General features: G+C 70.1%; 82 protein-coding genes and 1 riboswitch (1 of these 83 running past the window's edge). Of the genes, 41 read left to right on the plus strand and 41 right to left on the minus strand.

Annotated features, from left to right (window positions below):
• The 11 genes from hyfB to AC3WQY_RS03855 all read left to right on the plus strand — a co-directional run.
• Positions 1-1,272: the 3' portion of a hydrogenase 4 subunit B gene (hyfB, locus tag AC3WQY_RS03805; protein ID WP_492705916.1), read on the plus strand. Its footprint begins 753 nt before the window's first position; 1,272 of the gene's 2,025 nt are visible here — the last part of the coding sequence; its start codon lies off the left edge, out of view; the stop codon is at positions 1,270-1,272.
• Positions 1,269-2,216, plus strand: a complete 948-nt coding sequence (locus AC3WQY_RS03810) for a respiratory chain complex I subunit 1 family protein (RefSeq protein ID WP_492705919.1) — start codon at positions 1,269-1,271, stop codon at positions 2,214-2,216. The genes hyfB and AC3WQY_RS03810 overlap by 4 nt, the downstream gene beginning before the upstream one ends.
• Positions 2,213-2,872: a formate hydrogenlyase gene (locus AC3WQY_RS03815; RefSeq protein ID WP_285234310.1), complete on the plus strand. Its 660-nt coding sequence runs from the start codon at positions 2,213-2,215 to the stop codon at positions 2,870-2,872. Before AC3WQY_RS03810 ends, AC3WQY_RS03815 begins: the two co-directional genes overlap by 4 nt.
• A gap of 4 nt (positions 2,873-2,876) precedes the next feature.
• Entirely contained in the window at positions 2,877-4,337 is a 1,461-nt protein-coding gene (locus AC3WQY_RS03820) for a hydrogenase 4 subunit F (protein ID WP_492705923.1), read from the plus strand.
• Between the two features lie 2 nt (positions 4,338-4,339).
• Positions 4,340-5,842 (plus strand): hydrogenase large subunit, encoded by a 1,503-nt coding sequence (locus AC3WQY_RS03825; RefSeq protein ID WP_492705925.1) that lies wholly within the window; start codon positions 4,340-4,342, stop codon positions 5,840-5,842.
• Entirely contained in the window at positions 5,842-6,366 is a 525-nt protein-coding gene (locus AC3WQY_RS03830) for an NADH-quinone oxidoreductase subunit B family protein (protein WP_492705927.1), read from the plus strand. The genes AC3WQY_RS03825 and AC3WQY_RS03830 overlap by 1 nt, the downstream gene beginning before the upstream one ends.
• Before the next feature lie 69 nt (positions 6,367-6,435).
• Positions 6,436-7,470 (plus strand): isocitrate/isopropylmalate dehydrogenase family protein, encoded by a 1,035-nt coding sequence (locus AC3WQY_RS03835; RefSeq protein ID WP_492705929.1) that lies wholly within the window; start codon positions 6,436-6,438, stop codon positions 7,468-7,470.
• A 7-nt stretch (positions 7,471-7,477) separates the two neighbouring features.
• Complete coding sequence (locus AC3WQY_RS03840) at positions 7,478-8,089, plus strand: LysE family translocator (protein WP_492705931.1); 612 nt, start codon at positions 7,478-7,480, stop codon at positions 8,087-8,089.
• Positions 8,090-8,173: 84 nt separating this feature from the next.
• Entirely contained in the window at positions 8,174-8,446 is a 273-nt protein-coding gene (locus AC3WQY_RS03845) for a hypothetical protein (protein ID WP_492705933.1), read from the plus strand.
• A gap of 75 nt (positions 8,447-8,521) precedes the next feature.
• The gene (locus AC3WQY_RS03850; RefSeq protein WP_492705935.1) at positions 8,522-9,520 is read left to right on the plus strand and encodes a hypothetical protein; all 999 of its coding nucleotides are present in this window, start codon (positions 8,522-8,524) and stop codon (positions 9,518-9,520) included.
• 80 nt (positions 9,521-9,600) lie between these two features.
• Complete coding sequence (locus tag AC3WQY_RS03855; RefSeq protein ID WP_492705937.1) at positions 9,601-9,765, plus strand: hypothetical protein; 165 nt, start codon at positions 9,601-9,603, stop codon at positions 9,763-9,765.
• A gap of 15 nt (positions 9,766-9,780) precedes the next feature.
• On the opposite strand, the gene AC3WQY_RS03860 is transcribed toward AC3WQY_RS03855, so the two are convergent.
• From AC3WQY_RS03860 to AC3WQY_RS03895, 8 genes are all read right to left on the minus strand, one after another.
• A complete protein-coding gene (locus tag AC3WQY_RS03860) occupies positions 9,781-12,654 on the minus strand; it encodes an EAL domain-containing protein (protein WP_492705939.1) in 2,874 nt (957 codons plus the stop codon).
• Positions 12,655-12,719: 65 nt separating this feature from the next.
• Positions 12,720-14,750, minus strand: coding sequence for an acetoacetate--CoA ligase (locus AC3WQY_RS03865; RefSeq protein ID WP_492705941.1), 2,031 nt, complete (start codon positions 14,748-14,750; stop codon positions 12,720-12,722).
• 32 nt (positions 14,751-14,782) lie between these two features.
• A complete protein-coding gene (locus AC3WQY_RS03870) occupies positions 14,783-16,564 on the minus strand; it encodes an ABC transporter substrate-binding protein (protein WP_492705943.1) in 1,782 nt (593 codons plus the stop codon).
• Complete coding sequence (locus AC3WQY_RS03875; protein ID WP_492705945.1) at positions 16,561-18,375, minus strand: ABC transporter substrate-binding protein; 1,815 nt, start codon at positions 18,373-18,375, stop codon at positions 16,561-16,563. The genes AC3WQY_RS03870 and AC3WQY_RS03875 overlap by 4 nt, the downstream gene beginning before the upstream one ends.
• 5 nt (positions 18,376-18,380) lie before the next feature.
• Positions 18,381-20,180 carry an ABC transporter substrate-binding protein gene (locus AC3WQY_RS03880; RefSeq protein ID WP_285234326.1) on the minus strand — a complete coding sequence of 600 codons (1,800 nt, stop codon included), beginning with the start codon at positions 20,178-20,180 and terminating at the stop codon, positions 18,381-18,383.
• Positions 20,177-21,970 carry an ABC transporter substrate-binding protein gene (locus AC3WQY_RS03885; protein ID WP_492705948.1) on the minus strand — a complete coding sequence of 598 codons (1,794 nt, stop codon included), beginning with the start codon at positions 21,968-21,970 and terminating at the stop codon, positions 20,177-20,179. The genes AC3WQY_RS03880 and AC3WQY_RS03885 overlap by 4 nt, the downstream gene beginning before the upstream one ends.
• A complete protein-coding gene (locus tag AC3WQY_RS03890) occupies positions 21,967-23,781 on the minus strand; it encodes an ABC transporter substrate-binding protein (RefSeq protein WP_492705950.1) in 1,815 nt (604 codons plus the stop codon). Before AC3WQY_RS03890 ends, AC3WQY_RS03885 begins: the two co-directional genes overlap by 4 nt.
• On the minus strand, positions 23,778-25,607 hold the full coding sequence (locus tag AC3WQY_RS03895) for an ABC transporter substrate-binding protein (protein ID WP_285234329.1): 1,830 nt from the start codon (positions 25,605-25,607) through the stop codon (positions 23,778-23,780). Before AC3WQY_RS03895 ends, AC3WQY_RS03890 begins: the two co-directional genes overlap by 4 nt.
• A gap of 300 nt (positions 25,608-25,907) precedes the next feature.
• On the opposite strand from AC3WQY_RS03895, the gene AC3WQY_RS03900 reads away from it, so the two are divergent.
• From AC3WQY_RS03900 to AC3WQY_RS03910, 3 genes are read left to right on the plus strand one after another with little or no spacing between them, the layout of a single operon-like run.
• A complete protein-coding gene (locus AC3WQY_RS03900) occupies positions 25,908-26,846 on the plus strand; it encodes an ABC transporter permease (RefSeq protein ID WP_285234330.1) in 939 nt (312 codons plus the stop codon).
• Between the two features lie 8 nt (positions 26,847-26,854).
• On the plus strand, positions 26,855-27,895 hold the full coding sequence (locus tag AC3WQY_RS03905) for an ABC transporter permease (protein WP_425334672.1): 1,041 nt from the start codon (positions 26,855-26,857) through the stop codon (positions 27,893-27,895).
• A gap of 10 nt (positions 27,896-27,905) precedes the next feature.
• Positions 27,906-29,600, plus strand: a complete 1,695-nt coding sequence (locus tag AC3WQY_RS03910; RefSeq protein ID WP_492705953.1) for an ABC transporter ATP-binding protein — start codon at positions 27,906-27,908, stop codon at positions 29,598-29,600.
• A gap of 92 nt (positions 29,601-29,692) precedes the next feature.
• Here the strand turns inward: AC3WQY_RS03910 and AC3WQY_RS03915 are convergent, their stop codons facing one another.
• The 5 genes from AC3WQY_RS03915 to AC3WQY_RS03935 all read right to left on the minus strand — a co-directional run bounded on the left by AC3WQY_RS03915 (position 29,693) and on the right by AC3WQY_RS03935 (position 34,401).
• Complete coding sequence (locus AC3WQY_RS03915; RefSeq protein WP_492705955.1) at positions 29,693-31,249, minus strand: S8 family serine peptidase; 1,557 nt, start codon at positions 31,247-31,249, stop codon at positions 29,693-29,695.
• 180 nt (positions 31,250-31,429) lie between these two features.
• Positions 31,430-31,810, minus strand: coding sequence for a DUF6463 family protein (locus tag AC3WQY_RS03920; protein ID WP_492705957.1), 381 nt, complete (start codon positions 31,808-31,810; stop codon positions 31,430-31,432).
• The gene (locus tag AC3WQY_RS03925) at positions 31,795-33,147 is read right to left on the minus strand and encodes an ABC1 kinase family protein (RefSeq protein WP_492705959.1); all 1,353 of its coding nucleotides are present in this window, start codon (positions 33,145-33,147) and stop codon (positions 31,795-31,797) included. Before AC3WQY_RS03925 ends, AC3WQY_RS03920 begins: the two co-directional genes overlap by 16 nt.
• Positions 33,131-33,658, minus strand: coding sequence for a DUF2867 domain-containing protein (locus tag AC3WQY_RS03930; RefSeq protein ID WP_492705961.1), 528 nt, complete (start codon positions 33,656-33,658; stop codon positions 33,131-33,133). Before AC3WQY_RS03930 ends, AC3WQY_RS03925 begins: the two co-directional genes overlap by 17 nt.
• The gene (locus AC3WQY_RS03935; RefSeq protein ID WP_492705963.1) at positions 33,655-34,401 is read right to left on the minus strand and encodes a TetR/AcrR family transcriptional regulator; all 747 of its coding nucleotides are present in this window, start codon (positions 34,399-34,401) and stop codon (positions 33,655-33,657) included. The genes AC3WQY_RS03930 and AC3WQY_RS03935 overlap by 4 nt, the downstream gene beginning before the upstream one ends.
• 118 nt (positions 34,402-34,519) lie before the next feature.
• Between AC3WQY_RS03935 and AC3WQY_RS03940 the strand changes: the two genes are divergently transcribed.
• The 8 genes from AC3WQY_RS03940 to AC3WQY_RS03975 all read left to right on the plus strand — a co-directional run bounded on the left by AC3WQY_RS03940 (position 34,520) and on the right by AC3WQY_RS03975 (position 44,221).
• A complete protein-coding gene (locus tag AC3WQY_RS03940) occupies positions 34,520-35,122 on the plus strand; it encodes a TetR/AcrR family transcriptional regulator (RefSeq protein ID WP_492705965.1) in 603 nt (200 codons plus the stop codon).
• 84 nt (positions 35,123-35,206) lie between these two features.
• Positions 35,207-35,335: a hypothetical protein gene (locus AC3WQY_RS03945; protein ID WP_285234339.1), complete on the plus strand. Its 129-nt coding sequence runs from the start codon at positions 35,207-35,209 to the stop codon at positions 35,333-35,335.
• Positions 35,336-35,344: 9 nt separating this feature from the next.
• Positions 35,345-36,235: an alpha/beta fold hydrolase gene (locus tag AC3WQY_RS03950; protein WP_492705967.1), complete on the plus strand. Its 891-nt coding sequence runs from the start codon at positions 35,345-35,347 to the stop codon at positions 36,233-36,235.
• A gap of 214 nt (positions 36,236-36,449) precedes the next feature.
• A complete protein-coding gene (locus AC3WQY_RS03955; protein WP_492705969.1) occupies positions 36,450-38,555 on the plus strand; it encodes a GGDEF domain-containing protein in 2,106 nt (701 codons plus the stop codon).
• Positions 38,552-40,597 (plus strand): tetratricopeptide repeat-containing diguanylate cyclase, encoded by a 2,046-nt coding sequence (locus AC3WQY_RS03960; RefSeq protein ID WP_492705971.1) that lies wholly within the window; start codon positions 38,552-38,554, stop codon positions 40,595-40,597. The genes AC3WQY_RS03955 and AC3WQY_RS03960 overlap by 4 nt, the downstream gene beginning before the upstream one ends.
• 48 nt (positions 40,598-40,645) lie before the next feature.
• Positions 40,646-41,638: a Bug family tripartite tricarboxylate transporter substrate binding protein gene (locus AC3WQY_RS03965; protein WP_492705973.1), complete on the plus strand. Its 993-nt coding sequence runs from the start codon at positions 40,646-40,648 to the stop codon at positions 41,636-41,638.
• Positions 41,639-41,700: 62 nt separating this feature from the next.
• Positions 41,701-42,561 (plus strand): MBL fold metallo-hydrolase, encoded by an 861-nt coding sequence (locus tag AC3WQY_RS03970; protein ID WP_492705975.1) that lies wholly within the window; start codon positions 41,701-41,703, stop codon positions 42,559-42,561.
• Complete coding sequence (locus AC3WQY_RS03975) at positions 42,551-44,221, plus strand: SulP family inorganic anion transporter (RefSeq protein ID WP_492705977.1); 1,671 nt, start codon at positions 42,551-42,553, stop codon at positions 44,219-44,221. Before AC3WQY_RS03970 ends, AC3WQY_RS03975 begins: the two co-directional genes overlap by 11 nt.
• Positions 44,222-44,233: 12 nt before the next feature.
• On the opposite strand, the gene AC3WQY_RS03980 is transcribed toward AC3WQY_RS03975, so the two are convergent.
• A complete protein-coding gene (locus AC3WQY_RS03980) occupies positions 44,234-44,869 on the minus strand; it encodes a LysE family translocator (RefSeq protein ID WP_492705980.1) in 636 nt (211 codons plus the stop codon).
• 109 nt (positions 44,870-44,978) lie between these two features.
• Between AC3WQY_RS03980 and AC3WQY_RS03985 the strand changes: the two genes are divergently transcribed.
• A complete protein-coding gene (locus AC3WQY_RS03985; protein WP_492705982.1) occupies positions 44,979-48,956 on the plus strand; it encodes a two-component regulator propeller domain-containing protein in 3,978 nt (1,325 codons plus the stop codon).
• A 6-nt stretch (positions 48,957-48,962) separates the two neighbouring features.
• Here AC3WQY_RS03985 and AC3WQY_RS03990 read toward each other — a convergent pair whose 3' ends face one another.
• Positions 48,963-49,841: an AraC family transcriptional regulator gene (locus AC3WQY_RS03990; RefSeq protein WP_492705984.1), complete on the minus strand. Its 879-nt coding sequence runs from the start codon at positions 49,839-49,841 to the stop codon at positions 48,963-48,965.
• Between the two features lie 95 nt (positions 49,842-49,936).
• Between AC3WQY_RS03990 and AC3WQY_RS03995 the strand changes: the two genes are divergently transcribed.
• Both AC3WQY_RS03995 and AC3WQY_RS04000 read left to right on the plus strand, forming a co-directional pair.
• Positions 49,937-50,614 carry a DUF4336 domain-containing protein gene (locus tag AC3WQY_RS03995; RefSeq protein WP_285234349.1) on the plus strand — a complete coding sequence of 226 codons (678 nt, stop codon included), beginning with the start codon at positions 49,937-49,939 and terminating at the stop codon, positions 50,612-50,614.
• Between the two features lie 99 nt (positions 50,615-50,713).
• Positions 50,714-51,103 (plus strand): cupin domain-containing protein, encoded by a 390-nt coding sequence (locus tag AC3WQY_RS04000; RefSeq protein ID WP_492705986.1) that lies wholly within the window; start codon positions 50,714-50,716, stop codon positions 51,101-51,103.
• Positions 51,104-51,119: 16 nt separating this feature from the next.
• Here AC3WQY_RS04000 and AC3WQY_RS04005 read toward each other — a convergent pair whose 3' ends face one another.
• The 5 genes from AC3WQY_RS04005 to AC3WQY_RS04025 form a co-directional block, all read right to left on the minus strand.
• A complete protein-coding gene (locus tag AC3WQY_RS04005) occupies positions 51,120-52,598 on the minus strand; it encodes a serine hydrolase (protein ID WP_492705988.1) in 1,479 nt (492 codons plus the stop codon).
• Between the two features lie 73 nt (positions 52,599-52,671).
• A complete protein-coding gene (locus tag AC3WQY_RS04010) occupies positions 52,672-53,229 on the minus strand; it encodes a GNAT family N-acetyltransferase (protein WP_492705990.1) in 558 nt (185 codons plus the stop codon).
• Positions 53,226-54,122, minus strand: coding sequence for a GNAT family N-acetyltransferase (locus AC3WQY_RS04015; protein WP_492705992.1), 897 nt, complete (start codon positions 54,120-54,122; stop codon positions 53,226-53,228). Before AC3WQY_RS04015 ends, AC3WQY_RS04010 begins: the two co-directional genes overlap by 4 nt.
• Positions 54,115-54,609, minus strand: coding sequence for a hypothetical protein (locus AC3WQY_RS04020; protein ID WP_285234355.1), 495 nt, complete (start codon positions 54,607-54,609; stop codon positions 54,115-54,117). The genes AC3WQY_RS04015 and AC3WQY_RS04020 overlap by 8 nt, the downstream gene beginning before the upstream one ends.
• A gap of 4 nt (positions 54,610-54,613) precedes the next feature.
• Positions 54,614-55,051: an Lrp/AsnC family transcriptional regulator gene (locus tag AC3WQY_RS04025; protein ID WP_285234356.1), complete on the minus strand. Its 438-nt coding sequence runs from the start codon at positions 55,049-55,051 to the stop codon at positions 54,614-54,616.
• A gap of 120 nt (positions 55,052-55,171) precedes the next feature.
• On the opposite strand from AC3WQY_RS04025, the gene ctlX reads away from it, so the two are divergent.
• Together ctlX and AC3WQY_RS04035 are read left to right on the plus strand one after the other, a co-directional pair.
• A complete protein-coding gene (ctlX, locus tag AC3WQY_RS04030; RefSeq protein ID WP_285234357.1) occupies positions 55,172-56,107 on the plus strand; it encodes a citrulline utilization hydrolase CtlX in 936 nt (311 codons plus the stop codon).
• Between the two features lie 13 nt (positions 56,108-56,120).
• Complete coding sequence (locus AC3WQY_RS04035) at positions 56,121-57,161, plus strand: histone deacetylase family protein (RefSeq protein ID WP_285234358.1); 1,041 nt, start codon at positions 56,121-56,123, stop codon at positions 57,159-57,161.
• On the opposite strand, the gene AC3WQY_RS04040 is transcribed toward AC3WQY_RS04035, so the two are convergent.
• Both AC3WQY_RS04040 and AC3WQY_RS04045 read right to left on the minus strand, forming a co-directional pair.
• Positions 57,158-58,855, minus strand: a complete 1,698-nt coding sequence (locus AC3WQY_RS04040; RefSeq protein WP_492705996.1) for an AMP-binding protein — start codon at positions 58,853-58,855, stop codon at positions 57,158-57,160. The two genes, AC3WQY_RS04035 and AC3WQY_RS04040, sit on opposite strands and share 4 nt — an antisense overlap.
• 155 nt (positions 58,856-59,010) lie before the next feature.
• Positions 59,011-60,318 (minus strand): tryptophan--tRNA ligase, encoded by a 1,308-nt coding sequence (locus AC3WQY_RS04045; RefSeq protein WP_492705998.1) that lies wholly within the window; start codon positions 60,316-60,318, stop codon positions 59,011-59,013.
• A gap of 173 nt (positions 60,319-60,491) precedes the next feature.
• On the opposite strand from AC3WQY_RS04045, the gene AC3WQY_RS04050 reads away from it, so the two are divergent.
• Positions 60,492-62,759: a putative bifunctional diguanylate cyclase/phosphodiesterase gene (locus AC3WQY_RS04050; RefSeq protein WP_492706000.1), complete on the plus strand. Its 2,268-nt coding sequence runs from the start codon at positions 60,492-60,494 to the stop codon at positions 62,757-62,759.
• Here the strand turns inward: AC3WQY_RS04050 and AC3WQY_RS04055 are convergent.
• Positions 62,744-63,589 (minus strand): PhzF family phenazine biosynthesis protein, encoded by an 846-nt coding sequence (locus tag AC3WQY_RS04055; RefSeq protein WP_285234362.1) that lies wholly within the window; start codon positions 63,587-63,589, stop codon positions 62,744-62,746. The genes AC3WQY_RS04050 and AC3WQY_RS04055 overlap by 16 nt on opposite strands.
• A gap of 148 nt (positions 63,590-63,737) precedes the next feature.
• Positions 63,738-63,880, plus strand: a riboswitch (FMN riboswitch).
• 111 nt (positions 63,881-63,991) lie between these two features.
• Here AC3WQY_RS04055 and AC3WQY_RS04060 point away from each other — a divergent pair.
• Positions 63,992-64,480: a 6,7-dimethyl-8-ribityllumazine synthase gene (locus AC3WQY_RS04060; RefSeq protein ID WP_285234363.1), complete on the plus strand. Its 489-nt coding sequence runs from the start codon at positions 63,992-63,994 to the stop codon at positions 64,478-64,480.
• 7 nt (positions 64,481-64,487) lie between these two features.
• Here the strand turns inward: AC3WQY_RS04060 and asd are convergent, their stop codons facing one another.
• Entirely contained in the window at positions 64,488-65,339 is an 852-nt protein-coding gene (asd, locus tag AC3WQY_RS04065; protein WP_492706003.1) for an archaetidylserine decarboxylase, read from the minus strand.
• A gap of 115 nt (positions 65,340-65,454) precedes the next feature.
• On the opposite strand from asd, the gene AC3WQY_RS04070 reads away from it, so the two are divergent.
• From AC3WQY_RS04070 to pbpC, 8 genes are all read left to right on the plus strand, one after another.
• Entirely contained in the window at positions 65,455-66,126 is a 672-nt protein-coding gene (locus AC3WQY_RS04070; protein WP_492706005.1) for a PEP-CTERM sorting domain-containing protein, read from the plus strand.
• 66 nt (positions 66,127-66,192) lie between these two features.
• Positions 66,193-67,785: an aminotransferase class V-fold PLP-dependent enzyme gene (locus AC3WQY_RS04075; protein WP_492706007.1), complete on the plus strand. Its 1,593-nt coding sequence runs from the start codon at positions 66,193-66,195 to the stop codon at positions 67,783-67,785.
• Positions 67,785-68,612, plus strand: a complete 828-nt coding sequence (trhO, locus tag AC3WQY_RS04080; RefSeq protein WP_492706009.1) for an oxygen-dependent tRNA uridine(34) hydroxylase TrhO — start codon at positions 67,785-67,787, stop codon at positions 68,610-68,612. The genes AC3WQY_RS04075 and trhO overlap by 1 nt, the downstream gene beginning before the upstream one ends.
• A 68-nt stretch (positions 68,613-68,680) precedes the next feature.
• On the plus strand, positions 68,681-69,982 hold the full coding sequence (locus AC3WQY_RS04085) for a UDP-N-acetylglucosamine 1-carboxyvinyltransferase (RefSeq protein WP_492706011.1): 1,302 nt from the start codon (positions 68,681-68,683) through the stop codon (positions 69,980-69,982).
• Positions 69,983-70,254: 272 nt separating this feature from the next.
• The gene (locus AC3WQY_RS04090; protein ID WP_492706013.1) at positions 70,255-71,163 is read left to right on the plus strand and encodes a TIGR02285 family protein; all 909 of its coding nucleotides are present in this window, start codon (positions 70,255-70,257) and stop codon (positions 71,161-71,163) included.
• Positions 71,164-71,172: 9 nt separating this feature from the next.
• Positions 71,173-72,093 carry a pseudouridine synthase gene (locus tag AC3WQY_RS04095; protein ID WP_492706015.1) on the plus strand — a complete coding sequence of 307 codons (921 nt, stop codon included), beginning with the start codon at positions 71,173-71,175 and terminating at the stop codon, positions 72,091-72,093.
• 39 nt (positions 72,094-72,132) lie between these two features.
• On the plus strand, positions 72,133-77,241 hold the full coding sequence (locus tag AC3WQY_RS04100; RefSeq protein WP_492706017.1) for an alpha-2-macroglobulin family protein: 5,109 nt from the start codon (positions 72,133-72,135) through the stop codon (positions 77,239-77,241).
• A 333-nt stretch (positions 77,242-77,574) separates the two neighbouring features.
• The gene (gene pbpC, locus AC3WQY_RS04105; RefSeq protein ID WP_492706020.1) at positions 77,575-79,941 is read left to right on the plus strand and encodes a penicillin-binding protein 1C; all 2,367 of its coding nucleotides are present in this window, start codon (positions 77,575-77,577) and stop codon (positions 79,939-79,941) included.
• A 424-nt stretch (positions 79,942-80,365) separates the two neighbouring features.
• Here pbpC and AC3WQY_RS04110 read toward each other — a convergent pair whose 3' ends face one another.
• From AC3WQY_RS04110 to AC3WQY_RS04145, 8 genes are all read right to left on the minus strand, one after another.
• On the minus strand, positions 80,366-81,202 hold the full coding sequence (locus AC3WQY_RS04110) for a hypothetical protein (protein WP_492706022.1): 837 nt from the start codon (positions 81,200-81,202) through the stop codon (positions 80,366-80,368).
• Between the two features lie 9 nt (positions 81,203-81,211).
• The gene (locus AC3WQY_RS04115; RefSeq protein ID WP_492706025.1) at positions 81,212-81,433 is read right to left on the minus strand and encodes a DUF4287 domain-containing protein; all 222 of its coding nucleotides are present in this window, start codon (positions 81,431-81,433) and stop codon (positions 81,212-81,214) included.
• Between the two features lie 77 nt (positions 81,434-81,510).
• Complete coding sequence (locus AC3WQY_RS04120; RefSeq protein ID WP_492706027.1) at positions 81,511-81,906, minus strand: GFA family protein; 396 nt, start codon at positions 81,904-81,906, stop codon at positions 81,511-81,513.
• 19 nt (positions 81,907-81,925) lie between these two features.
• Positions 81,926-82,525: a pyridoxamine 5'-phosphate oxidase family protein gene (locus AC3WQY_RS04125; RefSeq protein ID WP_285234376.1), complete on the minus strand. Its 600-nt coding sequence runs from the start codon at positions 82,523-82,525 to the stop codon at positions 81,926-81,928.
• 113 nt (positions 82,526-82,638) lie between these two features.
• Positions 82,639-83,181: an EF-hand domain-containing protein gene (locus tag AC3WQY_RS04130; protein ID WP_492706030.1), complete on the minus strand. Its 543-nt coding sequence runs from the start codon at positions 83,179-83,181 to the stop codon at positions 82,639-82,641.
• 121 nt (positions 83,182-83,302) lie between these two features.
• Positions 83,303-84,853 (minus strand): glycoside hydrolase family 13 protein, encoded by a 1,551-nt coding sequence (locus AC3WQY_RS04135; protein WP_492706032.1) that lies wholly within the window; start codon positions 84,851-84,853, stop codon positions 83,303-83,305.
• A gap of 50 nt (positions 84,854-84,903) precedes the next feature.
• The gene (locus tag AC3WQY_RS04140) at positions 84,904-86,157 is read right to left on the minus strand and encodes an MFS transporter (protein ID WP_492706034.1); all 1,254 of its coding nucleotides are present in this window, start codon (positions 86,155-86,157) and stop codon (positions 84,904-84,906) included.
• A gap of 67 nt (positions 86,158-86,224) precedes the next feature.
• A complete protein-coding gene (locus AC3WQY_RS04145) occupies positions 86,225-87,085 on the minus strand; it encodes a LysR family transcriptional regulator (RefSeq protein WP_492706036.1) in 861 nt (286 codons plus the stop codon).
• Between the two features lie 75 nt (positions 87,086-87,160).
• Between AC3WQY_RS04145 and AC3WQY_RS04150 the strand changes: the two genes are divergently transcribed.
• The gene (locus AC3WQY_RS04150) at positions 87,161-88,126 is read left to right on the plus strand and encodes a DMT family transporter (protein ID WP_492706039.1); all 966 of its coding nucleotides are present in this window, start codon (positions 87,161-87,163) and stop codon (positions 88,124-88,126) included.
• On the opposite strand, the gene AC3WQY_RS04155 is transcribed toward AC3WQY_RS04150, so the two are convergent.
• The 3 genes from AC3WQY_RS04155 to AC3WQY_RS04165 are packed head-to-tail and all read right to left on the minus strand — an operon-like array spanning position 88,123 to position 93,450.
• The gene (locus AC3WQY_RS04155; protein WP_492706041.1) at positions 88,123-88,413 is read right to left on the minus strand and encodes a hypothetical protein; all 291 of its coding nucleotides are present in this window, start codon (positions 88,411-88,413) and stop codon (positions 88,123-88,125) included. The two genes, AC3WQY_RS04150 and AC3WQY_RS04155, sit on opposite strands and share 4 nt — an antisense overlap.
• 24 nt (positions 88,414-88,437) lie before the next feature.
• Entirely contained in the window at positions 88,438-92,607 is a 4,170-nt protein-coding gene (locus tag AC3WQY_RS04160; protein WP_492706043.1) for an SNF2-related protein, read from the minus strand.
• 24 nt (positions 92,608-92,631) lie between these two features.
• The gene (locus AC3WQY_RS04165; RefSeq protein ID WP_285234384.1) at positions 92,632-93,450 is read right to left on the minus strand and encodes a substrate-binding periplasmic protein; all 819 of its coding nucleotides are present in this window, start codon (positions 93,448-93,450) and stop codon (positions 92,632-92,634) included.
• Positions 93,451-93,593: 143 nt separating this feature from the next.
• On the opposite strand from AC3WQY_RS04165, the gene AC3WQY_RS04170 reads away from it, so the two are divergent.
• A complete protein-coding gene (locus AC3WQY_RS04170; RefSeq protein ID WP_492706046.1) occupies positions 93,594-95,747 on the plus strand; it encodes a putative bifunctional diguanylate cyclase/phosphodiesterase in 2,154 nt (717 codons plus the stop codon).
• On the opposite strand, the gene AC3WQY_RS04175 is transcribed toward AC3WQY_RS04170, so the two are convergent.
• Positions 95,744-96,433, minus strand: coding sequence for a hypothetical protein (locus AC3WQY_RS04175; protein ID WP_492706048.1), 690 nt, complete (start codon positions 96,431-96,433; stop codon positions 95,744-95,746). The genes AC3WQY_RS04170 and AC3WQY_RS04175 overlap by 4 nt on opposite strands.
• 196 nt (positions 96,434-96,629) lie before the next feature.
• Between AC3WQY_RS04175 and AC3WQY_RS04180 the strand changes: the two genes are divergently transcribed.
• On the plus strand, positions 96,630-97,931 hold the full coding sequence (locus AC3WQY_RS04180) for a GGDEF domain-containing protein (RefSeq protein WP_285234387.1): 1,302 nt from the start codon (positions 96,630-96,632) through the stop codon (positions 97,929-97,931).
• Between the two features lie 6 nt (positions 97,932-97,937).
• Here the strand turns inward: AC3WQY_RS04180 and AC3WQY_RS04185 are convergent, their stop codons facing one another.
• The 3 genes from AC3WQY_RS04185 to AC3WQY_RS04195 all read right to left on the minus strand — a co-directional run bounded on the left by AC3WQY_RS04185 (position 97,938) and on the right by AC3WQY_RS04195 (position 101,207).
• Complete coding sequence (locus tag AC3WQY_RS04185; protein WP_285234388.1) at positions 97,938-98,765, minus strand: HDOD domain-containing protein; 828 nt, start codon at positions 98,763-98,765, stop codon at positions 97,938-97,940.
• Positions 98,766-98,839: 74 nt separating this feature from the next.
• Positions 98,840-99,601, minus strand: coding sequence for a TSUP family transporter (locus tag AC3WQY_RS04190; RefSeq protein WP_425334674.1), 762 nt, complete (start codon positions 99,599-99,601; stop codon positions 98,840-98,842).
• A gap of 352 nt (positions 99,602-99,953) precedes the next feature.
• Positions 99,954-101,207: a hypothetical protein gene (locus tag AC3WQY_RS04195; RefSeq protein WP_492706051.1), complete on the minus strand. Its 1,254-nt coding sequence runs from the start codon at positions 101,205-101,207 to the stop codon at positions 99,954-99,956.
• A 34-nt stretch (positions 101,208-101,241) separates the two neighbouring features.
• Here AC3WQY_RS04195 and AC3WQY_RS04200 point away from each other — a divergent pair, with 34 nt between their 5' ends.
• The gene (locus AC3WQY_RS04200) at positions 101,242-103,554 is read left to right on the plus strand and encodes a DEAD/DEAH box helicase (protein WP_492706053.1); all 2,313 of its coding nucleotides are present in this window, start codon (positions 101,242-101,244) and stop codon (positions 103,552-103,554) included.
• A 44-nt stretch (positions 103,555-103,598) separates the two neighbouring features.
• On the opposite strand, the gene AC3WQY_RS04205 is transcribed toward AC3WQY_RS04200, so the two are convergent.
• Positions 103,599-103,760: a hypothetical protein gene (locus tag AC3WQY_RS04205; protein WP_285234391.1), complete on the minus strand. Its 162-nt coding sequence runs from the start codon at positions 103,758-103,760 to the stop codon at positions 103,599-103,601.
• Between the two features lie 120 nt (positions 103,761-103,880).
• Positions 103,881-104,555 (minus strand): PA4824 family protein, encoded by a 675-nt coding sequence (locus AC3WQY_RS04210; RefSeq protein ID WP_492706055.1) that lies wholly within the window; start codon positions 104,553-104,555, stop codon positions 103,881-103,883.
• Positions 104,556-104,680 lie beyond the last annotated feature (125 nt).

Genomic DNA, 104,680 nt, shown 5'->3' on the forward strand with positions numbered 1-104,680 from the left:
TCGGCGCTGATGAGCGGGGTGATGCTCAACACCGCCATCTACGGCCTGCTGCGCGTGACGCTGGACCTGCTGAGCGCGCCGCTGTGGTGGTGGGGCGGCGTGCTGCTGGCGGTGGGCCTGGCCACCGCGCTGTTCGGCGTGGTGTTCGCCGCCGTGCAGACCGATATGAAGCGCCTGCTGGCCTACTCGTCGATCGAGAACATGGGCCTGCTGTTCGTCGGCATGGGCCTGACGCTGATCTTCAGCGCCTATGCGATGAAGCCGATGGCCGCGCTGGCGCTCACCGCCACGCTCTACCACGTGGCCAGCCATGCCTGCTTCAAGAGCCTGCTGTTCCTGGGCACCGGCAGCGTGCTGCATGCCACCGGCGAGCGCAACCTCGGCAAGCTGGGCGGGTTGATCCGCTGCATGCCCTGGGTGGCCTGGCTGAGCCTGCTGGGCGTGCTGGCCAGCGCCGGCCTGCCGCCGCTGGGCGGCTTCGTCTCGGAATGGCTGCTGCTGCAGAGCTTTCTGTTCGCGCCCGGCCTGCCGGTGCCGCTGCTGACCATGCTGATCCCGGTGGTGGCGGCGCTGATCGCGCTGGTGTCGGCGCTGGCGGGCTACACCATGGTGAAGTTCTTCGGCGTGATCTTTCTGGGCCAGCCGCGCGAGGACAAGCTCGCCCAGGCGCACGACGCCGGCCACTGGGAGCGCGCCGGCATGCTGTGGCTGGTGCTGGGCTGCCTGGCGCTGGGCCTGCTGCCCAGCCAGTTCATCCAGCTGCTGGACCCGGTCACGCAGCAGCTGGTGCGGGCCGGCCTGGGCGCGCAGGTGGCCGCGCATGGCTGGCTGCTCGCGCCGGTGAGCCTGGACCAGGCCAGCTACGGGCCCATCATCTTCCTGCTGGGCATCCTGGCCTGTTTCGCGCTGGCCTTTGTGCTGGTGCGCCGGCTCTACCATGGCCGCCTGCGCCGCGCGATCCCCTGGGCCTGCGGCTTCCCCTGGGGCACGGCGCGCATGCAGGACAGCGCCGAGGGCTTCGGCCAGCCGATCCGCCAGATCTTCGAGCCCTTCTTCCTGATGCGGCGCGAGCTGCCCTCGCCCTTCGACAGCCAGCCGCATTACCGGGTCCAGGTGGACGATCACTTCTGGCGCTGGCTCTACCTGCCGCTGGCCGAGCTGGCCGCGATGCTGGCGCGCCTGATCGGCCGGCTGCAGCAGGGCCGCATCGCGGTCTACCTGCTCTACAGCTTCCTGACCTTGATCGCCACCTTGTTGGTCGTACAACGATGAGCTTCAGCGGCCTGCTCTCCCAACTGCTGGAAATCCTGCTGGCGGTGGCGCTGGCGCCGCTGCTGAGCGGCTGGGTCAGTCAATGCCGCGCCTGGCTGCAGGGCCGCAGCGCCCCCAGCCTGCTGCAGCCCTACTACCTGCTGCACAAGCTCTTCAACAAGGAGTCGGTGCTGGCCGAGCATGCCTCGCCGCTGTTCCGCAGCGCGCCCTATGTCAAGTTCGGCTGCATGACGCTGGCCTGCGCCATCATCCCCACGCTCTCCACCGACCTGCCGCTGGCGCCCGCCGCCGATGCCATCGCCCTGGTGGGCCTGTTCGCGCTGGCGCGCGTGTTCATCTCGCTGGCGGCGATGGACGTGGGCACGGCCTTCGGCAGCATGGGCGCGCGGCGCGAGATGCTGATCGGCTTCCTGGCCGAGCCGGCCCTGCTGATGGTGCTGTTCTCGGCCTCGTTGATCTCCAAGTCCACCTCGCTCACCACCATCGTCGAGACCCTGGGCCATCGCGAGCTGGCCATCTACCCGGGCCTGGCCTTCGCGGGCGTGGCCTTCACGATGGTCTCGCTGGCCGAGAACGCGCGCGTGCCGGTGGACAACCCGGCCACGCACCTGGAACTGACGATGATCCACGAGGCCCTGATCCTCGAGTACTCGGGCCGCCACCTGGCACTGCTGGAATGGGCGGCGAGCCTGAAGCTGTTCGCCTATTCCTGCATCGGCCTGGCGCTGTTCTTCCCCTGGGGCGTGGCCGAGGCGCAGGCGCCGCTGGCGATGCTGCTGGCCCTGCCGGTGCTGGTGGGCAAGCTGGCCGTGGGCGGCGCGCTGATGGCCTTGCTGGAAACGCTCTCGGCCAAGATGCGCATCTTCCGCGTGCCCGAGTTCCTCGCCACCGCCTTCCTGCTGGCGGTGATCGGCATGCTGGTTCATCTATTGTTAGCACGATGAGCGACTTGCTGACCCAATTCGTCAACCTGCTCGGCGCGGTGCTGCTGATGCTGGCCTTCGCGATGATCTCGCAGCGCCGCATCGTCTCGCTGATCCATCTGTTCACCATGCAGGGCGCCACCCTGGTGCTGGCCACCGCGGTGGTGGGCGTGGTCACGCACCAGCCGCATCTGTTCGTCTCCGCCGGCGTGACCCTGCTGCTCAAGGTGCTGCTGATCCCCTGGCTGCTGCACCGCGTGGTGGGTCGGCTGAACATCCGCTGGGACATCGAGACCCTCATCAACATCCCCACCACCATGCTGATCGGCATCGGCGTGGTGATCTTCTCCTTCAACCTCGCGATGCCGATCTCGCGCCTGTCCTCGGCGCTGGCCAGCGGCACGCTGGGCATCGCGCTGGCCTGCGTGCTGCTGTCCTTCCTGATGATGATCACGCGCGCCAAGGCGGTGCCGCAGGTGATCGGCTTCCTGGCGATGGAGAACGGCCTGTTCTTCGCCGCCACCGCCGCCACCTATGGCATGCCCATGGTGGTGGAGCTGGGCATCGCGCTGGACGTGCTGATCGGCGTGCTGATCCTGGGCGTGTTCATGTTCCAGATCCGCGAGCAGTTCGACAGCCTGGACATCCGCCACCTCGAAAAACTCAAGGAGGACTGACCCCTTGTCGGCGCTCGCCTTCCTGCTTGCCTCGCCCCTCATCGGCGGCCTGGTGCTGGCCCTGGTCGGGCATCGCGACAACGCCCGCGATGTCAACGTCGGCTTCAGCCTCGCCACCTTCATCGCCGCCTGCGTGCTGACCGCCGAGGTGGTACGCGGCGGGCCGCAGCTGCTGTGGAACCGCGAGTTCTACGTCGACGCGCTGAACGTCTTCCTGGTCACGCTCACCGCCTTCGTGGGCCTCACCACCGCGATCTTCTCGCGCCCCTATATGCGCATCGAGCGCGACCACGGCAAGATGACGCCGCCGCGCCTGCGCCTGTATCACAGCATGTACCAGCTGTTCAGCTTCACCATGCTGCTGGCGCTCACCACCAACAATCTCGGCATCGTCTGGGTGGCGATGGAGGCGGCCACCCTCACCACCGTGCTGCTGGTGAGCGTGTACCGCACGGCCGCCAGCCTGGAAGCGGCCTGGAAGTACTTCATCCTGTGCGGCGTGGGCATCGCCCAGGCGCTGTTCGGCACCGTGCTGCTGTACATGGCGGCCGAGAAGGTGATCGGCGCCGAAGGTGGGGCGCTCTTGTGGACCAATCTCGACGCGGTGAAAGCGCAGCTGGACCCCAACATCATCACCCTGGCCTTCGCCTTCCTCTTCATCGGCTATGGCACCAAGGTAGGCCTGGTGCCGGTGCACAACTGGCTGCCCGATGCCCATGCCGAGGGCCCGACGCCGGTCTCGGCGGTGCTCTCGGGCCTCTTGCTCAACGTCGCGCTGTACGCGGTGCTGCGCTGCAAGGTGCTGACCGATGGCGCCCTGCACGGCCCGCTCACCGGCCGGCTGATGATGGGCTTCGGCCTGCTCTCGGTGGTGGCGGCGGTGTTCTTCCTGATCCGGCAGAAGGACGTCAAGCGCATGTTCGCCTACTCGTCGATCGAGCACATGGGCATGATGACCTTTGCCTTCGGCATGGGCGGGCCGATCGCCAGCTATGCCGGCCTGCTGCACATGACGGTGCATTCGCTCATCAAGTCGGCGATCTTCTTTGCGGTGGGCCATGCCACGCAAAAGGCCGGCAGCCAGCTGATGGAGGAGATCCGCGGGCTGATCCGCGTCAGCCCCACGGTCGGCTGGGGCCTGATGCTGGGCGCGCTGGCCATCCTGGGCATGCCGCCCTTCGGCGTGTTCGCGAGCGAGTTCCTGATCGTCACCACCGCGATGCGCGAGCAGGCCTGGGCCACGCCCTGGCTGCTGATCGCGCTGGGCCTGGCCTTTGCCTCGGTGTTCAGCCGCGTGCAGCCGATGGTGTTCGGCGAGACCACGCTCAAACCGCTGGCCCATCCCCCCGCGCTGATCCCGGTGTTCGTGCACCTGGCGCTGGGCCTGCTGCTGGGCCTCTACATCCCGCCCTATCTGGATGCCTGGTACCGCCAGGCCGCCGCCATGCTGGTGGGAGGGCCCTGAACATGTCGATGCTTGTTGCGCTGCCCACGCCGCTGCCGATCCGCCATGGTGTGGTGGATCGCGAGGGCTGGCTGGCGGTGGCGCAGGATGTGCTGGCCGGCGGCGGCCGCCTGGTCTCGCTATGGGGTAGCAGCAGCGCCGACGCCGAGGGCGCGCGCGCGGCCCACGCCGCCTACGCCTTCTCCTTCGAATCCGGCTTGGCCTGGATCGAGCTGCCACTGGCCCCGGATGAGGGCTACCCCGACCTGGCGCCGCTGTTCCCCGCCGCCGCACGCCTGCAGCGCGCCGCGCGCGATCTGGACGGCATCCAGGCCGAGGGCGCGGCGGACACGCGGCCCTGGCTGGACCATGGCCTGTGGGGCGCGGAGGGCGATGCCGCCGGCGCCCTGCCGGCCGACTACGCCTTCGTGCGCGTGCAGGGCGAGGGCGTGCACGAGATCGCCGTCGGGCCCGTGCATGCCGGCATCATCGAGCCCGGCCATTTCCGCTTCTCGGTGGTGGGCGAGAAGGTGCTGCGGCTGGAAGAGCGGCTGGGCTACAAGCACAAGGGCATCGCGCGCCGCTTCACCGAGCTGCCGGCGCTGGAGGCCCATCGCCTGGCCGGCCGCGTCTCGGGCGACTCCACCGTCGCCTATGCCTGGGCCTATTGCATGGCGCTGGAGGCCGCCGCCGGCTGCGCCGTGCCCGCGCGCGCCGCCTGGCTGCGCGCCCTGCTGCTGGAGCGCGAGCGCGTCGCCAACCACCTGGGCGACCTCGGCGCGCTCGGCAACGACGCCGCCTTCGCGCTCGGCCTGGCGCAGTTCGCGCGCCTGCGCGAGGACTGGCAGCGCCTCTCGATGGCGCTGTTCGGCCATCGCTTCATGATGGACCGCATCGTGCCCGGCGGCGTCGCGGTGGACCTCGATGCCGAGGGCCGGCGCCGCCTGCTGGCGCAATGCGATGCGCTGGAGCCCGAGCTGCGCCAGCTGCGCCATATCTACGACGAGCATGCCGGCCTGCAGGACCGCTTCATCGGCACCGGCCGCGTCACGCCCCAGCTGGCCGCCCAGCTGGGCCTGACCGGCCTGGCCGGCCGCGCCAGCGCCCAGACCTGGGATCTGCGCTGCGCCCCCTCGCTGCCGCCCTATGACGGGCTGAACGTCAATATGGCCACGCACCGCAATGGCGATGTGGCGGCGCGCGTCAGCGTGCGCTTCGACGAGCTGCTGGAATCGCTGCGCCTGCTGCGCCTGCTATGCCTGGGCCTGCCCGAGGGGCCGCTGCGTGCAGAAGAGTTGAGCCTGCCGACCGGCGCGGCGCGCGGCGCCGGCTGGGTGGAGGGCTGGCGCGGCGAGGTGTTCGTGGCGCTGGAGCTGGATGCGGGCGCGATCCGCCGCTGCCATTGCCACGACCCCTCCTGGCAGAACTGGCCGGTGCTGGAGCATGCGGTGATCGGCAACATCGTTCCCGACTTCCCGCTCATCAACAAGTCCTTCAACCTCAGCTATGCGGGGCACGATCTCTGATGTGGCGCATCCTCAGGCAAATCGCCCGCACCGGCATCGTCAGCGAGCCGGCGCCCGAAGTCACGCTCGACCCCTCGGCCGAAGCCGGCCGCATCCAGCATGCGCTGCTGCAGATCCTCGGCCGCGCGCTGTGCATACGCGAGGTCGATGCCGGCTCCTGCAACGGCTGCGAGCTCGAGCTGCATGCGCTCAACAACCCCTATTACAACCTCGAGGGCCTGGGCATCAAGTTCGTCGCCAGCCCGCGCCATGCCGACATGCTGCTGGTCACCGGCCCGGTGTCGCGCCATATGGCCGAGGCGCTGCGCCGCAGCTACGAGGCCACGCCCGAGCCGCGGCTGGTGCTGGCCGTCGGCGATTGCGGCTGCGACGGCGGCATCTTTGGCGAGCGCAGCGCTGCCCACTGCGGGCGCGTCGCCAATGTGATCCCGGTCGATCTCACGGTGCCGGGCTGCCCGCCGCCGCCGCTGGAGATCCTGCGCGCCATCCTGACGGCGGTGCAGCGGCAGCATCAGCATCGCTGAACCTGCGTCAATCTCGCGTAGGCCTGGTTCGCTATGCTTGCGCCCAAACTTGCAGCGAGCGACCCCACCATGACCCAGACCATTCCAGCCACGCTGATCCCCGGCGATGGCATCGGCCCCGAGATCGTCGACGCCACGCTGGCGGCGCTGGAGGCGCTGCAGGCCCCGTTCGAGTGGGACCGTCAGGTCGCCGGCCTGGGCGGTGTGCAAGCCCATGGCGACCCGCTGCCCAAGGCCACGCTGGACAGCATCCGCCGCACCAAGCTGGCGCTGAAGGGCCCGCTGGAAACGCCCTCGGGCGGCGGCTACCGCTCCTCCAATGTGCGCCTGCGCGAGGAGTTCCAGCTCTATGCCAATGTGCGCCCGGCACGCACCATCATCCCCGGCGGCCGCTTCGACCACATCGACCTGCTGGTGGTGCGCGAGAACCTCGAGGGCCTCTACATCGGTCATGAGCATTACGTGCCGATCGGCGACGACCCGCATGCGGTGGCGATGGCCACCGGCGTCAACACCCGCCAGGGCAGCCGCCGCCTGCTGGAATACGCCTTCGAGCTGGCCATCGCCAGTGGCCGCAAGAAGGTCACCATCGTGCACAAGGCCAACATCATGAAGGCGCTCACCGGCCTGTTCCTGGAGACCGGCCAGGAACTCTGGGAGCGCAAGTACAAGGACCGCATCGCACTGGAGACGGTGATCGTCGATGCCTGCGCGATGAAGCTGGTGCTCAACCCCTGGCAGTTCGACGTGCTGGTGACCACCAATCTGTTCGGCGACATCCTCTCCGACCTGGTGGCCGGCCTGGTCGGCGGGCTGGGCATGGCGCCGGGCGCCAATATCGGCGCCGACGCGGCGATCTTCGAGGCCGTGCACGGCTCGGCCCCCGACATCGCCGGCAAGGGCATCGCCAACCCCACCGCGCTGCTGCTGGCCGCCGCCATGATGCTGGACCATTGCAAGCTCGGCGAGCTGGCGACGCGGCTGCGCGTCGCGATCGACGCCACGCTCAATATCGACAAGGTGCGCACCGGCGATCTGGGCGGCACGGCCGGCACCGCCGCCTACACCCAGGCGTTGGTGAGCCGCATCAAGAACGCAGGCTGAGCCCGGCATGGCCCTGCACACCTGGCTGCTCTACCTCGTCGCCGCGCTGGGGCTCTCGCTCACGCCCGGGCCCAACAGCCTGCTGGTGCTGACGCATGGCGCCCTGCACGGCCATCGCAAGACGCTCTACACCGTGGCCGGCGGCGCGCTGGGATTTCTGGCGCTGATCGCGCTCTCGATGCTGGGCATCGGCGCGCTGCTGCAGACCTCGGCGCAGGCGCTCACCCTGCTCAAGCTGCTGGGCGGCGCCTATCTGGTGTGGCTGGGCGTGCAGCTGTGGCGCGCCCCGGCGATCCAGCTCGGCGCGGCCGCGGCGGGCAGCGATGCACGCGCCAGCGCGCTGCTGCGCCAGGGCCTGCTGACGGCCATCTCCAACCCCAAGGCGCTGCTGTTCTACGGCGCCTTCCTGCCCCAGTTCATCGACCCGGCGCGCGACCTGCTGACCCAGTTCATCGTCATGGCCCTGGTGTTCGTGGCGGTGGAATGCCTGGTCGAGTACCTGCTGGCGCTGCTGGCACATCGCATCCGCCCGGCGCTGGAACGCCTGGGCAAGCGCTTCAACCGCGCCTGCGGCGGCATGTTCGTGGCGATGGGCTTGGCACTGCCGATGACGCGCTAGCGGCTATGTACGACAGCGCACAGAGCCGCGTCACGCACACAGGCTATGCTCGCCGGGTAATAGCTGCCTCGGCTTGGGATGCATATGCGACGACGTAAACCGCAGGAAGAACTGGCGCTCACTCCCGTGCGCGTGCGCGCGGGCCTGGCCCAGGGCCGGCTCGATAGCTTGCGCGCCGCCCTGCCCGGCGCGGCCGCCTTTTTGAAACGCCGCCGCGCCGACCTGCTCAAGCCCGACGAGATCGCCGACTACGTGGCGCTGGACTGGCTCTCTTGGGAGGGCGGCGGGCTCAAGCTCACCGCCACCGGCGAGAACATCTGCGCCCAGAGCCAGCGCGCCTGCAGCGCCGCGGGCTGAGGCATTTACCTCTGCTTACGCTGGGCGCGGGCCGGCAGTCATGGGAAGATGGCTGCCTGCAGACCGGAGCCCACCATGCATTCACGACCTTTCCGCTTCGGCAGCTGGCTTGCCCTGCTGCTGACGTTCTTGATCGCCAACCTGCTGGCGCCCGCGCTGGCGCAGGGCCGCCATGGCGATGACGGCGAATACCAGATCCTGCAGGCGCGCTACGGCACCGCCAGCCAGAACGTCGACGTGACCCAGCGCCTGCGCGAGCTGGCGCGCTCGGACCGCGAGTTCCGCGTCTCCAACGACACCCTGGGCGTCGACCCCCATCCCTACCAGAAGAAGACGCTGCGCATCTACGCGCGCGGCCGCGACGGCCAGACCCGCACCTTCGAATACCAGGAGAACCAGCGCGTCGATGGCGCGATGTTCACCGGTTGGGGCGGCGGCCAATGGGGGCAGGGGCGCTGGAACGGCGGCTGGGAGGGCGAGCATGGCAATCGGCCGGGCCGGGCCAGCAATGACGAGGGCGAGTACCTGATCCTGGAAGCACGCTACGGCACCGCGCAGCGCAATGTCGACGTGACCCAGCGCCTCAAGCAGCTGGCCAGCGAGGACCGCCCCTTCGCGGTCAGCAACAACTCGCTGGGCGTGGACCCCCACCCCTACCAGAAGAAGACCCTGCGCATCTACGCGCGCGGCCGCGACGGCCAGACCCGCACCTTCGAGTACCAGGAAGAGCAGCGCGTCGACGGCGCCCAGTTCATCGGCTGGGGCGGCGGCCAATGGGGCCAAGGCGGCTGGGGTCGCGGCTGGGGTGACGATCAGCCCGGCTATGCCAACGAGGGCGGCGCCCTCACCATCCTCAGCGCGCGCTACGGCGCCGACGGCCGCACGCGCGATATCACGCAGCGCCTGCGCGCCATGGTGCGCAATGGCCGGCTCGACGTCACCGCCGACAACAACCTCGCCGGCGGCGACCCGGCCCCCTATGTGGGCAAGACCCTGTGGGTCACCTACCGCGTCGGCCGCGGGCCCGAGCTGGAAGTGGCGGTGGAAGAGCGCGGCCGGCTGAGCATTCCCTGAGCGCCGGCGGCGCCGCTAAGAATTCCTTCAGGCCGCGGCCCGATGCTGAGACCGTCGTTCAACTCAGCCCCGGACATGCCATGCAAACCGACCTCAGCCAGTTCCTGCGCCAGCTCGCCGGCGTCATCACGATGTCGCTGGTGCCCGTGGTGCTGGTGGCCTTCATCTCGCTGCCGCTGAACATGGGCCGGCATCCCGGCGATGCGGAGCCGCACCGCAGCGCCGTGGGCGCACACATGAGCTGACGGCCTGGCTCAGCGTCACTGCGGCGGCCGGTACTGCGCGGCCCAGGCGCCGAAGTCCGCCGCCGGCATCGGCCGGGCGATGAAATAGCCCTGCGCGATGTCGCAGCCCCAGGCGGCCAGCAGATCCCAGGCGTCTTGCGTCTCGATGCCCTCCGCAACGATCTGGCGCCCAAGATCGTGCACCAGATCGATGGTGGACTTCACAATCACCGCGGCGTCCTTGTCGCCGCCCAGCGAGCGCACGAAGGACTGGTCGATCTTGATGAAGTCGACCGGCAGCTTCTGCAGATAGCTCAGCGAGGAATAGCCGGTGCCGAAATCGTCGACATAGAGCGCGATGCCCTGTTCGCGCAGGCCATGCAGCACGCGCAGCGCATGCTCGGCATCCTCCATCACGGTGCTCTCGGTGATCTCGATCTCCAGCAGGCCGGCCGGATAGTCGCCGCCGCTGCGCAGGCCGCGCAACTGCTCCAGCAGGCTCTCGTCGCGCAGATTGCGCGCCGACAGATTGACCGCCACCGGCAGGCCGGCGGCCGCGCCGGTTGACGCGCGCAGCCAGCTTGTCACCGCCCGCAGCACCCATTCGGTGAGCGGCTTGATCAGGCCGGTGTCCTCGGCCAGGCCGATGAACTCGCCCGGCGGCACCAGGCCGCGCTCGGGGTGCTGCCAGCGCAGCAGCGCCTCGGCGCCGCAGACGCGGCCGCTGCGCATCTCGACCTTGGGCTGCAGATAGAGCCTGAGCTCGTCGCTCTCGATCGCCTGCCGCAGCTGGATCGCCAGCTTGAGGCGCCCGGGGCGGTCCAGCTGCTGCTCGGGGTCAAAGATGACATGGCGGCGCCCCTGGTGGCGCGCCTCGTGCACCGCAATATCCATGTGGCGGAACAGATCGTGCGGCGTCGCGCCATGCTCGGGAAACAGCACGATGCCGGTCTTGGCGCTCAGGTCCAGCGGAATGCCCGCCACCAGGCAGGGCGCCGCCAGCGCCGCCTCCAACTGCTGCGCCAGGCGCGTCACCTCGGCACGGCCGGCCTCCGGCAGCAGCACGGCAAACTCGTCGCCGCGCAGGCGCGCCACCGTGGCATGGGCGGGCACGACCCGGCGCAGGCGCGCGCCGAACTCCTGCAGCATCTGGTCGCCATGGCTGAAGCCCAGCGCGTCGTTGACCTCGCGCAGGCGGTCGATGTCGGTCTGCAGCACGGCGAACGAGCCCCCGCTGTGCTCGCTGTGGTGCATCGCCGCCACCAGCAGATCGCTGAACACCGCCTCGTTGGGCAGGCCAGTGAGCGCGTCGTAGCGCGTCAGCTGGTGCATGGCGGCCTGGATGCGCGCCTGCTCGGCGCGCGCGCGCAGGGTGCCGATGCCGAAGGCCAGATCGTCCGCAGACTCGCCCAGCAGCCTGATCTCGTCGGCGTCGAAGGCATCGGCCTCGGCGTGGTAGATCGCCAGCGCCCCGATCACCTCGCCCTCCACGCGCAAGGGGCAGGCCAGCACCGACACGTGGCCGCCCAGCTCGGCCTGCCAAGCCATGTAGTCGGGATGGCCGCGCATGTCCCGCACCAGGGTCAGCGCGCCGCTGCGTATCGCGCGCGCCGCGGCGCCGCGCCCGCGCTCGCCATCGCCCCAGCTGGCATGCAAGGCGCGCAGCCCCGCGACGCCTTGCGGATAGCCGCAGGCGGCCCTGGGATCGAGCGTGCGCTGCGCATCGTCGACGCGGTACCAGACCACCGCCATCGCATAGGCGCCGGACTCGACGATGGCGACGCACATGCTGTCGAGCAGTTCCTGCTCCTCGCTGGCGCGCAGCATGGTGCGGTTGCCGGCGCTGAGGGTGCGCAGCGCACGGCTGACATGCTCGAGCTCGCTGACGCGCAGTTCCAGCTCGCTGTTGAGGCCCTGGATATGGGCTTCGGCACGCTTGCGCTCGGTGATGTCGGAGCCCAGCACGTAATAGCCCGCCACCTGGCCGTCGGCGGCGTGCTTGGGCACGTAGTTGATGACCTGCCAGACCTCCGGGAACGGCTCCCAGTCGTAGCTCAGGGCCTCGCCCGCCAGCGCCCGGGCGATCAGGGGCGCCGCGATCGCGTAGCGGTCCTCGCCCAGCACTTCGCGCACGCTGCGCCCGGTGATGTCGCCCTGTGCGGGGGCGAAGCGCTGCAGGTACTGCTGGTTCACATAGACATAGCGCTGGCCGGCATCCACATAGGCGATCATGGCCGGCACATTGCTGATGATGCTGCGCAGATGATCTTCGCTCACGCGCAGCTGGCGGCGGATCAGCTCGAAAACCCCCGCCAGCAGGGCCAGCAGGAACAGCGCCAGCAGGGCGCCGCTGAGCGACAGCGCCCGGTGCGTGCGCAGCTCGCCGGCGCTGCGCTGCGCCAGCTGCTCCACCTCCTCGTCCTCCATGGTGGTGAGCAGGTTGTAGACCTGCTGGCGCGTGGCCGCCAGCGGCACGCTGGCCACATAGGCGGTGGCGGCGGGTTCGCCCTCGGTCTTGCGCAGCGTCTCGATCTGGCGCGCGAACTGCAGGCGCTGGTCGATGACCGCGCGCAGCTGGTCCCAGCGCCCGCGCTGCAGCGCGTCCTGCTCGGTCAGCAGCCGGATGCGCTGCAGCAGCTGCTCGCGCCGCGCGATCGAGCTGTCGCGCTCTTCGATGCGGGCGGGATCGCCGGTGAGGCGGAAGTTCTGCGTCGCCAACTCGATCTGCAGGGTGCGCGCCCGCACGCGCGCCAGCGAGCTGATCAGCTCATGGCTGCGCGCCACGCGCTGCGTGGCATCGGCCTCGTCGCCGACCAGCTTCCAGATGCTGCCCGCCAGGGCCGCCACCACCAGCGCGGCACTGGCAAAGGCCAGCAGCACCTTGGACTCGAAGCCTGACACCCCCCTCATCGCACTCCCTGCCACGGGGTTTCGATGCACCGATAGTAGCCCCTGGCTGCCGGCCCGCCTGCGCGTCAGTGTTCGGCGCGCTCGGCCCGCCGCGCCGCGAAGTCCTCGAACCAGGCCAGGCAGCTTGCGTTGGCCATCGCATCGCGCTTGAACACCGTGTCGGCCGCCGCGCCCAGCAGCAGCTTCTTCACCGGCAGCTCCATCTTCTTGCCGGAGAGCGTGCGCGGGATCGCGCTGACCTGGAAGACCTCGTTGGGCACATGGCGGGCCGAGAGCGCCTCGCGTATCGCCTGGCGCAGGCGCTGCTGCAGCGCGGCGTCCAGCGCCAGGCCTTCGCGCAGCACCACGAACAAGGGCATATAGCTCTCGCGCCCCAGGTATTCCAGGTCCACCACCAGGCTGTCCAGCACCTCGGGCAGCGCCTCCACCGCGCGGTAGAGCTCGGCCGTGCCCATGCGGATGCCGTGGCGGTTGATGGTGGCATCGCTGCGGCCGTAGATGATGGCGCCGCCCTCGGGGGTGATGCGCAGCCAGTCGCCATGGCGCCAGATGCCCTCGCCGTTCGGGCCGCGATACATCTCGAAATAGCTCTCGCGGTAGCGCCGGCCGTCGACATCGCCCCAGAAGAACAGCGGCATCGAGGGCATCGGGCGGGTGCACACCAGCTCGCCCACCTCGTCCAGCAAGACCTGACCCCGGCCCTGGGCATCCGGCTCGCCGTAGGCCTGCACCGCCGCGCCCAGGCAGCGGCATTGCATCTGGCCGCGCCGCACCGGCGCACCCGGCAGGCCGCCCAGGAAGGCGCCGGCGAAATCGGTGCCGCCAGCGATGCAGCTGATCCAGATCGGCGCGCCCTCCACCGCCGGCAGCTGCTGCCAGATCCAGTCATAGCATTCGTCCGCCAGCGGGCTGCCGGTGGAACCGACGCCGCGCAGCGCGCTCAGATCGCCCTGCTGCTGCGGCCGCACGCCCGCCTTCAGGCAGCTGGCGTAAAAGGCCGCGCCGGCGCCGACGAAGCTGGCGCGCGTGAGCGCGGCAAAGCGCCAGAGCGTGCCCCAGTCCGGCGCCTCGCGCGGGCCACCGGGGCTGCCGTCGAACAGGCAGATGCTGGCGCCGGCCAGCAGCGCGTTGACCTGGCAATTCCACATGATCCAGCCGGTGGAGCTGTACCAGTGGAAGCGGTCCTCGGGCCGCAGGTCGCCATGCAGCACCTGCAGCTTCAGGGCCTCCAGCACGATGCCGCCATGGCCGTGCACGATGGGCTTGGGCAGGCCGGTGGTACCGCTGGAATAGACGATCCACAGCGGGTGCTCGAAGGGCAGGGGCAGCGGGTCCAGGTGCTCGTCGCCGCCGGCCAGGGCATCAAAGCGGTAGGCCGGGCGCAGCGGCGCGGCCAGGCGCTGCTCGTCCACGCCGGCATCCAGCCAGGGCAGCAGCAGCACATGCTCGACGCTGGGCAGCTGGCCCAGCACCTCGGCCAGCGTGTCCATGCGGTCCACCGCCTGGCTGGCATAGGTATAGCCGTCCACCGCGATCAGCACCTTGGGTTCGATCTGGCGGAAGCGGTCCAGCACCGCCACCGGCCCCATGTCGGGCGAGCACACCGACCAGATCGCGCCCAGGCTGGCGCAGGCCAGGAAGGCCACCACCGTGTGCGGGATATTGGGCAGGTAGGCCACCACCCGATCGCCGCGCTGCACGCCCAGGCGCTGCAGCGAGGCCGCCAGCGCACCCACCTGGGCGCGCAGTTCGGGCCAGCTCAGCTCGGCGCGCTCGCCGCGCGCCAGCATCGCCTCGGTGGCCCACAGGATCGCCGGGCGGCCCGCCGCGGCGGCGGCATCGGCATGGCGCAGCACCTGGGCCGCGTGGTTGAGGGTGGCGCCGGCGAACCAGCGCGCACCGGGCATGCGGTCCTCGCTGAGCGCATCGCCGAAGGGCGTGTCGGAGTGCAGCTCGAAGAAGTCCCACAGGCTCAGCCAGAAGGCGTCGAGCTCGCTGATCGACCAGCGCCACAGCGCCTCGTAGTCCGTGAAACTCAGGCCCTGGGTGCGGGCCAGGAAGTCGCGGTAGCGATCGAGTTCATGCGGGGCTGCCATGCCGCATGATGGCGGCGCGGCCCGCCCCGCGGCTATCGCGCAGGCGACACCAGATCGACGTAGCGCCACCAGTCGCGGCCCAGCGGATGGCGCATGAAGCCCTGCACGCCCGGCTGGCAGAGGTCCACGCGCAGGCCATGGCTGTGCACCTGGTAGGGCATGTAGGCCAGCAGCAGGCGGTTCGCCTCGCGCATCAGCGCCAGGCGCTCGGGCCCGTCGGGCATGACATGCTGGCGCTCGTAGAGGCGGTCGAAGGCCGGCAGCTTGAAGCGCGCATCGTTGGACTGGCCGGCATTGGGCCCGTAGCCCATGCCCAGGAAGAAGTCGCCATCGGGCGCGCCGATGCTCCAGCTATAGCCCCAGATCTGCAGCTGACCGGCCAGCGATTTCTTGATCAGCTCGCCGAACGGCGCCTGCTCGAACTCGATGCGCAGGCCCACCGCGTCCATGCGCTTCTTCCACAGCTCGTTGAGCTGGCGCTGGCGCGCGTCGGGGCTGCCGGCGCGCCTGAGCGTGAGCCGGCTGCCATCGGGATGGGTGCGGTAGCCCTCGGCATCGCGCCGCTCGTAGCCGTAGAGGTCGAGCAGGGCCTGCGCGCGCGCCGGGTCGCTGCGGCTGGCCTCGCTGCTGAGGCCGGGCTCGTAGCCATACACCGCCGGCGGCAGCATCGATTGCGCCAGCACGCCCTGGCCCTTGAAGACCAGGCGCAGCTCGGCCTCGTTGTCGTAGGCCAGCACGATGGCGCGGCGCAGCGCCACGCGCGCCGGCTGCAGGCCGCCGATCTGCGCATCGTCGAGATTGAAGTAGCTGAACTTGACATCGCTGCCCGAGCTGGCAAAGGCCTGCACGCCGCGCTTTTGCAGGGCCGGCGCCAGGCGGCCGCGCGGCATCGCATGCGGCGCCATCTCGGTGGGCAGCTCCAGCAGATCCAGCTCGCCGCCGGCAAAGGCCAGCCAGCGCGGCTGGCTCTCGGTGATGATGGCGATCTGCACCTCGTCCAAGAGCGGCAGGCGCTTGCCCGCCAGCTGGCGCGCGATCGCCTCGGCCTGGGCATCGCCGGGTGCGGGCTCGGCCTCGAACAGCTGCTCGCGAAAGCCGGGGTTGCGCTCCAGCACGATTTGCGAGCCGCGCCGCCAGGACTTGAGCCGGAACGGCCCGGTGCCCACCGGGTGCGCCATCACCTCGCCGCCGTTGGCCTGCACCACCTCGCGGGCCAGCGCCGCGGCATAGTTGTTGGAGGCCAGCACATGCACGAAGCGCGGGTCGGGCGCGGCCAGGCGGATCTCGAAGCGGTAGCGGTCCAGCACGCGCAGCCCGGCCACCGGGCGCTCGTAGTCGAAGGGCTTCTTGCTGCGCAGGGCCTCGGCGCGCAGCTCCGACAGGCCCAGCAGCTTGGCGGTCTCGTAGACGTAGAGATGCTCGGAGTTGATGCGCGGGTCGTAGTAGCGCTTGATCGAGTAGACGTAGTCGGCCGCTACCAGCTCGCGTGGCTTGCCGCCGAAGGCCGGGTCGTCGGCAAAGAAGATGCCGGGGCGCAGCGTGACGACGAAGCGCTTGAAGTCCTCCGAGACCTCGGGCAGGGCCGCGGCGGTGAGCGGCACCAGCTTGGCCGGGCGCGCCAGGTAGTCGTAGGCCAGCGGCGCCTCGAAGATATGGGCGTTGACCTGCACCGAGGTCTGGTCGGAGACCTGGGCCGGATCGAAGCCGACCTCGGCCGACGGCAAGGCGGTGCGCAGGATCTTTCTATGGCCGCCCTCGGCCCGGCAGGCGAGCGGCGCCAGCATGGCACCCTGCAGCAGGCGGCGGCGTTTCACGGCGTGGGCCGCCCGGCCGGATCAATGTCCACATAGGACCAGAAGCTGGTGCCGAAGGCGGGCCGCCGGAAGCCCAGCACCCAGGGTTGGGTGAGGTCGTTGACGATGCGATGCACGCGGTACTTCTGCGGCATATAGGCCAGCGTCAGGCGCTGCAGCTCGTGCAGCTGGGCGAGGCGCTCGGGGCCATCGGGCAGGCGCCGCATCGCGTCGTAGGCGGCGTCGTACTGCGCGTTGCGGAAGCGGCCGAGGTTCTGCCCACCCGCCGCTGGTCCATAAAGCAGCTCGAAGCCCAGCTGCGAGTCCGGCGTGGCGGCCGCATAGCCCAGCTGCCAGACCATCAGCTGACCGGCCCGGGAGGCCTTCAGCTGCTCGGGCCATTGCGCCGATTTCACCTTGATGCGGATGCCGATGCGCGCCAGGTCCTTCTGCCACAGCTCCTCGAAGGGGCGCGAGCGGCTGTCGGGCGAGGAGGCGTATTCGATCAGCAGCGGCGTGCCGTCGGGCTGCTCGCGCCAGCCGTCGCCGTCGCGGTCCAGATAGCCATAGATGTCCAGCAGGGCCATCGCGCGCGCCGGGTCGAAATCGCTGTTCTCGCTCTTGAAGTCGGCGTCGTAGCCCCAGGTCAGCGGCGCCACCACCGATTGCGCCAGCACCGCCTGGCCGCGCCGCACCTGGCGGATCTCGCGCCCCACGTCGGTGGCCAGGCCGATGGCGCGGCGCAGCGCCACCTTGGCGGGCGTGTAGCCGCCCACCACCGGGTCTTCCATATTGAAGTAGAACAGCGTGCGGTCGGGGCTGGCCATGCTGTGCGCCCGGATGCCCTGCTTGGCCAGATGGGGCGCGATGCGGCCGTGCGGGATGGCGATGTCGGCATACTCCTCCGGCAGCAGGAACAGCAGGTCGAACTCGCGGCGCAGGAAGCTCAGCCAGCGCGGCTGGCCTTCCTCGATGATGGCCACCTCCACCGCGTCCAGCATCGGCAGGCGCCGGCCCTTGAAGCGCGCCAGCTGGGCCTGGCCCTCGGCATCGTCGGCATTCGGCTCGGCGTCGTAATAGAGCTCGCGGAAGTTGGGGTTGCGCTCGAACACCATGCGCGAGCTGCGCCGCCACTGCTTCAGCACGAAGGGCCCGGTGCCCACCGGGTGCTCCATGCTCTTGCCCGGGTAGGCCTCCATCACCTCGCGCGCCACCGCCACCATCACGTCGCCGATCGCCAGCGTGTAGAGCAGGCGCGGGCGCGCCTCGGCGAGGCGCAGCTGCAGGGTGTAGCGGTCCAGCGCGCGCAGGCCCTCCACCGGGAGGTCGTAGTCGAAGGGCTTCTTGCTCTTGAGCGCGCGCTGGCGCAGCTCGTCCAGGCCCAGGATGCCCTCGTCCTTCAGGGTGGAGTAGAGCGGGCTCTTGGTGGCGGGGTCGAAGAAGCGCTTGAAGCTGTAGACGAAGTCCTCGGCCACCAGCTCGCGCTTCTTGCCGCCAAAGGCCGGGTCGTCGGCAAAGTAGATGCCCTTCTGCAAGCGCACCGTCCAGGTACGGTAGTCGGCCGAGACCTCGGGCATGCCATCGGCCACGTTCGGCTTGATCTTGTAGGGCCGCGCCAGGTGATCGTACTTGTAGAGCCCGTCGAAGATATGGGCGGTGAGGTAGCGCGAATAGAGGTCCGAGAGCTGGGCCGGATCGAAGCCGGTCTCGCCCACCAGGAAGGCATAACGCAGCACCTTGCGGGGCGCGGCCGGCTCGCTCTGGGCCAGCACCCCCAGCGTTGCCAGACTCAGCAGCAGGGCGGCCAGGGCGCGGGGGAACGAGGCGGCCATGCTGCTCAATGCCTGGCGGCCGGTTCGATATCGATGAACTGCCAGAACTCGTTGCGGAACAGCGGCCGGCGGTAGCCGATCAGCCAGGGCTGGCTGATGTCGTTGACGATGCGATGCACATGGGTCTTCATCGGCATCCAGGCCGCCTGCAGGCGCTTGGCCTGCAGGAACAGCGCCTCGCGCTCGGGGCCGTCGGGCATCACCTGCATGCGCTCGTAGAGGGCGTCGAACTCGGCATTCTTGAAGCGCGACAGATTCTGGTTGCCGGACTGCGGGCCATACATGCGCTGCAGGGCGCCGATGCCGTCGGGGCCGGTGGCCGTGGTGCCGAGGAACCACAGCATCAGCTTGCCGGCGCGCGCCTGCTTGAGCTGCTCGGGCCATTTGCCGTGGAAGAACCTGGCCTTGATCTGCACGGCATTGAGATTGCGCTGCCACAGCTCGTCGTACTGGCGCGAGAGCGCGTCGGGCTGGCTGGCCACCTCGATCACCAGCGGCGCTCCATCGGGCATGTCGCGCCAGCCGTCGCCGTCCTTGTCGACGAAGCCGTAGAGATCCAGCAGCGCGCGCGCGCGCGCCGGGTCGAAGTCGCCGATCTCGCTCTTGTACTGCGGGTCGTAGCCGCTGGTGTGCGGCAGCACCATGGACTGGGCCACCACCGCCTGGCCACGCCGCACCTGGCGGATCTCGCGCTCGATGTCCAGGCTCAGCGACAGCGCGCGCCGCAGCGCCACCTTGTCGGGGCCGTAGCCGCCGACGGTGGCGTCCTCCATATTGAAGAAGGTGAAGGAGCTGTCGGCGTTCAGCATGCGGTGCAGGTGCATGCCCTGCTTGGCCAGATTGGGCGCCAGCTTGTTCTGCGGCAGCGCGATGTTGACGAACTCGGGCGGCACGCGGTCCACCAGGTCGTGCTCGGCGTTCAGGAAGGACAGCCAGCGCGGTTGGCTCTCCTCGATGATGGAGACCTCGACCCGGTCGATCATCGGCAGGCGCCGGCCCTTCAGCCGCGCCAGGATGGCCTGGCCCTCGGCATCGTCGGCCGCCGGCTCGGCCTCGTACTGCATATTGCGGTAGTTCGGGTTGCGCTCCAGCACGATCAGCGAGCTGCGCCGCCACTGCTTCAGCACGAAGGGCCCGGTGCCCACCGGATGGCCCATGATCTCGTCGCCATAGGCCTCGACCACCTCGCGCGCCACCGCGCCGAACAGGTCGTTCTGGGCCAGCGTCTCCAGCAGGCGCGGGCGCGGCTGCTGCAGCCTGAACTGCAGCGTGTAGCGATCGAGCGCGCGCAGGCCCTCGATCTCGCGGTCATAGTCGAAACGCTTCTTGCTCGCGAGCGCCTGCTTGCGCAGCGCAGCGAGGCCGAGCAGGCCGATCTCGTCCACGCTGTTCCAGATCGGGCTCTTCACCGCGGGATCGGCAAAGCGCTTGAAGCTGTAGACAAAGTCCTCGGCCACCAGCTCGCGCGGCTTGCCCTTGAAGGCCGGATCGTCGGTGAAGAAGATGCCCGGGCGCAGCCGCACCGTGTAGGTCTTGAAGTCCGCCGCGGCCTCGGGCATGCCGGCGGCCAGCAGCGGCCTGATCTTCACCGGCATGGCCAGCGGGTCGTAGGCGTACAGGCCCTCGAAGATATGCGGGGTGACGGTGCGCGAATAGATGTCGCTGATCTGCGCCGGGTCGAAGCCGGTCTCGGCGATCGGGAAGGCGTAACGGAACACCTTGGCGGGCGCCGCGCCGGGCGTGTCGGCGCCATGCGCCAGGCCCAGCAAGGCACTCAGGCTCAGGGCCAGCATCCATGGTTTCATTGGGTGGGCTTCTTCTTGCTGTCGTCGATATCCACGTACTGCCACCAGTCCTGCCAGAACAGCGCGCGCCGGTAGCCGATCAGCCAGGGGTAGGCGAGGTCGGTGTAGATGCGGTGCACATGGGCCTTGTAGGGCAGGTAGGCGAGCGAGATGCGCTGGGCCTCGCGCAGCAGCGCGGCGCGCTCGGGGCCGTCGGGCATGCCCTTCATGCGCTCGTAGTTCTCGTTGAAATGCCGGTCGTTGAAGCGCGAGAGGTTCTGCCCGCCGGTGGCCGGGCCGTAGAGGCGCTGCATCGCTTCCTGCCCGTCCGGGCTGGCGGCCGAGGAGCCCACGCCCCAGGTCATGAACTTGCCGCTGCGCGCGCTCTTCAGGTTCTCGGGAAACTTGGCCACCTTGAGCTGCAGGCGCACGCCGATGGCCGTCAGGTTCTTCTGCCACAGCTCGTCGAGCTGGCGGTAGGTGGCGTCGGGCTGGGTGTTGCGCACGATCACCAGCGGGCGGCCATCGGGCAGGTCGCGCCAGCCGTCGCCGTCCTTGTCCACATAACCATAGAGGTCCAGCAGGGCCATCGCACGCGCCGGGTCGTGGCGGCTCAGCTCGGAGCTGAAGTCGGCCTCGTAGCCCAGCGTGTGCGGCACCAGCTGCGACTGCGCCGGGATCGCCTGGCCGCGCCGCGCCAGCGTGATCTCGCGCTCGATGTCGGTGGCCAGGCTGAGCGCGCGGCGCAGGGCCACCTTGTCGGCCGCCATGCCGCCCACCACCGGGTCGTCCATATTGAACACCGTCAGCGTGGCATCGGGGGCGATGGTGCGGTAGCCCTGCACGCCGCGCTTGAGCAGGTTCGGCGCCACCTTGCCCTTGGGCATGGCCTGGCTGACGAACTCGGCCGGCACGCGCTCGAGAAAATCGGCCTCGCCGTTCAGGAAGCTGAGCCAGCGCGGCTGCGCCTCCTCGACGATGGCGATCTGCACCTCGTCGAGCATGGGGATGCGGCGCCCCTTGAAGCGCGCCAGCAAGGCCTGACCCTCGGCATCGTCGGCCGCCGGCTCGGCATCGTAATAACGCTCGCGGTAGCCGGGGTTCTTCTCCAGCACGATCTGCGAGCTGCGCCGCCAGCTCTTGAGTCGGAACGGGCCCGTGCCCACCGGGTGCGCGGCGATCTTGTCGCCATAGGCCTGCACCACCTCGCGCGCCATCGCGCCGTAGATGCTGCTGTCCGTCATGATGGCGTCGACCAGGCGCGGGCGCGCCTGCTCGGTCCTGAACTGCAGGGTGTAGCGGTCCAGCGCGCGCAGGCCCTCGACCTCGGCCTCGTAGTTGAAGGGCTGCTTGGACTTGAGCGCCTGCTGGCGCAGCGCCTTCAGCCCCAGCAGGCCGGCCTCCTCATAGGAGCTCCAGCCCGGGCTGTTGAGCGCGGGGTCGGCCACGCGCTTGGCGGTGTAGACGAAGTCCTGGGCCACCAGCTCGCGGCGCTGGCCCTTGAAGGCCGGGTCGTCCGCGAAGTAGATGCCGGGCCGGACGCGCACCGTGAAGGTCTTGAAGTCGGCCGATATCTCCGGCGCCCCGGCCGCCACCAGGGGCAGCAGGCGCACCGGCCGCGCCAGATGGTCGTAGCGGTAGAGCGCCTCGAAGATGTTGGCGGTGACGGTGCGCGAATAGATGTCGGTGAGCTGCGAGGGATCAAAGCCGGTCTCGGCGCTCGAGAAGGCATAGCGCAGCAGCTTGGGTTCGGCGGCCTGCGCCGTGCCCAGTGCCGCCGCCAGCAGCAGGGTGGCCAGGCCGCGGATCATTTGACGGCCCTTTTCTTGCTGTCGTCGATGTCCACGAACTCCCACCAGTTCTGCTTGAAGGAATGGCGGCGGTAGCCGATCAGCTGCGCATGGGCCAGGTCGCTGAGGAAGCGGTGGCCGCGGTACTTGTAGGGCATGTAGGCGGTGGCCAGGCGCTTGCTGGTCAGGAACACCGCGTCGCGCTCGGGGCCGTCGGGCAGCGAGCCCACCGCGTCGAACAGCTTGTCCATCTCGGGCAGGCTGAAGCGTGCGTAGTTGTAGGTGCCGATATGGCCGGTGTGCAGGGCGGCCAGCGAGTCCTTGCCATCGGGCATCGAGGCGCTGTTGGCCAGCGACCAGATCTGGTACTTGCCGGCGCGCATGGACTTGAGGTTCTCGGGCCACTTGGCCACCTTGAACTTCAGCCTCAGCCCAACCTTGGCGAGCGACTTCTGCCACAGCTCGTCGATCTGGCGCTGGAAGCCATCGGGCGTGGTGAGGCTTTCCAGCAGCAGCGGGCTGCCATCGGGCAGCTCGCGCCAGCCGTCGCCGTCCACGTCCTTGTAGCCGTAGAGGTCCAGCAGGGCGTTGGCGCGCGCGGGGTCGTAGTCGCCCATCTCGCTGCGGTAGTCGGGGTCGTAGCCGCTGGTACTGGGCAGGTAGAGCGATTGCGCCACCACCGCCTGGCCGCGCCGCACCAGGGCGTTCTCGCGCGGGCTGTTGGTGGCCAGGCCGATGGCGCGGCGCAAGGCGATGCGCTCGGCCGTGTAGCCGCCCACCACCGGGTCATCCATATTGAAGGCGGTGTAGAGCACGTCCGAGGCCAGCGTGCGATAGCCCTGGATGCCGCGCTTGGCGAGGTTGGGCGCCAGCTTGCCGCGCGGCATGGCCTGGTTGACGAAGTCCTCGGGCACGCGCTCCAGTAGGTCGAACTCGCCGCCCAGGAAGGACAGCCAGCGCGGCTGGTTCTCCTCGATGATGGAGACCTCGACGCGGTCGATCATCGGGATGCGCCGGCCCTTGAAGCGCGCCAGCAAGGCCTGACCCTCGGCGTCGTCGGCATTCGGCTGGGCATCGTAATAACGCTCGCGGTAGCCGGGATTCTTCTCCAGCACGATCAGCGAGCTGCGCCGCCACTGCTTGAGCACGAAGGGGCCGGTGCCCACCGGGTGGCCCATGCTCTGCTCGCCATAGGCCTCGATGACCTCGCGCGCCACCGCGCCGTAGAGATCGGTCTGCGCCAGGATCTCGATCAGGCGCGGGCGCGTCTGCTTGAGGCGCAGCTGCAGGGTGTAGCGGTCCAGCGCGCGCAGCCCGGCGATCGGGTGGTCGTAGTCGAAGCGCTTCTTCTGCTTCAGCAGCTCGGCGCGGTACTCGGCCAGGCCCACAAAGCCCTGCTCGTCGATCTCGCTCCAATGCGGGCTGTTGTTCTCGGGGTCGGCGGCGCGCTTGAGGACGAACACATAGTCTTCCGCGGTCAGCTCGCGCTTCTTGCCCTTGAACACCGGGTCGTCGGCAAAGAAGATGCCCGGCTGCAGCTTGATGGTCCAGGTCCTGAAGTCGTCCGACACCTCGGGCATGCCCACGGCGGTCTGCGGCACCAGCTTGGCGGGCCGCGCCAGGTGGTCGTAGGTGTAGAGCCCCTCGAAGATGTGCGAGGTGATGATGCGCGAGTAGATGTCGGTCACGCGCCCCGGGTCGAAGCCGGTCTCGGCGACGCGGAAGCTGTAGCGCAGCAGCTTGGGCGCGGCGGGCGCCTCGGCCGCGCCGGCCATGCCGGCATGCAGGAGGCCGAGGGCGGCGGCCAGGGTCAGCAGCAGGCGGCGCTTCATGGCTTGTTGCTCCGCCCCGGCAGGGCCTGGGTGTCGATGTCCACGTATTGCCAGAAATTGCGCACGAAGACATTGCGCTCGTAGCCGATCACCCAGGGCTGGGAGAGGTCGGTGAAGATGCGGTGGATGTCCATCTTGTAGGGCATGTAGGCGATCAGCAGGCGCTGGGCTTCGCGCATCACGGCCTCGCGCTCGGGGCCGTTGGGCAGGGCCTTCTGCTTTTCATAGAGTGCGTTGTAGGCCGGCAGGTCAAAGCGGGCCTTGTTGGCCTTGCCCTTGGCGCGGCCATCGCCGAGCGCCAGGAAGGTGTCGTTGTCCGGGGTCGTGGCGACCCAGCTCACGCCCCACATCTGCAGCTTGGCGGCATTCGCGGACTTGAGGTTCTCGGGCCATTTGGCGGTCTTGAAGTCCATCCTGACCTTCAGCGCCTCCATGCCCTTGTGCCAGAGCTCGATCAGCTGGCGGCTGGTGCCGTCGGGCTGGGTCGCGTACTCGATGCGCAGCGGCGTGCCATCGGGCCGGTCGCGCCAGCCGTCGCCGTCCTTGTCGGTATAGCCGTAGAGGTCCAGCAAGGCCTTGGCCTTGGCCAGGTTGTACTCGCTCATCTCCGACTTGAAGCCGGGGTCGTAGCCGAACACGCCCGGGATCGAGGGGCCTTGCGCGGGGATGCCCTGGCCGCTGCGCGCCAGGCGGATCTGCTTGTCCACGTCCATCGCCAGGGAGATGGCGCGGCGCAGCGCGATCTTCTCCGGCGTGTAGCCGCCCACCACCGGGTCATCCATATTGAAGTAGGAGAACGCGATCTCGGGGTAGATGAAGCGCGTCATGTGCACGCCGCGCTTGGCCAGATTGGGCGCCAGCTTGTTGCCGGGGATGGCGATGTTGGCGAACTCGAACGGCAGCTCGGTCAGCACATCGGCCTCGCCGCCCAGGAAGGACAGCCAGCGCGGCTGGTTCTCTTCGATGATGGCGATTTCCACCCGGTCCACCATGGGCAGGCGGCGGCCCTGCAGGGCCCGCACCTGGGCGGCCAGCTCGGGCTTGTCGGCCGGCGGCTGCTCCTTGTAGAACTCCTCGCGGTAGTTCGGGTTCTTCTCGAGCACGATGCGCGAGCTGCGGCGCCACTCGGCCAGCCGCCAGGGGCCGGTGCCCACCGGGTGCTCCATGATCTTGTCGGCATAGGCCTCGACCACCTCGCGTGCCACCGCGCCCAGGAAGCCGGCATCGGCGAACTGGTTGATGAAGCGCGGATCACCCACGCCCAGCTTGATCTGGAACTTGTAGCGGCCGAGCTGCTGCAGGCCCTCGACCGGGCGCTCGTAGTCAAAGGGCTTCTTGGCCGCCATCAGCTCCTTGCGCAGCTCCGACAAGCCCAGGATCTTGACGTTCTCCAGCAGGTAGAGGTTGGGGCTCTTCCATTGCGGGTCGTAGTGGCGCTTGATGGCGTAGATGTAGTCGGCGGCGGTCAGTTCGCGCTTCTTGCCGCCAAAGGCCGGGTCATCGCTGAAGTGGATGCCGGGCCGGAGCTCGAAGCTGAGGGTCTTGAAGTCGTCCGAGATCTCCGGCATCGCCACCAGGGTGTTCGGGATCAGCTTGGCCGGCTTGGCGAGGAACTCGAACTTCAAGGGCGCGTCGAAGATGCCGGCGGCCACCGTCTTGCTGTAGGTGTCGGAGATCTGCGCCGGGTCGAAGCCGGTCTCGGCCACCCGGAAGGCGTAGCGCAGCACCTTGGGCTCGGGGCCGGGGGCCTGGGCCGAGGTCCAGGCCGAAAAGAATACGCCGGCCAGCAGTACGGCCGCGGTGCGGGCAATGCCAGCTCGTCGCATCAGAGGTTTCCATTCACATCAAGCAAAGGCGCCGGCAACCTTGTGGGCCCGGCGCATGGGGGCGAAGTCTAAGGGCCCCGCCGCCGCCTTGCCATTGCCAGCAACCCCAGGGCGGGGATTCCGGCTCGAGCTATGCCTTTTGGCATGGGAGCTATGCCGCGTGAATCGGGGGGCGGACCGAGGGAAATGCCGGTTGGATGCGGCGCGAGACTCGCATAGACTCGCGCCTGGAAAACCCCGATCACCATAAGTGGCCGGGGTTTCACTTTATCGACGCGTGACGAATGGAGACCGACAGCGATGGCGGCATACCTGATAAGACGCTTGTGGCAAATGATCCCGACCCTGCTCGGCGTCGTGCTGCTGGTGTTCTTCCTCTTCAAATATTTCGGCAGCGATCCTGCCGAGGTGCTGGGCGGCCTGAACGCCAGCCCCGAACAGATCGACGCCATCCGCGAGCAGCTGGGCCTCAACAAGCCGGTGCTCGAGCAGCTGTGGATCTTCATCAAGCAGATCGTCACCTTCAACTGGGGCAAGAGCTGGGCCACGCAGGAAGCCGTGTCCAACCTGTTCGCCAGCCGCCTGCCGGCCACGCTGACGGTGATGCTGCCCATCCTGGTGCTGGAAGTGCTGCTGGCGATTCCCTTCGCGCTGGCCGTGGCCTATGTGCGCGGCTCGCTGACCGACCGCGCGGTGATGATCCTCACCACCGTGGCGGTGTCGATCTCGCTGCTGGTGTACGTGATCGTGGGCCAATATGTGTTCGCCTTCCGCCTGGGCTGGTTCCCGGTGCAGGGCTGGACCGACAGCTTCTGGACCAACCTCACCACCTACGCCCCCCTGCCGGTGGCGGTGGCGGTGGCGGTGGCACTCTCGCCCTACACCCGCCTGTACCGCACCTTCTTCCTGGACGAGATCGGCCATGACTATGTGCGCACCGCGCGCGCCAAGGGCATGACCGAGCGCACCATCCTGCTCAAGCATGTGCTGCGCAACGCCATGATCCCCATCATGACGAACATCTCGGTGGCCCTGCCCGGCGTGTTCACCGGCTCCTTCCTGCTCGAGGTGTTCTTCTCGATCCCCGGCCTGGGCCGCGAGATCCTGCTGGCGGTGAACCGCAGCGACTACCCGGTGATCCAGGCCTTCGCGATCTATATCGCGGCGCTGACCATGGTGGTCAACCTGATCACCGACCTGCTCTACAAACTCGTTGACCCACGGGTGGTGCTGAAATGAGTGCCGTGTTGAATACCCCTGTCGCGGGCACTGGCTCGCAGCGTTCGCAAGGCGTGTGGGCCGCCTCCTGGCGCCGCCTGCGTACCAACAAGCTGGGCATGTTCTGCATGGCCATCGTGGCCTTCTTCCTGGTGCTGGTGGCGCTCTCGGGCAGCGGCCTGGTAGCCAAGGACTGGCAGAAGGAGGTGGGCGTGCCCAACGCCCAGCCCAACTTCATGGGCCCGGCCCCGGCCGAGGCCACCGGCGTGATCGCCCAGCCCAAGGGCCCCAACGTGGACCTCAGCGACATCGACCCGCTGGCGCCCAAGTACAAGGAATGGGACGAGCGCGCCAAGGCCTACAAGACCGAGGCCACGGTGAAGGCCGAGACCCTGCCCTTCGGCGCCGACCGCCTGGGCCGCGACGTGCTCAGCAAGGCCGTCAAGGGCGCCGAGGTCTCGATCCTGGTGGGCGTGCTGGCGGCCGTGGTGGCCACCCTGATCGGCACGGTGCTGGGCGCGGTGTCGGGCTTCTTCGGCGGCAAGGTGGGCGACTTCCTGGAGTGGGTCTACAACGTCTTCAACGCGATTCCCTACATCCTGCTGGTGTTCGCCTTCGCGGCCATCTTCGGCCGCGGCGTGCTCTCGGTGGTGCTGATCCTGGGCCTGACCGGCTGGACCGGCATCTACCGCCTGATCCGCGCCGAGTTCATGAAGCATTCGGTGCGCGAATACGTGCGCTCGGCCGAGGCGATCGGCGCGAGCCGCATGTCGCGCATGTTCAAGCACATCCTGCCGAATGTCTCGCATGTGGCCCTGGTGCAGCTCTCGCTGCATGTGGTGAGCTTCATCAAGAGCGAGGTGATCCTGTCCTATCTGGGCCTGGGCGTGGGCGTGGACCAGGTTTCCTGGGGCACCATGCTGAGCGAATCGCAGAGCGAGCTGATCCTGGGCTATTGGTGGCAACTGGTGGCGGTGACCGGCTTCATGGCCGTGTTCGTGACCGCCTTTGCCCTGTTCACGGATGCCTTGCGCGACGCGCTCGATCCGAAGCTGCGCGGCCTGGAGTGAGCGAAACAAAATGCTGCTGAGTATTCAAGACCTCAAAGTCGCCTTCCGCATGGGCAAGGTGCAGGGCCAGATGCAGCGTGCGCTGGCCGTCAAGGGCGTGAGCTTCGACATTCCCGAGAACTCGACGGTGGCCCTGGTGGGCGAGTCGGGCTCGGGCAAGAGCGTCACCGCCATGTCCATCCTCAACCTGCTGCCCGACAACGCCGAGCGCGAGGGCAAGATCCTGTTCCAGGGCAAGGACCTGCTCAAGACCTCGCTGCCCGAGCTGCAGGGCATACGCGGGCGCGACATCGCCTGCGTGTTCCAGGATCCGATGACCTCGCTGAACCCGGTGTTCACCGTGGCCGACCAGATCATGGAGCCGCTGATGAAGCACATGGGCATGAGCCGCCGGCAGGCGCTCACGCGTGCCGAGGAGCTGCTCAACGAGGTCGGCATTCCCGAACCCAAGCGCCGCCTGAGCAGCTATCCGCACGAGATGTCGGGCGGCCAGCAGCAGCGCGTGATGATCGCGGTGGCGCTGGCCTGTTCACCCAAGCTGCTGATCGCCGACGAGCCGACCACCGCGCTGGACGTGACCATCCAGCGCCAGGTGATGGAGCTGATGGCCAGGCTCAAGGACACGCACAAGATGAGCATGCTGTTCATCTCGCATGACCTGGGCGTGGTGGGCGAGATCTCCGACCAGGTGGTGGTGATGCGCCATGGCGAGATCCGCGAGAAGGCCCCGGTGGCCGAGATCTTCCATAACCCGCAGGATGCCTACACCAAGGCCCTGCTGGCCTGCCGCCCGTCACTCACCGAGAACCCGGCGCGCCTGATGGTGATCGACGACCACATCGCCGGCCGCAGCGTGCACGAGGGCGCGGGCAAGGCCAAGGACCCGGACGCGCCGGTGATCCTGGAGGCGCGCGGCCTGAAGAAGAGCTTCTTCTTCAAGCAGGGCCTGTTCGGCAAGAAGGAATTCCAGGCCGTCAAGGACGTGAACTTCAAGCTGCGCAAGGGCTACACCCTGGGCGTGGTGGGCGAGTCGGGCTCGGGCAAGACCACCATGGGCCTGACGCTGCTGCGTCTGCACGAGCCCAGCGGCGGCGAGGTGCTGTTCGAGGGCAAGGATCTGCTCAAGATGGGCCCGACCGACTGGCAGAAGATGCGCCGCCGCATCCAGGTGGTGTTCCAGAACCCCTATGCCTCGCTGAACCCGCGCTTCACCATCGGCCAGACCTTGGTCGAACCGATGGAGATCCATGGCATCGGCGCCAGCCACCAGGAACGCCTGGCCACCGCCAGCGCCCTGCTGAAGAAGGTCGGCCTGGACGACAGCGCGCTCAACAAATACCCGCACGAGTTCTCCGGCGGCCAGCGCCAGCGCATCGCGATCGCGCGCTGCCTGACGCTCAACCCCGAGGTGCTGGTGCTGGACGAATCGGTCTCGGCGCTGGACGTCTCGGTGCAGGCCCAGGTGCTGAACCTCTTGAAGGATCTGCAGGATGAGTTCGGCCTGTCCTACATCTTCATCAGCCACGACCTGGCGGTGGTGAAGTTCATCTCCGACGAGGTGCTGGTGATGCAGAACGGCGATGTGGTCGAGCAGAGCGAGACCCAGAGCCTGCTGGCCGCACCCAAGCAGGAGTACACGCGCCGCCTGCTCGGCGCCGTGCCCAGGGGCTACCAGGGTGGGCACGCAGTAGCTGCCGCGGCCTGAGCAAGAGCAGAAAGAGAAGCAAAAAGGCGGCCCTCACGGGCCGCCTTTGCATTTGGCAGGGCGCTTGCGCGCCTGCCTGCCTGCAGATTGGCTTACTTGCCGCAGCCCAGCGCGGCGATGCGGTCGTAGGCGGCCTTGGCACGCACCAGGCCGTAGCCGTACTTGACGTCGCGGCCAGCGGTGCCCAGATCCTCGGCGCTGTTGTCCAGCGAGGTGCGCATCTGGGCGGCCGTGCAGTTCGGGAAGTAGCTCCACACCAGCGCCGCCACCGCCGACACATGGGGCGTGGCCATCGAGGTGCCGTCGTAGAAGGCGTAGTTGGTGGGCGTGACGCTCAGGTTGGCGGTCTGGCCCAGCTGCAGCTTCATGGCCGCGCCCTCGGTGTCGGAGGCGGTCACCGAGGGGATGTTGGTGACGGTGGTGCCCAGCGTGCCGCCAAAGCCGCCGGCCACATTGTTGTAGACCACCGCGCCCACGCCGCCGCTGCTCTGGCAGTTGCTGACCTTGGTGGCGAAGTCAATGGTGCCGCGCGCGATCAGGCAGACCTTGCCGGCCATCGCGGCATTGACCACGTCGCCCAGGCCGAAGTCGGCCAGCGGCGCGCTCGCCGAGGTCTTGGGCGAGCCGTCCATGCCGCCGGGGGTGTAGGTGCTGGCGCCCACGCTCAGGCTGGAGGCCGAGCCCGCGCCCATCGGCACGGTGGACAGCACGTTGACACCCGGGGCTGCGATCTCGACCTTGCTGTTGTACTGGGAGAAGCTGGCCCACTGCTTGTTCTCGTCAAGCGCCGCCACCGACATCACGCTGGCATAGCCGGCCGGGTAGGACTTGGCGGTGGTGCCATCGTTGCCGGCGGCCGCGATCGACAGCACGCCCTTGGATGCCAGCGTGCTGAAGGCCTTGTCCTCGGTCTTGTTCAGACGGCTGCCACCCAGCGACATGCTGATCACGTTCGCGCCCGCGGTGCCGCACTTGTTGGCCGCCGAGGCCAGCGTGGACGAATAGGCCCAGCCGTCGGCGCCGAAGACCTTGACGATGTGCAGCTTGATGCGGCCGTTGGCATTCACGCCCACCACGCCCACGCCGCTGTTGTTGAGCGCCGAGATCGTGCCGGCCACATGGGTGCCGTGGTGGTTCTCGTCGGTGTACCAGTTGCCGGTGCCGCTGTCGTACTCGCCGGTGATGTTGGCGCTGGCGTCCAGATCCTCATGGCCACGCGAATAGCCCGAGTCGATGATGCAGATCTTGCGGTTCGCCGCATAGGTGTCGGGCAGCTGATCGGCCTGCACCATCTTGATGCCGTAGGGCACCAGCTGGCCGGTGGCATAAGGGCTGCCGGTGGAGGGGCTGGTGCCGCCCAGCGGGTAGCGCTTCACGTCCTCTTCGATGTACTCGACATTGGGGTTGTGCTCGAGGCCCTTGATCGCCTGCGTCGGCACTTCGATCGCGATCGCGTCCATGCCATGGATCTCATGCTTGATCTGGCCACGCGCCGCGGCCACGGCCGCCTTGCCGGCCGCCACCGCGCCGGGCTTGAACATCACGATCACGCGGCTGGTGTCGGCGGGCGCGGCCTGAGCGGCGGCGGCGGCAAGCAGCAGGGCGGCGATGGCCAGCGGGGCCTGGGCGAAGCGGGGGGCGTGTTGCATACAGCGATTCCTGAGGAGAAGACGATGATTGGAGCGGGGGCTCCGGACTCGCAGGGTCCGGGCCATGAAGGGCTTCATGCTATGACCTGGGTCACGGCACTGACAAGCTCGACTACACCCTGTTTCACGGGGGGATGCGGGTAGACGCCAATAGGGTTGGCGCCCATGGCCCCGGCCACCTCAGGACGATTTGGAGGAGCCGCGCAGCATCACCAGCGCCGGCGGCAAGGCCAGCCAGAAACCCGAGGCCGGCATCAGGCAGATGCCCAGCAGGGCCGTGGCCAACAGCCCCCCACCCAGGCGCCGCAGCGTCGACGCATCACCGTTGCGCTCCAGCGGCGTGATGGCCAGGGCCAGCAGTGCCAGCGGCGCCCCGAACAGCAGGAACCACACGGCCGCGGCCGTGAGTGGGTCGCCGCCCACGCTGTTGAAAAGGCCGCGCTGCCACACGCCGGTGTAGACCTTGCCGAATGCCAGGGCCGCAAACGCGGTGTGCAGGGCCGCCACGGCCATCAGCCAATGGCCGATCCAGCTGCGCTTGTTCCTCAGGACTTCTTGCATACATCAGCTCCGGATTGAATGAATGGATTGCAGGTACGCACCCGCGCGCCCAGCTGCTTGAGCATTTGGTTCAGGCCCAGGTAGGCGCGATCGACATAGGGCAGCTCGGCGGGCATGCCTTGCAGATGCGCCAAGGCCCGGCGGTGCTGCTCGCTCTGCATGCGTGGCATGGGGTGACGCTGGCCGAAGTCGAAATGCTCGTGCCGGAAGGGCTCGAGCTGCCAGTCCAGCAGTTCGGCCAGGGCCGGGTAGAGCTCGGCATCGAAGGCCGCCTGGTCCAAGCCCGGCGCGATCAGACCCAGATCCAGATAGGCCCGGCGCAGCGCCGCGCGGTCGCCGCGCAACCCGGCCGACCAGGCGCTTGCCAGCGTCTCGCAAAAGGCCGGCGCGAGCGTGCGCGTGCAGCCGAAGTCCAGCAGCCCCAGCCGCCCCTCGGTCATGAAGAGGTAGTTGCCGCTGTGCGGATCGGCGTGCAGGCGGCGCAGCCGGAACATCATCGCTAGGAAGCTGTCGAAGATCAGCTGGCCGGCCTGATCGCGCTCGGCCTGCGTGGGGCCACGCGCCAGCCATGCCTGCAGATGCAGGCCGTCCAGCGCCTGCATGCACAGCAGCTGGGCCGTACCCTGCTCCAGCAGCGGCTCGGGAATCACCAGGCCGGGCAGCTGCAACTCGGCGCGGAACCATGCCAGGGCCTGCGCCTCCTGCGCATAGTCCAGCTCGGCCATCAGGGTGGCCTCGATGTCGTCCAGCACGCGCGCCAGCAGCGCCTCGTCCGGCAGCGCCGCGCCGCCCCAGGCCAGGCCGCCCAGCAGGCTGCGCAGGAGCCGCATATCGCTCTTCACCGTCGCGGCAATGCCGGGGTACTGCAGCTTCAGGGCCACGGCACGGCCATCGTGCAGGCGCGCGCGATGCACCTGGCCGAGGCTGGCGGCCGCGAAGGCCTGCGGCTCGAAATCGGCGAAGCGCTGCTCCCAGTCGGGCCCCAGCGCCAGGCGCATGCGCTTGGCCACCAGGGCCTGGTTCATCGGCGTGGCCTGGTAGCAGGCGCGCGCCAGCTGGGCGCGCAAGGCCTCGGGCAAGAGGCTGGCCTCGCTGCTGAGCAGCTGCGCCGCCTTCAGCGCCACGCCCTTGAGCTGGTTGAGCGCGGCAAACAGGATGCGGCCCAGCTCGGCCTCGCGCGCGCTGGCGCGTTCGCGGCGATCGGGCTCGGTGAGGGTCAGGTCTTGCGCCTTGTGGGCCAGGCGCGCCACGCCCACGCGTGCCAGCGCGCCGCCGGCGATCGCGCCGCGCGCCAGCCGGCCGCGGCGCGGCGGCCGCTCCTCAGCGCCGCTGGGCACGCATCACCTGCTTGAGCATCAGCGGCACGATCAGGCTGTGCGCCGGCCCAACCACCCACATATAGATGCGTCCCAGGCGGTTGTGCTCGTGCACCACGGTGCTGAGCGCCAGGCGCGTGCTGCCGTCGGGCTGGCGCTGGCGCAGCAGCGAGAGGCGCACATGCAGGTGCTTGTCGTTGTCGCCCACCACCACCTCGTCGGCATGCAGCTGCTCGAGCGTGAAGATGCCGACGCGCTCGCCAATGCGGTAGGCCGCGGCCGGCTTGCCGCCATCCTGGGGCGGCAGGCTGCCCAGATGCTTGAGCCCCACCAGGCGCACCACGCGGTTGCGCATCGCCATCAAGGCACTCATCCAGCTGGGTGTGAGCGCCGCGAGTTCCAGATAGCTCTGGAACACGCTGCGCGCCGGTTGCGGATCGGGCAGCAGATAGCAGTCGGCAAAGTCGGCGTCGTGCAGGCTGGCCGCCAGCACGCTGGCCGCCGGCACCGGGATCTTTTGCAAGCTCGTCATGAGCGCGGCTCCGTCTGCGCGCCCAGGCCGCGCCGGGCCAGCTTGAGCAGCTCCAGCAGCCCGCCGGCATTGCCCTGCAGCAGGCGCGCCAGCTGGTTGCGCAGCACAAAGCCGAGCAACTCGCTGGCCTTGTTGATGAGCCCGCTCTGCAGCGTCAGCACCAGCAGGGCGAGACTCAGGTCGGTCAGCTGGGTGGTGTCGGAGAACTCCTCGCTCTCGTCCTGCAGCCAGTAGACGACGAGGCCGAACACATAGTCAGCGAACAGGCCGGCCAGCAGGCCCTTGAAATCGCAGGCGGCGATCTCGCCGGCGGCCTCGGCCTGGGTCAGGAACTCGCCCACCGTGGCCTTCAGCAGCGGCTTGCCGGGCAGGGCGTCACCCATCAGCAGCAGCGGCGACTGGCGCGCCAGCTGCCGGGTCAGGGCCACGAACTCGCGGTCCGGCAGCAGCCGCTCCAGCACCGCATCCACCAGACGCTGCAGGCGCTCCTGCAGGCGGTAGCCGGCCAGGCCCTTGGTCTTGAGCGTCTGCGCCACCGCCTCGGCCACCGCCAACTCGTAATAGCCCAGCACCAGCTTCTCCTTGCTTGGGAAGTATTTGTAGATGGTGGCGTCGCCCAGGCCGGCGGCGCGCGCGATCTGCTTCATGCTGGTGGCCTCATAGCCCTGGCGGCTCATCAGCTCCACCGCGGCGGCCAGGATCAGGCGCTGGTTCTTGTCCTGCTGTGACTTGGATATCTTCATTTGCTATCCATTAATTTGAATATTTATCAATTGAATGAATAGTACGTATACAAAACGAGCGCCGCAAGCGGAATCGGCTTGAATTTGTTCGCACGGTCGTGCTAAATTACGATCTATCATGGAAGCCAAGACCGAACGCAGCGAGCTGACCCAGAGTGCCATCGTCGACATGGCGCTGGAGATGGCCGCGCTGGATGGCCTCGACAGCCTCAGCATCGGCGAGGTGGCGAAGCGCCTGAATCTCTCCAAGAGCGGGGTGTTCTCGCGCATCGGCTCGCGCGAGGGCTTGCAGAAGGCGGTGCTGGACGAGTTCGACCGGCGCTTCCAGCAGGACATCCTGCTGCCCGCCCTGCGCGAGCCGCGCGGCCTGCCGCGCCTGGACGCCATCATGCGTGCCTGGCTGGCGCGCGCCACCCGCACCGGCTCACGCGGCGCCTGCCTCTATGTGGCCGGTGCCTTCGAGTTCGACGACCGCGACGGCCCCTTGCGCGAGCTGCTGCTGGCCGGCGTGAGCCGCTGGCGCCAGGCGCTGCGGCGCAGCGTGCTGCAGGCCCAGGAGGCCGGCCATCTGCGTGCCGATGCCGATCTGGAACAGCTGGTGTTCGAGCTCGACGGGCTGTTCACCGCCCTGATGCGCGAGGCCCGTTTCCTGCGCAACCCCGAGGCCGAGTCGCGCGGCTGGGCCAGCTACCAGCGCCTCATCCAGCACTACAAGTCCTGAGATCATGCGATCCACTACGCATTTTTCCTTTCCCACATTTCGCACGGTCGTGCGCAATGCCTTCACCACGCCAAGGAGCCTGCCATGCTGAGCCTGCTAGCGATCCTGTTCTTCATCGTCATGGCGCTGTGGCGCCTGCTGCGCGCCTGGCGCCAGCTGTGGCGCGGCATCCCGCGCAGCAATCGCGATTTCTCGCCCTTCTTTCCCGGCTGAGGCGAGCCCATGAACACGCGCGTCAAATCCAATCCCGCCAGCCTGTTCTATGCCGGGGGCCTGAGCCTGCGCCTGCTGCGCGCGGGCCTGGGCCTGCTGCAGGGGCCGGCGCCCGGGCTCAGCGCACGCCTGGCCTTCGGCCTGTTCAGCACGCCGCTGCCGCTCAAATGGGGGCAGCGCAAGCCCCTGCCCGCGCCCTGGGCGGCCCAGCCCTGGGAGTTGATGGGCCAGCGCCTGTGCGCCTGGCGCCATGCCGAGGCCGCCGCCGCGCCGGCCAGGCCGCGCGTGCTGCTGGTGCATGGCTGGGGCGGTGGCGCCGGCCAGATGCGTGCGCTGGCCGAGCAGCTCTGGCTGGGCGGCATGGACCCGATCCTGCTGGACATGCCCGCGCATGGCTACAGCGCCGGCTGGCGCACCCATATGCCGCAGTTTCTCCAGACCCTGCATGCCGCGGCGCAGCATTTCGGCCCCCTGCAGGGCGCGGTGGCGCATTCCATCGGCGCGCTGGCGCTGAGTCATGCCGCGGCGCGCGGCCTGCCGGTGCAGCGCCTGGCCTTGATCGCCTGCTCGGCCCCGCCGCGCCAGGTGCTCGGCTGGTTCGGCCATGCCTTCGGCCTGCGCGAGACGGTGCTGCAGCGCCTGCGGGCCCGCCTGGTGCAGCTGGGCGGCACCGGCCTGGAGACCTTCGAGCCCGCCTGGCTGGGTGCCCACCTGCGCCAGCCCACCCTGCTGGTGCACGATCGCGACGACCGTGCCGCCCCGCTCAAGCAGGCCCTGGCCCTGCATCAGGCGCTGCCAATCGCACAGCTGCAGCTCACCGACGGCCTGGGGCACCGGCGCATCCTGCAGGATGCCGCCGTGGCCCGGGCCGTGCTCCGCCACCTGCAGCCCGCCATCTGACGACAAATTGCACAGATTGCGCCGGCCAAGTGTCGGGCTATGCTGAACTTCCCTAGGCGCCGCGCGCGGCCGCTTCACTACACTGCGCCCGGCATGCAGAGGAGAGCGCGCGGTGGATCTGGGCAGTAGGGCACGGTCCGGGGCTGCGACCAGGGCCGCGACATTCAAGATGTCGTGCCGGGCGTCGATAGGGCAGAGGATGAGCAAGGCTTTCTTGGCTGACGCAGGAGCTCGCGCGCCCGGTGCCACACCGGTAGGCGCTGCCTGCCTGCGTCTGGCGCTGAGCCTCGGCCTGGCGCTGGGCCTGCAGGCCTGCCAGCCGCCGGCCGCGCCGGTGGCGCCATCGGCCTCCGCCCCCGGTGCCATCGGCCAGCTGCGCGGCAGCAGCGCCAGTTGGGCGGCGCTGGAACAGATCGAGCGGCACGATATCGCCCTGCCCAGGCAGGACGCCGAGGCCCTGCAGAGCCTGCTGGAACAACTGCCGGCCGGCAGCGCCGAACGCCTGGAGGCGCTCAGCCTGCGCGCGACCCTGCTGGCCAACCTGGGCGACCGTACCGGGCTCGACCAGATCCTGCAAGAGCTCGAGCAATGGCCCAAGGAGGCGCTGCGCCCGGCCGCGCAACTGGCCGCCAAGCTCGCACGCGCCACCCAGTTTTCCAAGAACGGCGAGCTGGCCGCGGCCAGCCAGGCCCTCGCGGGTCTGGCCGCCTACCGGCCCGGCCCGGTCGAGGCAGGCCTGCTGTGGCGCGCCCAGCTGCGCCTGTCCAAGGTGATGGGCGACCGCGGCGAGATGGACGAGGCCATCAACGGCGGGCTGGCGGCGCTCAAGCTGGCCGAGGGCATGGACTCGCACTGGCGCCGCGCCGTCTCGCTGGCCAATCTGTCTTTCGCCTACTTCCGCGCACAGCAGCAGGAGCGCGCCACCGCCACCGTCGCCCAAGCGCTTGCCGATGTCCAGCTGGATCCCGATCCGGCCACGCTGAATGCGGTGCAGACCTCGCGCTTCATCGTCTATGCCGACCAGGGCGATGGCCGCGTCGCCCTGGAAGCGCACGCACAGGCGCTCGCCGCGGCACGCCAGATGAAGTCCGACACGCTGGTGTCGCTGGCGCTCGGCAACTCGGCCGACTACTACCTCAGGCGCGGCAACTATGCCAAGGCCTTGCAGATGGCGCAGGAGAGCCTGGTGCTGGCCCGGCAGACCCATGACGTGCCCGCCGAGACGCTGGCGCGCCACAACGCCGGCATTGCCAAGATCGGCCTGCACCGGCTGGAGGAGGGCAAGCGCGAGGTCATGCAGGCGATTGCGATGGACGAGCAGCGCGAGGCCACCGCCTATGCCGCCGACGGCTGGCTGGAGCTGGGCAGCTATCTGGAGCGCGCCGCCGATCTGGGCGGGGCGATCCAGGCCTATCACCAGGCGCGCCGGCTCTCCGATCAGGTGCTGCGCGAAGAGAACCGCAAGGCCGTGCTGGAAGCGCAGGCGCGCTACGACGACGAGCAGCGCGCCAAGGAGATCGCCCTGCTCAACCATGACAACAGCCTCAAGGAAGAGCAGATCACTGCGCGCGACCTGCAGCTCAAGCTGTGGGGCGCGCTGGGCGGCTGCGTGCTGGTCTCGGCGGCGCTGCTGAGCCTGGCCTACCGCCGCGTGCGCAAGACCAATCTGGCCCTCAAGAACACCAACGAATCGCTGCGCATCCAGAGCGAGCGTGACCCGCTCACCGGGCTGGCGAACCGGCGCCATTTCCAGGCCGCCATCAAGCGCCTGGCCGACCAGGGCCGGCTCTCGGGCACGGTGTTCCTGATCGACATCGACCACTTCAAGCGCGTCAACGACGTGCACGGCCATGCGGCCGGCGACTCGGTGCTGATCGAGGTGGCACAGCGCCTGCGCCACACGCTGCGCGAGCAGGACCTGGTGGTGCGCTGGGGCGGCGAGGAATTCCTCATCGTGGTGGCCTCGCGCGCCGCCGACGATGCCCGCCTGCTGGCCCAGCGCCTGCTGGACCAGATCGGCCAGCAGGCCGTGCAACATGGCGGTCAGGCCATCGGGGTGACGGCCTCGATCGGCTTTGCCAGCTTCCCGCTCGCGCCGCACAACCTGGCGGTCAACTGGGAGCGTGCCATCGACCTGGTGGACACCGTCATGTACATGGCCAAGGCGCATGGCCGCAACCGGGCCTATGGCATCGAGAGCATGGAAGCCGACGACGAAGACAGCCTGCAGGACCTCGCCGGCCGCATGGAGGCGGCCTGGCACGAGGGCCGGGTGCAGCTCTGCAGCCTGCAGGGGCCGCAGGCCGAGGAGGCCGCATGAGGGGCCGCTTCACCGGGGCCGCCCTGCTGGCCTTGCTGGCCTGCTGCGGCCTGGCGCGGGCCCAGGCCTTCGACGCCGAACTCGACGCCCGGCTGGCGCCGGTGGCGCGCCTGGCCTTCAACCATCCGGAGGCCGGCCTGCAGGTGCTGGAGCGCCTGCAGAAGGAGAAGCATGGCGGCGGCGCCGAATCCGACCATTGGCAGTTTGAACTGGCGCGCGCGCGCCTGCTGCTGGCCGCAGGCGAGGTGCGCCAGGCCCAGGAGCTGGCCGAGAAACTGGCGCGCCGCGCCGAAGACCATGCCAAGCTGCTGCGCGCCGAGATCGCCGAGCGTGGTGCCCAGGGCGACCTGGCCGCCGAGCTGGCGCAGCAAAGCCTGCAGGGCCTGGAGCGCGGCTGCTCGCGCAGCCAGCCGGCCGAGAGCGTAGCCAGGGGCGGCTGCGATTTCCGCGCCACCTGGGCGGCGCTGCGCATCCTGCAGCGCCACCAGATCAATCGCGGCGAGCTGGCCTTCGCCAACAACAGCAACAGCTTCGCGCTGGCGCTGGCCCAGGCCGGGCACGACAACCTGCTGAGCGTGATCAGCCTGGGCGACCTGGCCCTGGTCGAGCAGCTGCAGGACCAGGCCGACGGCGTGCGCCGCCACATCACGCTGGCGCTGCAGACCGCGCAGGGCGACGCCCAGGCCATGGGGCGGGTGAAGGTCTACGAGGCCGCGCTGGCGGCGCGCCGGCGCGAGCCCGCCGTGCAGCTCAAGCTGCTGGAAGAGGCCTTGCGCTATGCCACCGAGGCCGATGCCACGCGCGACGTGGCGCAGGTGCAGGGCAATCTGGTCGACTCCTATATGCACCAGGGCGAGCCCGCCAAGGCGGTGGCGATGGCCAGGCTGGCGCTGCCGGTGATCACGCGCTTCCGCGATCTGCGCTTGGAACGCACGCTGCGCCACAACCTCTCGGTGGCGCTGGTGCTGCTCAAGCAGTTCGATGCCGCCCGCCAGGAGATCGCGCGCGTGGACGTGCTGCGCCAGAGCCAGACCGACGGCGCCCAGCGCGTCACCGAGCTGCGCGAGCTGGGTCAGGCCTATGCCGACGCCGGCCAGGCCAAGGAGGCGATCCGCCTCTACCACGAGGAGCGCCAGCTCAGCGCCGAGGTGGCGGCGCGCAACCGCGAGGCCTCGCTGCAGCAGCTGCGCCTGAAGTACGACAGCGAGGGCAAGCAGCGCGACCTGCAGCTGCTGGCGCGCGAGAACGCCATCAAGGAGCAGCAGCTCGTCAACCGCAACCGCGCCAGCCAGGTGGGCGTGGCGCTGGCGGTGCTGCTGGGCCTGTCGATGCTGCTGGTGGGCTGGATGCTGCTGCGCGTGCGCGATGCCAACCGCAAGCTCAAGGCCAAGCAGGCCCTGCTGCGCGCCCAGAGCGAGCGCGACCCGCTCACCGAGCTGGCGAACCGGCGCCACTTCCTGGGCGTGATGGCCCAGCAGGAGGCCGACCGCTTCGAGGGCGCCCTGCTGATGGTCGACATCGACCACTTCAAGCATGTCAACGACCAGCATGGCCATGCCGCGGGCGACATCGTGATCTGCGAGGTGGCGCGGCGCATCACCCATGCGGTGCGCAACGAGGACCTGGTGGTGCGCTGGGGCGGCGAGGAATTCCTGGTGTTCGCGCCCGGCGTGCCGCAGAGCCAGCTGCCGCAGCTGGCCGAGCGCATCCTGTTCGGCGTGGGCAGCACGCCGGTGCAGGTCGAGAGCGGCCCGCTGCAGGTGAGCGTCTCGATCGGCTATGCGCATTTCCCGCTGCCGCCCTCCAAGCTCAAGTTGCACTGGGAGCAGGCGGTGAACTGGGCCGACATGGCGCTCTACACCGCCAAGGCCCAGGGCCGCAACCGCGCGGTCGGCATCGTCACCGTGCTGGCGCAGGACAGCGACGCGCTGCTGCAGATCGAGGCCGACTTCGACGCCGCCTGCTCGTCCGAGCGCGTCAGCCTGCAGCAGGTGGCGGGGCCGCCGCGCTGGCAGCACTCGAGCCAGTTCTTCGGCCAATAGTGGAAGCCCCAGGGCGGGGCGCTCGGGCTTGCGCCCATACTGGTGCGCATGAGCACCATCAAGCGCCGTGAACTGCTGGGCTTGGCCGCCCTGAGCATCAGCCCCTGGTCGCTGGCACAGGCGCCCTGGCCAAGCCGGCCGCTGCGCATCGTCGTGCCCTTCGCCCCCGGCGGCACCACCGACCTGCTGGCACGCGCCATCGCCCCCGAGCTGCAGAAGGCCCTGGGCCAGCCCGTGGTGGTGGAGAACAAGCCCGGCGCGGGCGGCAACCTGGGCGCCGCCGAGGTCGCCAAGTCCACCGACGGCCATACCCTGCTGATGGGCACGGTGGGCACGCATGCGATCAACCAGGCGCTCTACCCCAAGCTGCCCTACGACCCGGTGAAGGACTTCTCGCCCGTCACCCTGGTGGCGGCGGTGCCCAATGTGCTGGTGCTGAACCCGGCACGCGCCCAGCATTACGGCATCAGTTCGGTGGCCGATCTGGTGCGGGTGGCGCGCGCCAACCCCGGCAAGCTGAACATGGCGTCCAGCGGCAACGGCACCTCCATCCACCTGGCCGGCGAACTGTTCAAGAGCATGACCGGCAGCTTCATGCTGCACTTCCCCTACCGCGGCTCCGGCCCGGCGCTGATGGACCTGATGGCCGGCAACACCGACCTGATGTTCGACAACCTGCCCTCGGCGCTGCCGCAGATCAGGGCTGGCAAGCTCAAGGCGCTGGCCGTCACCAGCGCGCAGCGCAGCGAGGCGGTGCCCGAGCTGCCCACCGTCGAGGAGGCCGGCGGCGCGGTGCTGAAGGGCTACGAGGCCAGCTCCTGGTTCGGCCTGCTCGCGCCGGTCAGCATGCCCGCCGAACAGGTGGCGCGGCTGCAGCGCGAGGTGGCCAGGTCGCTCGCCAACCCGGCCATCAAGGAACGCATGGCCTCGCAGGGCGCGATCGCCAGCGGCAACACGAGCGCCGAGTTCGCCGCCCTGATCGCCAGCGAGACCGCCAAATGGGCCAAGGTGGTGAAGGCCTCGGGCGCCAAGGTCGATTGATATTCGACAAGCGGCACCGGGAACCGCCTTCCTACACTGGAGCGGCAACAGGGGATCCCGCCATGGCCGACGCACATATCCGCAGCTTCTACGACGCCGCCACCGCCACCATCACCCATGTGGTGAACTGCCCGGTCACCAGGCGCGCCGCCATCATCGACAGCGTGCTGGACTACGACCCCAAGGCGGGTCGCGTCTCGCATCTGAGCGCCGACCTGATCGCCGCCTGGGTGCGCGAGGAGGGGCTGACGGTGGATTGGCTGCTGGAGACCCATTGCCATGCCGACCACCTCTCGGCCGCGCCCTATCTGCAGCAGCGTCTGGGCGGGCGCATCGGCATCGGCGCCCATATCACCGCGGTGCAGCAGGTCTTTCGCAAGCTCTTCAACGACCCCGCCATCCCCACCGATGGCCAGCCCTTCGACCATCTGTTCGCCGACGGCGAGCGCTTCCAGCTCGGCGAGCTGAGCTTCGAGGTGCTGCACACCCCCGGCCACACGCCGGCCTGCGTGAGCTACAAGGTGGGCGACGAGGTCTTCATCGGCGACACCCTCTTCATGCCCGACTACGGCAGCGCGCGCTGCGATTTCCCGGGCGGCGATGCGGCCACGCTGTACCGCTCGGTGCAGCGCCTGCTGGCCCTGCCGGGCCACACGCGCCTGCATCTGTGCCACGACTACCCGCCCGCCAGCCGGCCGGCGATGTGGGTCAGCACCGTGGATGACCAGCTGGCCCACAACGTGCACCTGCACCGCGGCGTCGGCGAGGACGATTTCGTGGCGATGCGCAAGTCGCGCGACCGCAGCCTGCAGATGCCGCAGCTGCTGCTGCCGGCGGTGCAGGTGAATGTGCGAGGTGGGCGCCTGCCCGAACCGGAAGACAATGGGAGACGCTATTTGAAGATCCCCCTGAATGCACTTTGACCTGTCCGGCTGGCGCGACTACCGACAACGCCTTCTGCAAGACGATCTGCTCGCCGCGCTGGTGGTGAGCGTGCTGCTGATTCCGCAAAGCCTGGCCTATGCCATGCTGGCCGGCCTGCCCGCCCAGGTGGGCCTGTATGCCAGCCTGCTGCCGCTGCTGTTCTATGCCGCGCTGGGTTCCAGCCCCTTTCTGGCGGTGGGCCCGGTGGCGGTGCTGGCGCTGATGATTGCGCAGACCCTGGGCCTGGCCCCCGCGGGCGTGAGCCCCGGCGAGGCAGCCCTGGTGCTGGCGGCCGAGATCGGCCTGATCCTGGCCCTGGCCGCGGCGCTGCGCCTGGACGCCCTGGCCGCGCTGCTGAGCGTGCCGGTGCTGCACGGCTTCGAGACCGGCGCCACCCTCACGATTGCCGCCAGCCAGCTGCCGGTGCTGCTGGGCAGCCCGGCCCAGGGCTTCGACCTGCCGACCATTCTGCAAAGCGCCGCCGCCAGCGGCTGGACGGCCAAACCCGCGACCGCCGCCTTCGGCCTGGGCGCGCTGGCCCTGCTGGTGCTGGCCCGGCAAGGCCTGACCCCGGTGCTGGCGCGGCTGGCGCCGCTGCTGCTGCTGTTATGCATGATGGCGCTCGCCTGGCGCAGCGATGCGCTCGGCCATGGCGTCAGCCTGGTGGGCCAGCTGCCGCCCCTGCACCTGCCGTTCACGCTGCCGCGGCTGCAGGCCGAACTCTGGTGGACGCTGCTGCCGGGCGCGGCGGTGATCGCCCTGGTGGGCTATGTCAGCAGCCTGGTGGTGGCGGAGTCGCTGGCGCGGCGCCATGCCCAGCGCGTCACGCCGCGGCGCGAGCTGATGGGCCTGGCGGCCGCCAATCTGGCCGCCGCGCTGAGCGGCGGCATGCCGGTGGCGGCGAGCTTCTCGCGCAGCGTGCTGATGAGCGATGCCGGCGCGCGCACCCGCGTGGCCGGGGTGCTGGTGGCCTTCTTCATGGCCATGGCCATGCTGCTGCTGGCGCCCGCGCTGGCCTGGCTGCCCAAGTCGGTGCTGGCGGCCACCATCATGGTGGCGGTGCTCTCGGGGCTCAAGCTGGGCCCCTATGCGCAGGCCTGGCGCTATGCCAGGCCCGAGTGCCTGCTGATGCTGGGCGTCACCCTGCTGGTGCTGTGCTGGGGCGTGACCGGCGCGCTGGGCCTGGGCGTGCTGGGCTCCATCGCCCTGCTGCTGCAGCGCACCGCGCGCCCGCATGTGGCGTTGATCGGGCGCGTGCCGGGCACCGAGCATTACCGCAACGTGGGCCGCTACCAGGTCGAGTGCCAGCCCGGCGTGCTGGGCCTGCGCATCGACGAAAGCCTGCTGTTCACCAATGTGCGCAACCTCAGCGACGTGGTGCAGGGCCATCTGGACCAGCATCCCGAGGCCCGGCGGGTGGTGCTGCTGATGTCGCCGGTGAACGGCATCGATTTCAGCGGCCTGGAGGCGCTGCGCGAGCTGCACGACACGCTCGCGCGCCAGGGCGTGCGCCTGGATCTCAGCGAGGTCAAGGGCCCGGTGCTGGACCGCCTGAAGGCGAGCGACTGGCAGCGCTGGTTCAAGGGCCGGCTCTATCTCAGCCACCACCATGGCATGGTGGATGGCCTGCAGCAGGCGCCCGACTGGGTCAGCCCCTGAGCCCTGCCTGTTTCAGCGCTCGGCCAGCGCCAGCTTCAGGCCGAAGCCGACGAACATCGCGCCGATGGCGCGGTTCAGCCAGGCCGTCCAGCGGCCGGGCAGGCGCACGCGCCGGCTCGCCATGGCGGTGCTCCAGGCCAGGAAATGGCACCACAGCATGCCGTTGAAATCGAAGATCGCACCCAGCACGATGAAGGCCAGCGCCTTGTGCTCGGCGTCCGGGGCGATGAACTGCGGCACGAAGGCGAGGAAGAACAGCGCCACCTTGGGGTTCAGCAGATTGGTCCAGAAGCCCTGGGCAAAGATCTTGCGGTAAGGCAGGGCCGTCGGCGGCGGCGCCTCGGCGGCAGCCGCCGGCTTGCCGCGCGCCAGCAGCATGCCGGCCCCCACATAGAGCAGGTAGGCCGCGCCCAGCAGCTTGATGAGGCCGAAAGCGGTGGCCGAGGTGGCGAGCAGGGCCGAGAGCCCCAGCGCCGCCGCCAGGATGTGCACGATGGTGCCCGCGCCGATGCCCAGCGCCGCCGCCGAGCCGGCGCGCCAGCCCTGGGTGGCGCTGCGCGCCATGATGAGGACGGAGTCCGGGCCCGGCGCGATGTTCAGCAGCAGGCCGGAGACGATGAACAAGCCCAGATCGTGGATGCCCAGCATGGGTGGTGTTTCCTTCTCCAAAGGCAGGCAGTCTACGGTAACCTAGGGGCCTGTTGACGCTACGCCAGGGAGCCTGCCAGCGGCGAGCCGCGGCACCACGCACATGGCCATGGCACGCCTGTCCTGCTTGCGCGCGCTGACGAGGCTTGCCCTGCTGGCCGGCCTGCTGCTGGCGCCCGCCTTCGCGCAGGCGCAGAGCGCGGCCATGCAGACCCTGCGCTTCCAGCATCTGCGCGGCGAGCAGGGCCTGCCGGACGACTCGGTGACCGCGATGCTGCAGGACCAGCGCGGCTTCATGTGGCTGGGCACGGTGGCCGGGCTGGCGCGCTACGACGGCCGACGCATGAAGCTGTTCGGCTCCGAGCCCGAGCAGGCCGCCAGCCTCAGCCATGCCTTCGTGCTGGCGCTGCTGGCGGATGGCGCGGGCGGCATGTGGGTGGGCACGGCGCGCGGCCTCGACCACCTGGACTGGGGCAGCGAGCGCATCCGCCGCCACGAGCTACCCGCCTGGATGAGCGCCCAGCAGCGGCGCGTGTTCGCGCTGGCTCCGAATGGCAGCGGCCGCCTCTGGCTGGCCACCATGGGCGGCCTGCTGCGCTACGACATCCGCAGCGGCGAGGCCGAGCGGGTCGGCAGCGGCGGCGCTGACGCCGCGACGGCCGATGAAAGCGCCAGGGCCCTGCTGCCGGATGGCAGCGGCGGGGTCTGGGTCGGGCAGGGGGCACGCGTCCGGCATCTGGACGCCGCGGGCCGCGAGCTGCAAAGCCTGGACGCCGCGGCCGCCAGCGGCGACGCCGTGCGCGGCACTGTGCGCAGCCTGCTGCTGGACCATCGTCATCGCCTCTGGGTCGGCACGCATGCGGGCGCGCAGATCTGGGAGCTCGGCGGCGCCGTGCCGCGCCTGCATGCCGATACCGCGCTGCTGCCCAAGCTGGGCGTGGTGTACGCGCTGCGCCAGGACGACGAGAAGACCGTCTGGCTGGGCTGCACCACCGGCCTGCTGCGCCTGCGCGACGCCGCGCCGCCGGCCGAGTGGTTCCGCCACCATCCGGCGCTGCCGAACAGCCTGGGCGGCGACTCGGTCGCCTCGCTGTTCCAGGACGAGGCCGGCACGCTGTGGGTCGGCACCTGGGGTTATGGCGTGAGCCTGGTGGACCTGCAGAGCCAGGGCTTCACCAGCTACCGCCACCTGCCCGATGTGGCCGACAGCCTGGCCCAGCCGGGCGTCATGGCGATCGTGCCGGACGGCCGCGCCCATGCCTGGGTAGGCACCTACGGCGCCGGCCTGAACCGCCTGCACCTGCCCAGCGGCCATGCCGAGCGCATCGCGCCGGCCGCCACCGGCATCGCCCGCATCAAGGCCCTGCTGCCCGAGGGTGCCGATCAGCTCTGGATCGGCGGCGAGGAGGGCCTGACGCGCTACGACATCCGCCTGAACCGCCACCAGCGCATCGCGCTGGACCACCGCACGCCGGCCGGCGCCTCGATCAGCTCGCTGCTGCGCGACCGCCAGGGCGAGGTCTGGGCCGGCAGCGCGGCCGGCCTTTACCGCATCGACGGCGCGGGCCGGCTGCGCAGCTACCGCGCCACCGGCAGCCCCGGTGCGCTCGCGCACGACACGGTGGACTGCCTGCTGGAAGACCGCGAGGGCCGGCTCTGGATCGGCACCAAGGGCGGCCTGCACCGCTGGCTGCCCGAGAGCGAGGGCTTCGAGCAACCGCTGCGGCCCAGCGCCGGCATCGCCAATCCGGCCCGCCTGAACATCCAGGCGCTGCGCCAGGACAGCCGCGGACGCATCTGGGTAGGCACCGACCTCGGCCTCTACGAGCTGCTGCAGGACGGGTCGGGCTGGACCCTGGCCTCCTGGCGCCAGACCCTGGGCATGCCGCCGGGCTGGATCAATGCGATCCAGGACGCCGTCGATGGCGAACTCTGGATGTCGGGCCAGCGCGGCCTGGTGCGGCTGCGCCCCGAGCAGCATCTGGCGCGCCTCTACCCCAGCCATGGCGGGCCCTTCGACGGCGTGTTCAGCTTCGGCGCGGCGGCGCGCAGCGAAGACGGCAGCCTGTTCTTCGGCGCGGCGGCGCTCTATGTCTTCAAGCCCGAGCTGCTGCGCGACAACCTCAGCCCGCCGCGCGTGGTGCTGTCGGACCTGCTGGTCTTCAACCGCTCGCTGCTGGCGGACGCCGGCCCGGGCGCCTCGGCAGCGGCCGCGCCAGGTGCCAGCATGGCCAGCGCGCCGCTGAGCCTGCAGGAGCTGGGCATAGACGGGCCCTTGCACGAGGCGCAGGCGCTGCGGCTCTCGCACCGCGAGGCGATGGTGAGCCTGGAGTTCGCCGCCTTGAGCTTCTATGACCACGCGCTCAACCAATACGCCTGGATGCTGGAGGGCTTCGACAAGGAATGGATACGCGGCAAGCCCGGCGAGGGCGTGGCCACCTACACCAATCTGGACCCGGGCAGCTACCGCCTGCTCGTCAAGGCGGCCGGTGCCGGCGGGGTCTGGAGCGAGGACGCCTTCAGCCTGCCCGTGGAGGTGCTGCCGCCCTGGTGGGGCAGCCGCTGGTTCCGCGGCCTGGCGCTCGCCCTGCTGCTGCTGGGCCTGAGCCTACTGCACCTGCTGCGCCTGCGCTCGCTGCAGCGCGCCCAGCAATTGCTGGAGCGGCAGGTGCAGGCGCGCACCCAGCAGGTGGTGGAGCAGCAGCAGCAGCTGGCGCGCGAGAAGCAGGCGGTGGAGGTGCAGCACGAGGCCGCCGAGCGCGCGCGCCGCAGCATCACGCTGCTGAGCGAGATCGGCCGCGAGCTCACCGCCTCGCTGGACGCCAAGGACATCTGCGAGACGCTCTACCGCCATGTCGACAAGCTGATGGACGTCAGCGTGTTCGGCGTCGGCCTGGTGGACTGGGACGAGCGCCTGGTGCGCTTCGACTTCGTGCGCCAGGGCGGCCGCGCCTTCAAGCCCTACAAGCGCAGCCTCGACGCCCAGGAGCAGCATGCCTCGCAATGCGCCCTGCATGCGCGCGAGCTGATCGTGCGCGAGCTGAACCGCGATGTGCGCGCGCTGGACGAGCGCGTGCGCGCCCTCGGCGAGGCCCAGCAGATCGAGCTGGAGGACGGGCTGGCGCCCAACCCGGCGCGCTCGGGCCTGTACGTGCCCATGCTGCTGAAGGGCCAGGTGATGGGCGTGATCAGCGTGCTGAGCAGCCGCCCCGACGCCTACCGCGAAACCGACCTCGACATGCTGCGCAACCTGGGCGCCTATGCCGCGGTGGCGCTGGCCAAAGCCGAGGCCTTCCACCGCCTTGAGCTGACGCAGGAGAAGCTGGTGGAGCAGGAGAAGCTGGCCGCCTTGGGCGCGCTGGTGGCCGGGGTCGCGCACGAGCTCAACACGCCGATCGGCAACGCCCTGCTGATGGCCAGCACGCTGCGCGACAGCAGCCGGCGCTTCCGCCAGCGCCTGGGCGACGGCGGCCTGCGCCGCTCGGAGCTGGACAGCTATTGCGACGGCATCGACGCGTCCAGCGAGCTGCTGCTGAAAAGCCTGGAGGGCGCCACCACCCTGGTGCAAAGCTTCAAGCAGCTGGCGCTGGACCAGAGCTCGGACCAGCGCCGCCGCTTCGACCTGCGCCAGGTGTGCGCCGAAATCGTGCTGACCCTGCAGAACTTCCTGCGCCACGACCAGCATGAGCTGACCCTCGAGGTGCCCGACGGCATCATGCTGGACAGCTACCCCGGCCCGCTGGGCCAGGTGCTCAGCAACCTGATCGTGAACGCCGTGCTGCATGGCTTCGAGGGCCGCAAGGGCGGCCGCATCCGGCTCGCCGCCGAGCTGCAGGGGCGCGAGCAGGTGCTGCTGAGCTTCAGCGACGACGGCCGCGGCATCGCCCCCGCCCACCTGAAGCGCATCTTCGACCCCTTCTTCACCACCCGGCTGGGCCAGGGCGGTAGCGGCCTGGGCCTGCACATCAGCTACAACATCGTCAGCTCGCTGCTGGGCGGACGCATCAGCGTCGCCAGCACGCCGGGCGAGGGCACGCGCTTCGAGCTGCTGCTGCCGCTCAAGGCGCCGCAGGCGCCGAGGTCCTGAAGCCGGCTACTGCCAGACCCGGTAGGCCCAGAAGCCCTCGTCGCTGGCGATACGCCGCCGCAGTTCCGCAGGTGAAAAGCCGGTGATGCGGCGCGACTCGCGGCACAGATGTGACTGGTCCGCATAGCCCTGCTCCAGCGCCAGCTGGGCCCAGGCCGGCGGCGGCTGCGCACGCAGACCGGCAAAGAAGGCGCGCTCGGCGCGCCCCAGGCCGCGCAGTTCGCGCAGGGGCTGGCCGGCCCAGGCCCGGATGCGCCGCTCCACCTGGCGCAGGCTGCGCCCCGGCGCCGAGGTGGCGGCATGCAGGGCCAGGCCTTCGGCCCACTCGGCATAGCGCTGCAGGGCGGGCACGCGCTCCGCCCGCCACAGCGGCCGCAGGAACGCCTCGATGCAGGCCATGCGGGCGGCATCGTCGGGCGCGGCCGCCACTTGCGCGGTCATGGCCAGCCAGCTTGGGGGCAGCAGCGTGGCGGCATCCACGGTGCGGTTCATGAGGCTCTCGGGGGCCAGGCCGGTGAGGCGCCGCAACGCGTCGGGCATCAGCATCAGCATCAGGCCCCGCGCCGGGCCCGGGTTCCAGGTGATGCTGGGCATGGTCTGGGGGCCGCTCAGGCTGAGCGCCACCGGCAGTATCTGGCGCGGGCTTTGCAGGCTAGCGGGCGCGCCGGGTGCCAGCAGCTCGGCCGTGCCTTCGAGCCACCAGTTCAGGCTGCACAGGGGTGTAGCCGGGTAGTGGTTGAAGCGCTGTTCGGCCGGCAGGGCCAGGCCCAGCGTGCTGCGGCACATCAGGCCGCGCACACAGCCGGCCAGGCCGGGGCTCGGCAGCAGCAGGCGGCTGTAGGCGTGGCTGTAGTCGTGGCTGTGGGCGTTCGACGCGGCAGGCATGGCGCCGCAGTCTACGCAATGTCGAAACTCTTCAATACCGCCCGGCCGTGCCAGGCCAGCATGGCGGCCTCGTCAACCCGCAGGGAACCCCCGTCGTGCTCCATCGCATCACCGACCAGCTCTGGCATGCCCAGCATCGATTCCACGTCAACGGCCTGGCCGTCAGCTCACGCATGAGCGTGGTGCAGCTGCCCGGCGGGCAGCTGTGGCTGCACTCGCCGGTGCCCATCTCCGCCGCGCTGCGCGCCCAGCTGTGTGAGCTGGGTGAGGTGCGCTACATCGTGGCACCCAGCAAGACCCACCACCTCTTCCTGGCCGACTGTGCAGCCGCCTTTCCCCAGGCGCAGCTGTTCGGCGCCCCCGGCCTGCGTGCCAAGCGGCCCGAGCTCGCCGGCCTGCAGGAGCTGCCCGAGCCGGCCGCAGCGCCATGGGCGCCGGCGCTCGACTGGGCCCTGTTCGAAGGCATCCCCTATGCCAATGAAACCGTCTGGTTTCACCGCCCCTCGGCCAGCCTGATACTCACCGACCTGCTGCAATGCTGGCAGCATGCGGGCTCCTGGCAGGCGCGCCTGTATGCACGCCTGACCGGTGTGCACCGGCAGCTGGCCGCCCCACGCACGGTGCGCGCTCTGGTGCGCGACCGCGCCGCCGCGCGGCGCAGCATTGAACGGCTGCTCGCTTGGCCGTTCGAGCGCGTGCTGCTGGCGCATGACGCCACGCTGGAGCAGGACGCGCACGCAAGCGTGGCACGCGCCTTGCGCGCCCTTGCCTAGCAAGCAGCGGCTTGCGCCACCTCAAGCCCCGCGCCACGCGCCCTTCTAGACTGGCACTGCCCGAGGTGTGCGCACCTGGGCAAGAAAGGAGCCGTCACCATGTTGCCCAAGGCCATTCTCCCCGCGTTGCCGGCCTGCTCGCTCGTCGCCGGCCTGCTGTGCGCCGCCGCGGCGGCAACGGCCGAGCCGCTGCCACGCTCGCATATCGCCTCGCCCGAGGTCTATACGGTGATCGCCGAGAACGAGCAGTACCTGGTCATCGCCGCCACCTGGAAGCCCGGCCAGAAGGACAAACCGCATGCCCACGCCAGCTCGGGCGTTTACGTGCTGACCGATTGCAGCCTGCGCTACTACAACGCCGACGGCAAGCTGCTGGCCGAGGGCCACCCGGTGGCCGGGCGTGCGGTGGTGCAGAACCCGATCGCCGGCCACATCGTCGAGAACGTCGGCAACGGCGACTGCAAGCTGATCATGTTCGAGCCGAAGTAGGGGCGCCGCGCGCGGGTCAGCGCAGCGGCGCCACGCGCCGCATCAGCTGGCCCCAGCTCTCCACCGCCTCCACCTCGCCGGCGGCATTGCGCCGGAACCGGTAGGCCTCGGCCAGGCTGCCGTCGTCGCGCAGCGCGCGGAACTGGTCGGGCCCGACCGGCTTGAGCAATTGCAGATCGCCCGCCGGATCGCGCGTGGGCAGGTGCAGCAGGGCCAGCTGCTCGCCCCAGGGCACGATCACGGTCTCGCTTTCCCAGGGCTGGTCGCTGTAGCGCCCGGCATAGGCGGGCAGCGCCGGGTTGCTGGCGGGCAGGCTCAGGCCCTTGGCCAGCAGCTTGCGGATCGGACGCGTGTAGCGGCTGCCGAAGTCCTCGCTGTCGTTGGCATTGCTCATCGTCGCTACCGCCAGCTCGTCGTCCAGCGCCAGCACCAGGCCCGACTGGTAGCCGGGGCAGAGGCCGCCATGGCTGGCCAGGGTCTGGCTGCCATCGCGCCCCACCGCGAAACCCAGGCCCCAGCTGGTCTTGCCGTCGGGGTCGGTCCATTGCACGCGCTGCATCTCGCGCAGGGTGGCGACCTTGAGCAGCTCGCTACCGCCCTGCTTGCGTAGGCGGAACTGCCAGGCGGCAAAGCGCGCCAGGTCCTGCACCGTGGAGCTGAAGCCGGCCGCAGGCGTGATGCCCTCGGCCGCATAGGGCTTGAGCGCCTCGCGCGTGCCGTCGCGCCGCAGCGAGCCCCAGCCTTGCGCCAGACGCTTGCCCTGCAACTCGAGCGGCAGCGCGGTGCGCGTATCGGCCAGCTGCAGCGGCGCGAGGATGTGGCGCTGCACATAGGTCTCGAACGGCAGGCCCGAGAGCCGGGCCACCAGCTCGCCCAGCAGGGCCATGCCCAGATTGCTGTACTGGAAGCGCTCGCCCACGCGCATGAAGCTGCGCTGGCTGCCCAGGCGCTGCAGCATCTGCTCGCGCGAGGGGAACTTGAAGTCCGGTGCGGTCCAATAGGCGAAATCGGCCTCGCGCGGCAGGCCGGCCGAATGCGTCAGCAGCGCGCGCACGCTGATCGCGCCGCTGTCGGGATCGTCGCGCTGCAGCGTGAACTCGGGCAGGAGCTTGCCGATGTCGTCGTCGAGCGAGAAGCGGCCCTGCTCCCACAGCTGCATCACCGCCACCGCGGTGAAGAGCTTGGAGATCGAGCAGATGCCGTAGACCGTGTCGGGCCCGGCCGGCAGCCGGCCGGCGGCGTCGAGCTTGCCATAGCCCTTGGCCCAGAGCAGCTCGGGGCCGCGCTGCACCGCCACCGACAGCGCCGGCACGCGCTCATAGGCGAGCTGGGCGTCGAGCCAGAGGTCCAGCAGGCGCAAGACATCCTGGGGCTGGGTCTTGGCGGCCACGGGCGTCATCGGCGCCGGGGTCAGGTCTTGCTGGGCCAGGGCGGCACCGCTTGCCAGGACGGCGGCCAGGGTCAGCTGGCGGGCGCGCGTGGCGAATGCATGCATCGTTGTTCTCCGCTGTGTGCCGAATGCGGCGCCGACATGCTACAGCGCCGCCGACGCGGCAGGCGGCCTCGATTCAGGCCGCGGGCTCGAAGCGGCGCGGCGTGGCGCCGGCATGCCATTCGTAGTACAGCAGGTCGTGCCAGGCACCCGCCAGCTCGATCGCGCGCGTGGCCCGCCCGAATTCGCGAAAGCCATTGCGCAGCAGCACGCGGCTGGAGCCGATATTGTCGGCACGCACCTCGGCCTCGATGCGCCACAGGCCCAGCCGCGTGCGCGCCTCCTCCAGCACCATGGCCAGCGCCCGCGTGGCATGGCCCCGGCCCTGGTGCGCGGCGCTCATGCGGTAGCCCAGCATGGCCTTGTTGAAGAAGCGCCGCTCCACATGGCGCAGATTGATGCGCCCGACGATCTCGTCGTGCAGCTTCAGCACATAGGCGTACGCGCTGTCCGCGGCGCGTGCCTGTTCGGCCTCGGCGATGGAGGCCTGCACCGCCGCAAGCGCGTAGAAATCCGGCTCGCGCGGATTGATCCAGCGCTCGAAGTAGGCGCGGTTCTCCAGCTCAAAGGCCAGCAGGGCGGCGGCATCGCCGCGCATCAGGGGTTGCAGGCTCAGGGCAGGTTCGCCACTCACAGGCATTTCTCCATGAACACCCCGGTGGCATCGGCCACATAACTCCCGAAAGGCCCGCTCGGCTGATAGCCCAGGCCGCGGTACAGGGCCAGGGCCTCGGGCTGGTGGATGCCGGTTTCCAGCCGCGCCAGCGTCACGCCCTGGATTTGCAGCAGCAGCTCCAGGCGCTGCATCAAGGCCTTGGAGATGCCGCGGCCGCGCCAGGCCTCGAACAGGAACACGCGCTTGATCTCGCCGTAGGCGGGGCCGCCATCGTCGGGCTGCACCAGCTTGACGGCGCCGCAGCCCACCAGCTGGCCGTCCCACCAGGCGCCCAGCAGGCTGACGCCCGGGCGGCCCAGCGCCGCGGCGCTTTCCAGATGGCTGCCGACCGCCGGATAGCGGCTCAGCATATAGGCGTCGGAGGCAGCCAGCAGTGCGCCGGCCTCGGCCGGCGCCAGCGGCGCGATGCGCAGCGGGCCGGGGTTGCTCAGGCTGTAGTCCACCTCGCCCGAGCCCGGCCGCATGGCGCCGCGCGCCCAGCCCTGGGCGGCGTAGAAGCGGTCGGCACGCGTGTTCGCCCCGGTGCCCAGCAGCACGCGCGCATGGCCCAGGCCGAACAGCCAGCCCACCGCCAGCCGCAGCAGCTGCTTGCCCGCGCCCAGGCCCTCGCGGCCGGGTTCCGTGAACAGGGCCCAGATCGAGGCGTCCTCGGCGGCGGCATAGGAGAAGGCGATCACATCGCCGTCCGACTCGCAGACCCAGCCGCGGCCGAGTCGGTGCAGATAGTCCTCGTACATCTGCCGCGTGATGCGCGCCGGGTTGCTGAGGCGGTTCTCCTGCACGGCGATGCGGATCGCCGACATGGCGGGAATGTCGGCCAGGGTGGCGGGGCGGAAACTCAGCTCACTCATGGCCGCGGAACTCCAGCGTCAGGCTTTGATGGAAGGGCAGGGCCTGCCATTGCCGCCCCAGCGCCTGCGCCGCCTCGAACATGGCCAAACCCGCCGCCGCGCCGGCGCCGGCGGGCAGCGGCGTGCCGCGCGCCGCACAGGCCGTGCGCACGCCCTCCTCGAAGGCCTCGGCATCGTAGGCACCGGCCCAGAGCTGGGTCTGCAGGGCCTCCACCACGCTCTCGGTCTGCGCCGCTTCGAGCTCGACCCTGGCGGCATCGGCGCCATGCGCCAGTTCCATCACATAGGCGGCATCGGCGCCGGCGGCCACCAGGCCCAGAAAGCCATGGCGCAGCGGCAGCGCCGACTCAACCACATAGTGCAGCAGGTCATGCGGGGCGATGCCCTGGCGCGGCATCTGGGTCTGGGTGCGCGAGCCATCGGCCCGCAGGCAGGTGAGACGGTCGAGCTTGTCGGTCTTGGCGAGCTTTTCGGCGATCAGTTGCATGGCATCAGAGCTTGTAGGTGGCCAGCAGGATGCTGGTCTCGGTATTGGCAATGCCGGCGGTCTGGCGGATCGCGCCCAGCACCTTCTCGAAGGCCTCGAGGCTGTCGGCGCGCAATTCGGCCACCAGGTCCCAGCGCCCGTTGGTGCTGTGCAGGGCCACCACATTGGGATGGCCGGCGAGCGCGCGCCGCACCTCGGCGGCCTGGTTGCCCTCCACCGCGATGCACATGATGGCCGGGATGCGGTGCGCCTCGGCGCCCGGCTTGAGCTTCACCGTGTAGCCGACGATGGTGCCCTCGCGCTCCAGCCGCGCCAGCCGGTTCTGCACCGTGGCGCGCGCCAGGCGCAGCTTCTTGGCCAGCGTCACGACCGGCATGCGGGCGTCGTCGCGCAGCAGGGCCAGCAGTTGGCGGTCGGTGTCGTCCAGGCTGGGAATGGTCATAGTGCGCTGTTCAGCCATGCAATTTGCCTGGTCCATCGTACTTTATGAGCACAGTGCAGGCTGTTTTCCGGCGCCGGCCCAGCGAAGAATCCGGCCCATCGCCACCTCGCTCCAAGCCTCATGATTGCTCGTCTTCGCTCCGCCCAAGCCCCCAGCGCCGTGCTGATGGTGCGCCCCCAGCACTTCGCACCCAACCCGCAGACCGCCGCCGACAACCAGTTCCAGCGCCCGGCCACGCAGCCGCCGGGGCCGTTGGCGGCGGCGGCCTACGCCGAGGTGACGCGGGCCGCCGGGCAGCTGCGCGAGGCCGGTGTGCGCGTGCATCTGTTCGAGGACGACGGCGCGCGCGACACGCCCGATGCGGTGTTCCCCAACAACTGGTTCTCCACCCACGCCGGCGGCCATGTGGCCATCCACCCGATGTACTCGCCGAACCGGCGGCGCGAACGCCGCAGCGACGTGATCGAGCTGCTCAAGCGCGACTACCGCGTGCAGGACGTGATCGACTACACCGGCCTGGAGGCCGACGGCCTCTACCTGGAAGGCACCGGCGCGATGGTGCTGGACCATCTGGCGCGGGTGGCCTATGTGGCACGCTCGCAGCGCGCCGACCCGGTGGCACTGGAGCGCTTCTGCACCCATTTCAACTACGAGCCCATGGCGTTCGACGCGCACGATGCCGAGGGCAGGCCGATCTATCACACCAATGTGCTGATGTGCGTGGCCAGCGAGTTCGCCCTGGTGGGCTTCGAGCTGTTCGCGGACGCCGGGCGCGCGGCCCAGGTGCGCGCGCGCCTGGAGGAATCCGGCCGCACGGTGCTGGCGCTGAGCGCCGCGCAGATCGGCGAGTTCGCCGGCAACGCGATCGAGCTGTCGGACCAGGCCGGCGAGCGCCTGCTGGCCCTCTCGGCGCGCGCCCATGCCTGCCTGAGCGCCGCGCAGCGCGCCGTCATCGAGCGCTCGGCCCGCCTGCTGCCGCTGGCCGTGCCCACCATCGAGCTGGCCGGCGGCTCGGTGCGCTGCATGCTGGCGGGCATCCACCTGGCCGCGCGCTGAGCGGGAGGGTGCCATGCTGATCTTCCACAACCCCGTGCACCACGCCCACAGCGGCCGCCAGGAGATGTACCGCGGCCGGCTGGTGGACTGCCACGAAACCCCGGCGCGGCTGGACTATGTGCTGGTGGAGCTGATGCGCCGCGGCCTCGGCCAGCTGCGCCTGCCCGGCGCGCCCGACATGGGCCTGCTGCTGCGCATCCACGATCCCGACTACCTGGGCTTTCTCGCCACCGTCTGGGCCGAATGGCTGGCGCTGGACCCGGCCCATGCGGCGCTGGATGTGCTGCCCTCGGTCTGGCCCGGCGCCGGGCTGCGCCGCGACGTCAGGCCGCGCAATCTGTCCGCCCAGCTGGGTCGTTATGCCTTTGACGCCGGCAGCCCCATCACCGCCGGCACCTGGGAGGCCGCGCTGGCCGGCGCCGCCTGCGCCATCGATGCGGCGCGTGCGCTCGCCAGCGGCGCGCGGCGCGCCAGCATGGCGCTGACGCGCCCGCCCGGCCATCATGCCGGCAGCGATTTCTATGGCGGCTACTGCTTCCTCAACAACGCCGCCCTGGCGGCCCAGGCGCTGCGCGAGGCCGGCGCCACGCGCGTGGCGGTGCTGGACGTGGACTACCACCACGGCAATGGCACGCAGCAGATCTTCTACGAGCGCGCCGATGTTCTGACCGTCTCGATCCACGGCGACCCCAGCACCGAATACCCCTTCTACCTGGGCTATGCGGACGAGGCCGGTGCGGGCGCCGGGCTGGGCTGCAATCTGAACCTGCCCCTGCCCGCCGGCAGCGGCGTCGAGCCCTGGCTGGCCGCGCTGCAGACGGCGCTGGCGCGCATCCGCACCTTCGGCGCCGAGGCGCTGGTGCTGGCCCTGGGGGTGGACAGCTTCGAGGGCGATCCGATCTCGCGCTTCACGCTGCAAAGCGAGGATTTCCTGCGCATCGGCCAGCACGTCGCCGCCCTGGGGCTGCCGACGGTGCTGGTGATGGAGGGCGGCTATGCGGTGGCCGAGCTGGGCATCAATGTGGCCAATGTGCTGGAGGGCTTCACGGCCTAGTCGCCGAACACCACCTTCTTGCGCTGCTCCACCCAGCCCTCCAGTTGCGGGCCGTAGATCTCTTCCACGCGGTTGCGCTTGACCTTGAAGGTCGGGGTGATGAAGCCGTTGTCCACCGTCCAGGGGGTCTTCACCGCCACCAGGCAATCCATCTGCTCATGCGGGTCGAGGTGGGCATTGATGGACTTCAGGTGCGCGTTGAGCTCGGCGCTGAGCTGCTCGCGCTGCGCTGGGTCCTGGCTGGCCACGATGCCATCGGCCGAGAGCATCACGATGCCCACCGGCTGACCCATATTGGCGCCGGTCACCACGCAGGCCTCCACCGCGCTGTGCAGCATCAGCTTGTCCTCGATCGGCGCGGGCGCGACGTACTTGCCCTTGCTGGTCTTGAACAGGTCCTTCACGCGGCCGGTGATGCGCAGGCAGCCGCTCGCGTCCAGCGCGGCCTTGTCGCCGGTGCGCAGCCAGCCATCCTCGGTGAAGGCATCGCGGGTCAGCTCGGGTTCCTTGAAGTAGCCCTGCATCACCGCCGGGCTCTTCATCTGCAGCTCGCCGCTGACCGGGTCGATGCGCGTCTGCACGCCGTCATAGGCCGGCCCCACGGTGCCGGTCTGGTTCTTGCCGGGAATGGTGATGTGCGAGATCGCCAGGTTCTCGGTCATGCCATAGCCCTCGTTGACGGCCAGGCCGAGGCGGCGGTACCAGTCCAGCAGCGCCACCGGCATGGGCGCGGCGCCGCCGGCGGCCACCCGGCATTGGTCCAGGCCCAGCGCCTTCATGATCTTGCGCCGCACCAGGCCGCCGATCAGCGGCAGGCGCAGCAGCTTGTCGAGCTTCGCCTGCGGCATCTTGTGCAGCACGCCCTGCTGGAACTTGACCCACAGGCGCGGCACCGAGAAGAAGATGGTGGGGCGGCAGCGCTGCAGATCGGCGGCAAAGGTGTCCAGCGAGTCGGCGAAGTAGACGCTGAAGCCGGCGCGCAGCCAGCCATGCTCGACCAGCACGCGCTCCACCACATGGGCCAGCGGCAGGTAGGAGAGCAGGCGGTCGTCGGCGCCCATGGGCACGCGGCCGATCGCGGCGGTGAGTGCCCAGGCGAAGTTGGCGAAGCTGTGCATCACGCCCTTGGGCGCGCCGGTGGTGCCCGAGGTGTAGATCAGCGTGGCCAGCTCGTCGGCGCCGCGCAGCGGTTCGCCGCCCAGCGGTTGCGTGCGCGCGCAGATCGCGTCCCAGCCTTCGTAGGCGTTCTTCGCGTCCTCCGGCGAGAGCTTGTAGCTGATGCAGGGCAGGCCGGCCGGCACGCCGGGCTTCATGCCGGCCCAGCCATCGAGCTTGCCGATGAAGCAGGCCTTGGCCTCGCTGTGGGTGAGGATCTGGCGGATCGTGTCCGGCGCCAGCGTCGGGTAGAGCGGCACCGAGACATAGCCGGCCATCCAGATCGCCAGGTCACTCATCAGCCACCAGGCGCAGTTCTTGGAGAGGATGGCCACGCGCGAGCCGGGCTCCCAGCCCTGGGCCTGCAGATGCGCGGCCATGCGGCGCACCTGGTCGGCCACCTGGGCCCAGGTGAAGGTCTGGAGCTCACCGCCACCAGTCGCACCAAGAGGCTGCGTCAGTATCACGCGGTCGGCGGCCGTGCGCTCCCAGTGGTACAGGCGTTGCAGGGCGAGGCTGTCGGCGGGAATGCTGGCCATGGGGTCTTGTCTCCTGTTTTCTTTCATACTGCTCTTGCTAGCGAAGGCTATCAGCAGATGGTAGACAGTGTCGACAAGCCCGCCAGGGGGTTTGTGCGGGTCGGCGCGATTTAAGAGGCGGCGCTCTAGCAGCCGCTCAACGCCACCTGCGCCCCCTAGGCCTGCTCGGCCGCCAGCAGCGCCGCCAGGGCCTCGGCCACCTGCTCGGCCGGCACGCCCTCACCGCGCTGCACCGGCGCCTCGGCCAGCGCCTCGGCGCCCTCGCGCTTCAGGCGCGCCACCCATTGGCCGGCCTCGCGGCCCTGCTCGAAGCCCTGGCTTTGCAGCAAGACCTGGCCCTCGGCGCTGGCGAGCTTGAAGTAGAACTTGCCGTCCGCCTCGCGGTATTGCTTGAACACCGGCAAGGCCGGCTTGGACTTGGCGGCGGGCGCGGTGGCCGCCTTGAGCGGCTGGAAGCGGCGCAGGCCCACGGCCTCGCGGAGCTGGGCCAGCAGCGGCGCGGCGAGGGCGCGCGCCTTGGCGGCGCCCTCCTGCAGGATCGCCTCGATGCGCTCGGGATGTGCCATCAGCGCCTCGTAGCGCTCGCGCATCGGGCCGATCTCGGCCTCGATCAGATCCACCAAGCGCTGCTTGGCCTCGCCCCAGCCCAGGCCGGCGCGCAGCTCGGCGCGGAAGGCGGCGCGCTGCGCCGGCGTGGCAAATGCGTCATAGATGGTGACGAGGTGCGAGTTGTCGGCATCCTTGGGCTCGCCGGGCAGGCGGGAGTCGGTGACGATGCGCGCCACCGCCTCGCGCATGGCCTTGGCGCCACCCTCGAAGAGCGGGATCACGTTGTCGTAGCTCTTGCTCATCTTGCGGCCGTCGAGGCCGGGCAGCAGGGCCATGTCGGCCTCCACATTCGCCTCGGGCAGCACGAAGAAATCCTGGCCGCGGCCGAACAGGTGGTTGAAGCGCTGCGCGACGTCGCGCGCCATCTCGATGTGCTGGACCTGGTCCTTGCCCACCGGCACGCGGTGCGCGTTGAACATCAGGATGTCGGCCGCCATCAGGATCGGGTAGCTGTACAGGCCCATGGTGATGCCGGCGTCCGGGTCCTCGCCGGCCGCCACATTGGCGTCCACCGCACCCTTGTAGGCATGGGCACGGTTCATCTGGCCCTTGGAGGTGACGCAGGTCAGCAGCCAGGTCAGCTCGGGGATCTCGGGAATGTCGCTCTGGCGGTAGAACACCACGCGCGAGGTGTCCAGGCCGGCCGCCAGCCAGGTGGCGGCGATCTGCAGGCGCGAGGCCTCGATGCGGTCCGGCTCGTCGCACTTGATGAGGGCGTGGTAGTCCGCCATGAAGAAGAAGCTCTCCACGCCGGGCTCGCGGCTGGCCGCGATGGCCGGGCGCACCGCGCCGACGAAGTTGCCGAGATGGAGGGTGCCGGTGGTGGTGATGCCGGTCAGGACGCGCTGGGTCATGATGTGGGTGCGAAGGAGTTCGGGCAGGCTGGCCGCTATTGTCGCGGCAAAGCCCTCCCCCTTCCGGTGGGGCCAGTTCTTGCCCCGGCGGCAACGCGTATGACCTAGGATAGGGGCGAGCCCGGTGCCAACGCAGCCCCGGGCCGCTTGAGGGTTTGTGGCGAGGGCCCTGGATGGACAGCCTGATTCTGATCAGCTCCTGCATGCAAGTGGCGATGGGCACCGCCCTGCTGCTGCTCTGGCTGATCGACAAGCGCTACCTGTATGTACGCCTGTGGGGCTGGAGTGCCGTGCTGCTGGGCGTGGGCCTGGCGCTGGGCATCGCCCTGGTGCCCGAGCATATGGACGGCGCACGCGGCGACGCCCAGGCCTTTGGCGCCTCGCTGGCCGTGATGGCCTCGCTCTACCTGCTGATGGCGGGCGCGCGCGCCTACCGCGACCTGCCCTGGCCACACCGGCGCTGGGCCGCGGCGCTGGGCCTGGCGATGGTGCTGATCGTCGGGCTTTCGCGCGTGCAGCTCAGCTATGCGGTGCTAGCGGCCGCCATCATCCTGGCGGCGGGCAACTGGCTCAGTGCGGCCTGGATCGGCCTGGGCACGCGCAGCCGGGGTGAACGCCTGGTGGGCCTGTCGCTGCTGGCCTCCGGCGGCGTGCACGCGATCGGCCCGGTGCTGGATCCTCTCAGCCGCGCACCCCTCACCCATGCCCTGGGGCTGACGGTGCAGACGATTCTCAGCCTCGGCCTGATCCTGCTCTCGGTGGCGCGCGCGCACCGCGAGGTGCGCGAACAGGCCGACCGCTTCAGCCGCCTGGCCGAGCATTCGCTGCAGGGCCTGGCGGTGCTGCGCGGCGGTCGGCTGCTCTATGCCAACCGCGCCGCGCTGGCGATCTTCGGCTATGCCGAGCTGGGCCAGGCGCAGCGCGCCGATCTGCATCGCGAGCTGGTGCCTCCCGATCTGCAGCCGGCGGCCGAGCAGCGCCATGCCCAGGTGATGGCGCGCGCCGATGCGCGCGTCGAGTGGGAGGGACCGCGGCTCTCGCACGACGGCCGCTCGCTCTATGTGCGCGGCCTGTCCAGCCAGATCGAATGGGACGGCGCGCCGGCCGAGCTGCAGGCCCTGATCGACGACACCGCGCGCCAGCACGCCATCCAGGCGCTGCGCCGCCAGGCCCTGCACGACGAGCTCACCGGCCTGCCGAACCGCAATTTCGCCGTCGAGCAGCTGCAGCGCCTGACCGCCCGCAGCGATCCCTTCGCCCTCATCTCGGCCGATGTGGACCGCTTCCAGCTCATCAACGAGACCCTCGGCCACGAGTTGGGCGACGAGCTGCTGCGCGCGCTGGGCGAGCGCCTGTGCCGCGAGCTGCCGGCCCAGGCCATGCTGGCGCGCCTGGGCGAGGACCAGTTCATCGTGCTGCTGGAGGGCATGGCCGACGCCGCCGGCGCGCAGCGCGAGGTGGAGCGCATGCTGGCGCTGCTGGAGCAGCCCTTCAGCGTCGGGGGTCAGGTCTTGTTCGTGCACCTCTCGGCCGGCGTGGCGCTCTACCCGCAGGATGGCCGCGACGCCCCCAGCCTGCTGCGCGCCGCCGATTCGGCCATGCACCGCGCCAAGGCCCTGCCGGGCAATTCCTATGTGTTCTTCGACAAGGGCATGAACCGCGCCGCGCGCGCGCGCCTGCAGGCCGAGCAGGCGCTGGCTCAGGCCATCCAGGCCGGCGAGATCCTGCTGGAGTACCAGCCCAAGTTCCGCGCCGGCACGCGCCGGCTGTGCGGCTTCGAGGCGCTGGCGCGCTGGCAGCGGCCCGACGGCACGCGCGTCAGCCCGGCCGAGTTCGTGCCCGCGGCCGAGCGCACCGGCCAGATCAAGGGCCTGGGCGAGCTGATCCTGCAAACCGCCGTCGCCCAGCTGCGCGACTGGCATGCCCGCTATGCGGCCGTGCCCACGGTGGCGGTGAACGTCTCGCCGCTGCAGTTCGAGGACGCTGACTTCGCGCAACAGGTGCTGCGCATGCTGGACCAGGCCGGCCTGCCGCACGCGGCGATCGAGATCGAGATCACCGAGACCGCCGCGATCGGCCACCTGGGCCATGTGCTGCCGCAGCTGGAGCGGCTCAAGCGCGCCGGCGTGCTGTGCTCGCTGGACGACTTCGGCACCGGCCAGTCCTCGCTGACGATGTTGCGCAAGCTGCCCATCAGCACCATGAAGCTGGACCGCAGCATGGTGGAGCCGCTGCCGCGCGCCGACGCCGCGGCGGTGCTGCGCGCCACCTGCGCGCTGGGCCATTCGCTGGGGCTGGAGATCGTCGCCGAAGGGGTGGAGACGGAAGACCAGGCGCAGGCCCTGGAGGCGCTGGGCTGCACCCAGCTGCAGGGCTTCCACCTCGGCCGGCCGCTCAGCGCGGCGGCGGCTGGCGAGCTGCTGGCTCAGGCGCGCAGCTGACGCGCCGTGCCCGAGACGCGCAGCGAGGCGCCCGCTTCCCCGCCGATCTCCACCCGCAGGCGCGAGCGCATGCCCATGTCCTCGCCCTGCACGATCTCGATGCTGCCCTCGTGCGGCCAGCCGATGTCGCGCAAATAGCCGCCCAGGGCGGCGCTGGCGGCGCCGGTGGCCGGGTCTTCCAGCACGCCGCCGATGGCGAAGGCATTGCGCGTGTGGAACAGGCGCGGTGTCTCGGCCCAACCCAGCAGGATGGTGGTGAGGCCGTGCGCCTGCATCAGGCGCCGCCCCGCCTCCAGCTCGTAATGCATGGCCGCCAGGCGCGCGCGCCCGCGCAGCATCAGCAGCAGATGGTCGTTGCCGGCATGGGCCAGCGCCGGCGGCAGGCGCGCGTCCAGCTCGTGCGCGGTCAGGCCGAACAAGGCCAGCGCCTCGGCCAGCAGCGCCGGTGCGGCGGGCGCGCTGCGCGAGGGCGGCGACTGCAGGGCGGCCGCCGTGAGCGCGCCGGCCCGCTGGCCTTCGACGCTGATGCGGGCATGGTTGAGCTGCAACTCGTAGCGCGCCGCGCCATGCGCCTGCGCCAGCGCCGCACCCAGCGCGACGGTGGCGTGGCCGCAGAAAGGCACCTCCGCCGCGGGCGAGAAATAGCGCACCCGCCAATCGCCATCGCCCAGGGGCGCGGCGAAGACGGTTTCCGAATAGCCCAGCGAGGCCGCCAGCGCCTGCATCTCGGCTGCGGGCGGCAGCGTCGCGCCCAGCAGCACGCCGGCCGGATTGCCGCCCTGCTCGCCGTCTGAAAACGCAGCCCAGTGTTGCACCTGATCCGATCGCATGATGTGAGTTCCCGTTCGCCGGAATGGCCAAGGCCGCCATGGTGCCCAAGGCGGCGCAGGCGCGCCAGCCGCGCGCCATTGCACGCACGGCGCGGCGGGGCTTCAGCGCGCCTGCCTACAATCCGGCGGCCGGTTCGCTATGAGCCGGCAGCGTTCTCAGGGCGGGGCGGAATTCCCCACCGGCGGTATGCATGCCTTCATGCGAGCCCGCGAGCGCCCGCCGCCGCCAGGCCAGCAGATCTGGTGCGATGCCAGGGCCGACGGTCACAGTCCGGATGAAAGAGAACGCGAGTGCGCGGCGCGCGCCGGGCTTGGCTGTGGTCCCACCACAGGCAAGGCCCGGCGCCGCCGTGCGTTTGCGTGCTTGCCCTGATTCTTGTCACCAAGCTGTTGGAGCTTCACATGAATCAGTATTCTTCTTCTCTCACATCCCCCGGCACGCCGCGCATCGCCGTCGTCAGCGCCGGCTGGCACCGCGACATCGTCGGCCAGGCGCGCCAGGCGCTCAGGGCCGAGCTGCAGGCCCAGGGCCATCCGCCCGATCACGTCGACGAATTCGAGGTGCCCGGCGCCTTCGAGATTCCCCTGCATGCGCAGCGCCTGGCACGCTCGGGCCGCTACCGGGCCATCATCGCCTGCGGCCTGGTGGTCGATGGCGGCATCTACCGCCATGAGTTCGTGGCCGGCGCCGTCATCGACGGCCTGATGCGCGTGCAGCTGGACTGCGATGTGCCGGTGTTCTCCGCGGTGCTGACCCCGCACCACTTCCACGAGCACGAGGAACACCAGCGCTACTTCGCCGCGCACTTCGTGAAGAAGGGTCAGGAGGTGGCGCAGGCCTGCCTGCAGACGCTGCGCGCGCTGCAGGCCCTGCAGCCGCTCGGCGCCTGAGGCTGGCTTAGCCCGCCGTTGCCATCACCTCGCCCAGGCGCACCGCGCCGCCCGGCCGCCAGGCCGGGTTGAAGGCGAGCGGCCCCTTGGGGAACAGCATCACCACGGTGGAGCCGAGCAGGAAGCGGCCCATCTCCTCGCCCTGGGCGAGGTCGATGCGCTGGTCCTCATAGAACCATTCGCGCAGATGGCCGGGGCGCGGCGGGTTCACCACGCCATGCCAGGTGGTGGCCATCGAGCCGACGATGGTGGCGCCCACCAGCACCAGCACGAAGGGGCCCTTGGTGCTCTCGAACACGCACACCACGCGCTCGTTGCGGGCGAACAGGCCCGGCACGCCGGCGGCGGTGGTCGGGTTCACCGAGAACAGCTCGCCCGGCACATGGATCATGCGCGTGAGCCGGCCGGCGCAGGGCATGTGGATGCGGTGGTAGTCGCGCGGGCTCAGGTAGAGGTTGGCGAACACCCCGTCCTGGAACTGCGCGGCCAGCCGGGCATCGCCCCCCACCAGGGCGGTGGTCGTGAACTGGTGGCCCTTGGCCTGGAAGATCTGTTCGCCCTGGATGGCGCCGAACTGGCTGATCGCGCCGTCCACCGGGCACACCAGCTCGGCCTGGGCGATGGGCCGCGCGCCCAGCTTGAGCGGGCGCGTGAAGAATTCGTTGAAGCTCTCGTAGCTCTCGGGCCGGGGCCGGTCGGCCTCGGACATATTCACCTGGTAGCGCGCCACGAAACGGCGGATCGCCCAGGTGGTGAGGCCGCCCAGCCGGGCACGTGCAAACGCCCCCGCCAGGCGCGTCAGCGCCTGCTTGGGCAGCAAATACTGGGGCACAACGGCGAAGCGGGTGGCGAGCGTCATGGGGCGAGGGCAGTCGAGGCTGCGGGATTGTAGGTGGGCGCTTCAAACAGGGGGATGGACGCGGCGCGCCAGATCACTAGACTGGGCCGGCCCTTCGGTCCACGGGAGTCGCTCCATGATGAAGACCTCGCTCGCCAGCCTTTCGCTGCTGCTCGGCCTTTGCGCCAGCGCCGGTGCCACGGTGCTCAACTTCGACGGCGCGGCGGGCTGCGCCTCGGACTGGTTCGGGGCCGGACCGGGCGCGGACTGCGACCCCGGCTCGGGCGGCCCAGTGCTGCAGGGTTTCGGCGACCAGACCGGCCTGCACATCGAATACCGCGACCTCAGCACCCCGGACAACTGGAGCCTGAGTTGGTGGAAGGACGGCTACAACGACCTGCCCGGCGCCCTCTACGCCGGCAGCGACGACGCCGGCTCGCATGCCAGCATCACGCTGCAAGCCCTGCCCGGCTACCAGGTCAAGCTGAACGGCTTTGCGCTGGGCGCCTATTTGAACAGCAGCTTGGGCACCCAGGTGCATGTGTACGAGATCGGCGGCGCCCAGACGCTGATGCAGGGCGCGGCGACGGCTGGCGATGCCAATACCAACACGGCGACCACGTTCAGTTTTGCGGCGGGCGCGTCCAGCCAGGGCTGGGTGATCGAGTGGCAGGATTCGGCCTATAACGTGGGCCTGGGCCGGCTGGACTTCGAGGTCACGGCGGTGCCCGAGCCACAAAGTGCGCTGCTGCTGCTGGCCGGCCTAGTCGCGGTGGGCGGTTTGGCGCGACAACGCCGCCTGCACTAAGCCGCGCAGTGCCCCGGCGCGGCCGGGCGCATTACCATTGCGCCCTTGCCACGCCCGCGCCCTGCCATGGACATCTATCTCGACGCCAACGCCACCACGCCCGTGCTGGCACAAGCCCGGCAGGCCGCGCTCGCGGCCATGGCGGAGGATTTCGGCAACCCCAGCAGCGTGCACAGCACCGGCCTGAAGGCGCGCGCGCTGATGGACGCCACGCGCGCCCGCGCCCGGCGCGTGCTGGGCGTGCAGAGCGGGCAGCTGCTGTTCGTCAGCGGCGCCACCGAGGGCATCCAGACCGCCGTGCTCTCGGCCCTGCATGCGCTGCGCCAGCGCCGTGCCGCGGGCGAGGCGGTGGGCGAGCTGCTGCTCTATGGCGCCACCGAACACAAGGCCGTGCCCGAGGCGCTGCGGCATTGGAACGACTTGCTGGGCCTGGGCTGCACGCTGCAGGCCATCCCCGTCGGTAGCGACGGCCGCCACGACCTCGACTGGCTGCGCGCCCATGCCGCCCGCGCCGGCCTCGTCTGCACCATGGCCGCCAACAACGAGACCGGCGTGGTGAGCGATCTGGTGGGCATTGCCGCCGCGCTGGGCGGCCAGACAGGACGCTCGGGCTACTGGATGGTGGACGGCGTGCAGGGCCTGGGCAAGCTGGATCTGCACCTGCAGGCCCTGGGCATCGACTACGCGCCCTTCTCCGGCCACAAGCTCTATGCGCCCAAGGGCATCGGCCTGCTCTATGTGCGCGAGGGCGCACCGTTCACGCCGCTGATCGCCGGCGGCGGCCAGGAGGGCAGCCTGCGCTCGGGCACCGAGAACATGTCGGGCATTGCCGCGCTGGGCGCGGTGCTGGCCGCGCTGGAGGATGAGGAGGGCCAGGGCTGCTTTCGCGACGGCGCCACGCTGCAGCGCTTCCGCCTGCGCCTGCTGGAGGCACTGCGGGCCGCCTTCCCGGAGCTGGTGCTGAACGCGCCGCTGGAAACAAGCCTGCCCACCACGCTCAACTTTGCCGTGCCAGGCACCCCCTCCAAGCTGCTGCTGGACCTGTTCGACGCCGCCGATGTGCGCGTCAGCGGTGGCTCGGCCTGCAGCGCCGCAAAGGCCGCGCCCAGCTTCGTGCTCGAGGCCATGGGCCTGCCCGCCTGGCAGACCGCCGGCGCGATACGCATGTCCTTCGGGCCGGTGGTGGACGAGGCCTTCATCGCCGAGGCCTGCGCGCGCATCCGCGCCTGCGGCGAGGCCCTGCGCGTCAGCCGCGAGGCAGAGGCCGCACCGGTGACGGCCCAGGCCCCCGCCGGCGCCGGCGAGGCCCCGCGCGTGCTCGACCCCAAGGGCTTGAGCGAGCTGCTGGCCGGCCGGCCCGACACCCTGCTCTTGGACGTGCGCGAGCTCTACGAGCAACGCCTCACCCAGGCGCCGCGCTTCGAGGCCGGCACCCGGGTGCTGGCGATGCCGCTCTCGCGCCTGCTCAGCGAGCCGCCCGCGCAATGGGGCCTGCCGCCGGCTTCGGCGCTGGTGTGCTTCTGCCGCAGCGGCAACCGCAGCGCCCAGGCCGCGCTGGCGCTAGCACGCGCCGGCCATGCGCAGGTCTTTACCCTGGCCGGCGGCCTGGCCCTGTGGCCGCGCCCCGAACCCAGCTTCGACGCCGCGCTGTACGTGTAATGGATCCCTCGCCCGCGTTCCTGCACAACAGCTTCTACAAGTTCGTGCCCCTGGCGGAGCCCGAGCGCGTGGCCCAGCGCCTGCGCGAGCTGGGTACGGCCCTGGGCGGCAACATCCTGGTGGCGCCCGAGGGCATCAGCGCGGCGATCAGCGCGCGTCCCGCGGACATGCAGGTCTTTGAAGCGGCACTGCAAAGCGACCCCGTGTTCGAAGGCGCCTTCGCTCAGGTGCATTTCAAGCACAACCCCTGCGAACGCTCGCCCTTCACGCTGCTGAAGGTGCATGTGAAACCCGAGCTGGTGGCCTTCGGCCTGCCCGGCGTGAGCGGCCTGGCCGACCTGCCCGACAGCCATGTCTCGCCGCAGCAATGGCGCGCGCTGATGCGGCGCGAGGACGTGGTGCTGATCGACAACCGCAACAGCTTCGAATGGCGGCTGGGCCGCTTCGAGGGCGCGATCGACCCCGGCGTGCGCCATTTCCGCGACTTCCCGGCCTATGTGCAAGCCCATGCCGACGAGTGGAAGCGGGCCGGCAAGACCGTGGCCATGTACTGCACCGGCGGCATACGCTGCGAAAAGATGGGCGGCTGGATGCAGCAGGAACTGGGCCTGAAGGTGGCTCAGCTGGACGGCGGCATCCTCAACTACTTCGAGACCATGGCCGACGCCGCCGCCGACTGGCAGGGCGAATGCTTTGTGTTCGACAAGCGCATCGCCATCGACACGCGGCTGCATGAAACCGCCACCACCGCCGAGCAGGTGTTCGAGGGTGACCCGGCCGAAGCCTGGCGGCTGGCGCGGGCGCGGCGATTGGACCCGGCGGGCTGAGGATTTGGCGCTGCCCCGATAATCGACGCCGTCTTCCCGCTCAGAGCACCGCAGCCCAAGCTCCTCCCATGTCCAACCTCATCGTCCACGGCGGCACCCCCTTGGCCGGCCGCATCGTTCCCTCGGCCAACAAGAACGCCATCCTGCCCATCTTGTGCGCCACCCTGCTCACGGCCGAGCCGGTGCGGCTGCGCGGCATCACCGAGATCACCGACGTCAAGAAGATCCTCGAGGTGTTCCGCAGCCTGGGCAGCTCGGTGGAGGTGGACTTCCAGACCGGCATCCTCGACGTGCACCACAAGAGCACGCATTTCGACCCGGCCAGCGACCGCCTGCCCGAGGAAATGCGCTCCAGCATCATGCTGGTGCCGGGCCTGATGGCGCGCTTCGGCGCGGCGCGCATCGAGGACGATGTGAAGGGCTGCACCCTGGGCGCGCGCGAGATCGACCCGCATGTGGAGGTGTTCGAGCGCTTTGGCGCGGTGGTGGAGCGCCAAAGCGACGGCCTGCTGCTGAACGTGCCGGGCCGGCTGCGCGCCAACGACCACTGGACCGATTACGCCTCGGTCACCACCACCGAGAACTTCGTGCTTTGCGCCGCGCTGGCCGAGGGCACCTCCACGCTGATGAACGCCGCCAGCGAGCCGCATGTGCAGGAGTTCTGCGCCTTCATGCAGATGCTCGGCGCCAAGCTGGAGGGCCTGGGCACCTCGCGCCTGAAGATCAGCGGCGTCGAGAAGCTCGGCGGCGGCGACTTCACCTTTGCCGAAGACTTCCACGAGATCGTCACCTTCCTCGCGCTGGGCGCCATCACCGGCGGCGACGTGCAGGTGAAGAACTCGCAGCCCGAGCAGTTTCCGCTGATCGACCGCACCTTTGCCAAGTTCGGCGTCCGCATCGAGCACAAGGACGGCTGGTCGCGCGCCATCACCACCGGTGCGCTCAAGGTCAAGGAACCCTTCACCCGCAACATCCTGCAAAAGGTCGAGGCCGCCCCCTGGCCCTATCTGCCGGTGGACCTGCTGCCCATCTTCGTGGCCCTGGGCGTGAAGGCCGAGGGCAGCGTGATGTTCTGGAACAAGATCTACGACGGCGCGATGGGCTGGACCAGCGAACTCTCCAAGTTCGGGGCCCATGCCTTTCTCTCCGACCCGCACCGCATGGTCACCTTCGGCGGCAAGCCCCTGCATGCGGCCGAGGTCGAAAGCCCCTACATCATTCGCGTGGCCATCGCGCTCTTGATGGTGGCGGCCAGCATCCCGGGCCGCTCGGTGATCCGCCATGCCGCGCCGATCCGCCGCGCGCATCCGCATTTCGTCGAGAACATCTGCTCGCTGGGTGCGCGCATCGAGTGGGTCGAAGGCGACTAGGGCCTGTTCACACTACGTTTGCACGATGCGTTGCCACCAGAAAAGCCGTGAACTAGGCGCAAACCGAAGCCGGGGTCACTCCCCCGGCGAGGCTTTGCAACGACGTGCACGGTTTTTCTGGTGGCAACCCGAAGGGAACGGGGCTGGCAGGGCCCATCTCGTCGTTGAACTCCTTGCCCAGGCAGCCAGCCTGGGCTGCGTCGTCCGCCTAGACCTGGGCCCTGCCAGCCCCGTTCGCACGGGCAAACGTAGTGTGAACAGGCCCTAGGCCCATGCGCGCCCTCATCGGCAAGGCCCTCACCGCACTGGCAGTCACCTGCCTGGCGGGCGGAGCCTTCGCCCAGGGGGGCGACACGGTGCGCTGGCTGGTGCAGGACCTGCCCCCGCATTTCAACTATGTGGACGGGCGCCCGCCGCAAAAACCCGCCGACCTCGGCCATGGCGAGCTGGACGGCATGCTGCGCATGCTGATCGCGCGCATGCCGCAGTTCCAGCATGAGTTTCTCGACGCCAGCCTGCCGCGCTTCGAAACCCTGGTGCGCCAGGGCCAGACGATGTGCTCGGTGCTGCATGTGCGCACGCCCGAGCGCCTGAGCTGGCTCTACTTCACCCACACGCACCCGCCGCTGTTCTCGCGCCAGATCCATGTGATCGTGCACCGCGACACGCTGGCGCGCCTGGAGGGCATGGGCCAGCCCCTGCAGCTGGCCGAGCTGCTGCAGCGCGGCGACCTGACGGGCCTGCTGCCGCGCGACCGCAGCTTCGGCCCGCGCATCGATGCGATCCTGCAGGCCCAGGGCAGCCGCGCGCCCAAGACTGCCAGCGCCGCGCGCAATATGCAGGTGCTGGCCATGCTGCGCCTGCGCCGCATGGACTACACGCTCGAATACCCCTCGGTGGTGGACGAGTACCTGAAGGCCAACGAAGCCCAGGGCGAGCTAGTGAAGATCCCGCTGGCCGAGGCGCGCAGCACCATGGTGGCCACGGTGGCCTGCAGCCGCAACCCCGAGGGCCGCAGGCAGATCGAGGCGATCGACGCCGCGGTACGCCGGCTCGCCCAGGACCCCAACCGCGAGGCCTGGCTACGCGCCTGGCGCGGCGACCAGCTCGACGAGGCCGATCGCCAGCGCATCAACCGCTATATGGACGAGCGCGCCAAGGCCGGGCCGCAGATCGACTAAGCACCGCTCGTGAGTCGCCCACAAAAGCTGGACCTGCCCCTGCGCGAGGGCGTCAGCGCCAGCGCCCTGGCCTGCCCGGCCGGCCCCTGGCCGCTGCTGCTGGACTTCATCGCCGAGCGCCTGAGCCTGGTGAGTCGCAGGGACTGGCAGGCCCGCATGGCGGCCGGCGAGGTGCTGGACGACCGGGGCCAGGCCTTGCCCCCCGAGGCCCCCTACCGCGCCGGGCGCCGCATCTACTACTGGCGCTGGCTGGCCCAGGAGCATGAGATCCCCTTCGAGGAACAGATCCTGTTCCAGGACGATGAGCTGCTGGTGGCCGACAAGCCGCACTTCCTGCCGGTCACGCCCAAGGGGCGTTATGTGCAGCAGACCCTGCTGACGCGGCTGAAGCGCCGCACCGGCATCGCCACGCTCACGCCGGTGCACCGGCTGGACCGCGAGACCGCCGGCCTGACGCTGTTTGCCATCCGCCCCGAGAGCCGCGACGCCTACCAGCGCCTGTTCCGCGAGCGCAGCGTCGAGAAGGTCTACGAGGCGATCGCACCCTGGCGCGCCGAGCTGCGGCTGCCGCTCTGCTACCGCAGCCGCCTGCAGGAGCGCGCCGAGGCCTTCATGCAGATGCAGGAGGTGGCCGGCGAGCCGAATGCCGAGACCGAGATCGCACTGATCGAGCGCCTGGGCGCGGCCTGGGCCCGCTATGAGCTGCGCCCCAGCACCGGCCAGAAGCACCAGCTGCGCGCGCAGATGTGCGCACTGGGCCTGCCCATCCGTGGCGACCGCATCTACCCCCAGCTGCAGCCCGAGCAGGCCGAGCCCGACTACCGCGAGCCGCTGTGCCTGCTGGCGCGCAGCATCGCGTTCACCGACCCGCTGAACGGCCAGCGGCGGCGCTTCGAATCGGCCCGTCAACTGCCGCTATCCGACACATAGCCTGGCATACACTGCCCCGAAATTCGGGGAGCGACAGGCATGGCGGCAAAGGCGACGACGGCAATCAAGTTCGGGCTCGCGGCCCTGGCAGTGGCGGGTGCGGCGGCGGGCGGCTGGTTCGGCTGGCAGGCATGGCAAGGCCGCGGCGCCAACGAGTTAGGCAGCAGCGCCGAGATCGGCGGCGAGCAGGCCGCCTTTGCCTTCAGCGAATGCAAGGCGCGCATGTTCGACGGCTCGCCCGCCATCGCGGTGAGCTTCACCCAGGCGCTGGACCGCCGCCAGGACTTCGGCGCCCTGCTGAAGGCCAGCGAGGGCGCCAAGGACGGCAAGCCCGAGGACGCGAAGCCGCTGGAAGCGCGCTGGGTGCTGGGCGACAACCCGCGCGTGCTCTACCTGCCCTATGTGACGCCGGAGCGCAAATACCGCGTCACGCTGAACGCCGGGCTGGCCGCCAAGTCGGGCGCCAAGCTGGCCACGCCGCAGAGCTGCGAGCTGCTGAGCGAAGCCATGCCCACCAGCTTCTACTTCGCCAGCCGCGGCGTGGTGCTGCCGGCCGAGCAGAACGGCGGCCTGCCGGTGGTGAGCGTGAACACGCCCGAGGTGGACCTGCAGTTCCTGCGCATCAAGCCCGAGGCCCTGCCGCGCTTTCTGGAGCAGGTGGGCGGCCGGCGCGAGGAACAACGCCGCGCGCAGCAGAGCGACGAAGAAGGTGGCGAGTACGAGGGCGGCTATTACTGGGACGACGGCGCGCGCCGGCTCAAGGGCCAGGTGGGCGGCTACATCCTCGACCAGCTGCGCGAGATGTCCGACAGCGTCTACATCGGCCGCTTCGCCACCGATGCGCGGCCGAACCGCCGCAACGTCAGCTACCTGCCGGTGGAGCGCATCAAGGAGCTGCAGGAGCCCGGCATCTATGTGGCGGTGATGAGCCAGCCCGGCCGCTTTGGCTGGGACTACCAGGTCACGCACTACTACGTCACCGACATCGGCCTGCATGTGCGGCGGCACACCGAGCAGCTGGACGTGTTCGCCACCTCGCTGAAGAGCGGGCGCTCGCTCAGCGGCATCGAGCTCACCCTGGTGGACGAGCAGGGCAAGGCCCTGGGCCAGGCGCAGAGCGATGGTGATGGCCATGCCGTCTTCAAGGGCCGCAGCGACAAGGCGCGCGCCCTGCTGGCCAGGCGCGGCAACAAGGAGATGGCGGTGCTGGCGCTGCGCGACCCGGCGCTGGATCTCTCGGAGTTCGACGCCACCGGCCATGCCTCGCGCAACCACAAGCTCTTCATCTACGCCGGGCGCGATCTGTACCGGCCGGGCGAATCGTTCCAGGTCTCGGTGCTGGCAAGAGATGCCGACGGCCGCGCACCGGCCAAGCCCCTGCCGCTGACCCTTACGCTCAAGAAGCCCGATGGCAGCAGCCTGGTGAACCAGCTGGTCAAGCCCGGCGCGACGGGCGCCGCCTACTACCAGCAAGCCCTGACCCTGCCCGCCGATGCCCCCACCGGCGGCTGGACCCTGCAGGCCCGCGTGGACCCGGCCGCCAAGCAGCCGGACGCGCAATGGAGCTTCAAGGTCGAGGAGTTTCTGCCCGAGCGCATGAAGCTGGAGCTCAAGGCCGGCGAGGGCGTGATGCGCGGCGACACCGCGCTGGACGTGCAGGTGCAGGGCGACTATCTCTACGGCGCCCCCGCCGCCGGCAACCGCCTGCAGGCCAGCGTCTATGCCGAGCGCCAGCTCAACCCGCTGGCGCAGAAGCTGCCCGGCTTCCTGTTCGGCGACTTTGCCGACGACAAGCAGCGTTCGCGCGAGGACCTGGGCGACCAGGAGCTGGACGAGAAGGGCCATGCCGAGCTACAGCTCGCGCCCAAGCTGGGCGAGCGCCACTCGCCCATGCTGGTGCGCGGCAGCTTCAGCCTGCTGGAGTCGGGCGGCCGGCCGGTGGTGCGCTCGATCGAGCGCAGCTGGTGGCCCGCCGCCGAGTTGCTGGCCGTCCGCCCCATGTTCGATCGCAACGTCGCGCAGGAGGGCGCGCTGGCCGAGTTCGAGCTCACGCGCGTGGATGCGGCCGGCAACTTCAAGCCCGCCAAGGAACCCCTGTCACTCAAGCTGATCTACGAGGAGCGCCAGTGGTACTGGCGCTATGACGATGGCCGCGGCTGGAACTCCGGCTACAACACCAGCGAGGAAGTGGTGGAGGCGCGCAGCATCCAGCTGGATGCGCGCAGCAAGCTGGCCCTGCCGGTGCGCTGGGGCCGCTACCGCCTGGAGATCAGCGACCCGGCCACCCAGCAGACGCTGCGCTACGCCTTCTACGCCGGCTGGGGCGCGCAGGACGCCGACGACATGGGCAACCGCCCCGACCGCGTGCAGCTCAAGCTGCAGGGCGCGCCCTTCAAGCCCGGCGCCCTGGCCAAGCTCAGCATCAAGCCGCCGCACGATGGCGAGGCCCTGCTCACCGTGGAGGGCGACCGCGTGCTCTACGCCAAGCGCCTGAGCGTGAGCGCCAAGGGCACCGAGGTGGAGATTCCCGTGTCTGCCGACTGGCAGCGCCACGACCTCTACATCACCGTGGCCGCCTTCCGCCCCGGCAGCCAGGGCGACCGCGTCACCCCCGCGCGTGCGCTGGGCCTGGTGCACCTGCCGCTCTACCGCGAGGAACGCAAGGTGAAGCTCGAGCTGCAGGCGCCGGCCAAGGCCACGCCCGACAGCCAGCTGCCCGTGCTGGTGAAGGCGCCCGCGCTCGCGGGCAAGCCGGCCATCGTCACCGTCTCGGCGGTGGACGTGGGCATCCTCAACATCACCCGCTACAAGACCCCCGACCCGGTGGACTTCTTCTTCGGCAAGCACCGCTACGGCGCCGACATGCTGGACCTCTACGGCAAGCTGATCGAGAAGATGGAGGGCGGCCAGGCCAAGCAGCGCTTCGGCGGCGACGCCGGCAAGCGCGACACCCAGAGCATGCCGCGCAAGGTCTTGCTGGTGGACCTGTTCAGCGGCCCGGTGCAGCTGGACGCCAAGGGCGAGGCCAGGCTGAACCTCAAGCTGCCGGACTTCAACGGCACGCTGCGCCTGATGGCGGTGGTGAGCAGCGCGGACAGCTATGGCAGCGCCCAGGCCGAGAGCGTGATTGCCGCGCCCCTGGTGGCCGAGCTGGCCATGCCGCGCTTCATCGCCCCGGGCGACAAGGCCAGCATCGCGCTGGACGTGACCAACCTCAGCGGCGCCACGCAGGAGGTCAAGGTGCAGCTGGAGGCCGGCGCGCCGCTCAAGATCACCGGCACGCCCGAACCCATCAAGCTGGCCGACAAGCAGCGCAAGGTGCTGCGCTTCCAGGCCGAGGCCACCGATGCCTGGGGCCTGGCGCCGCTCAAGCTCACCGTCACGGCCGGCGCTTCGCTCAAGCTGGTGCGCGAGGCGGCGCTGCAGGTGCAGCCCACCACGCCGCTGACGCGCGAGATCCGCCGCGTGCGCCTGGAGCCGGGCGCCAGCATGAAGCTGGAGCCCACGCTGCTGGATGCCTACTGGGCCGGCTCGGCCGCGCTCAGCCTGGCCGTCTCCGACAAGCCGCCCATCGACGTGCGGGCCCAGGTGCGCGAGCTCTTGATGTATCCCTACGGCTGCCTGGAGCAGACCACCAGCAGCGCCTATCCCCTGGTGTTCATCGACGAGGACGCCGCCAAGCGCTTCGGCATGAGCCCCATCAGCCGTGAAGAGCGCGCCAAGCGCCTGGACGGCGCCTTCGCGCGCCTCTCGGGCATGCAGCAGCCCAAGGGCGGCTTCGGGCTCTGGGCCGCCTCCAGCCCCTACGAGGCCTGGCTGAGCGCCTATGTCACCGGCTTCCTGCAGGACGCGCGCGACGGCGGCTTCAACGTGCCCGAGACCATGCTCAAGCGCAGCCTGGAGGCGCTCACCGAGCAGTTCCAGCGCGCGCCGGCCTTCCAGACCCAGCCGCCCAAGGCCTTCAAGCGCGATGCCAACGGCCGCCTGAGCGACTACCGCGAGGTGGAGCTGCTGCGCATGGCGCACCAGCGCTTTGCCGAGGCCGCGCATGCCGGCTACATCCTGGCGCGCGAGCAGAAGGCGCCGCTGGCCACGCTGCGCACCCTGCACGAAAGCTACCGCGGCAATGCGCGCTCGCCGCTGCCGCTGATCCACCTGGGCCTGGCGCTCAAGCTGATGGGCGACGAGGCGCGCGCCAAGGTGGCGCTGGACGATGCCATGAAGGCCGCCTACGGCCTGCAGCCCGAGCAGAGCGAGGGTAGCGGCTGGTGGTGGGGCGAGTGGCTGGGCGACTACGGCTCCAAGGTGCGCGACCTGGCCCTGGGCTATGCCCTGCTGCAGCGCCACCAGATCGTGCACGAGCGCCGCGAGGGCCTGCTGTTCGACCTGGCCGGCGACTTCGACCGCCGCCGCTACTTCTCCACCCAGGAGCGCCTGGCACTCTTCCTGGCCGCCAACAGCGCCATGGGTGCGGCCAGCGCGAATGAGAAGGGCTGGAAGGCCAGCCTCACCCAGGGCAGCAGCGCCAGCACCGCCTGGGCCGGCAGTGGCACGCAGCAGCAAGCCATCGAACCCGCCAAGCTCAAGGCCGGCGTGAGCCTGAAGAACGAGGGCGCCGGCACGGTGTTTGTGGAGGTGGCGGCGCAGGGCTACCCGGTCAAGTTGCCGGCCGCGCAGGAAGATCGCATCAGCATCGAGCGCGCCCTCTTCAGCACCGATGGCAAGCCGGTGAGCGCGCGTACTTTCAACACCGGCGACATGCTGATCGTGCGCCTGCGCGTGCAAGCCAACAAGCAGGCCATCAAGGACGGCCTGGTGGTGGACCGCATCCCGGCCGGCTTCGAGGTCGAGAACCTCAACCTCAGCCAGGGCCCGCAGGCCGGCGAGTTCACGGTGGAGGGCACGAACATCGCGGCCGCCAACGCCAACGCGCGCATCGTCCACACCGAGTACCGCGACGACCGCTTCGTGGCCGCCGCCAAGCTCGACGGCAGCCGCCTGGAGCTGTTCTACCTGGTGCGCGCCGTGACCCCAGGCCGCTACGTGGTGCCGGCGCCCTACGCCGAAGACATGTACCGCCCCGAGATCCGCGGCATCGGCAAGGCGGAGGGCGAGATCACGGTGGTGGACAAGCGTGCGGTTCCGTAATGAGTTGATGGGCTGTTTGCGCCGCGGCCCAGGTCGGCAGGCACGAAGGGCGCGCGCCACCACAGGTGTTGGCAAAGCCCTGGGCGGGTGGCCGCGGCGGCCATTTGCGCTGCCGAGGCGCACAGGGCCTTGCGGCCGCGCGCGTACTCGCGCGCCTCAAGCGCTGGATTGGCGCACTTTGTCTGAACGCAGCGAGCTGCAGGCGAGCGCAGTGAGTTGTGCGCCAGGCCGCAAGGCCCGAGCACCGCAGGGAAGCCCGAGCAGCGCGAGGGCCTGCGCAGCCTGGCCGCCGCGGCCACCCGCCCAGGGATTTGCCGCTCGCCACCTCTGCGCATGAACAAGCTCACCCGCTGGCACCGCCTGGCCCTCGCCCTGGCCGTGCCGGCCCTGCTCATCGCCGCGCTGGACCTGTTTGTCTTCCCCTTGCCACCCGGGGCAACGCCTGACCCCAGCGGCGCCGGCCAGTCCACCCTGGTGGTGCTGGCCGAGGATGGCACGCCGCTGCGCGCCTGGGCCAGCGAGGACGGCGCACTGCGCCATGCCATCACGCTGGCCGAGGTGTCGCCGCTCTATCTGCAGACCCTGCAGCATTACGAAGACCGCTGGTTCCGCGTGCACCCGGGCGTGAACCCCTGGGCGCTGGGCCGGGCCGCCTGGCAATGGGCAAGGCATGGTCGCATCGTCTCGGGCGGCTCCACCCTCACCATGCAGGTGGCGCGCCTGCTGGACCGCCGCGCCGCCGGCCGCAGCGTGCCGGCCAAATTGCGCCAGATCCTGCGCGCCCTGCAGTTGGAGCTGCACCTCAGCAAGGACGAGATCCTCACGCTCTACCTCAACCACGCGCCCATGGGCGGCATGGTGGAGGGCGTGGAGATGGCCGCGCGCGGCTACCTGGGCAAGCCGGCACGCGAGCTCTCGCAGGCCGAGGCGGCCCTGCTCACCGCGCTGCCGCAGTCGCCCTCGCAGCTGCGCCCCGACCGCGCCCCGGCGCGCGCCCAGGCCGCGCGCGACAAGGTGCTCACCCGCATGCAGACCCTGGGCGTGTGGGACGCCGCCAGCGTGGCCGATGCCAAGCTCGAGCGCGTGTTCGCGCCGCCGCTGCGCGCCCAATGGCTCGCCCCGCTGGCGGCCGAGCGCCTGCGGCAGGAGGCCAGGCAGGGCACGCAGCCACCCGGCTCGGTGATACGCAGCACGCTCGACGCCGGCCTGCAGGCGCGCCTGGAGCAGGTGCTGCTGGACCGCCTCAACACCCTGCCCGAGAAGGTCTCGATCGCCGCCCTGGTGGTGGAGAACCAGACCCTGCAAGTGCGCGGCTACGCCGGCTCGGCCGATTTCTCCGACCTGCGCCGTGCCGCGCATGTGGACATGGTGCGCGGCCTGCGCTCGCCCGGCTCCACGCTCAAGCCCTTTCTCTACGCGATGGCGCTGGACCAGGGCCTGATCCATTCCGAGAGCCTGCTGATCGACGCGCCGCAGAACTTCGGCGGTTATGCGCCCGGCAACTTCCAGGCCGATTTCTCCGGCCCGGTGAGCGTGTCGGAGGCCTTGCAGCGCTCGCTCAATGTGCCGGCGGTGGACCTGCTGGAGCGCCTCGGCCCCGAGCGCTTCGCCGCCCAGCTGCGCCAGGCCGGCCTGCGCCTGCGCCTGCCCGCCAATGCCAGCCCCAACCTGAGCCTGATCCTGGGCGGCGGGAGCACCAACCTGGAGGAGCTGGTGGGCGCCTACACCGCGCTGGCGCGCGGCGGCGTGGCCGGTAAACCGCGCCTGCGCGCCGAGCAGCCGCTGCTGGAAACGCGCCTGATGAGTGAAGGCGCCGCCTACATCGTGCGCGAGATCCTGGAGAGCGGCGGCCGCCCCGGCGCGCCCTTCCGCGAGAGCGAGCAGCGCATCGCCTGGAAGACCGGCACCAGCTTTGGTTTCCGCGATGCCTGGGCGGTGGGCGTGACCGACCGCTACACCCTGGGCATCTGGATGGGCCGCCCCGACGGCACGCCCAACCCCGGCCACTTCGGCGCCAACAGTTCAGCCCCGCTGCTGCGCGACCTCGCCGCGGCCCTGGGCCCGCAACAACTGGCCCCGCGCCACGTGCCCGCCAGCGTCAAGCCCGTGCCCATCTGCTGGCCCCTGGGCCTGGCCGAGGCGAGCACCGCGCCCGCCCATTGCCTGCAACGCCGCCTGGCCTGGACCCTCGAAGGCGCCACGCCACCCACCTTGCCCGACCGCCTGCAGCCCGGCAGCCTGATCGAGGTGGCCTGGGTGGATGCGCGCCGCCAGCAGCGCTTGCGCCCCGATTGCGCAGCGGCCGCGCAGGCCAGCCCCGAGCGCGTGGAACTGGCCCGCTGGCCTGCCCTGCTGCAACCCTGGATCGAACCCGCCCAGCGCAGCCCTCAAGAGCGCTGGCCCTGGGGCCCCGGCTGCGCCCCGCGCGCCCCACGCGGCGACGCCCTGCGCATCGTCGGCCTCGAGCCCGGCAGCCAGCTGCGCCCCGCCCCGGGCCAGCACCGCATTGCCCTCAAGCTGCAGGCGGTGGGGGCGCAGGAAGGGCTAACCTGGCTGCTGAATGGGCAGCTGGTGGGGCAGAGCGAGAAGGCGGGGGCGCCGTTGCAGTTGGAGTTGTCGCGCAGTGGGGAGCAGACGCTGACGGCGGTGGATGGGCGGGGGCGGTTTGGGCAGATCAGGTTTTCGGTCGTGAGTTTGTGATCGCAGTAGGTGGGCGTCGTCACTTGAAATCTTGACCTGTGATCTCAAGCCTCGGCTGCAGCGACAGGCGCTCGGAAACCGGCGTAGACCGGGCATCAGCGCGCAGCGCCACAGGCTGGCAGGCACTCTGCCCCAGATGCGGCGGCCCTCGCGCTTTGCGCTCAGGCTCCCCTGTGCTGCTCGCGCCTCCGGGCCGGCGCAAAACTCGCTGCATTCGCTGCGCTCATTGCGCTCAAACAAATTGCGCCAATCCAGTGCTTGAGGCGCGCGGAATACGCGCGCGGCCCGAAGCCGCTGCGCTGCTCGGCGCCGCAAATGGGGCCTCGCACCCACCAGCCTGCGCCGCTCCGGCAGAGCGCTGTTGGCAAGAGCACGCATACCAAGGCAGGTCTGGCAAAGCGCGACTCCATCCCCAGGCGCCAAGCTACTCCCTGCACCCCACCCTGCTCCTCTGCTCCGCCCGCCCCGCCTTGCACATCTCAAGCCAGAAGCTGCGCACAAAGGCCGGGTGGCGGGCGAACAGGTCCTTGCTGGTGGGGGAGTAGTACCAACTCGTCAGCACCGGCGGTGAGAGCTTGCGCAGGCGGGCCAGCACCTCGGCGGGCTGGGTGGCGACCAGCATGTCGGGCAGGATGGCCACGGCGCTGCGGCCCTGCACCAGCTTGTTGAGCACGTTCTGCGTGTCCAGGCCGTTCTCGGCCGTCCAGTTGCGTTCGGCCACCAGCGCCCGCAGCGCCGGCACCGGCGCCACGCCCACGCGCATGTCCTCGGGGCCGCGCAGGGTCTGGCCGTCCCAGCTGATCTGCTGCGAGCTCAGGGCGTCCGCGTAGAGCGAGTAGCTGGAGAGATAGAAACCCAGCTGCGGGTCGACCTGACCGTCCTGTTGCATGGGCAACGCGCTGATGGCCAGCAGTTCGACGCCCGGGAAGGCCACGCCCCAGATATCGATCTCGTTGCGCAAGAGCAGTTCACGGCCGCGCGTGATGGGAAAACGCTGCAGCTGCAGCCTTGGCGTGCAGCCGCTCCTGCTCACGGCCTGGCGTATCCAGTCGATCAGCTTGCCGGCGGGCGGCGCCGATTTATCCTTGCCCAGCAGCAGCGGCGCCAGCTCGTAGTCCAGCACGCCCACGCGCAGCTCGGCGGGGCAGCGCTGCTGTTGCTGCTGCAGCAGCTGCTGCTCATCGGCCGCGGCCGCGCCGGCGGCCAGCAGCGGCCACAGGCAAAGCGCTGCAAAAGAGAAAGACGCGCGGGCTTGGTTCATGCGGCCTGGCTAAGACCGGGAAGACGCCAGATGGTGCGCCACCAAGGCGTTGGCGTGGCCATGCCCCAGCTTGTGCTCGGTCTTCAGCAGGTTCACCAGCTCCATGTGCTTGAGGCCGCCGGCGGCGCGCAGCACCTTCAGCCAATGCTCGATCGGCTGCCCGTAGGTCTTCTCGATGGACGGGAAGTAGGAGGCAGGACCTTTGACCTTGGGGGCGGGCGCGTCGGGCATGGGGATGACTCCTAGTCATTCAATGCGATGGCTAGGCATTCTGCGTCGAAGGCAAGGCTTGCGCCAATAGACATGCGTCAGAACCAATAGTCGCCCACGCAGCGCCCATCGCGCGGCAGGTCGTCAAAGTTGTCCAGCCCATCAAAGTGGTCGATGGGGATACGGGCCACCGCCTCCGGCTCGCACAGGCGCAGGTTCACCGCCATGCGGCGGCGGCCCTGCTCGTCGAGCCGCAGCCCGCGCCAGAAGGCGATGCAGCCGCATTGCGGGCAGAAGTGGAACTCCAGCGCCTTGCCGCGCACGAAGGGCCGGGTCGCGCCGCTGACATGGATGTCCTCGTTCTCATGGCCATAGGCCCAGAGCACGCCATAGCGGCGGCAGGCGGTGCAGTTGCAGGCGGTGGCGCCCTCGGGCTGGCCGGCCAGGCTCCATGCCACGGCGCCGCAGAGGCAGCTGCCATTCAAGGTCGTCATGATGCGTCCGCTCCGCTCGTCAAGGCTTGCCATCATCCAGCCGGTCGCGCGCCGGCAGCGCATCGCGGAAGGCATCGAAGCTCTTCCACGCCGGCACCGGCGGGCTGTAGCCGGGCCGCGGCGCGTACACCGAGGGCTCGACCCATTGCAGCTTGTGCAGGTAGCGCGGGCAGTTGGGAAAGATGCGCGTGGCCGTGATGCGCACCATCAACACCGCGCCCGGGCATTCCGCGCACAAGGGGTCGTCCATGCAGACCTGTGCCGTGCCGTTGACGCGCAGGCGCTTGGGCGTCTCGAAGTCCACGAACAGCAGGCCGACATGGGGATTCAGCAGCACATTGCCCCAGCTGCGGTACATGCCGTTGCCGTCGTAGTCGGGCACGGCCAGGGTGTGATCGTCGAGGACGCGCACAAATCCGGGTAGCCCGCCCTTGTAGGAGCAATCGGGGTGGCCCTCGGCGTCGGCGCTGGCGATGAAGAACATCGCGCAGCGCTGGATGAAGGCGCGGTCTTCGTCGGTGAAGGCGCTGCGCAGGGTGACCTGCTCGAGGCGGTCAGCGATGGCGCGGGTGTCGCGCGCCTCCTGCAGCTGCCGCATGCCGGGGTGAAAGAAAGACATCGGATGCTTGGCCGCCATCGTCATCGTCCTGCCTCACGATCGAAGCGCGCGGGCAAGACCGCCCGCCAGGGCATTCTGTGCCCGGGCGGGCGCCTCGCCAAGCACAGCGCAATTCAGCTGGCGCTGGCCACGCTGGCGTAGGCCTGCAGCGCAGCCGTCACCTCGGGGTTGGGGCTCGTGCTGCTGCTGCCTGCGGCGTTGGCCTCTGCAGGTGCGGGCGCGGGTGCGGGCTCCGGTGCCGGCGCTGGCGGCGGCGCGGCCTCGGTCTCGCCCCTGAACTTGGCAACGCCCTTGGCCTTGCCATGGCTCTCGGTGGCGACCATGGAGGCCAGGGCCGCCTTGAACTCGGCTTCGCTGAGCTGGCCGTCGCCATCGGCATCCATGCGCTCGAAGAGCTGCTGCGCGCGCTCGTTCTGCTTGGCATGGGCGGCCGCGGCGGCGCGCGCGCCGGCCGGCGAGATGCGCACGAAATCCGTGGCCTCGAGATAGCCCTTGGCGTCGCGGTCGAGTCGGCCAAACAGCTGCTCGGCGCTGAGGCGGTTCAGCGGCCGGTTGTTGGCCGTGCTGATGCGGCTCGGGGTGCCGCTCCCTTCGGTGCTGGTACTGACGCTGGTGCTGGTGCTGCGGTAGGGCGACAGGGCGCTGCTCGTCATCATGATGCGTACTCCTTCATGTTGCGCTGGGGGCCATGACTGCATTTCGGCCGCACCCGGCAGCGACTGAGAGCCGCCACATGAAACAAACGTAATAGCCGGCCGCGCCCGGCCGCCGCCCCGCTCAGCGCACCCGCTTGTAGCGGCTGTAGCCGCCCAGCTCGCGCTCCATGGGCCGCAGCACCAGGGTGGTGCGCGCCGGTACGGTGACGGTGAGAAAGCCGGCGCTCACCGTGCCCAGCGCCGCGGCGCCGGGCTGGCCGAGCGCGTCGACCATCGGGGTGCCGTCCATCAGATGGGCGTTGGCGATCATCACCCGCTCGGTGACGGGCTCGGCCCTGGGGTTGGCCAGCACCACCATGGTGTCGAGCGCGCGATCGGTGTAGCGCTCGAAGGCGAACAGCTGCTCGGCCTCCACCAGGCGGAAGTCGCCCACGCGCAGCGCGCGCTGCTGCTTGCGCAGCGCCACCAGCTGCTTCATCCACAGCAGCTCGGGGTTGTCGGCGCGCAGCAGCTCCCAGCGCATCGGGCTGCGGTTCTCGGGGTCGGGGCCGCCCGTCATGCCCAGCTCGGCGCCGTAGTAGATATTGGGCGCGCCGGGCAGGGTGAACTGCAGGGCCTGCACCATGCGGCGCTGGGTGGCATCGGGGAACTGGTTGGCGATGCGCGGGATGTCGTGGTTGTCGATCACCATCCAGGACTTCAGCATGGGCTCGATGCCGGCATCGCGCACCAGGCGCTCGGTCATGTGCGCGGCCTTGGGGGCGGAGAGCTCGCCGCCGGCCAGGCCCAGCACGATCTGGCGCAGGCCGAAGTTCATCACCGCGTCGATGGACTTGAGCCATTCGCCCGGGTAGTTGACGATCTCGCCCACCACCAGCGAGCCGGGCTTCTGCTGGTGCGCCGCGTCGGTGAGCTCGCGCAGGTAACGGTGGCCCAGCTCGAAGGCGGTATCCAGGCGCCAGCCATCGGCGCCGTCGCGCAGATAGCTGCGCACCACCGAGTCGGGCGCGCCGTAGAGGTAGTGGCGCACCGCGGGGTTCTCGAGATTGAGCTCGGGCAGGTTCTGGAAGCCCGTCCAGACACGCGCGCCGCCCTCGTACTGCGGGCCGATCGCAAACCAGTCGCGCCAGCGGCTCTTGGGGCTGGCAAACGCCTCCTGGAACTTGGGCGCGTTGCGGCCCATGTGGTTGAACACGCCGTCCAGCACCAGCTTCATGCCGCGCTGATGCACCTGCACCGCCAGCTGCCTGAACTCGCGCTGGCTGCCGTACTCGGGCGAGATGGCCTTGAAGTCGAAGGCGTCGTACTTGTGGTTGGTGTAGGCGAGGTGGATGGGGTTGAGGTAGAGCACGTCGGCGCCCAGCTGCTGGATGTAGTCCAGCTTGGTGCTGAGGCTTTGCAGGTCGCCGCCCCAGAAGTCCAGCTCCTGGCTGTTGAGCTTGGCATCGGCGAGGTAGACGCCGGGCCGCGCGGGCTCCGACCAATCGCGCAGGCGCTTGGGCGCGGGGTAGAGCGCGCGCTTGGCCTCCAGATTCGCCGCGGGCACGTAGCGGTCCACCAGCACCTGGTAGACGATGGCGCCGTTGCGCCAGTCGGCCTCGCGCTGCTCGAAGCTGGCGGCCATGCAGGCGGCCGGCAGGGCGAGCAGCAGGGTCAGATAGGCATGCTTCATGGTCGGTGTCTCCGGTGTTTCTTTAGCCGCTGTTGAAGCAAGCGGGATGCTCAGGCCTGCAGCCCCAGCCGCGATTGCAGGGCCAGGCGCTGACGGTTGAAGTTCCAGCCCACCAGCAGCACGCCCGCGGCGCCCAGGGCCAGCAGCCAGCTGGTGCCCAGCGCCTCCACCGCCAGCCCGGCCGCGCCCACGCCGAGCGACTGGCCGAGGAAGAAGCAGGAGGCGAACAGGGCCACCGCGGCGCCGCGGCGCTCGGGCGCCATCTGGGTGGCGCGGGTCTGCAAGGTGTTGTGCATCATGTAGAAGCCCAGGCCCATCACCAGGCAGGCCGGCATGGCCCACCACCAGCTGGGCGCCAGCGCCACGGCCAGCAGGGCGCCGGCCATCAGCAGCGAGCCCCAGCGCACCAGCGCGGTCTCGCCCAGGTGCTGCACCAGCTGGCGCGCGCCCAGCGCAAAGCCCAGGCCGCCCAGCGCGAACAGCATCACCAGCGCGCCCACGAAGGAGAGCGCGAGCGCAAAGCGCTGGTGCAGGTGCGAGGCCACGAAGGCGAAGGCGCCATAGAGGGCCGCGCCCTCGCAGAACACCGCCAGCAGCACCAGGCGCGACCAGGGGCCCGCCAGCACGGCGCGGAACTCGCGCAACAAGCCGGCCAGCACATGGCCGCGCTGCGGCTGGGTGGCCAGGGCGCTGGCGGGCAGGCCGCGTCGCACCCATTGCAGCACCAGGGCCACCAGCACGAACAGGCCCGCCACGGCGAAGAAGGGGGTGCGCCAGTCCAGGTGGTCGGCGGTGTAGCCGCCGGCCCAGACGCCCAGCGCAAAGCCGACGATCTGGCCAATCAGGAAGCGCGCCAGCACGGCCTGGCGGCGCTCGTAGGGCACCACATCGCCGATCCAGGCCATCGCCAGCGGGATCACCGCCGCCGCGGTGGCGCCGGCCAGCAGGCGCCCCAGCAAGAGGCTGGCATGGCCCTGGGCCAGCGCGCAGGCCAGCGAGGTGAGGGCCGAGGCCACGCAGGCCCAGCCGACCACACGGTACTTGCCGTAGCGATCGCCCAGCGGCCCGAACAGCAGCTGTGCCAGGCCATAGGCCACCGCGAACACGGTGATGACCTGCGAGGCCTGGCCCAGCGTGATGGCGAACTCCTGCGCCAGCCGCGGCAGCAGCGCGTCGGTGAGGCGCAGCGAGATGCCGCTGGCCATGGCAGCAAGGGCCAGGCCGACGATGGCCAAGGCGGGCACCGGGGGCGAGGCGGCGGGGCTGGAGGAGCCGGTGGAATGGGCCTGGGGCTGCGCGGGCATGGCCCATTGTCACCAGACCGGCCGGCCCGGGCTGGCGCAGGGCTTTGCCGCGCGCGGCCTGCCCGCCTCAGGGGCCCGCCTGCCGCAGCGTCTGCACCAGCATGCGCTGCAGGCTGTCCACCGCCTTGGAGCCCTTGGAGGCCTGGCTGCGGTAGACCGCCACCTGCATCGGCTCCAGCGGGCCCAGGCCATGGGCCAGGCCCAGCACCTGCAGATGCGCGGGCGCGCTGCACTGGGTCAGCGCCGCGATCGCCAGGCCGCTCTCCACCGCGGCGATCTGGCCGGCCAGGCTGGAGCTGTTGTAGACCACCTTGTAGGGCCGGCCCTGCAGAGCCAGCGCATGGATGGCGCTGCGCCGGCCCAGGCTGGCTTCCTCGTAGACGGCGATGGGCAGCGGGTTGCGGCTCCAGACCTCGAACTGCGGCGCGCCCACCCAGACCATGGGCTCGTGGAAGAGCAGGGTGCCGCGGCGGGCGTGGTCGCGCGAGACCAGGGCCAGGTCTAGCTCGCCGCTGGCCACGCGCGGGATCAGCGAGGTCGATTGCTCGCAGTCCAGCTGGATCTCCACCCCGCCATGGCGCGGCGCAAAGCGCTTCAGCACCGGGGTCAGGTAGCGGCTGGCGTAGTCGTCGGGCACGCCCAGGCGCACCACGCCGGCAATCGCCTCGTCGCGCAGGGCGGCCTGGGCCTCGGCCTGCAGGTCCAGCATGCGGCGCGCATAGCCCAGCAAGGTCTGACCCTCATGGGTCAACTCCAGCTGCCGCGGGCCGCGCTGCAGCAGCCGGCAGCCCAGCGCCGACTCCAGCTTCTTGAGCTGCATGCTCACCGCCGATTGCGAGCGGCTCACCTCCAGCGCCGCGCTCGAGAGCGAGCCGGCATCGACTGTGGCGACAAAGCATTTCAGCCAGTCGATCTGCAGATCGCGCATGGATTCGATAAACGCATGGATTGGCGTCGAATTATGCGCTTTGTGCGGCGCCAGCACGCCGGCACAGTGCGCGGCATGCAATACAGCATTAGCACCCCGGCCGCACCCGGCCCCATCGATGCACGCGCCCTGGGCGTGATGACCCTGCTGTGCCTCACCTGGAGCCTGCAGCAGATCTCGCTGAAGGCGGTGGCCGACCAGGCCAGCCCGATGCTGATGGTGGCGCTGCGCTCGCTGGTGGCCCTGCTGCTGCTGGCGGCGCTGATGGCCTGGCGTGGCGAGGCGCCACAGCGCGCGCGCTGGCGGGCGGGCCTGCTGGCCGGTGCGCTGTTCGGGCTGGAATACCTGCTGGTGGCCCAGGCCCTGAAGCTGACGCAGGCCTCGCATGTGGTGATCTACCTCTACACCGCGCCGCTGTTCGCCGCGCTGGGGCTGCACTGGCGCCTGCCGGCGGAGCGGCTCGCGGCGCTGCAATGGCTGGGCATCCTGTTGGCCTTCGGCGGCATCGCCCTGGCCTTTCTGGGCGGCCGGCATGGCGGCGCCGCGGCGGGCGGCATGGCGCCGTTGGGCGATCTGCTGGCCCTGCTGGGCGGTGCGGCCTGGGGCGCCACCACGGTGACGATACGCTGCTCGGCCCTGGCCGCCGCGCCCGCCACCGAGACCCTGCTCTACCAACTTCTGGGCGCCTTTGCCCTGCTGCTGCCCGGCGCCTGGCTGAGCGGGCAATGGCAGTTCCAGCCCTCGGCCCTGGTGTGGGCGCATTTCGGCTTCCAGAGCCTGGTGGTCTCGTTCGCCAGCTTCCTCACCTGGTGCTGGCTGTTGCGCCGCTACCTGGCCTCGCAGCTGGGCGTATTCGCCTTCCTGACGCCGCTGTTCGGCGTGCTGCTGGGCGTCTGGCTGCTGGGCGAGGCCCTGGACCCCGGCTTCATCGCCGGCAGCGGCCTGGTGCTAGCCGGCATCGCGCTGGTAAGCGGCCACGCCGGCCTGGCACGCCGGCTGGCGGGGCTGCACGGGCGCAAGGGTCGGGCACTGCCGGCCTAGACCGGCAACAGGTAGACGTCCGCCGCCGCGCGCTCCGCGGCGCTATGGCCTTGCAGGGCCTTGTCCCATGCCGGATCGCCGGCGTCGTGGCTCGCCGCCAGGCCCTGGATCATGTGGCCGGTCTCTTCGGTGCTGGCGTCGAACTCGGCCACCAGTTCGCGGTCGTCAAGAAACAGCCGCGCCACCATATAACCGCCCGACTCGATCACCACCAGATAGCGCGCGGGCTTGCGCTGGTGGGTATTGCTGTGCGGGCGGGGCGCCTCGGCGCCAAAACTCTGGCTCATGGTGGGGCCATCTTGCCATCCGCCCTAGTCGCTGTCCATCAAGAGCGCCGAGAGCGCTGCCGCGTCCAGCACCGTGGCCTCCTCCTGCCCCGCCAGAATGCCCTCGGCCAGGCCGCGCTTGTCGCGGTGCAGCTCGATGATGCGCTCCTCCACCGAGCCGGCGGTGACCAGGCGGTAGACGGTGACGGGGCGCTGCTGGCCCATGCGGTGGGCGCGGCCCATCGCCTGGTCTTCGGCGGCGGGGTTCCACCAGGGGTCGACGATCAGCACATAGTCGGCCATGGTGAGGTTGAGGCCGAAACCGCCGGCCTTGAGGCTGATGAGGAAGACCTCGCCCTCGCCGCGCTGGAAGGCCGCCACGCGCTGGGCGCGCGCCGCCGCGGGCGTGCTGCCGTCGAGGTACTGGTAGCGCACGCCCATCGCGTCGAGGCGCTCGGCCAGCAGCTTGAGGTAATCGGTGAACTGGCTGAACACCAGCGCCTTGTGGGCGCCGTCCACCAGCTCGCGCACCAACAGCTCGAACTCGCCCAGCTTGGCGCCCACCAGGCCCAGCTCGGGCGCCACCAGGCGCGGATCGCAGGCGGCGCGGCGCAGGCGCATCAGCTCGGCCAGCACCTGGATGGCGGGGCCGCCGCCCTGCTGGCCTTGAGCGGCCGCGGCCACGCTGGCCTGGGCATCGCGGCGCAGCGCTTCGAGAAAGCTGCGCTCCTCGCCGCCGGGCTGCACCAGGTGGACGATCTCGGTGCGCGGGGGCAGGTCTTGCAGCACCTGGGCCTTGGTACGGCGCAGCAGGAAGGGCGAGACCAGGCGGCGCAGGCGCTGGCGCGCGGCCGCGTCCGGCTGCTCCTTGCGCTCGATCGGGTTGGCAAAGCGCTCGGCGAACTGCGCGGCCGTGCCCAGCAGGCCCGGGTTGATGAGCTGCATGATGGACCAGAGATCGGCCAGGCGGTTTTCCACCGGCGTGCCCGAGAGCGCGAGCCGGAAGCCGGCCTTGAACTCGGCCACCGACTTGGCGCGTTTGGTGGCGGCATTCTTGAGCGCCTGGGCCTCGTCCAGCACCAGGCTGGCCCAGTCCTTGGCGGCGAACAGCTCGGCATCGTTCTGCGCCAGCGCGTAGGAGGCGATCAGCACATCGCCGGGGCCGGCCGCGGCGATCTGGGCGGCGCGTTCGCCCGCACTGCCGTAGAGCGCCAGGTTCAGGCCCGGCGCGAACAGCTCGCCCTCGGCCAGCCAGTTCGCACATACCGAGGTGGGCGCCAGCACCAGGGCCGGGCCCTGGGCGGCGCGCGCGATCAGCAGCGCCAGGGTCTGCACCGTCTTGCCCAGGCCCATGTCGTCGGCCAGGCAGGCGCCCAGGCCGGCCGCCGCCAGGCGCGCCATCCAGGCATAACCCTCCTCTTGATAGCCCCGCAGCTCGGCGCGCAGGCCCGCTGGCACGACGGGCTGCAGCGCGGCGGCGGCGGCCAGCGCGTCCATGCGCGCGCGCCAGGGGGCGTCGCCGGCCAGCTGCATCTCGCCCAGGGTTTCATCCAGCCAGCTGGCGCTGGCGGGGGGCAGCTGCAGCTGGTCCTTCCTGGCCACGGCCAGCGCGTCGAGGTCGCGCAGCTGCTGGCGCAGCTGCTCGCTCAATGCCAGGTATTCGCCCTCGGCGAGGCGCACATAGCGGCTGCGCGAGGCGCGCGCCAGCTGCATCAGCTCCTGCAGGCCCAGCACGCGCTGCTCGTCCAGCTGGGCCTCGCCCTGCAGGGCCAGCCAGTTGCGCGCGCTGCTGACCTGCACGCGCACGCCGCTGCTGGCCAGCGCGGTGACGCGCAGCGGCTTGCCCTTGGGCCAGTCGAGCGCGGCGATGCCGGGCAGGCCCGGCAGCAGCTCCACCGCGCGCAGCGCCTCCTCGGGCTCGGTGAGCAGCCAGGGCAGGTCGGGCGGCAGCTCGGCGTCCAGGAAGGGCATGGCCTCCAGCACCGCGCGGCGATGTTCCACCTCGGCGGCGAGGTCGCGCTCGGTCGCCAGGCTCAGGCCCTCGTGCATGCACAGCAGGCGCGCGCGGCCCGCGCCGGGCGTGACGGCGGGGCCGAAGCCACCGAAGGGCTGGGCCACCAGCTGCAGCTGCAGACCCTCGCCGAGCGGGCTCAGGCGCGCGCGCAGGCGGCTGTCGCCCGCCACCGAGCGGCCGGCGGCGGCATCGCTGTGCAGCTGGAAATGGCCGCTCAGCACCTGCAGGGCCGCGCCCAGCTCGGCCTGCGCGCTGGCGGGCACGGTCCAGCCCTGGTTCACCAGCTCGGCCACGCGGCGCTGGGTGGGGCTGATGCGCAGCAGGCGCGCATGGGCAGGGCCGTCGCGCAGCACGCGCAGGCTGTTGCGCTTGTCCACCTCTGCCTCGTGCCGGCTGCCATACCAGGCGCTCAGCTTGGGCGGCTCGCTGCTGAGCAGCGGCGGGTGGATGTGGAAGGCGTAGCTGGCATCCGCGCCCTGGCGCACCTCCAGCTCGGGCAGGGCCTCCACCAGCTCCACCCATTGGCCGGGGGCATCGGCAAACATCAGCGCCGGATGCCCGACCAGGGCGATGGCGGCCTGGCTGACGTCGAGCTCGTAGCTGTTGGCGGCGCTGTAGATGCTGCGTTCGATATGGCGCAGCACGGCGTTGTCGCGCGCGCTGCTGCTCTGGCCCTGCTTCTTGAGCTTGGAGAGCGTCACCGGCTTGAGCTTGAGTGCCCCACGCGCGCTGCGGCTGCGCTCGAAGGGCAGGATGTCCTGCACGCGGCCCTGAGCATCGAGCTCGAGTTGCCAGGCCAGCTCGCTGATGCCGGTCTGCGCCGCCTGCTCCTCGGCCAGCTGGGTGATGGCGGCGAGCGCATCGCGCCAGGCCTCGTGCGGCCCGCCCAGCCAGTTGAGTGGTGTTGGCTGGGCGCTCAATTCGTGCGTCAGCTCGCCGAGCTCCAGCCGCTCCAGCGCCTGCGCCAGCAGGCAGGCCTGCCAATGCTGCTCGGCCGCCTGCAGGCGCTGCAGCAGGGCCGTGGCGGCGGCCAGCGTCCAGCCCGGCGCGGGCTTGCCCAGCCAGGCGGCCAGCAGCAGGCGGTCGCAGGCCTGGTCGAGCGCGTGGGCGCGCTGCTCCAACCCGGGGATGTAGGCCAGGGCCTGCTCGTCCAGGCCCTCCTCGCCCAGGCGCACGCCGATCGCATGGGCCCACAAGCCCCACCATTCATGCGCCGAGGGCTTGCGCGAGCCCGATTCGGCGATGCAGAACTTGCGCGCCTGCGCCCAGGCGAGCGGGTCGCTCTGCGCCAGCAGGCTCACCAGGTAGAGCCGCGCCAGCTCGCGCTCCAGCAGGCCGCGGCGCTGGCCGCTGGCCTGGCGCCGCGCCTTCAGGGCCTGCTCGAACAGGGCCGCAGCCTCGGCCCAGGCGCCCTGCGCCAGGCGCTCGGCGGCCTGCACCAGCGCCAGCCCCGGCTCGCCCTGCAGCAGGGCACGCGCACCGTCCAGATCCAGCGCCTGCAGGCGGGCCTCGGCGAGCTGCGCGCGCGCCTCGGGGCCCAGCGCTTGCGGCGCGGTGGCCAGGCGCTGCTGCAGCCATTGGCGGATCTGGCCGCGGCGCGCGTCGTCGGCGCTCAAGGTCTTGAGCGCCTGGCGCAGCAGGGTCTCGCTCAGCTCGGCCGGCAGGGCCGCCACCGCGGCCGGCATCCAGGGCTCGGTGAGCGCCGCGGCCTGGACCTCCGCATGGCTCAGCTCGAGCAGCGGGCCGCGCAGCTGGGCCTGGTAGGTGGCCAGGTCCACGCCCGAGTGCAGGAACAGGCGCAGCATGCGCACCGCCTCGTCGGCCGAGCGCAGCCCTATCCACTGCATGGGCTGGCGCGCATGGGCCTGGCCATCGCTGTAGACGTAGAGCAGGCGCTGCCAATACTGGCGCGCCGCGGGCAGCAGCAGCAGCGCCTGCAGGCGCTCGGCCTGCGCGCCCGGCGGCACGCCGTAGACGCGGCCGCTGAGCGGCTGGATGCGGCCCTGCTGCTGCAGCTGGCGCAACGCCAGCTGCACGCGCGCCTGGCTGAAGCGCTCGGCGCTGGCGATCTCGCCCTGGGCCTGCAACCACAGCGCCAGCCCGGCCGCACCGCGGCTGCCGCCCATCAGCAGCAGGGCATCGAGGACGGCTTGCAGTTCGGGCTCGGTGGCGGCGGCGCTGGGGTCGGGGTACGGGGACATGCCGGCAGTATGCCGCCCGGTCGCTCAGGGCCTCAGCAGCTCGGCCTCGCTGCGCTTGAAGGCCGCCGACTCGCGCACCTGCGCCAGCTCGGCCCACAGGCGCTTGGCCTGCGCCTCGTTGCCGCCGTAATAGCTATGCGAGTAGACCAGGAAGTAGGACTTCTCGACCAGGGGCGGGTCCAGCCGCTGCACGCGCTGGGCCCAGCGGGCATCGCGCTTGAGCGCCTCGTCGCCCTCGCCGGTGGGCAGGGCCAGGGCCTGCACGCGGCGCTTCACGAGCTTCTCCAGATTGGCCTCCACGCTGCGCGTGCCTTCATCGACCTTGAGCCCCATGGCCTGCAGCTGCTCGACGATGGAGTAGCCCGAGGGCGCGCCCACCACCAGCTCGCCCTTGGCCGCCAGATGGCGCCCGTCCCAGACCGGCCCCTCCTGCGCCAGCGCGTAGAGGCTGTAGCTCTCGCGGCGCATGCGCAGGCCCTCATCGGGCGCCATATCGCGCCAGGGAAAGATGGCGAACTGCATGCGGTCGCTGCGGTAGCTCATGCCCAGGGCCGCGTCCTGGCCGCCGCGCTGCAGCTCGGTCTGGCAACGCCGCCAGGGCATCAGGCTCAGCTCCAGCGCCAGGCCCATGCGCGCGGCCGCCTGCTCGATCAGCACGAAGTCCAGGCCCGCCGGCAGCGCGCCGGCCCGGCGCGGCTCGGCCAAGCGCCAGGGGTAGAGCGGTGCTTCGTCGGCACACAGGCGCAAGGGGCGCGCGGCCTCCTGCGCCCGCACACCGCAGCCGCAAGCGAGCAACACCGAGAGCAGAACCCAACGTCGTAAAAGCGGCATGAGCGAGGACATGCGAGCCGTGGCCTGACTTGATGGATGACAGGCTCTTGCTCGCATTCTGCGCGCAAAACCAGGGCGATGGCGCGGCAGGCTCAGGCTATGCTCTGCAGGAACAAAAAGCCAATGACAGGGAGCTTGCATTGAAGGCTGATGAAGTGTTGATCAGCGAACCGACGCGCCTATTTGGCAAGCGCGAGACCGAGTCCACCGTGTCGGCGCGCTGGATCATGGCGCTGGCCCTGCTGCTGCTGGCGGCCGGCTGGTTGCCGGTGACCGGCAACGAGCTGCTGGCCTCGCGCATCTTCCCGACCTGGCTGCACACGGTGTGCGAGCTGGCCGCCGTGCTGGTGAGCCTGCTGGTGTTCGCCTCGGTATGGACCGCCAGCTTCCACGACCGCCAGCACCACACCGTGCTGCTGGGCGCCGGCTTCATGGGCGTGGGTCTGCTCGACCTGGCCCACCTGCTCTCCTACAAGGGTATGCCGGACTTCATCACGCCCGCGGAGCCGCAGAAGGCGATCGTGTTCTGGCTCTGCGCGCGCTATCTGGCCAGCCTGGTGCTGCTGACGCTGGCGCTGCAGCCGCATGCGCGCACCACCAGCCGCGCCGACCGCGCCCTCATGCTGGCCCTGAGCCTGGGCTTCGTGCTGGCCTGCCTGGGTCTGGCGCTGTGGGCACCCGAGCTGTGGCCGCGCTTCTTCATCGAGGGTCAGGGCTTGACCAAGCTCAAGATCGTCGCGGAATACGGCCTGATCCTGCTGCTCGTGCCCACCGCCTTGCTGCTGCTGCGCCGCGGCGCACGCGCGCGCTTCAACAGCGCCGACCTGGCCAGCGCGGCCATCATCAGCATCCTCAGCGAGCTCTGCTTCACGCTCTACGCCAACGTCAACGACCTCTACAGCCTGCTGGGCCACCTCTACAAGATCGTGGCCTATTACTTCATCTTCCGCGCGGTGTTCGTGGTCTCGGTGCGCGAGCCCTACCGGCGCCTCAGCGAGGAGATCGACGAGCACCGCCGCACCGAGCAGCGCCTGGAATACCTGGCCCACCACGACCCGCTCACCGGCCTGCCCAACCGCGTGCTGCTGCACGACCGCATCGAGCAGGCGATGGCGCAGGCGCGCCGCGATGGCGGCAAGTTCGCCGTCGTGCTGATGGACCTGGACCAGTTCAAGAACGTCAACGACTCGTTGGGCCATGGCGCCGGCGATGCGCTGCTGCTCGCGGTGGCGCAGCGCCTGCGCGCCAGCCTGCGCGAGACCGACACCATCTGCCGCCTGGGTGGCGACGAGTTCCTGCTGCTCTTCCACGACCTGCGGGAACGCGAGGCGGTGCTGCCCATCCTGGCCTCGCTGCAGGCGCAGCTGAGCACGCCGGTGGCGGTGGAGGGCAACGAGATGCGCGTCTCGGCCTCCTTCGGCGTGACCTTCTATCCGGACGACGGGCGCGACCTGGAGACCCTGCAGCGCCAGGCGGACACCGCCATGTACCGCGCCAAGGACAGCGGCCGCAACACCTTCCAGTTCTTCGACCCCAGCATGCATGCCCAGGGCATGGAGCGCATGCAGCTGCAGCATGGCCTGGCCAAGGCGCTGGAGCAGGGCGAGTTCGAGCTGCATTACCAGACGCAGGTGGAGCTGGCGACGGGCCGGCGCGTCGGCGCCGAGGCCTTGCTGCGCTGGCGCCGCGCCGATGGCAAGCTGATGCCGCCGGCCGAGTTCATCCCGGTGGCCGAGCAGACCGGCCTGATCGTGCCGATCGGCGCCTGGGTGCTGCACGAGGCCTGCCGCCAGGCGGCGCAGTGGCAGAACGAGCGCCAGGGCCGGCCGCGCATCGCCGTCAATCTCTCGGCCCTGCAGTTCCGCCAGGGCGATATCGAGGCCACCGTGCAGTCCGCGCTGCAGGCCAGCGGCCTGCCCCCCAGCCAGCTGGAGCTGGAGCTCACCGAGTCCATCCTGATCGGCGACCCGGCCAGCGTGCTGGCCACGGTGACGCGGCTCAAGGCCATGGGGGTGAAGCTGGCGATCGACGATTTCGGCACCGGCTATTCCAGCCTCGCCTACCTGAGCCGCTTCCCGATCGACAAGCTCAAGATAGACCGCAGCTTCCTGCACCAGCTGGACGATGCCAGCCAGGGCGCGGTGATCGTCGAGGCCATCATCGGGCTGGCGCGCAGCCTGGGCCTGCGCACCATCGCCGAGGGCGTGGAGACCGAAGCGGTGGCGGCGCGGCTGCTGCAGCTGGGTTGCCAGGAGGCCCAGGGCTACTACTTTGCGCGGCCCGTGCCGGCCAGTGAATTGTTCAGTTAGAAGGCAAACTGCAGCTGGGCGGAGAACATGTCGCCGCGCCGGCCATAGGTGGAGCCCCAGAGATAGGCGAACTGCCAGTTCACCGCCTGACGCTCCCCGACCGGCAACGCCCAGTGCAGCACCGGCCCGACCCGGTGCGACTGTTTGGCGCGGGCGTCCCAGGCGCGCCAGTTGCCCAGCTCGCTGAAGCCCTGCACGCCCAGGCGCAGGCCCGGGGCCAGGCGGCGCTGCAGCTGCCATTGCAGCTTGAGCTGGGTGCCGCCGTCGGCGGCTTTGCCATAGCCATGCTCGAACAGGGCGTTGAGGTTGATCTGCCACAGCCCCCATTCGCTCTGCCACACCGGCCCCCACTCGAGCGCCGGCCCGGACTCGTAGCCATGCAGCTGGCTGAGCTGGGCATGCAGGGCCAGATCGAAGGGGTATTGCCCCTGGGTGAGCATGAACTGGTTCTGCCAGCTCACGCTGCTGAGCTTGAAACTGCTGGCCTCGGTGCCGATGTAGCTGGCCAGCAGGCGGGTGGTCCAGCGCGGCCCGAAGCCATGGGCCAGGCCCAGCTCGGGCCAGAGCGTGGCCGGGCGGCCGCCGCTGGGCTTGACGGTCCAGTAGCGCAGCTCGAGCAGGGTCTGGCCCTCGTTGTCGTAGGGCGTGAGCAGGTAGTAGCCGGGATCGGCCAGCGCCGACCCCATCCTCAGGGCGATCCCGCATCCCAATGCGACTTTACGCAGCACCGCGTACCTCTCTGCTCGCCAGTCTCAAGCGCAATGTAGCGCCTGCGGCTACCCTGGTGTTCTCCCGCTTACCGGGCTGCGCGCTGCACGCACACAATGAAGTCAGTGCTCACGCGTGACGCGAGCCCATCCCATCGAGCCCAGCAGTTCCCTCATGTCCTACAGCCCCGCCGCCAGCGCCTCCGCGCGATCGCGCACCAGCCTGATCCTGGCGGGGGTGGGCCTGATCGTGGCGCTGCTCTCGGGCGGGTTGCAACTGCAGCAGGAAACCGCCAGGCATGCCGAGCAGCTGGCGCATGAGTTGCGTACCCTACCCCTGCTCTATGCCGAGCCGCTGGCCAAGAGCCTGGCCAGCGCCCAACCCGAGCTGACCGACCTGCTCTTGCGCAGCATGCTGGCGCGCCAGGGCGTGCATGGCGTGGAGCTGCAGGTGCACGACGGGCGCCGCTTCGTGGCGGGCAGCACCACGCATGACGAGGGCAGTGCCCACAGCGAATTCAATCTGCCGCAGAGTGGGCAGGGCGAGATGATGGGCTCGGTGAAGGTGCTGTCGGAGGCCGCCAGCCTGCGCCACACCCTCAGCCAGGAAGCCGCCTGGGCGATGCTGATGCAGCATCTGCTGCTGGTGCTGGTGCTGGTGGCCGCCGCGGTGGTGGTGGTGGATCGCATGCTGCTGCGCCATCTGCGCCGCCTCAGCGCCGACGCCCAATCCTTCGATCCCACCCAACCACCCAGCCAGTTCGCCTGGCTCGATGAGCAGGGCGGGCGCAGCGCCGAGCTGCAGGAGCTCAACCATGCGATCGCCCATGTGCACTCGAGCATGGGCGAGCAGCTCAAGCGCGAACACAAGCAGGCCCAGGCCCTGCGCGCCGAGATCGAACGCCAGAGCCAGGCCCTGCGCGCCGCCGAGCAGGCGCTGGAAAGCAAGAAGCGCGAGCTCTCATTGCTGAGCCGCACCGATGTGCTGACCGGCCTGGCCAACCGGCGCGAGTTCGACGACGCGCTGCGCCGCGAGTTCAAGCGCGCCCAGCGCCAGCACAGCCTGCTGGCGCTGGCGGTGCTCGACCTGGACCACCTCAAGCCCTACAACGAGCTGCATGGCCATGCCGCCGGCGACGAGTTGCTGCAGCGCTTTGCGCGCCTGCTGGCCGAGCGTTTCAAGCGCGACACCGATCTGGTGGCGCGCCTGGGCGGCGAGGAGTTCGCCTGCCTACTGCCCGGCTTCGATACCGCCAGCGCGCAAAGCCTGCTGGAGCAGCTGCGCGAGGATTGGCGCGGCCTGGCCCTGCCGCATGGCGCCAGCCCGGTGGATCAGATGGTGACGGTGTCGATCGGCCTGGCCGGCTATGGCGCCCAGCACCCTTACCTGAGCCCGCAAGGCCTGCTGCAGGCGGCCGACGAGGCGCTCTACATCGCCAAGCATGCCGGCCGCGACCGGCTCAGCCTGGCGGCCTGACCGGCCTTACTGGGTATCGCGCCCGCGCGATTGCGCTTCCAGCAGCTGCTCGCTGACGCGGCGCGCGGCGCGCAGCACCAGGGTCTCGTCCAGCTGCGCCTGCGGCGCGATCGCACGCGCCACCGCCTCGACCTCGTCGGGCGTGTTCAGCAGGGCCCAGGCCACCGTGGAGATGGCGCAGATGCTGCGGCGCTGCAGGCTCTCGGGCATGTTCAGCTCGGCCTGCACCTGCACGTGGTAGCGCACGCTGGCCACCGCCGCCGGGGCCAGGCCCCAGCTCTCGCACAGCGCCGCGCCCAGCGCGTCGTGGCTGACGCCGAAGGCGGTGTGCTCGAGCTGCACCAGGTCGCTGTCCTTGGTGGCGGCGCGCAGCATGGCCGGGTAATGGCCGGGCGCATGGCGGTAAAGCACCGCCTTGCCGCATTCCTCGAACAGGCCGGCCGAGTGCGCTGCCCAGGGGTCCACGCCCAGCATCTGACCCATGCGGCCCATCAGCAGGCCGCGCTGCGAGGCGCGCGACCAGATCGGCTCCAGCTCGGCGGCGGGCGGGAAGGCGGCGCGCAAGCCCATCTCGAAGGTGATGGCGGCGACCTCGCGCATGCCCAGGTAGGTGAGCGCCTGGTGCACCGTCTGGACCCGACCGCGCAGGCCGTAGAGCGAGGAATTGACGGCCTTGAGCACCGCCGCCGCCAGCGCCATATCGGTTTCCACCAGCGCCGACACCGCTTGTAGATCGATGTCCTCGGCCGCCATCAGCAGCGAGAGCTTGACCAACACCTCGGGCTGGGTGGGGATCTCGATATCAAGCGCGCGCAATTGTGGATCGACCGGCATGGTGGGTGACGTAGTTATAAGTGTTCCCTATGGTAGCGCCTGCCGCCGGCGGGCAGCCAGCCACCTTGGGGGGATCACCGCAGGAAGGCGTCCCAGCCGGTCTTCAGGATCAGCGCGCTCACCACCAGCACGAACATGCCGCGCACAAAGCCGGCGCCGCGCGCCAGGGCCATGCGGGTGCCGATCAGGCTGCCCAGCACATTCGTCACCGCCATCACGGCGGCGATCTGCCACCAGACATGGCCCTTGAGCGCGAACAGCAGCAGGGCCGCGCAGTTGGTGGCGGTGTTGAGCAGCTTGGCGCTGGCCGAGGCGTGCAGGAAGTCGAAGCCGAGCAGGCGCACGAACAGGAACACGAAGAAGCTGCCGGTGCCCGGGCCGAAGAAGCCGTCGTAGAAACCGATCAGCAGGCCGATGCCACTGGCCACCCAGGCCTCGGCGCGCCCGCTGTAGCGCGGCGCGTGGTGGCGCCCCATGTCCTTCTTGGCCAGGGTGTAGAGCAGCACGCCCAGCAGGATGAAGGGCAGGCTGCGGCGCAGGCCGCCGGCGCTGACCAGGGTGACCGTCCAGGCCCCGACAAAACTGCCCAGCAGCGCGGCGGCGGCGGCCGGTGCCAGGGCGTGCCAGGGCAGGGTGACGCGGCGCGCGTATTGCAGCGTGGCCCAGGCCGTGCCCCAGACGGCGCCACCCTTGTTGGTGCCGAACAGCGTGGCGGGCGGGGCCGTGGGGAACACGCTGAACAGCGCCGGCACCAGCACAAGGCCGCCACCGCCCACGACGGCATCCACAAATCCGGCCAGCAGCGAGGCCAGCGCCACGGTCACAAGTTCCAGCATCTTCGGTTCGGCGCCACGAATAAAAACGGGCACCGTTCGGTGCCCGTGAACTGTGACAGTGTCACTGAATTCGTTCGAGTTGCTCTGCTGTGTTTGTCTCCTCAGCCCCCGTAGGCAAGCGCTATTCGCACAACGCTCGCGTCGAGTGGGGCCAATGTAGGGTTAGCTGCCCATGCACGCACTTGGGGTTTCCACGCGGCGACGCGCACCAAATTGGCAATGTTTGGATGTGCTTACTTTCACATAAAGCTTCTATTTATATGAACAAACCTTCTGTGCCCGCGCAGATGCTGCGCTGCCTCGTTTCCCCGTTGTGTTGCATTTGTGCGATAGCTGAGCCAAGCCTCCCGGCTCAGCGGAACAGCGGCAGCGCGGCGATGCGGGTCTCGATCTGCGCCAGCATCGCCTGATAGCCGGCACCGCCCACGCCGCCATAGCGGCGCTGGAATTCGGCCTCGCTGAGGAACTCGGGCAGGTCGGCCACCGCGGGCATGTAGTGGCTCTCCGGCAGCGGCCGGCGCAGCTGCTGCTGCAACTGGCTGGCACGCTCCATCGCCATCAGGCCCAGCCGCGTGCCGGCCTGGTCGGCGGCAATGTCGTTGAAGCTGAAGCCACTGCCGCCGCGTGCGTCCGCCAGTTCCTTGTAGACCCCGATGGCCTTGGACATGGGCCCGCCACCCTCGATCGCCAGCGCCGCCGAGATCAGGAAATGCTGGGAGAAATCGTCCCGGCCGGCCAGCGTGACGGTGAGCGGCGTCGCGCGCGGCCAGCCACGCGCCGCCGGGATCAGCTTGCCCCAATGCTGGCCGCTGGCGTGCAGGGCCAGGGTCAGCACCGCCGCACGGTTCTCCTGCATCGCGTCTTCGCCCTGGGCGCTGCGCTGGGCCGCCAGCTCGAACAGCGGCGGCATCAGGGCCGCGAGCGAGACCGCGCTGCCGGGCGCGAAGGCCTGGCTCGCCGCCACCAGGCGTTGCTGGTAGAGCTTGAAGCGCGCCTGCTCGGCCGGCTTCGCCCAGACGCCCAGCAGGCGGTCGAGGCTGTCCTTGCGCCATTCGTAAACCACCAGCAGGCGGTCCGGCGCAAAGCTGATCTGGTGCAGCATCTCCACCGGCACGGCGCTGCCGGCCTGCTCCATCAGCTGCTGCAACACGCGCCGCAGCAGGCGCTCGGACAACCAGTCGGGCACCGGCAGCCGGCCAAGCCGGAGCCGGCTCACCAGCGGCCAACCGGGCGCTTCCAGCAACTCGGCGCGCAGGTTCAGCCATGGCCCCGGCCAGGGCAGCGGCAGGCGCAGGCTAGCCTCCAGCCCGGCGCTGCCGGCGCGCAGGCGCAGCCGCACGGCCATCGGTCGCACGCTTTGCCCAAGCTGATTGACCAGCAGTTCCAGCTCGCCGGCGCTGAGCCTGGCCACGCGCAGGCCCTCGTGCGGGTCGCGCCGCGGGTCGTTGCGGCTCAGCACGGCGCGGGCACGTTGCACCTCGGCCGCATTCACTTGCAGCGGGTTACGCACCAAGGGCTCGGCCTGCAGGCCCAGCAACACGAGGCAGATCACGCCGATCAGGAGCAGGGACAGGAGCAGCAGCAGGCAGCGCACAAGCATTCTCATGCCCGGCAGTCTGCCATCTGCCGGCAGCGGGGCCATGGACAATGCCGCGATGCCCATGGACGACCCCAGTGCCGCGACGCCACGCCTCACCCTCCTGACCCTGGGTCGCGGCGAAGGCTGGCTGGGCATGCGCGCGCATGGCAAGCTGGGGCCGCGCGGCGATCAGCTCAGCCTGCTGCGGCTGGAGGGCCTGGCCGCCGATGACGCGCGCTGGCCGCAGTGGCTGGCGCTGGGCGTGCAGCCGGTGGACCCGGCGATGCTGCAATGGCGCCATCCCGCCCTGGGGCAAGACCTGGCCCCCTGCTGGACCTTGATGCAGGAGGAATTCTTCGGCGACTTCCGGGCCGATACCGTGCCGGCCCTGCAGGCCCAGGGCTGGCAGGTGCAGGTGGCGCCCGGCTTTGTGCATGAAAGCCTGCCCGTCGATGCCTGGCACCTGGACATCGCCGACGAGCAGGCGCCGCAGGTCGAAGGCCTGGGCCTGGCGCGCCGCCAGGGCTCCTGGTTGCTGAGCCTGGGCATCGAGGTGGCCGGCGGCGAGCGCCTTGACCTGGCGCCGCTGATCGCCAACCTGCTGCGGCGCGACAAGCGCTGGCTGGACGCCAACGCCATCGCCGAGATGGACGACGAGGCCATCGTCAGCCTGCGCGCGCCCGGCGGCCGGCGCGTCCATGCCCTGGCGGGGCCGCTGAAGGCCATCATGGCCGCGCTGCTGGATCTGCTGGGCAGCGCCAAGCTGGGGCAGGCACCGCTGCGCCTGAACGCCTGGGATGCGACGCGCCTGGCGCTGCTCGACGAGGTGCCCGACCACCGCTGGCAGATCCACGGCGATGCCGGCCTGCGCGCCATGGCACGGCGCCTGCTGGCGGCCGGCGCACCCGCTGGCGTGCCCGAGCCGCCCGGCCTGGGCTTGCGCCTGCGGCCCTACCAGCTGCAGGGGCTGGCCTGGCTGCAATACCTGCGCGAGCAGGGCCTGGGCGGCATCCTGGCCGACGAGATGGGCCTGGGCAAGACCGCGCAGGCGCTCGCCCATGTGTGGCTGGAAAAGCTCACAGGGCGGCTGGACCGGCCCGCCCTGGTGGTGCTGCCTACCTCGCTGCTGTTCAACTGGGCCCAGGAGGCGGCGCGCATCACGCCGGGCCTGCGCGTCGTCGTGCTGCATGGGCCGGAGCGGGCTGCGCTGTATACCCAGCTGGGCGAGGCCGATCTGGTGCTGTGCACCTATGGGCTGATGTGGCGCGACCTGCGGCCGCTGTCGGCCCAGCCCTGGCATCTGCTGATACTGGACGAGGCACAGGCGGTGAAGAACGCCCATGCCCGCAGCGCCCGCGCGCTGCGGCGCCTGCAGGTGCGGCACCGCCTGGTGCTGACCGGCACGCCGCTGGAAAACCACCTGGGCGAGCTGTGGGCCCAGTTCGACTTCCTGATGCCGGGCTTTCTGGGCGATGCGCGCGGCTTCGCCCGCATCTGGCGCAAGCCCATCGAGGTGAACGGCGAGGGCCGGCGTGCCCGCCTGCTGGCCGCGCGGGTGCGCCCCTTCATCCTGCGCCGACTCAAGAACGAGGTGGCGGCCGAACTGCCGCCGCTGACCCAGCTGGTGCAGCGCGTCAGCCTGCAGGGCAAGCAGAAGCAGCTCTACGAAAGCGTGCGCGTGGGCGCCGACCATATGGTGCGGCGCATCCTGGCGCGCCAGGGCTGGTCGGCGAGCCTGATCTCGGTGCTCGACGCCATGCTCAAGCTGCGCCAGGTCTGCTGCGACCCGCTGCTGCTGAAGGGGGTGCAGATACCGGCCGGCATCGAGCGCGCCAAGCTGGCCTGGCTGCGCGAGCGCGTGCCCGATCTGCTGGCCCAGGGCCGGCGCCTGCTGCTGTTCTCGCAGTTCACCGAGATGCTGGACCTGGTGGAAGCGGAGTTCCAGGCCCTGGGCCTGCCGCTGCTGAAGCTCACCGGCGCGACGCCGGCCGCGCAGCGCGGCGCCATCGTGCAACGCTTCCAGGCGCGCGAGGTGCCCTTGCTGCTGGCCAGCCTGAAGGCCGGCGGCGTGGGGCTCAACCTCACCGCCGCCGACACCGTGATCCATATCGACCCCTGGTGGAACCCGGCGGTCGAGGCCCAGGCGAGCGCGCGGGCACACCGCATCGGCCAGGATCAGCCGGTGTTTGTGCACCAGTTGGTGGTGCAGGGCAGTATCGAGGAGCGCATGCTGGAGCTGCAGCAGCGCAAACGGGCCCTGGCCGAAGGTCTGCTGGGCAGCGACAGTGGCGAGGGTCTGGCCAAGTTCAGCGCGCCGGAACTGGAGCGCCTGCTGGCACCGCTGGACGAAGCGGAAAAAGCCGATTCAGAATGACAAAGAGCGCCACGGGGGCGCTCTGCGGGGGGCCGAGCGAGGGCTCAGCGCTTGCGGTCGAAACGGATGGCGCGCGCCAGGCTGCGGCGGTCGCAGCCGAGGCTACCGGATTCAAACGCTTCGTGCTTGCGACCCTTGTCCGTGTTCCATTCCGGCATCGGAATGCGACGGGGTTGGGGTTCGGTGCGATGCTGGGACTTCATCATGGCTTGAGACCTTTTGGTAAACGCCCGGGAGCTTCAATCCCGATCCGTTGCCAGGTTCAACGCCAGTGCTGGAAGCTTGGTTGACAACATTTCTTCAAAAATATTCGCACCAGAATGGTGCTAGAACGCGAGCTTGACCCCCAGGCTCAACAGCCGGATACGTGGCCGCTCGGCCTGCTGGGCGAGCGCGGCATGCAGGCTCCAGTCGGGGCCGGCGGCCCAGCGAAGGCCCAGGGCCAGCCAGGGCTTGCTGCGGTCATCGCCATACCATTCACCCAGCACATCGACATTGGCTGTGGCCGCGTACTCCAGGGCCAGGTTCCAGCTGCGCGTGTCCAGGCCCGCCAGGCGGCTGTGGCTCCAGCCCAGGTTGGCATGGCCGGTCAGGCCGTCAAGCAGGGCCTGGCTCCACACCAGGTTCAGATAGCTGCTGTCGTGCTGCAGCCGCCGGCCCTCGGCACGCTGGGCCTGCACGCCCCAGGCCAGGGTCAGGCCCGGCGCCGCGGCCTCACGCACCAGCAAGGCCGTCTTGCCGCCCAGCTGCAGCGTCTGCACGCCCGCGTTCCGCCCGATCCCGAGCGCGGCCTGGCTTTGCGCACCGAAACCGCAGCCCAGTTGGCTGCCCCAGGCCTGGGTGCTCGGCGCGTCGGCCTGACGCTGGCGGGCGGCCAGCCACTCCAGCTCGCAGGCCTGGGGTGCCAGGACGTCGGCGTCTTCGGTCAGCAGGGGGCGCCCGGCCTGCGCCGACATCGCCCCGGCAAGCATCAGCAAGGGAAATAAGTTATTGCGAATCATTTGCATTTATTCTTGCAGCCTGCGCGCCTGGCCGGTTTGCGCGCGATCAAAATCGGCCACGTCGCCTGGGTGCAACGCAGCATCGCTGCCAGGCTTGGGAATTTGGCTAAGCTGCGCCCCATGCC

This window comes from Roseateles sp. FW301-B2 (assembly GCF_058788955.1).

Coding starts and splice junctions, on each gene's coding strand:
- AC3WQY_RS03990 (WP_492705984.1), bottom strand. CDS start 49,841: ATGCCTGCCGCGTCGAACGCCCACAGCCACGACTACAGCCACGCCTAC.
- AC3WQY_RS03970 (WP_492705975.1), top strand. CDS start 41,701: ATGGCCGACGCACATATCCGCAGCTTCTACGACGCCGCCACCGCCACC.
- AC3WQY_RS03895 (WP_285234329.1), bottom strand. CDS start 25,607: ATGCGACGAGCTGGCATTGCCCGCACCGCGGCCGTACTGCTGGCCGGC.
- AC3WQY_RS04040 (WP_492705996.1), bottom strand. CDS start 58,855: ATGGCCAGCATTCCCGCCGACAGCCTCGCCCTGCAACGCCTGTACCAC.
- AC3WQY_RS03985 (WP_492705982.1), top strand. CDS start 44,979: ATGGCACGCCTGTCCTGCTTGCGCGCGCTGACGAGGCTTGCCCTGCTG.
- AC3WQY_RS04050 (WP_492706000.1), top strand. CDS start 60,492: ATGGACAGCCTGATTCTGATCAGCTCCTGCATGCAAGTGGCGATGGGC.
- AC3WQY_RS04190 (WP_425334674.1), bottom strand. CDS start 99,601: ATGCTGGAACTTGTGACCGTGGCGCTGGCCTCGCTGCTGGCCGGATTT.
- AC3WQY_RS03910 (WP_492705953.1), top strand. CDS start 27,906: ATGCTGCTGAGTATTCAAGACCTCAAAGTCGCCTTCCGCATGGGCAAG.
- pbpC (WP_492706020.1), top strand. CDS start 77,575: ATGAACAAGCTCACCCGCTGGCACCGCCTGGCCCTCGCCCTGGCCGTG.
- AC3WQY_RS04195 (WP_492706051.1), bottom strand. CDS start 101,207: ATGAGAATGCTTGTGCGCTGCCTGCTGCTGCTCCTGTCCCTGCTCCTG.
- AC3WQY_RS04110 (WP_492706022.1), bottom strand. CDS start 81,202: ATGAACCAAGCCCGCGCGTCTTTCTCTTTTGCAGCGCTTTGCCTGTGG.
- AC3WQY_RS04140 (WP_492706034.1), bottom strand. CDS start 86,157: ATGCCCGCGCAGCCCCAGGCCCATTCCACCGGCTCCTCCAGCCCCGCC.
- AC3WQY_RS03960 (WP_492705971.1), top strand. CDS start 38,552: ATGAGGGGCCGCTTCACCGGGGCCGCCCTGCTGGCCTTGCTGGCCTGC.
- AC3WQY_RS04055 (WP_285234362.1), bottom strand. CDS start 63,589: ATGCGATCGGATCAGGTGCAACACTGGGCTGCGTTTTCAGACGGCGAG.
- AC3WQY_RS03890 (WP_492705950.1), bottom strand. CDS start 23,781: ATGAAGCGCCGCCTGCTGCTGACCCTGGCCGCCGCCCTCGGCCTCCTG.
- AC3WQY_RS03920 (WP_492705957.1), bottom strand. CDS start 31,810: ATGCAAGAAGTCCTGAGGAACAAGCGCAGCTGGATCGGCCATTGGCTG.
- AC3WQY_RS03900 (WP_285234330.1), top strand. CDS start 25,908: ATGGCGGCATACCTGATAAGACGCTTGTGGCAAATGATCCCGACCCTG.
- AC3WQY_RS03835 (WP_492705929.1), top strand. CDS start 6,436: ATGACCCAGACCATTCCAGCCACGCTGATCCCCGGCGATGGCATCGGC.
- AC3WQY_RS03935 (WP_492705963.1), bottom strand. CDS start 34,401: ATGAAGATATCCAAGTCACAGCAGGACAAGAACCAGCGCCTGATCCTG.
- AC3WQY_RS03855 (WP_492705937.1), top strand. CDS start 9,601: ATGCAAACCGACCTCAGCCAGTTCCTGCGCCAGCTCGCCGGCGTCATC.
- AC3WQY_RS04205 (WP_285234391.1), bottom strand. CDS start 103,760: ATGATGAAGTCCCAGCATCGCACCGAACCCCAACCCCGTCGCATTCCG.
- AC3WQY_RS03885 (WP_492705948.1), bottom strand. CDS start 21,970: ATGATCCGCGGCCTGGCCACCCTGCTGCTGGCGGCGGCACTGGGCACG.
- AC3WQY_RS04135 (WP_492706032.1), bottom strand. CDS start 84,853: ATGAAGCATGCCTATCTGACCCTGCTGCTCGCCCTGCCGGCCGCCTGC.
- AC3WQY_RS03830 (WP_492705927.1), top strand. CDS start 5,842: ATGTGGCGCATCCTCAGGCAAATCGCCCGCACCGGCATCGTCAGCGAG.
- AC3WQY_RS04035 (WP_285234358.1), top strand. CDS start 56,121: ATGCTGATCTTCCACAACCCCGTGCACCACGCCCACAGCGGCCGCCAG.
- AC3WQY_RS03840 (WP_492705931.1), top strand. CDS start 7,478: ATGGCCCTGCACACCTGGCTGCTCTACCTCGTCGCCGCGCTGGGGCTC.
- AC3WQY_RS04160 (WP_492706043.1), bottom strand. CDS start 92,607: ATGTCCCCGTACCCCGACCCCAGCGCCGCCGCCACCGAGCCCGAACTG.
- AC3WQY_RS04100 (WP_492706017.1), top strand. CDS start 72,133: ATGGCGGCAAAGGCGACGACGGCAATCAAGTTCGGGCTCGCGGCCCTG.
- AC3WQY_RS04115 (WP_492706025.1), bottom strand. CDS start 81,433: ATGCCCGACGCGCCCGCCCCCAAGGTCAAAGGTCCTGCCTCCTACTTC.
- AC3WQY_RS03965 (WP_492705973.1), top strand. CDS start 40,646: ATGAGCACCATCAAGCGCCGTGAACTGCTGGGCTTGGCCGCCCTGAGC.
- AC3WQY_RS03875 (WP_492705945.1), bottom strand. CDS start 18,375: ATGGCCGCCTCGTTCCCCCGCGCCCTGGCCGCCCTGCTGCTGAGTCTG.
- AC3WQY_RS03825 (WP_492705925.1), top strand. CDS start 4,340: ATGTCGATGCTTGTTGCGCTGCCCACGCCGCTGCCGATCCGCCATGGT.
- trhO (WP_492706009.1), top strand. CDS start 67,785: ATGGATCCCTCGCCCGCGTTCCTGCACAACAGCTTCTACAAGTTCGTG.
- AC3WQY_RS04125 (WP_285234376.1), bottom strand. CDS start 82,525: ATGTCTTTCTTTCACCCCGGCATGCGGCAGCTGCAGGAGGCGCGCGAC.
- AC3WQY_RS04070 (WP_492706005.1), top strand. CDS start 65,455: ATGATGAAGACCTCGCTCGCCAGCCTTTCGCTGCTGCTCGGCCTTTGC.
- AC3WQY_RS04020 (WP_285234355.1), bottom strand. CDS start 54,609: ATGCAACTGATCGCCGAAAAGCTCGCCAAGACCGACAAGCTCGACCGT.
- AC3WQY_RS04185 (WP_285234388.1), bottom strand. CDS start 98,765: ATGCCGGTCGATCCACAATTGCGCGCGCTTGATATCGAGATCCCCACC.
- AC3WQY_RS04165 (WP_285234384.1), bottom strand. CDS start 93,450: ATGTCCTCGCTCATGCCGCTTTTACGACGTTGGGTTCTGCTCTCGGTG.
- AC3WQY_RS03940 (WP_492705965.1), top strand. CDS start 34,520: ATGGAAGCCAAGACCGAACGCAGCGAGCTGACCCAGAGTGCCATCGTC.
- AC3WQY_RS04210 (WP_492706055.1), bottom strand. CDS start 104,555: ATGATTCGCAATAACTTATTTCCCTTGCTGATGCTTGCCGGGGCGATG.
- AC3WQY_RS04005 (WP_492705988.1), bottom strand. CDS start 52,598: ATGCATGCATTCGCCACGCGCGCCCGCCAGCTGACCCTGGCCGCCGTC.
- AC3WQY_RS03950 (WP_492705967.1), top strand. CDS start 35,345: ATGAACACGCGCGTCAAATCCAATCCCGCCAGCCTGTTCTATGCCGGG.
- AC3WQY_RS04090 (WP_492706013.1), top strand. CDS start 70,255: ATGCGCGCCCTCATCGGCAAGGCCCTCACCGCACTGGCAGTCACCTGC.
- AC3WQY_RS03880 (WP_285234326.1), bottom strand. CDS start 20,180: ATGAAACCATGGATGCTGGCCCTGAGCCTGAGTGCCTTGCTGGGCCTG.
- AC3WQY_RS04180 (WP_285234387.1), top strand. CDS start 96,630: ATGTCCTACAGCCCCGCCGCCAGCGCCTCCGCGCGATCGCGCACCAGC.
- AC3WQY_RS03810 (WP_492705919.1), top strand. CDS start 1,269: ATGAGCTTCAGCGGCCTGCTCTCCCAACTGCTGGAAATCCTGCTGGCG.
- AC3WQY_RS03850 (WP_492705935.1), top strand. CDS start 8,522: ATGCATTCACGACCTTTCCGCTTCGGCAGCTGGCTTGCCCTGCTGCTG.
- AC3WQY_RS03860 (WP_492705939.1), bottom strand. CDS start 12,654: ATGAGGGGGGTGTCAGGCTTCGAGTCCAAGGTGCTGCTGGCCTTTGCC.
- AC3WQY_RS04175 (WP_492706048.1), bottom strand. CDS start 96,433: ATGGGGTCGGCGCTGGCCGATCCCGGCTACTACCTGCTCACGCCCTAC.
- AC3WQY_RS04130 (WP_492706030.1), bottom strand. CDS start 83,181: ATGATGACGAGCAGCGCCCTGTCGCCCTACCGCAGCACCAGCACCAGC.
- AC3WQY_RS04025 (WP_285234356.1), bottom strand. CDS start 55,051: ATGACCATTCCCAGCCTGGACGACACCGACCGCCAACTGCTGGCCCTG.
- AC3WQY_RS04200 (WP_492706053.1), top strand. CDS start 101,242: ATGGACAATGCCGCGATGCCCATGGACGACCCCAGTGCCGCGACGCCA.
- AC3WQY_RS03865 (WP_492705941.1), bottom strand. CDS start 14,750: ATGGCAGCCCCGCATGAACTCGATCGCTACCGCGACTTCCTGGCCCGC.
- AC3WQY_RS04075 (WP_492706007.1), top strand. CDS start 66,193: ATGGACATCTATCTCGACGCCAACGCCACCACGCCCGTGCTGGCACAA.
- AC3WQY_RS04045 (WP_492705998.1), bottom strand. CDS start 60,318: ATGACCCAGCGCGTCCTGACCGGCATCACCACCACCGGCACCCTCCAT.
- AC3WQY_RS04150 (WP_492706039.1), top strand. CDS start 87,161: ATGCAATACAGCATTAGCACCCCGGCCGCACCCGGCCCCATCGATGCA.
- AC3WQY_RS04085 (WP_492706011.1), top strand. CDS start 68,681: ATGTCCAACCTCATCGTCCACGGCGGCACCCCCTTGGCCGGCCGCATC.
- AC3WQY_RS03845 (WP_492705933.1), top strand. CDS start 8,174: ATGCGACGACGTAAACCGCAGGAAGAACTGGCGCTCACTCCCGTGCGC.
- AC3WQY_RS04000 (WP_492705986.1), top strand. CDS start 50,714: ATGTTGCCCAAGGCCATTCTCCCCGCGTTGCCGGCCTGCTCGCTCGTC.
- AC3WQY_RS03915 (WP_492705955.1), bottom strand. CDS start 31,249: ATGCAACACGCCCCCCGCTTCGCCCAGGCCCCGCTGGCCATCGCCGCC.
- AC3WQY_RS04145 (WP_492706036.1), bottom strand. CDS start 87,085: ATGCGCGATCTGCAGATCGACTGGCTGAAATGCTTTGTCGCCACAGTC.
- asd (WP_492706003.1), bottom strand. CDS start 65,339: ATGACGCTCGCCACCCGCTTCGCCGTTGTGCCCCAGTATTTGCTGCCC.
- AC3WQY_RS04155 (WP_492706041.1), bottom strand. CDS start 88,413: ATGAGCCAGAGTTTTGGCGCCGAGGCGCCCCGCCCGCACAGCAATACC.
- AC3WQY_RS03980 (WP_492705980.1), bottom strand. CDS start 44,869: ATGCTGGGCATCCACGATCTGGGCTTGTTCATCGTCTCCGGCCTGCTG.
- AC3WQY_RS03945 (WP_285234339.1), top strand. CDS start 35,207: ATGCTGAGCCTGCTAGCGATCCTGTTCTTCATCGTCATGGCGCTGTGG.
- AC3WQY_RS03815 (WP_285234310.1), top strand. CDS start 2,213: ATGAGCGACTTGCTGACCCAATTCGTCAACCTGCTCGGCGCGGTGCTG.
- AC3WQY_RS03930 (WP_492705961.1), bottom strand. CDS start 33,658: ATGACGAGCTTGCAAAAGATCCCGGTGCCGGCGGCCAGCGTGCTGGCG.
- AC3WQY_RS03975 (WP_492705977.1), top strand. CDS start 42,551: ATGCACTTTGACCTGTCCGGCTGGCGCGACTACCGACAACGCCTTCTG.
- ctlX (WP_285234357.1), top strand. CDS start 55,172: ATGATTGCTCGTCTTCGCTCCGCCCAAGCCCCCAGCGCCGTGCTGATG.
- AC3WQY_RS04015 (WP_492705992.1), bottom strand. CDS start 54,122: ATGAGTGAGCTGAGTTTCCGCCCCGCCACCCTGGCCGACATTCCCGCC.
- AC3WQY_RS04060 (WP_285234363.1), top strand. CDS start 63,992: ATGAATCAGTATTCTTCTTCTCTCACATCCCCCGGCACGCCGCGCATC.
- AC3WQY_RS04120 (WP_492706027.1), bottom strand. CDS start 81,906: ATGACGACCTTGAATGGCAGCTGCCTCTGCGGCGCCGTGGCATGGAGC.